89 protein-coding genes and 2 pseudogenes (1 of these 91 running past the window's edge) are annotated in these 97051 nt (G+C 61.8%); 38 read left to right on the forward strand and 53 right to left on the reverse strand.

Features of this window, described 5'->3' with window-relative positions; translation table 11 throughout:
- The 6 genes from IB264_RS19915 to IB264_RS35405 all read right to left on the reverse strand — a co-directional run.
- Positions 1 to 947 carry the 5' portion of a mannonate dehydratase gene (locus IB264_RS19915; RefSeq protein ID WP_192433982.1) on the reverse strand. Its footprint begins 16 nt before the window's first position, so 947 of the gene's 963 nt are visible here — the first part of the coding sequence; it begins with the start codon at positions 945 to 947; its stop codon lies off the left edge, out of view.
- Between the two features lie 39 nt (positions 948 to 986).
- Positions 987 to 2054, reverse strand: a complete 1068-nt coding sequence (locus IB264_RS19920) for an ABC transporter ATP-binding protein (RefSeq protein WP_192433983.1) — start codon at positions 2052 to 2054, stop codon at positions 987 to 989.
- 301 nt (positions 2055 to 2355) lie between these two features.
- On the reverse strand, positions 2356 to 3630 hold the full coding sequence (locus IB264_RS19925; protein ID WP_192433984.1) for an ABC transporter substrate-binding protein: 1275 nt from the start codon (positions 3628 to 3630) through the stop codon (positions 2356 to 2358).
- Positions 3631 to 3667: 37 nt separating this feature from the next.
- Entirely contained in the window at positions 3668 to 4510 is an 843-nt protein-coding gene (locus tag IB264_RS19930) for a carbohydrate ABC transporter permease (protein WP_192433985.1), read from the reverse strand.
- A 13-nt stretch (positions 4511 to 4523) separates the two neighbouring features.
- Positions 4524 to 5462: a carbohydrate ABC transporter permease gene (locus tag IB264_RS19935; RefSeq protein ID WP_210335643.1), complete on the reverse strand. Its 939-nt coding sequence runs from the start codon at positions 5460 to 5462 to the stop codon at positions 4524 to 4526.
- A gap of 316 nt (positions 5463 to 5778) precedes the next feature.
- On the reverse strand, positions 5779 to 6534 hold the full coding sequence (locus tag IB264_RS35405; RefSeq protein ID WP_192433988.1) for a FadR/GntR family transcriptional regulator: 756 nt from the start codon (positions 6532 to 6534) through the stop codon (positions 5779 to 5781).
- Positions 6535 to 6740: 206 nt separating this feature from the next.
- Here IB264_RS35405 and IB264_RS19945 point away from each other — a divergent pair, with 206 nt between their 5' ends.
- Positions 6741 to 6959: a mannonate dehydratase gene (locus tag IB264_RS19945; RefSeq protein ID WP_192433990.1), complete on the forward strand. Its 219-nt coding sequence runs from the start codon at positions 6741 to 6743 to the stop codon at positions 6957 to 6959.
- A gap of 102 nt (positions 6960 to 7061) precedes the next feature.
- On the opposite strand, the gene IB264_RS19950 is transcribed toward IB264_RS19945, so the two are convergent.
- The 3 genes from IB264_RS19950 to IB264_RS19960 all read right to left on the reverse strand — a co-directional run bounded on the left by IB264_RS19950 (position 7062) and on the right by IB264_RS19960 (position 9564).
- Entirely contained in the window at positions 7062 to 7913 is an 852-nt protein-coding gene (locus tag IB264_RS19950; protein WP_192433992.1) for a fumarylacetoacetate hydrolase family protein, read from the reverse strand.
- A 19-nt stretch (positions 7914 to 7932) separates the two neighbouring features.
- The gene (locus IB264_RS19955; protein WP_192433994.1) at positions 7933 to 8697 is read right to left on the reverse strand and encodes an SDR family oxidoreductase; all 765 of its coding nucleotides are present in this window, start codon (positions 8695 to 8697) and stop codon (positions 7933 to 7935) included.
- Positions 8698 to 8826: 129 nt separating this feature from the next.
- Positions 8827 to 9564 carry a FadR/GntR family transcriptional regulator gene (locus IB264_RS19960; RefSeq protein ID WP_192433996.1) on the reverse strand — a complete coding sequence of 246 codons (738 nt, stop codon included), beginning with the start codon at positions 9562 to 9564 and terminating at the stop codon, positions 8827 to 8829.
- 541 nt (positions 9565 to 10105) lie between these two features.
- Here IB264_RS19960 and IB264_RS19965 point away from each other — a divergent pair.
- Together IB264_RS19965 and eno are read left to right on the forward strand one after the other, a co-directional pair.
- On the forward strand, positions 10106 to 11134 hold the full coding sequence (locus tag IB264_RS19965; protein WP_246811793.1) for an aminoglycoside phosphotransferase family protein: 1029 nt from the start codon (positions 10106 to 10108) through the stop codon (positions 11132 to 11134).
- A complete protein-coding gene (gene eno, locus IB264_RS19970; RefSeq protein ID WP_192433998.1) occupies positions 11127 to 12410 on the forward strand; it encodes a phosphopyruvate hydratase in 1284 nt (427 codons plus the stop codon). The genes IB264_RS19965 and eno overlap by 8 nt, the downstream gene beginning before the upstream one ends.
- Positions 12411 to 12618: 208 nt before the next feature.
- Here eno and IB264_RS19975 read toward each other — a convergent pair whose 3' ends face one another.
- The 12 genes and pseudogenes from IB264_RS19975 to IB264_RS20030 all read right to left on the reverse strand — a co-directional run bounded on the left by IB264_RS19975 (position 12619) and on the right by IB264_RS20030 (position 23378).
- Positions 12619 to 12822 (reverse strand): cold-shock protein, encoded by a 204-nt coding sequence (locus tag IB264_RS19975; protein WP_025430944.1) that lies wholly within the window; start codon positions 12820 to 12822, stop codon positions 12619 to 12621.
- A 330-nt stretch (positions 12823 to 13152) separates the two neighbouring features.
- Positions 13153 to 13311: pseudogene (locus tag IB264_RS19980) on the reverse strand (IS30 family transposase); the annotation flags it as partial.
- Positions 13308 to 13979: pseudogene (locus IB264_RS19985) on the reverse strand (IS6 family transposase); the annotation flags it as partial. The pseudogenes IB264_RS19980 and IB264_RS19985, both read right to left, overlap by 4 nt.
- Before the next feature lie 77 nt (positions 13980 to 14056).
- Positions 14057 to 14272: a hypothetical protein gene (locus IB264_RS19990; RefSeq protein WP_192434000.1), complete on the reverse strand. Its 216-nt coding sequence runs from the start codon at positions 14270 to 14272 to the stop codon at positions 14057 to 14059.
- A 75-nt stretch (positions 14273 to 14347) separates the two neighbouring features.
- Positions 14348 to 15034, reverse strand: coding sequence for a Crp/Fnr family transcriptional regulator (locus IB264_RS19995; protein ID WP_192434002.1), 687 nt, complete (start codon positions 15032 to 15034; stop codon positions 14348 to 14350).
- A 97-nt stretch (positions 15035 to 15131) separates the two neighbouring features.
- Positions 15132 to 15509: a hypothetical protein gene (locus tag IB264_RS20000; protein ID WP_192434003.1), complete on the reverse strand. Its 378-nt coding sequence runs from the start codon at positions 15507 to 15509 to the stop codon at positions 15132 to 15134.
- Positions 15510 to 15640: 131 nt separating this feature from the next.
- Positions 15641 to 17146 (reverse strand): tripartite tricarboxylate transporter permease, encoded by a 1506-nt coding sequence (locus IB264_RS20005; protein WP_025429897.1) that lies wholly within the window; start codon positions 17144 to 17146, stop codon positions 15641 to 15643.
- Positions 17146 to 17625 (reverse strand): tripartite tricarboxylate transporter TctB family protein, encoded by a 480-nt coding sequence (locus IB264_RS20010; RefSeq protein ID WP_192434005.1) that lies wholly within the window; start codon positions 17623 to 17625, stop codon positions 17146 to 17148. The genes IB264_RS20005 and IB264_RS20010 overlap by 1 nt, the downstream gene beginning before the upstream one ends.
- 239 nt (positions 17626 to 17864) lie before the next feature.
- Positions 17865 to 18842, reverse strand: a complete 978-nt coding sequence (locus tag IB264_RS20015) for a tripartite tricarboxylate transporter substrate-binding protein (RefSeq protein ID WP_025429899.1) — start codon at positions 18840 to 18842, stop codon at positions 17865 to 17867.
- Positions 18843 to 19097: 255 nt separating this feature from the next.
- Positions 19098 to 19889 (reverse strand): pseudouridine synthase, encoded by a 792-nt coding sequence (locus IB264_RS20020; RefSeq protein ID WP_025429900.1) that lies wholly within the window; start codon positions 19887 to 19889, stop codon positions 19098 to 19100.
- Positions 19890 to 19951: 62 nt separating this feature from the next.
- Positions 19952 to 21514 (reverse strand): D-aminopeptidase, encoded by a 1563-nt coding sequence (locus IB264_RS20025; RefSeq protein WP_057224499.1) that lies wholly within the window; start codon positions 21512 to 21514, stop codon positions 19952 to 19954.
- Between the two features lie 145 nt (positions 21515 to 21659).
- Entirely contained in the window at positions 21660 to 23378 is a 1719-nt protein-coding gene (locus IB264_RS20030) for an ABC transporter ATP-binding protein (protein ID WP_057224497.1), read from the reverse strand.
- Between the two features lie 234 nt (positions 23379 to 23612).
- Between IB264_RS20030 and IB264_RS20035 the strand changes: the two genes are divergently transcribed.
- Positions 23613 to 23912, forward strand: a complete 300-nt coding sequence (locus IB264_RS20035) for a DUF6074 family protein (protein WP_025429903.1) — start codon at positions 23613 to 23615, stop codon at positions 23910 to 23912.
- Between the two features lie 82 nt (positions 23913 to 23994).
- Here IB264_RS20035 and IB264_RS20040 read toward each other — a convergent pair whose 3' ends face one another.
- The 3 genes from IB264_RS20040 to IB264_RS20050 are packed head-to-tail and all read right to left on the reverse strand — an operon-like array spanning position 23995 to position 26232.
- Positions 23995 to 24495 carry a DUF1097 domain-containing protein gene (locus IB264_RS20040; protein WP_057206031.1) on the reverse strand — a complete coding sequence of 167 codons (501 nt, stop codon included), beginning with the start codon at positions 24493 to 24495 and terminating at the stop codon, positions 23995 to 23997.
- Positions 24496 to 24543: 48 nt separating this feature from the next.
- Positions 24544 to 25440, reverse strand: coding sequence for an SDR family oxidoreductase (locus tag IB264_RS20045; protein ID WP_192434007.1), 897 nt, complete (start codon positions 25438 to 25440; stop codon positions 24544 to 24546).
- A gap of 51 nt (positions 25441 to 25491) precedes the next feature.
- The gene (locus IB264_RS20050) at positions 25492 to 26232 is read right to left on the reverse strand and encodes an SDR family oxidoreductase (protein WP_025429906.1); all 741 of its coding nucleotides are present in this window, start codon (positions 26230 to 26232) and stop codon (positions 25492 to 25494) included.
- 114 nt (positions 26233 to 26346) lie between these two features.
- Here IB264_RS20050 and IB264_RS20055 point away from each other — a divergent pair, with 114 nt between their 5' ends.
- Positions 26347 to 27243 (forward strand): LysR family transcriptional regulator, encoded by an 897-nt coding sequence (locus IB264_RS20055; RefSeq protein ID WP_057224495.1) that lies wholly within the window; start codon positions 26347 to 26349, stop codon positions 27241 to 27243.
- 6 nt (positions 27244 to 27249) lie between these two features.
- On the opposite strand, the gene IB264_RS20060 is transcribed toward IB264_RS20055, so the two are convergent.
- From IB264_RS20060 to IB264_RS20085, 6 genes are all read right to left on the reverse strand, one after another.
- On the reverse strand, positions 27250 to 28470 hold the full coding sequence (locus tag IB264_RS20060) for an adenylate/guanylate cyclase domain-containing protein (protein ID WP_057224493.1): 1221 nt from the start codon (positions 28468 to 28470) through the stop codon (positions 27250 to 27252).
- 90 nt (positions 28471 to 28560) lie between these two features.
- Positions 28561 to 29463 carry an AraC family transcriptional regulator gene (locus IB264_RS20065; protein ID WP_025429909.1) on the reverse strand — a complete coding sequence of 301 codons (903 nt, stop codon included), beginning with the start codon at positions 29461 to 29463 and terminating at the stop codon, positions 28561 to 28563.
- A gap of 118 nt (positions 29464 to 29581) precedes the next feature.
- Entirely contained in the window at positions 29582 to 29827 is a 246-nt protein-coding gene (locus IB264_RS20070) for an Atu4866 domain-containing protein (protein ID WP_057213279.1), read from the reverse strand.
- Positions 29828 to 29939: 112 nt separating this feature from the next.
- Positions 29940 to 30674: an SDR family oxidoreductase gene (locus IB264_RS20075; RefSeq protein ID WP_057213277.1), complete on the reverse strand. Its 735-nt coding sequence runs from the start codon at positions 30672 to 30674 to the stop codon at positions 29940 to 29942.
- A 166-nt stretch (positions 30675 to 30840) separates the two neighbouring features.
- The gene (locus IB264_RS20080) at positions 30841 to 32901 is read right to left on the reverse strand and encodes a pyridoxamine 5'-phosphate oxidase family protein (protein WP_192434009.1); all 2061 of its coding nucleotides are present in this window, start codon (positions 32899 to 32901) and stop codon (positions 30841 to 30843) included.
- Between the two features lie 59 nt (positions 32902 to 32960).
- Positions 32961 to 33572 carry a glutathione S-transferase family protein gene (locus tag IB264_RS20085; RefSeq protein WP_057224489.1) on the reverse strand — a complete coding sequence of 204 codons (612 nt, stop codon included), beginning with the start codon at positions 33570 to 33572 and terminating at the stop codon, positions 32961 to 32963.
- Between the two features lie 225 nt (positions 33573 to 33797).
- Here IB264_RS20085 and IB264_RS20090 point away from each other — a divergent pair, with 225 nt between their 5' ends.
- The gene (locus IB264_RS20090) at positions 33798 to 34691 is read left to right on the forward strand and encodes a LysR family transcriptional regulator (RefSeq protein WP_057224487.1); all 894 of its coding nucleotides are present in this window, start codon (positions 33798 to 33800) and stop codon (positions 34689 to 34691) included.
- A gap of 38 nt (positions 34692 to 34729) precedes the next feature.
- Here IB264_RS20090 and IB264_RS20095 read toward each other — a convergent pair whose 3' ends face one another.
- The 8 genes from IB264_RS20095 to IB264_RS20130 all read right to left on the reverse strand — a co-directional run bounded on the left by IB264_RS20095 (position 34730) and on the right by IB264_RS20130 (position 42692).
- Positions 34730 to 35677: a DUF817 domain-containing protein gene (locus IB264_RS20095; RefSeq protein ID WP_057224589.1), complete on the reverse strand. Its 948-nt coding sequence runs from the start codon at positions 35675 to 35677 to the stop codon at positions 34730 to 34732.
- 258 nt (positions 35678 to 35935) lie between these two features.
- Positions 35936 to 37216, reverse strand: coding sequence for a TRAP transporter large permease (locus tag IB264_RS20100; RefSeq protein WP_025429916.1), 1281 nt, complete (start codon positions 37214 to 37216; stop codon positions 35936 to 35938).
- Positions 37216 to 37737 carry a TRAP transporter small permease gene (locus IB264_RS20105; RefSeq protein ID WP_025429917.1) on the reverse strand — a complete coding sequence of 174 codons (522 nt, stop codon included), beginning with the start codon at positions 37735 to 37737 and terminating at the stop codon, positions 37216 to 37218. Before IB264_RS20105 ends, IB264_RS20100 begins: the two co-directional genes overlap by 1 nt.
- A gap of 171 nt (positions 37738 to 37908) precedes the next feature.
- Positions 37909 to 38883, reverse strand: a complete 975-nt coding sequence (locus IB264_RS20110; protein ID WP_057206047.1) for a TRAP transporter substrate-binding protein — start codon at positions 38881 to 38883, stop codon at positions 37909 to 37911.
- A gap of 60 nt (positions 38884 to 38943) precedes the next feature.
- Complete coding sequence (locus IB264_RS20115; RefSeq protein ID WP_057224485.1) at positions 38944 to 39825, reverse strand: amidohydrolase family protein; 882 nt, start codon at positions 39823 to 39825, stop codon at positions 38944 to 38946.
- A 1-nt stretch (position 39826) separates the two neighbouring features.
- Positions 39827 to 40963: a mandelate racemase/muconate lactonizing enzyme family protein gene (locus IB264_RS20120; RefSeq protein WP_057224483.1), complete on the reverse strand. Its 1137-nt coding sequence runs from the start codon at positions 40961 to 40963 to the stop codon at positions 39827 to 39829.
- Between the two features lies 1 nt (position 40964).
- Positions 40965 to 41870 (reverse strand): 5-dehydro-4-deoxyglucarate dehydratase, encoded by a 906-nt coding sequence (gene kdgD, locus IB264_RS20125; protein ID WP_057224481.1) that lies wholly within the window; start codon positions 41868 to 41870, stop codon positions 40965 to 40967.
- A 69-nt stretch (positions 41871 to 41939) separates the two neighbouring features.
- On the reverse strand, positions 41940 to 42692 hold the full coding sequence (locus tag IB264_RS20130; RefSeq protein ID WP_057224479.1) for a FadR/GntR family transcriptional regulator: 753 nt from the start codon (positions 42690 to 42692) through the stop codon (positions 41940 to 41942).
- A 143-nt stretch (positions 42693 to 42835) separates the two neighbouring features.
- On the opposite strand from IB264_RS20130, the gene IB264_RS20135 reads away from it, so the two are divergent.
- Positions 42836 to 43678: an NAD(P)-dependent oxidoreductase gene (locus tag IB264_RS20135; protein WP_082571806.1), complete on the forward strand. Its 843-nt coding sequence runs from the start codon at positions 42836 to 42838 to the stop codon at positions 43676 to 43678.
- Between the two features lie 175 nt (positions 43679 to 43853).
- On the opposite strand, the gene IB264_RS20140 is transcribed toward IB264_RS20135, so the two are convergent.
- From IB264_RS20140 to IB264_RS20150, 3 genes are all read right to left on the reverse strand, one after another.
- Positions 43854 to 44645, reverse strand: coding sequence for a LytTR family DNA-binding domain-containing protein (locus IB264_RS20140; RefSeq protein WP_051509268.1), 792 nt, complete (start codon positions 44643 to 44645; stop codon positions 43854 to 43856).
- On the reverse strand, positions 44642 to 45736 hold the full coding sequence (locus IB264_RS20145; RefSeq protein ID WP_057206062.1) for a sensor histidine kinase: 1095 nt from the start codon (positions 45734 to 45736) through the stop codon (positions 44642 to 44644). The genes IB264_RS20140 and IB264_RS20145 overlap by 4 nt, the downstream gene beginning before the upstream one ends.
- A 162-nt stretch (positions 45737 to 45898) precedes the next feature.
- Positions 45899 to 46993, reverse strand: a complete 1095-nt coding sequence (locus tag IB264_RS20150) for a sensor histidine kinase (RefSeq protein WP_025429926.1) — start codon at positions 46991 to 46993, stop codon at positions 45899 to 45901.
- Between the two features lie 224 nt (positions 46994 to 47217).
- Between IB264_RS20150 and IB264_RS20155 the strand changes: the two genes are divergently transcribed.
- Entirely contained in the window at positions 47218 to 50379 is a 3162-nt protein-coding gene (locus IB264_RS20155; RefSeq protein ID WP_192434011.1) for an autotransporter domain-containing protein, read from the forward strand.
- Positions 50379 to 50915, forward strand: a complete 537-nt coding sequence (locus IB264_RS20160; RefSeq protein ID WP_057206068.1) for an invasion associated locus B family protein — start codon at positions 50379 to 50381, stop codon at positions 50913 to 50915. The genes IB264_RS20155 and IB264_RS20160 overlap by 1 nt, the downstream gene beginning before the upstream one ends.
- A gap of 61 nt (positions 50916 to 50976) precedes the next feature.
- On the opposite strand, the gene IB264_RS35175 is transcribed toward IB264_RS20160, so the two are convergent.
- The 6 genes from IB264_RS35175 to ytfQ all read right to left on the reverse strand — a co-directional run bounded on the left by IB264_RS35175 (position 50977) and on the right by ytfQ (position 57822).
- Positions 50977 to 52233: a GGDEF domain-containing protein gene (locus IB264_RS35175; RefSeq protein WP_156612966.1), complete on the reverse strand. Its 1257-nt coding sequence runs from the start codon at positions 52231 to 52233 to the stop codon at positions 50977 to 50979.
- A 114-nt stretch (positions 52234 to 52347) separates the two neighbouring features.
- Positions 52348 to 53091: a FadR/GntR family transcriptional regulator gene (locus tag IB264_RS20170; protein WP_082555537.1), complete on the reverse strand. Its 744-nt coding sequence runs from the start codon at positions 53089 to 53091 to the stop codon at positions 52348 to 52350.
- Positions 53092 to 53114: 23 nt separating this feature from the next.
- Positions 53115 to 54083 carry a galactofuranose ABC transporter, permease protein YjfF gene (gene yjfF / locus IB264_RS20175; RefSeq protein ID WP_057224471.1) on the reverse strand — a complete coding sequence of 323 codons (969 nt, stop codon included), beginning with the start codon at positions 54081 to 54083 and terminating at the stop codon, positions 53115 to 53117.
- The gene (locus tag IB264_RS20180) at positions 54080 to 55105 is read right to left on the reverse strand and encodes an ABC transporter permease (RefSeq protein ID WP_025429932.1); all 1026 of its coding nucleotides are present in this window, start codon (positions 55103 to 55105) and stop codon (positions 54080 to 54082) included. Before IB264_RS20180 ends, yjfF begins: the two co-directional genes overlap by 4 nt.
- Positions 55102 to 56622: a galactofuranose ABC transporter, ATP-binding protein YtfR gene (gene ytfR / locus IB264_RS20185; protein WP_057224469.1), complete on the reverse strand. Its 1521-nt coding sequence runs from the start codon at positions 56620 to 56622 to the stop codon at positions 55102 to 55104. Before ytfR ends, IB264_RS20180 begins: the two co-directional genes overlap by 4 nt.
- A 237-nt stretch (positions 56623 to 56859) precedes the next feature.
- Complete coding sequence (gene ytfQ / locus IB264_RS20190; RefSeq protein WP_025429934.1) at positions 56860 to 57822, reverse strand: galactofuranose ABC transporter, galactofuranose-binding protein YtfQ; 963 nt, start codon at positions 57820 to 57822, stop codon at positions 56860 to 56862.
- A gap of 313 nt (positions 57823 to 58135) precedes the next feature.
- Between ytfQ and IB264_RS20195 the strand changes: the two genes are divergently transcribed.
- From IB264_RS20195 to IB264_RS20215, 5 genes are all read left to right on the forward strand, one after another.
- A complete protein-coding gene (locus IB264_RS20195; RefSeq protein ID WP_156612965.1) occupies positions 58136 to 58978 on the forward strand; it encodes an inositol monophosphatase in 843 nt (280 codons plus the stop codon).
- Positions 58979 to 59058: 80 nt separating this feature from the next.
- A complete protein-coding gene (locus IB264_RS20200) occupies positions 59059 to 59670 on the forward strand; it encodes a dual specificity protein phosphatase (protein WP_057206080.1) in 612 nt (203 codons plus the stop codon).
- The gene (locus tag IB264_RS20205; RefSeq protein WP_057224467.1) at positions 59670 to 61385 is read left to right on the forward strand and encodes a metallophosphoesterase; all 1716 of its coding nucleotides are present in this window, start codon (positions 59670 to 59672) and stop codon (positions 61383 to 61385) included. Before IB264_RS20200 ends, IB264_RS20205 begins: the two co-directional genes overlap by 1 nt.
- A gap of 2 nt (positions 61386 to 61387) precedes the next feature.
- Positions 61388 to 61684: a MurR/RpiR family transcriptional regulator gene (locus IB264_RS20210; RefSeq protein WP_057213248.1), complete on the forward strand. Its 297-nt coding sequence runs from the start codon at positions 61388 to 61390 to the stop codon at positions 61682 to 61684.
- Positions 61685 to 61737: 53 nt separating this feature from the next.
- A complete protein-coding gene (locus IB264_RS20215; RefSeq protein WP_057206084.1) occupies positions 61738 to 63381 on the forward strand; it encodes a Na/Pi cotransporter family protein in 1644 nt (547 codons plus the stop codon).
- Between the two features lie 27 nt (positions 63382 to 63408).
- Here the strand turns inward: IB264_RS20215 and IB264_RS20220 are convergent, their stop codons facing one another.
- The gene (locus IB264_RS20220; RefSeq protein WP_057206086.1) at positions 63409 to 64395 is read right to left on the reverse strand and encodes a LacI family DNA-binding transcriptional regulator; all 987 of its coding nucleotides are present in this window, start codon (positions 64393 to 64395) and stop codon (positions 63409 to 63411) included.
- Between the two features lie 621 nt (positions 64396 to 65016).
- Between IB264_RS20220 and IB264_RS20225 the strand changes: the two genes are divergently transcribed.
- From IB264_RS20225 to IB264_RS20260, 8 genes are all read left to right on the forward strand, one after another.
- A complete protein-coding gene (locus IB264_RS20225; RefSeq protein ID WP_057224465.1) occupies positions 65017 to 66870 on the forward strand; it encodes an iron ABC transporter permease in 1854 nt (617 codons plus the stop codon).
- Positions 66870 to 68003: an ABC transporter ATP-binding protein gene (locus tag IB264_RS20230; protein WP_057206090.1), complete on the forward strand. Its 1134-nt coding sequence runs from the start codon at positions 66870 to 66872 to the stop codon at positions 68001 to 68003. Before IB264_RS20225 ends, IB264_RS20230 begins: the two co-directional genes overlap by 1 nt.
- Before the next feature lie 59 nt (positions 68004 to 68062).
- A complete protein-coding gene (locus IB264_RS20235) occupies positions 68063 to 69202 on the forward strand; it encodes an ABC transporter substrate-binding protein (RefSeq protein WP_057206092.1) in 1140 nt (379 codons plus the stop codon).
- A gap of 33 nt (positions 69203 to 69235) precedes the next feature.
- Positions 69236 to 70369: an ABC transporter substrate-binding protein gene (locus tag IB264_RS20240; RefSeq protein WP_375154978.1), complete on the forward strand. Its 1134-nt coding sequence runs from the start codon at positions 69236 to 69238 to the stop codon at positions 70367 to 70369.
- Positions 70370 to 70420: 51 nt separating this feature from the next.
- Positions 70421 to 71551, forward strand: a complete 1131-nt coding sequence (locus IB264_RS20245; protein ID WP_371412323.1) for an ABC transporter substrate-binding protein — start codon at positions 70421 to 70423, stop codon at positions 71549 to 71551.
- Between the two features lie 65 nt (positions 71552 to 71616).
- Positions 71617 to 72507, forward strand: a complete 891-nt coding sequence (locus IB264_RS20250; RefSeq protein WP_082571811.1) for an inositol monophosphatase family protein — start codon at positions 71617 to 71619, stop codon at positions 72505 to 72507.
- An 18-nt stretch (positions 72508 to 72525) separates the two neighbouring features.
- Positions 72526 to 73152 carry a dual specificity protein phosphatase gene (locus tag IB264_RS20255; protein WP_057224460.1) on the forward strand — a complete coding sequence of 209 codons (627 nt, stop codon included), beginning with the start codon at positions 72526 to 72528 and terminating at the stop codon, positions 73150 to 73152.
- Positions 73153 to 73302: 150 nt separating this feature from the next.
- On the forward strand, positions 73303 to 73863 hold the full coding sequence (locus IB264_RS20260) for a methylated-DNA--[protein]-cysteine S-methyltransferase (RefSeq protein WP_057224458.1): 561 nt from the start codon (positions 73303 to 73305) through the stop codon (positions 73861 to 73863).
- 150 nt (positions 73864 to 74013) lie between these two features.
- On the opposite strand, the gene IB264_RS20265 is transcribed toward IB264_RS20260, so the two are convergent.
- Positions 74014 to 76011 carry a bifunctional diguanylate cyclase/phosphodiesterase gene (locus IB264_RS20265; RefSeq protein WP_192434013.1) on the reverse strand — a complete coding sequence of 666 codons (1998 nt, stop codon included), beginning with the start codon at positions 76009 to 76011 and terminating at the stop codon, positions 74014 to 74016.
- A 314-nt stretch (positions 76012 to 76325) separates the two neighbouring features.
- Here IB264_RS20265 and IB264_RS20270 point away from each other — a divergent pair, with 314 nt between their 5' ends.
- The 15 genes from IB264_RS20270 to IB264_RS20340 all read left to right on the forward strand — a co-directional run bounded on the left by IB264_RS20270 (position 76326) and on the right by IB264_RS20340 (position 91982).
- Entirely contained in the window at positions 76326 to 77369 is a 1044-nt protein-coding gene (locus IB264_RS20270; protein WP_025429949.1) for a class I SAM-dependent methyltransferase, read from the forward strand.
- Positions 77370 to 77843: 474 nt separating this feature from the next.
- Positions 77844 to 79481 (forward strand): amidohydrolase, encoded by a 1638-nt coding sequence (locus tag IB264_RS20275; RefSeq protein ID WP_192434015.1) that lies wholly within the window; start codon positions 77844 to 77846, stop codon positions 79479 to 79481.
- A 121-nt stretch (positions 79482 to 79602) separates the two neighbouring features.
- Entirely contained in the window at positions 79603 to 81201 is a 1599-nt protein-coding gene (locus IB264_RS20280; RefSeq protein WP_025429951.1) for an ABC transporter substrate-binding protein, read from the forward strand.
- 203 nt (positions 81202 to 81404) lie between these two features.
- Complete coding sequence (locus IB264_RS20285; protein WP_084815080.1) at positions 81405 to 82340, forward strand: ABC transporter permease; 936 nt, start codon at positions 81405 to 81407, stop codon at positions 82338 to 82340.
- 4 nt (positions 82341 to 82344) lie between these two features.
- Positions 82345 to 83166 (forward strand): ABC transporter permease, encoded by an 822-nt coding sequence (locus tag IB264_RS20290; protein ID WP_025429953.1) that lies wholly within the window; start codon positions 82345 to 82347, stop codon positions 83164 to 83166.
- Positions 83163 to 84140 (forward strand): ABC transporter ATP-binding protein, encoded by a 978-nt coding sequence (locus IB264_RS20295; protein ID WP_025429954.1) that lies wholly within the window; start codon positions 83163 to 83165, stop codon positions 84138 to 84140. Before IB264_RS20290 ends, IB264_RS20295 begins: the two co-directional genes overlap by 4 nt.
- Positions 84133 to 85104 (forward strand): ABC transporter ATP-binding protein, encoded by a 972-nt coding sequence (locus tag IB264_RS20300; protein ID WP_057224454.1) that lies wholly within the window; start codon positions 84133 to 84135, stop codon positions 85102 to 85104. Before IB264_RS20295 ends, IB264_RS20300 begins: the two co-directional genes overlap by 8 nt.
- Positions 85105 to 85243: 139 nt before the next feature.
- Positions 85244 to 85693, forward strand: a complete 450-nt coding sequence (locus IB264_RS20305) for an ester cyclase (RefSeq protein ID WP_025429956.1) — start codon at positions 85244 to 85246, stop codon at positions 85691 to 85693.
- Between the two features lie 162 nt (positions 85694 to 85855).
- Positions 85856 to 86956 (forward strand): bifunctional DNA-binding transcriptional regulator/O6-methylguanine-DNA methyltransferase Ada, encoded by a 1101-nt coding sequence (gene ada, locus IB264_RS20310; protein WP_025429957.1) that lies wholly within the window; start codon positions 85856 to 85858, stop codon positions 86954 to 86956.
- A gap of 132 nt (positions 86957 to 87088) precedes the next feature.
- On the forward strand, positions 87089 to 87739 hold the full coding sequence (locus tag IB264_RS20315; protein WP_025429958.1) for a hypothetical protein: 651 nt from the start codon (positions 87089 to 87091) through the stop codon (positions 87737 to 87739).
- Positions 87736 to 88383, forward strand: a complete 648-nt coding sequence (gene alkB / locus IB264_RS20320) for a DNA oxidative demethylase AlkB (protein WP_025429959.1) — start codon at positions 87736 to 87738, stop codon at positions 88381 to 88383. The genes IB264_RS20315 and alkB overlap by 4 nt, the downstream gene beginning before the upstream one ends.
- Positions 88384 to 88518: 135 nt before the next feature.
- Positions 88519 to 89082, forward strand: coding sequence for a methylated-DNA--[protein]-cysteine S-methyltransferase (locus IB264_RS20325; protein WP_082555528.1), 564 nt, complete (start codon positions 88519 to 88521; stop codon positions 89080 to 89082).
- Positions 89079 to 89828, forward strand: coding sequence for a 2OG-Fe(II) oxygenase (locus IB264_RS20330; protein ID WP_192434017.1), 750 nt, complete (start codon positions 89079 to 89081; stop codon positions 89826 to 89828). The genes IB264_RS20325 and IB264_RS20330 overlap by 4 nt, the downstream gene beginning before the upstream one ends.
- A gap of 121 nt (positions 89829 to 89949) precedes the next feature.
- A complete protein-coding gene (locus tag IB264_RS20335) occupies positions 89950 to 90861 on the forward strand; it encodes an esterase family protein (protein WP_192434019.1) in 912 nt (303 codons plus the stop codon).
- 281 nt (positions 90862 to 91142) lie between these two features.
- Positions 91143 to 91982: a phosphotransferase family protein gene (locus IB264_RS20340; protein ID WP_057224452.1), complete on the forward strand. Its 840-nt coding sequence runs from the start codon at positions 91143 to 91145 to the stop codon at positions 91980 to 91982.
- Here the strand turns inward: IB264_RS20340 and IB264_RS20345 are convergent.
- A complete protein-coding gene (locus tag IB264_RS20345; RefSeq protein WP_057224450.1) occupies positions 91979 to 92923 on the reverse strand; it encodes a glyoxylate/hydroxypyruvate reductase A in 945 nt (314 codons plus the stop codon). The two genes, IB264_RS20340 and IB264_RS20345, sit on opposite strands and share 4 nt — an antisense overlap.
- Positions 92924 to 92937: 14 nt before the next feature.
- Complete coding sequence (locus tag IB264_RS20350) at positions 92938 to 93351, reverse strand: VOC family protein (RefSeq protein WP_057224449.1); 414 nt, start codon at positions 93349 to 93351, stop codon at positions 92938 to 92940.
- A gap of 90 nt (positions 93352 to 93441) precedes the next feature.
- Here IB264_RS20350 and IB264_RS20355 point away from each other — a divergent pair, with 90 nt between their 5' ends.
- On the forward strand, positions 93442 to 94314 hold the full coding sequence (locus tag IB264_RS20355; protein ID WP_198956875.1) for a LysR family transcriptional regulator: 873 nt from the start codon (positions 93442 to 93444) through the stop codon (positions 94312 to 94314).
- 64 nt (positions 94315 to 94378) lie between these two features.
- Here the strand turns inward: IB264_RS20355 and IB264_RS20360 are convergent, their stop codons facing one another.
- A complete protein-coding gene (locus IB264_RS20360) occupies positions 94379 to 94624 on the reverse strand; it encodes a helix-turn-helix domain-containing protein (RefSeq protein ID WP_025429968.1) in 246 nt (81 codons plus the stop codon).
- 291 nt (positions 94625 to 94915) lie between these two features.
- Positions 94916 to 96553 (reverse strand): acetolactate synthase large subunit, encoded by a 1638-nt coding sequence (locus IB264_RS20365; protein ID WP_057224447.1) that lies wholly within the window; start codon positions 96551 to 96553, stop codon positions 94916 to 94918.
- Positions 96554 to 97051: the final 498 nt, after the last annotated feature.

The raw sequence follows: 97051 nt of genomic DNA on the forward strand, positions 1-97051 counted from the left end.
GCCTCGTGCAGGCCGCGGATATATCCGATCGCGTAGAGGCGGCCGAAGGCGGAGTAGCCGGCATCCTCATTCGTGTCACCCTCGACCGTCGGAACGTGGTCCGGTCGCAGCACACCGTCGAAGCCGATGTCCTTGTACGCTTTCATGCACGCCAACATGTCCGTCTTGCCGTCATCGTGCCAGGTCTCCTCAAAGTTCGTGGCGATGCCCTTCACGTCGCGGAAATGCACGAAGCTGATGTTGCTACCGAACTTCCGGATTACGGATGGCAAGTCGTCGGTCATGAGCGTGAAGTTGCCTTGGCACAGCGTTATGGTGTTGGACGCCGACGGCAGCATGTCGACGAGACGCTGAAAGTTGTCGACGCTGCGCATGATACGACCAACGCCCTTAATCGGGCTGAGCGGCGGATCGTCGGGATGCATCGACATCTTGACGCCAGCCTTCTCCGCCACCGGCAGCGCCTTGCGCAGGAAATGCTCGAGATTGGTCCACAATTCCTCTTCGCTGATCGGCGGGTTGGACGTGATGTCGTCAGGTACATCGTCAATGTTGAAGCTGGTGACCAGTGACCCGCCGCGGCTGGGTGTTGCGAAATTGGTGCGAAGCCAGCTGAAGTCGGCCAGCCATTCGTAGCACCAAACCGGGATGCCGAGCTTGCCCATGTTGGTCAGCAGTTCGAGGACGACCTCGATTTCCTCGTCGCGACCGGGCAGCCCACGCTTCGCCTTATTGAGCGGCGGACGTGCCTCGATAACCTTGAGCGCAAAGCCGCCTTCTTCATAGCGGTCCTTCATCCGCTTGAGCGGTGCGTAGTCGCATACGCGCTCACCAGGCTGCAGCATGTCGAACGGTAGGCCGCCAACGGCAAGGTTGACTCCTGCCTGCCTGACCAGCTTCCAAAGTGGGGCAGGCGAAGGGGGGACGAATTCAGCGATCTCAAGCATAGTACGTTCCTTGTTGCATACTGCGTGTCTGCAGACGGCTTAGGCGGCGATGCGTACGCCGTTGCCGTCGAACAACACGGCCCGATCCGGATCGAACCCAAGACCGATGTGACTGCCCTTCGCGACTTGTGACTCGTTGGCCAATTTGGCGGCCATCATGGTGTTTCCACCGATGTCGACATGTGCGATGGCGTGCTCGCCGAGCCGCTCAAGATTGGTGACGGTGCCGAAGAATGTGGCCGCATCTTCCCCGACCTGGCGAAGGTGCTCGGGGCGCACGCCGAATTGCACAGTGGCCTCCTCGGTCGACGCATAGTCCAGCATCGCGACGCTGCGGCCATCTGCGAAGTAGACATGGCCGGCTGCAAGCCGCGACGGGATCATATTCATGGCGGGAGACCCTATGAACTGCGCTACGAAGGTGTTGGCGGGTTTGTGATAGAGCTCCATCGGCGTGCCGACCTGCTCGATGCGGCCCGCGTTCAACACGACGATCCGGTCGGCAAGGGTCAGTGCCTCGGTTTGATCGTGGGTCACGTAAATCATCGTCGTACCCGGCAGCGCGTCCTTGAGATTGGCAATCTCAACGCGGGTGGCAACGCGTAGCGCTGCATCCAGATTGCTGAGCGGCTCGTCGAAGAGAAAGACCTTAGGATCCCGCGTAATGGCCCGGCCGATCGCCACGCGTTGACGCTGCCCGCCGGAAAGCTGGCGCGGCAGGCGATCGAGGTAGGCGTCGAGCTGGAGCATCGACGCTGCCCTGCGTACGCGCAATTCCCGCTCTACCTTCGGCACGCCGGCGAGCTTCAACCCGAAAGCCATGTTCTGTCCGACGGTCATGTGCGGATAGAGCGCATAGGACTGGAAAACCATGGATATTCCCCGACCGGCAGGGGGAATGTTGTTTGCAATCTTGCCGTCGATTTCCAGCGTGCCTTCCGAGATCTCCTCGAGACCGGCGATAAGCCGCAGGAGTGTGGATTTACCGCAACCCGAAGGGCCCACAAAGACCACGAACTCGCCATTGGCGATGTCGAGGTCGATGCCCTTTAGCACCTGAACGCTGCCGAAGGATTTCCTGACATTTCTGAGACGAACTTCCGCCATGATGCAATATCCTATCCTGTCTTGCTTGCCTTCACGCGCAGCGCCTCCGCACAGCGCGCCAGATTTCGTACTCGTCCTCCATCACCGCACCGGCTTGGGCGTGATTGAGCCCGACACCGGTGCCACGGCTCCGGTGTCGGGAACCGGACCTCGAATGCGGGGTTCGCCTATTCCCATCGGGTTGAGCTCACAATGGCCGTCCCTGTATGGGCGGAGCGAGATCCCCGAGAAGGCACCACTGGGACGTTCGATGGTTCACAGGAATCGGCCCGCTCCCTGCTGATGCGGGCCGGGCTGCAGTTTACTGGTCTTTCAGCTTTTCGATTTCAGCGGTTGCCCAGACAACGGCGTCAGCGGCGCTTTCGCCGTCCACCAGCATGCGCTGGATCGATTGCGAAACGATTTTGGCATTGAAGACGGCGGACGCCCAGGCTGTCGGCGGACCCGCATGACCGTCGACTAATCCGTTCTCGGCCATCTCGCCCAACTTGGCAAAGTCTGGGTTGTCCTTGAACAGGGGCATGTTCTTGTAGAGTGCCGGATAGATCGGAAGCCAGCGTCCGCCAACAGTGTTGATCACCTCCTCATAGCGCGCCGGCTCCAAGAAGTAGCTCAACCAGGCCTTTGCATCGTCCGGGCGCTTTGTGCCCTTGCTTACCATCCAGGCGAAGGAGGTGATCATCGTAGCGGAGCGTCCCTTCTCGCCAGGGCCACGGGGCATCGGAATGAGCGCGGTGTCAGCAAGGAGGTCGGGATCGTTGGCAATCATCCACTGATATACACTTGGCGGGTTCATGATGAAGGCCGCTCGCCCCGTCTGATAGGCGGTGTTGTTGCCGGCGTCGTCCCACGACAGGGTGCTGCGCGGGATCGTACCCTCGGCGAACATGTCTGCGATGAACTGGTAGCCGGCCACCGTCTCGGGCGAGTTCCAAGTCACTTGGGTGCCGTCCTCATTGAACATTTCAGCGCCATAGGACCAAAGCACAATGCGGTTCATCATCTCCGCATCGTTGCCGGTGCTTAGCGGATGGCCGAACGCCGTGATCGTGGGATCCTTTGCCAGGATCGCCTTGGAGGCTGCGCGCAGTTCCTCCAGCGTCGTTGGCAGGGCCATGCCGACCCCCTCCAGGAGATCCTTGCGCGCAAACATCGGAACGACGTCCACTTCGAGCGGAACGCCCATTGCCTTACCATCGTACATCATGGCCGAAGTGGTGCTCTCGTAGATCCCGCCTTCGACCGCACGCATTTGGCCCAGGATGTCGTCGAGCGGCAGCGTCACACCGAGTTGGGCATAGTACTGCACCTGCGGACTGAACTGCATGAATACATCAGGCAGGGCTCCCCCCTGTATTGCGGCGGCAAGGCGCTCATTGAGCACGTTCGCCGGAACGATGGTGTATTCGACGGATAGCCCCCGCTCGCGCCCGAACTCTTGGGCCATCTCGGTTATCTTGTCGTCGGCATTCTGGTTGAAAGCTGGCAGCGCCCAGATCGTCAGGTCGGCTGCACGGGCCGCAGGCGACAGCATGAACGCTGCCGTGGCCAAGAGGGTAGGTAAAAGCTTCTTCATCACGTTTCCTCCAGTGTTAAAGGGACTTGCGGGCCGATCAGCCCTTCACGCTTCCTGCAGCTAGCCCTTCGACGATGTATTTCTGGGCCACGATGTAGATAATCAGGATTGGAATGATGGCGATGACGGAACTGGCCATGAGCTGCCCCCAGATGAAGGTGTCGCCCATGATCAAGCCGGTCAGGCCAGCAGTGAAAGTTTTGGTGTCGTTGGAATGAACGAAGACCAGCGCATAGAGGAATTCGTTCCAGGCATGCGTGAAGGCGAACAGTGCAACCACCGCCACGCCTGGCGAGGCGATAGGCAGGATGACGCGCGTCAGTGTCTGGAAGCGGCTTGCCCCGTCCATCATCGCCGCCTCGTCCAGATCCATGGGAATGGTGCGGAAGTAGCCGATCAGCATCCAGGTGCAGAACGGCACGGTGAAGGTGAGGTAGGCGATGACTAGGCCGACCTTGCTGTTGATCAGGCCGAGCGTCTGGAGCACCAGAAACAGCGGGATGAACAGAAGCGAGGGCGGCAGCAGATACGCCGTCACGATGGCACGCGCCGCCACACCCTTACCGCGAAAGCGCATGCGGGCAACGGGGTAGGCCGCGAGCGCGCCGATCACCGCCGAGATGACGGTGACAGCGATGGCGACCTGCGCACTGTTCCACACGAATTGCAGGAAATTGGACTTGAACAGCGCCGCCTCGAAATTCGCGAGGGTTGGCCGCAGCGGATAGAGCGACGGCGGCGAGGAATAGACCTCACGCGGTGATTTCAGCGAGGTAACGACGATCCAGTAGATCGGCGCCAGGGACCAGAAGAGGGCGAACAATACGCCGAAGGTGGTCACGATCCGGCGGAGGAGTTTTTCGGTTGAACTTTGTACCATCTGGATTGGTCCGCTAGTTGTCGGTCTTGAGCATGCGCCGCGTCAGCAGCACGATGAGCACGAGGAAGACAGGGATCACAGAGACGAGGACGGCAGAGCCAAGGCCGAGGCGGCTCTGGATGATGCCGTATTCATAAGCGAGTGTAGGCAGGATGTGGGTGCGCATAGCCGGACCGCCACCGGTCAGAATGAACACCATGTGGAAGGAATTGAAGGTCCATATGGTGGAGAGCATGACGGTGACGAAGATCACCTCACGCATCTGTGGCAGAGTTACCGAGAAGAAACGCCGGACGGGACCGGCGCCGTCGATGGCGGCCGCCTCATTCAAATCGGACGGGACCGAGGAAAGCGCGGCCAGGAACATCATCGTGAAGAACGGCAGGCCGTGCCAGACCATGGCGAGGCCGATGGACCAGAGGCCGATACTGGCGTCGGATAGCCAGTAAACCGGCCGGTCGGTAAAGCCGAGGCTCATCGCGATATAGGTGAGCACCCCGCTTTGCTCGTCGAAGATCCACTTCCATGAGAGGCCCGCGATCAGCCCCGGCACTGCCCACGGCAGGAACACCAAAGCACGCGCGAGACCGCGTGCGGGGATGCGCTGGGCCAGGAGGACCGCGCAACCCAGGCCGAGCACCAGCTTGACCGAGACCACGCCAATGGTCAGCACCAGGGAATTCCAGGCAGCGCGCTGGAAGTGGGGATCGGCGAGAAGTTCTGCGAAGTTGGCCAGCCCGGTGAACTCACCCTCACGGCCAATCATCCGGTTGGAGAACGCAGTCGAGATTCCATCGGCCAGCGGATACGCGAGAAGGGCTGCGAACACCGCCGCAATAGGGGCGAGGAACAAGTAGGCTGAAAGCCAGTCCGGAGTTCGCGACAGGCTTCGCATGGGTAGCGGAGGCGCCGTGAAGCCCGATGGCACACGAGATTGTGCTTGCCCCGTCATCGTGCGACCCGCTCCGGTCGAGCGGCGCCTGCAGCCAACCGCTGCAGGTGCTTCTGGATTATGTTCATCCTCATGCCTCCTCCCACGGCCAGAGGCCGCGCTTGCGTTTCTAGGCAATCGTCACCTGAACCAGGTCCACGGGCGTTGCCTCATTCGGCTACTCAAGAATTTGCAGCGGAGCCCTTGTTTTGACCCCGTCAGGAAATCCGTGGCTGCATTTTTTGATCGTCATTGCGCCATTCATGGTGATGGCTTGGTCGAGACGCGGGCAAGGGGCCGGTTCTGACTGGATGCGGAACACGATGCCACCGCAGCCTCAAGTCTTGGTCGCGGCGGACTGTCCACTGGTCGGCGCGCCAACGAATTTGAGGCCGAATTCGAGATGACGGCTCATGAGATAGGCATAGGCAATTCGGTCGCGCGCCCTCAGCGCGCCGATGATTTCGGCATGGGCCTCGTAGGTCGCCGACTGGACCGGCCACTCCGCCTTGCCGAGGCGCATCACTTCCTCGATGACGGTGCGCATCATCCGGTAGGCAGCAAGGGTCGTCCTGTTGCCTGAGAGTTCGACGATAGCCTCGTGGAATTCGTAATCGTAGCGGGCCGCTTCCTCGACGCTCTCAGCCGTCCGGATGCGAGCATTGGTCGCCTCCAGCCTGTCGAGGTCGGCTTCGCTTGCATGAAGAATGATGTGATCACCGACGCCGGTCTCGACGATGCGGCGGAAGCCCTGCAGATCGCGGAAGGAATCGGGCGATATGCCGTTGTGAAAGGCAAAAAGCCGGCGGATCGCCTCGCCATGACCACCGCTGATGACGGCACCGACCTTGGGCCGCGTCTCGACGAGGCCATAGGCGCGCAGCACCTGCAGCGCCTCGCGAACCGTATTCCGTCCGGCCTGAAACTGCTCACCAAGATCGCGCTCGGTCGGCAGCGCATCGCCAATCCCGAGGCCGCGTTCGGCAATCAGATCCCTGATCTGCTCGACGAGCCTATCGACCGCAGACGTCTTGCCGACCTCAGCTGCCTCGACACCTGTCGATTGCGCCGGTTTTGCCGAATTGTGCGCCACGTTCTCCTCCTGTGTGCGGTTCTATTTGTTGGTCCAGATTGAGCGAGAGTCAAGCAGTTTATCAGAATTTTCGCTATTTTACCGAAATAGCGACGAGGTAAGCGGCCTTTTCGCTTGAGTTTGCTCGATGATCGATCCGAGATGTTTCATCTGGTCCAACAATATAGACTGTAGCGAGATCGCATGAGTTTAAGAGATGAGGGTCGATGGAAGAGCGCTTTCGCTGGTACGGCCCGGATGGCCCGGTGCCGCTTAGCCATATCCGGCAGGCCGGCACGACAGGCATCGTCTCAGCGCTTCATCACGTCTATGACGGCTCCGACGATCAGATCCTGAAGCACAAGGCCTTGATGGATGCGGCGGAGCTGCGTTCGGGTGATACAAGGACAGGGTGCGGGAGGCGAACTTCCGCCGGCCATCGCTAGTGGCCTGGCCCATGCGAAATCGTCCGGAGTGGCGGCGAGGCCCGCCGTCACACCCGTATTCATGCTCAGACTGGGGTGGAACGCCTCAGGTCAGCCTGTTGCTCAGGTTTGCCCGTAGGGCGAGGGGACCGTGAGCTGGGTCTGTTTGCCCAGCCCCTCGATGCCAACCATCATGGTTTGTCCTGCTTTGAGATAAACGGGAGGACGCTGGCCAAGGCCAACGCCCGGCGGTGTGCCGGTGCTAATGACGTCACCCGGAAGCAAAGACATGAACTGGCTGACATAGCTGACGAGCTCTGGAACCTTGAAGATCATCGTGCTCGTGCTGCCGTTCTGGTAGCGATGACCATCCACTTCCAGCCACATCCGCAGATTATGCGGGTCGGGGACCTCGTCCGGTGTTACGAGCCACGGACCGATGGGGCCGAACCGGTCATAACCTTTACCTTTGTCCCACTGGCCCCCGCGCTCAACCTGGTATTCACGTTCGGACACATCGTTGATCAGGCAGTAGCCAGCGACGTAGTCGTTGGCTTCCTCAACCGAGACATGCCGAGCGACTTTGCCGATGACAACTCCAAGCTCGACTTCCCAATCGGTCTTTTGCGAACCGGGGGGAATGAACACGTCATCGTTGGGACCGCAGATGGCGCTGTTGGCCTTAAGGAAGATAATCGGCTCCTTCGGGATCGGCGCATTCGTTTCGGCGGCATGGTCGGCATAGTTCAAGCCGATGCAGACGAACTTTCCTATGTTGCCAACGCATGGCCCTATGCGCTCCGAGGCGTCCACGATCGGGAGTGCGGCAATCTCCTCCGCGCTCAGAGTGGGTAGCGTTCCGATCGTGGAGGGATCGATGTCCGCCAGACGAGAGCTTATGTCGCGCGTATTGCCGTCTGCGTCGATAATTGCGGGACGCTCCCGGCCCGGCTGGCCGTATCGAAGAAACTTCATTTTCTTTCCCTTTACGTGATCAGTTGGTCGCGCCGCCGTCGAGAAGGACGATGCTTCCCGTCATGAAGCGGCTGTCGTCGGAGGCCAGATACGCGGCGAGCGCCGCGACCTCGTCGGGTGTTCCAAGGCGGCCCATAGGCTGGCGCGCAATGAATGCCGCACGAGCGGCGACCGGGTCGTCGAATGCGTTGATGCGTTCCTCGAGCGAGGGCGATGCAATCGTTCCCGGGCAGATTGCGTTGCATCGGATGCCTTGACCGACAAAGTCGGCCGCAACTGCCTTCGTCAGTCCGACAACAGCAGCTTTCGTCGTTCCGTATGCTGCCCGGTTCGGGAACCCCTTAATCGATGAGGCCGCGGAGGCAATGTTGATGATACTTCCGCCGCCGGCCGCGAGCATATCGGGCAGCGCGACGCGGATCGCGTGATACATCGGATCGACATTGAGCTTGAAGGATCTGCTCCAGGCCTGCTCATCGGCGTCGAGAATGCTCCCGTGATGTACCCAGCCGACGCAATTGACGAGAACATCGAGGTTCCGGTGTTTGCCGAACGCTTCTGCAACGGCGGCCCCATCCGCTGCGTCAAACACCATCGTCTCGATCCCGAACGTGCGCAGCTCCTCGAGTTTGGCGGAATTCAGATCGCCGGCAATGACTCTCGCGCCCTCTTGCGCGAGCCGGACAGCTATAGCGCGCCCAATACCCTGGGCAGCGGCCGTTACGAACGCCTTTTTGCCGTCCAAACGTCCGGCAGATGAGGCTTCAGAGTGAGCGGTAGTCATACGTCAGGTCTCCAAGTACTTTACAAGGCAAGCCTGCACCCTTGCGGTGCGGCGGAAATTACAATGATATCAAGCTTCTCGCGGCCGCCGACGCCAATGCGTGAAGCGCGCAGGATGCGCCGATGCCGGTCACTCCGACGTTGCAGCGGGGTTCACCGTCGATGGTGAGCGAGCGGTCGGAATAAATTCCAGTCCCGCGCTCAGATGCCTGTTCATGTGATATTGGAAGTCTAGGACTTCGCCTTCGCGAAGCGCACGAATGATGGCGGCATGCTGCTCTGCGGACGTGATGTTGAGGGTCTGTCGCTGCGTCTTTCCCGACTGCATCAGTCGGCAAATCACAGGCTTCAACATCTGGTAAATCTCGGACAGAGTCCTGTTTCCTGCGGCCTCAATCATGATCTGATGAAATTGAAAGTCGTGTTCGGAGGCTTGAGCAGGATCGGTCGTTGCTGCCATCTTTTCGTTTGCGTGCTCCATCCGGCGGAGGTCCTCGTTGGATATACGGCCCACGATCAAATTGCCGAGGTTCATTTCGGTAAGGCGACGAAAACCCTGAATGTCTCGAAAAGTGTCTGCGGACACTTCCATCGCAATTGAGAAAAGGTTCGCGACGGCGGCCGTCCTGCGATCCGTTATGACGGCGCCAATTTTTTGGCGTGACTCGAGTATCCCGTACGCCTTAAGCGTCCGCACCGCTTCGCGAACGGTGTTGCGCCCGGTACCGAACATTGTGGCGAGATCGGCCTCTGACGGCAGAATGTTGCCTACACCGAATTCACGGTCCCGGATCAGATCGCGTATTTGTCCCACAACCTGATCGACGGCTGACGCCCGATCGGGCGTGTTGTCGTCGGCTGCATCCATCTCCGGTCCTCCCGTTCTCCTATTGGCCGCACTTTATCGAGGGCAGGCCGGCTGCGCAAGCCTATTATGGGATAATATAAATAATAAGTCCTACAAAATAGCTCTATGTAAGCTGTATTTCGTTGCAATCCCGTCTTTTGTCGGTATTTTGTCCCATGAATTGTAGGAGATAATACCATGCGGTTTGAACTCGATCTTCGACCTCTCTCGCCTCCGGCGCCGGGCCAGAGGGCCGTCATGACCAGGGTGGCGTGCGTTTCTCCAGTCGGCGATGTGTGATGACCTGTTCCCGAAGATCCGCGCAGTATCCAAGACCGTCGGTGGGACCAGAGCGCTCTTCAGGGTGATGCACCTTTTCTACCCCGGTGAGTTCATTCGTCGATGGGCGAGAACGGTGCGGGCTGTCAGACACATCCTGTCCAGGCTCATCACCTAGGAAAACATCGGCGCCGCAAGGCTTGGGTCGCTGCCCGCTAATTCTTCTTAAGCCAGCGCGCGGCCGCGAAAATGCGGCCATGCAAACAACAATAGAGTTAGAAATATGTCGATATCGCAAAAGACAGAATTCGAGATGGACCCAGGTATCGCCGCGTTTTTGAACGATACAGGGCTTGCAGAAGACGGCTCGTACGAAGCCACTCCGCTGACCGGTGGCGTTGCCTCGGACATCTGGAAAATTCGCACTCTCGACCGTGTCTTCGTCGTCAAGAAGGCACTTGCCCGTCTCCGGGTCGCTCAGGTGTGGAACGCGCCCGTGTCTCGCAACGCAAGCGAAGTCGAATGGCTTCTCGAAGCGGCTAGGGTGGCCCCGGCCGCTGTCCCTGAAATCCTTGCTCATGATCCCGAGCGCGGCGTTTTCGCCATGAGCTATTTGGAGCCTGCCGACCATCCCGTATGGAAGGAGGAACTTCGGCGCGGAAATGCGGTGCCCAGGTTTGCCTCCAAGCTTGGCGCAGTGCTCGCCTCTATCCATGCGGCGACTGCGGGCTCTGAGGAAATTGCGAGACGATTTGCAAACGACGAGGTGTTCCATCCGATCAGGTTGGAGCCGTATATCGAGGCCGCAGCACGGGTTCATGGCGACCTTTCGGGCACGCTACTCGCTCTGTCGAGCCGTACGCTCGACACCAAGAAGGCTCTGGTTCACGGGGACATCAGCCCGAAGAACATTCTCGTCGGACCGGGAGGTCCCATCATCCTTGACGCGGAGTGTGCCTGGTACGGTGATCCGGCATTCGATCTAGCCTTTTGCCTCAATCATCTCCTGTTGAAGTGCCTTTGGACCCCATCGTCTCGCTCGGACTACGGTGACTGCTTCGACGCTCTGGTCGAAGCCTACCTTCGCGGCGTCGATTGGGAGACGAAGACGGAACTGGAGGGGCGGGCGGCGTTGCTTCTTCCAGCGCTGAGCCTTGCACGCGTCGATGGCAAATCGCCTGTCGACTACCTCACGGAGGCATCGGACAAGGAATTTGTTCGATCACACAGCCGCCTCCTGATCAAGCGACAACCGGAAACACTTTCCGAGATCAAAGAACACTGGCTTACGGAGTTATCGAAGAATGACTGACACTAGCATTAAGAACATCAAGGGCCGGCGCGTCTGGGATTCCCGTGGTCGACCCACCGTTGAGGCAGAGGTCACTCTGGCTGGTGGGGCCATGGGGCGTGCAATTGCACCGGCAGGTGCTTCCACGGGCAGCGGCGAGGCGGTCGATCTACGCGACGGCGGATCGGCGTTCGGTGGCTACGACGTTTCCCGTGCGATTGCCAGCGTGAATGGTGAAATCGCGGCCAAGCTGGCCGGCCTCGACGCGAGCGATCAGAGGAACCTCGATGACACGCTCATCGCTCTGGATGGGACCGCCAACAAGGCCCGTCTCGGGGGAAATGCCTTGGTCGCCACGTCGATGGCTGTTCTCCACGCGCGCGCGGCTGCGGAGAAGTTGCCGCTCTGGCAGTATCTGGCCGATGGACGGCCCGTCCGCATGCCGCTTCCGGAGATTCAAATTTTCGGCGGCGGTGCCCACGCGGCAAAGCGCGTCGATATTCAGGACTTCATGATCATGGCGCCTGCTGCCACCTCATTTACCGAGGCGATTGACTGGACCGCCGAGGTGTACCGCGCGGCCGGAGCATTCATGAAGAGCACTGGCCGTCTTCAGGGTGTCGCCGACGAGGGCGGTTACTGGCCGGCGTTCAGGTCGAATGAAGAGGCCCTCGACGCACTTGTCACCGCAATCGAGGTCGCAGGTTTCAAGCCGGGTAAGGAAATCGCGATCTCGCTCGACGTCGCCGCTTCCGAGTTCGGCAGACACGGCGAATACACTCTCGCCCTCGATGGCCAGAAGCTCGATACGTCAAAAATGATCGATATGCTCGGACGGTGGATCGAGACCTATCCGATCGTGTCGATCGAGGATCCCGTCGCGGAAGACGATCGGGAGGGCTTCATTGCATTCACGAAAGCCTACGGAGACCAGTGTCAGGTTATCGGCGATGACTTCTTTGTAACCAATGCGCAGAGGGTGCGCGACGGTAGCGCGGCGGAGGCGGCTACCGCGGTGCTGATCAAGCTCAATCAGGCGGGAACGGTCAGCGAGACCAAGGCCGCGCTCGATGCCGGCAAGGAAGCCGGGTTCGGCACGATCGTCTCGGCGCGATCGGGCGAGACAGAAGATCTGACGATAGCGCATCTGGCCGTTGGATGGGACGCCGGCCAGTTCAAGGTCGGTTCGTTCTCGCGATCCGAACGTATGGCGAAGTGGAACGAGTGCTTAAGGATCGAAGAAGTCATGGGCTCAAGCGCCCGGTTCGCCGGCGCCGCCGCCTTGGCGTTTCGATGACCATCCACTCGGCCGGGTGCTAGAAGGAACGGGCTTGCGAGAAAGCTGGTCTCTCTCGCGGCCCGAGCTGACGACGAAGATAATGGGACAGGGAGGAAGACGCGCACCCTGAAATGCTGGACTTCCTTTTTTCACAGAGGTGGTCTTAAATCGTTTCTCCACGGATCGTTCTCGGCCCGCCTAACAGGAACGGGCCGAGTAATCCAACTTAGAGAACGCTGACGTTCTCGGCTTTGGACTTTCCGGTCTTGCGGTCCTGCCCTAACTCGTAGCTGACCTTCTGGCCATCCTGGAGCGAGCCACCGAAGCCGACGGCCGAGATATGAACGAACACATCAGGACCGCCATTGTCCGGGGTGATGAAACCAAAACCTTTGTCTTGGGCGAAGAATTTTACCGTGCCAGTCGCCATAATGTCCTCCTTGACTGCTTAGCGCTGTCCAAGGCTTTAGCGATCATTGCTGAGCACGGCAAGGTTGCTGCACCGGTGGAAGTGAGCCTCGCTGCGACTGCGCATAGGCGGGGCGACGCTCCCTCCTTGCCGCAATCACGCCGTTCCGACGGGCGCGCTATACGGCAAGTTTCCGCACTCTTTCCTGATTTTCTTTGGCGAAGTGGGACGATCAGGATTGGGGCGAAGGGAGCCGTTCTTCACGAGCCCCCGTGCACGGCCTGTTGCGAGGAAGTTCACCTTCGGGAGATCCTAACCGAAGTGCATCATGCCGGTTTTGAGGGTAGGGCTTCAGCCTCCATCTTGCAAATGTGCCCGGAACACTTCGGCCGGCGTCCTGTAGTCGAGGCACTTTCGCGGCTGGTCGTTGAGATTGCGAGCAAGCTGGATGAGCTTGCGTTGCGACACGGCTGCAAGATCGGTATCGCCTGGCATGAACCGTCGGATTCGCGACGTTCAGCAGCGAGCGTTGTCTTGCGCTGGAGATGGAAGAGGTTGGCGATCGGGCCTTGGATGGAGATAAAGCGCTGGCATTGCCCTGCCGACTTAAACCGGATCATGCCTCGTTCCCGTCGTCGAACGGCCAGATGCGAGTTCTCCGCCCGGTTATTGAGGCCCTTATGTGAGCGATGCTCGACACCGGGCATGATTTGCCTTTTGGCTGCGTCGTAGGATCTGAGCTTGTCGGTGATCATGACACGCGGTGTGACCCATTGGCCCTTCAACAGCTTTCGCATCAGCTTCAGGCCCGCCTTCTTGTTCCGGCGGCTTTGGATCAGGGCATCGAGAACATAACCATCTGCATCGATGGCGCGCCACAGCCAGTATTTCTTTCCCTTGATAGCAACGACCATTTCGTCGAGGTGCCATTTGTCGGCGAAACCTCCCCTGGAACGTTGCCGGATGGAACGGGCATACTCTCGGCCGAACTTGGCAGCCCATTCCGCGACTGTCTGGAACGAGACTTCGATGCCGCGCTCAGCCAGCAGATCTTCAACATGACGCAGGCTCAGCGGAAAGCGGAAATAGAGCCAAACCGCATGCGCTATGATTTCAGCGGGAAAGCGATGACGCTTATAGCGGTGCGTCGTAACATCAGTCGACGGGTTCGGGCTCATGCCCGGAAATACCGCCGCAAATGTTAAGACGACGCTACCCTCGCAACAGCCACAGGCTCTCATGCGATCGGCGGCCGCTAGCCCGTGGTGATCAGGAGCAGGAGAACGAAGACCGTCGGTACCAAGGCGAGCGCCGGGATGATGATCGCCGGGTAACCGAAGGCGATGATCGCCAGCAGCCAGATCAGCATACAGTTGACGAGAAACAGCACCTTGGCGGTGCCGGAGCCGTGCGCCGCTTCCTTGAGCATCCAGCCGAACACCGGCACGTGATAGACCATTTTCGCAATCATTGTTTTCAAACCTTTCTTTCGGGGCGGACGCCAAGCCCGCCGTGAACTGTTGGGACCGCTGCACTCGTGCGAGGGTCAGTCCCTGCGCACAAGCCCTGCCATCGTCCGCAATTGCTGCTCGTCGAGGATGCGCACCGTCTTCGGGTGGTTGAAGTCGATCAGGCCATCGCGCTTGAAACGGTTGAGGCAGCGGCTGACGGTCTCGACCGTCAGGCCCAGCCAATCCGCAAGGTCGGCGCGCGAGAGATAGAGGTTGAAGCTGAACCGGGCGGCGCTTCCGGCGCGACCGCGCCATGCGAACTGGTCGGCAAGGTCGATGAGCGCCGTTGCAACCTTCTCGGTTGCGGTCTTGCGGCCAAGCAGGGTTGCGTGTGCCTGCATACGGTGCAGCGTCGCCTTGAGTTCGGCGGCGACCCCAGGACCCTGATCGCTGTCTTCGATCTGGCTGCCGGCGAGCGTCTCTATCCGGGCGAAGGTCAGCGTTTCCGCAGTGGCGATATTGCGGCCGTCATGGGTGAAGCCGAAGAGCCGTCCCGGTCCGAGCACGTCGGTGATCTGGCGACGGCCGTCGTCGAGCAATTGCGACAGCGCGACACAGCCGTCGACGACGCGATAGAGATGGCGGTTTCGCCCTCCCTGGAAGAGCAGAGTGGCGTGCTCTCCTACCAGTCGCTGCCGGTTGGGGGAGAGCTTGGTCGTCGAAAAGGCCGCCGTTGGCGGGGGCGGAAGTGTTGTTTCCGCGAAAGTGATCGTATCGGGCATGGTGGCGATCCGTATTGCGATCTCGTCGGCATGGTCGCTGAGCGACGCGTCGGAGATCAGACATCAGCGTTCAGTCACGATCGGTCGTGACAGGGGCTCAGGTGTGGGAGCTCGGTGCTGGCGGCCCGCGTGGGCTGGCATTGGGCGGGAGTTGCGATCGGGCAGATGCAACCGGCTGTTCCGGCGGCAGCACTTTTTCACTCTTGCGCGCGATCGAGTGCGCAGCATCGGCAGGTGCCGGCAAGTGGGGCCAGAAGATGCGACAGGCGCCGCAGAAGTGACTGTGGGAGAGTTGTTTGCCGTTACCGTCGTCGTCGGCGGCTGTGGGCAGGCAGAGGTCGGGCAGGGAACCGTCGGGCAGCGCGAACTGTGCCCGCTCCGTCGCGGAAAGCGCCGTTGCCCCTGCGGGCGCCTGGTGCGCGAAGCCGAGAAGCAGCACGGCCATTGCGCAAAACATGCGCATGACCTGCTGCATTCTGATCCTCGTGCGAGGCTTCATTCGATTTGCCTATCCCTGTGCCAATCTGATGGCTCAGGGATAGGCGACGTTATTGACAAACCTCAATGTGGCAAACCGCGCAGGGGCAGAATGCCGCATCCCGTCGATCATTCTTCCTCGACGAAAACCTCCTCGCGCTTGGCCTTGACGCTCGGTAGGAACACCACCACCAGCACCATGGCTGCGATCAACAGCAGGATCGCGCTGATCGGCCGCGTGACGAAGGTGGTCGGATCGCCGCGCGACAGGATCATCGCCCGCCGCAGGTTTTCTTCCAGCAACGGACCAAGCACGAAACCGAGAAGGAGCGGCGCCGGTTCGCAGCGCAGCTTCAAGAGCAGGTAGCCGACGAGGCCGAAGAAGGCGACGGCGTAGAGGTCGTAGACGTTGGAGTTGACGCTGTAGACGCCGATCGAGCAGAACGCCATGATGATCGGGAAGAGCACATAATACGGGATCTTCAACAGCCGCACCCACAGCCCGATCAGCGGCAGGTTCAGCACCACCAGCATCAGGTTGCCGATCCACATCGAGGCGATGATGCCCCAGAAGAGAGCCGGTTGTTCTGCGGCAACGTTGGGCCCGGGTACGATGCCCTGGATGATCATCGCGCCGATCATCAGCGCCATGACCGGGTTTGCCGGGATGCCGAGCGTCAAAAGCGGGATGAACGAGGTCTGGGCACCGGCGTTGTTGGCGCTTTCCGGGCCGGCGACGCCGGCGATGGCGCCGTGGCCGAATTCTTCCGGTCGGTCGGAGACGCGCTTTTCGACGGTATAGGAGGCGAAGGCCGCGAGGATGGCGCCGCCGCCGGGCAGAATGCCCAGCGCCGAGCCAATCGCGGTGCCGCGCAGAACCGGGCCGACCATGCGCTTGAAGTCGTCGCGCGTCGGCATCAGGTCCGTGACCTTGGCCATCAGCACTTCGCGCGTGCGTTCGTTTTCGAGGTTGCGCAGGATTTCGGCGATGCCGAAGACGCCGACCGCCAGGGCGACGAAGTTCAGGCCGTCCGAATATTCCCGGATCCCCAGGGTGAAGCGTGGCGTGCCGGTGTAGATGTCGGTGCCGACGAGGCCGAGCAAGAGGCCGAGCGCTACCATCGCCAAGGCCTTGACGATCGATCCGTGTGCCAGCGCGACCGACGACACCAGGCCGACGATCATCAGCGAGAAATATTCTGCCGCGCCGAACTTCAGCGCGATCTCGGTCAGGGGCGGGGCGAACACCGCGACCAGGAAGGTCGAGACCGTACCGGCGAAGAACGAGCCGAGCGCGGCGATTGCCAGTGCGGCACCGGCCCGGCCTTTGCGGGCCATCTGGTAACCGTCGATCGCGGTGACGGCAGACGAGGATTCGCCTGGCATGTTGATGAGGATGGCCGTGGTCGAGCCGCCGTACTGTGCGCCGTAATAGATACCGGCGAGCATGATCAGCGAGGAGACCGGCTCCAGCTGAAAGGTGATCGGCAGCAGCATGGCGATGGTCGCCGTTGCGCCGATGCCGGGCAGCACGCCGATCAGCGTGCCGAGCAGAACGCCGATCAGGCAGAAGAGCAGGTTTTCCGGCGAGGCGGCCGTGGTGAATCCGAGTGCAAGATTGCTGAATAGATCCATCATCCCTCTCCTAGTACTGGGTACTGGGTCCAGGGGCCGAAGCGCTGGAAGGGCAAGCCGAGGCCGTAGCTGAAGACCGCGACCGAAAAAGCCGTCAGCGCCAGCGACAGGGCGATGGCGGTCAACGGTTTCATGCGGCCGGAGGCAAAGCAGGCGATGAGTGCCGTAAAAAACAGCGAGGGGACGAAGCCCAGACCACGAACCGTCAGGCCGAAGAAGATCGGTGCCGGAAGGATGAACAACATGCCGCGCACGGCGATAGCCCCGATCGGCTCTCCCTGGACCCGGGTCGACTGAACGAGGATCACGATACCGAGAAGCGTCAGGATGACGGCGAGCACCAGCGGGAAATAGCCCGGGCCCATGCGGAAGGCGGTGCCGAGCTCGAGGTTGAAGGCCTGCCAGGCGAAGAACAGCCCGACGGCCGTCAGGAGGCCGCCACAGAGCGCATTGGTGGTGTCGAAGGAGATTGATTTCATCGTGTCCCCATTTGGTTTTTTTTGGCTGAGCGCCGACCGGGAAGGGTCGAACTCAAGCTCGGACTGCCAGTTGCCAGTGACGTCTTGCGACTGACGATCGGATGACACCTTGAAGTGTAACCGAAGCCGACGGCCGGCGCGATTACCCTCCGGCGATGCCGTATGCCCTGCCTCAGGCGACAAACCCGCCACGATCCAGTCGGCGTAGGCTTAAGAATCGTGGCGGGCAGCGTCTCAATTTAGTCGGCGTACTGGCCGGCGGCTTCGATGACCGGCTTCCAGCGGGTGATTTCGCTTTCAAGCTTAGCCTTCAGCGCTGCCGGGGTGGCATCGGCTTCGCTCGACGGTACCGTGCCGAGTTCGCCGAAGCGGGCGACGACGTTCGGATCCTTGAGAGCCACCTGCAGCGACTTCGACAGCCGCTCGTTGACTTCGGCCGGCGTGCCCTTCGGCGTATAAACACCGTGCCAGATGCCGACCTGCAGCCCCGGAAGGCCGCCTTCCGTTGTCGTCGGCAAGTCCGGGAAGACCTTGAGACGTTCAGGCGAAGTGACGGCATAGGCCTTGATCGTGCCGCCCTGGATCTGCTTGGTGGTGTTGGTGGTCTGGTCGCACATGATGTCGACCTGGCCGCCGAGCAGATCGGTCATTGCCGGACCGGTGCCCTTGTAGGGAACGGTGGTCAGCGGCGTTTCGATGGCGCTCATGAACATCATGCCGCAGAGGTGCGAGGCAGCGCCGATGCCGGCATTGGCAACGGTGACCGTGTCCTTGTTCGCCTTTGCGTATTCGACGAGGCCCTTGAGATCGGTCGGCTCGAGATCCTTGCGCGCGACGATCGTCATCGGCACTTCGGTGACGAGACCGACATACTCGAACGCGTTCAGCGTGTCATAGGCGAGCTTGCGGTAGAGCGTGGCGCTGGTTGCCATGCCGATATGGTGGAGCAGTACCGTGTAGCCATCCGGATCGGCCTGGGCAACGCGACCGGCGCCCAAAGTGCCGCCGGCGCCGCCGACGTTTTCGACGATGATCTGCTGGCCGAGATCCTTCGACATGGATTCGGCGACGAGGCGTGCGACGGTATCCGTCGGGCCGCCGGCCGAGAACGGAACGACCATGGTGATCGAGCGTTCGGGATAGGTCTGCGCATTGGCGGAAGCGGCAAACAGGGACAGCGCGGCAACGGCGCCAAGAAGCGCATTCAGGGTTTTCATCTTTTCCTCCCGGATGAAATATCGACCAGCCGGCAAGGCTCCTCCCATGCCGATTCTGGTTGACCCATTTGCAGAGGCAATCTTAGCACAGACAACGGGTTCGCCGTGCGTTGCCGTGCATTTCTGCCGACGGTTGTCTGGTTTTGGGTGGATTCGGAAACAAGAGGCTCGCTTGGTGGGTGGATTTCCACCCATTGCGGGCGCCGCGGATCACCGCGGTCGTGGCGACGCTGCCCGCGAACGGCCGTTCGGCGGCTATTGCTGTCCCGTACGCTGCCTCAGATACTGCACTTCGTCTGTTGTCAGCGGACGCGTCGCGCCTTTCGCAAGCTTTCCGAGCGCGATGTCGCCGATCGAGACGCGCACGAGCCGCAGCACCTCGAAGCCGAGGACGTCGAGCATGCGGCGGATCTGGCGATTGCGCCCTTCGTGCAGCTCGACCTCGATCCAGCTGTTCTTCTCGCCGCCTCTTAACTGTCCGGCGCGCGCAGCGCGCAAATGCTCGCCGCCCTCGTCGACGCCGTCGACCATCGACCGGAGCTTGGCGTCGCCGATCTCGCCCGGTACCTGGACGTGATAGACCTTGCCGAGATGGGTTTCCGGGTCGAGCAGGCGCTGGGCCAGCACGGTGTCGTTGGTGAAGAGCAGCAGGCCCTCGCTCGCCTTGTCCAGCCGACCGACCGGCGAGAGGAACTGTGCATCGCTCTCGCTCAGGCAATCAAAGACGGTCGGGCGCCCCTCCGGGTCGTGCCGTGTCGTCACCAGGCCACGCGGTTTGTTGAGCATCAGGTAGATCTTGTCTTCCGCCAGAACGGCCTTGCCGTCGACGGCGATGCGGTCTTTTTCGATATCGACCCATTGGGCGAGATCGGTGGTCTTGCGGCCGCCGATGCTGACTCGGCCCTCAAGCACCAGCTTTTCCGCCTGCGTCCGCGAGCAGTAGCCAAGCTTGGAAAGGGCACGGGCGATGGTTACGCGCTTGCCGATGTCGCCGGTCATGCGTCCAGTGCCTTCGCCTCGTCCTGCTGCCGGCCGTTTCTGCCTCACTTCGGGTCGTCTCCATCTATCTCTGGCTGCCGGCGCCTGTCGCGAAGCCTCGGAACCGTCGTTCAGTCGACCTTGATATAGTCGATCTGCCGGGCAAGCCAGCATCCGATCGTCAGGCCGGAAACGGCGCCCTGTCCGTTGCGGTGGATCCGTACGGTCCAGTCGCCGGGCGCCGGCGCGTCCATCGAGCGCTTGCAGCTGAGCAGCCAGACATCATCGGCAAACGGCCGCAGCGCATGCATCGCACCCTTGCCGAGCATGCCATTAAAACCGGCAAAGAAGATGCCGTTGGTGGAAACGATTTCGATATCGGCGTCGAGTTCTGCGGAGTGGTAACGACCGGCTATGTCAGGCTTTGCCTTGCCGGCAACCCTCTCGGCCGTCGTCTGCAGGTTCTCGCGCTCACGCTCCATGTGCAGGCCGGTGCCGTTCGGCGTCAACGAAACCGATCCGGAGCGGGCGATAGCGTCCGCTGCGATCTGCAGCGATTCTCCTGCCGTCGCGAAGCGCAGTTCAAGCCACCCCGATCCCAACGGCCGCGTCGACAGCGCCAGGCCGGTCTCCGGTTCGAGATAGGTGCCGAACTGTTCGCTATTCCAGTCGCCGGCTGCCGCCTTGGCATCGCGGTGACCGAGCGCGACCTTCATCAGTGCCGTCGCCGCGGCATGGGCGTCGGCCTCGTGGTTGAACATCACGACGATCGAGAGGCGCTCACTGGCCGCATGAAGGCGACGGCTGCGGAAGCCGCGCAAGGCGCCGCCATGGCCGGTGATCGCGACGTCGCCGATCCGTTCGTGGGCAAGGCCGAAGCCGTAAGTTGCTGCCCGCCCGTCCGCATAGGTCTGCGGCGCGGAAAGTCTGCGGTAGAGGCCGGCTTCGTCGTCACGCGTACGATCGATGAAGCGCTCCCAGGCGAGCATGTCGTCAAGCGTCGCCGAAATACCGGCATCCCCCGCCCAGTAGATCCGGTTGGTCGCCTCGAAATAGCCTGTGGTCTCATTGCCCTCGTAGCCGATCACGCCGTTCGGCGAGATACTGGTATCGGGGGTGAGGGCGGCCGTGGTCATGCCGGCCGGACCGAAAGTGCTGCGGTCGTAGAGCTCGGACAACGATCGACCCGAAAAATCTTCGATGAGGTCGGCCAGGATACGGTAGTTGCCGTTCGAATAGGAATAGCGCGTGCCGGGCTCGAAATGCGTCGAGCGGGCGCGCGACAGCAGCGGCCGGGCGTGCTCACGGCGGAAGACGCCGTCGGCCATGGCGCCCTGCAGCACCGTCAGGGCCCAGTAGTCGCGCAGGCCAGACTGGTTGTGGCAGAGATGCGCCACGCTCGGACGTTTGCCTTCGATCAGCGGCAGGTAGGCATCGAGTGCGCCATTGAGCTTGGCGGGATCGCCCACCGTGTCGAGCAACACCGCGCAGGTGAACTGTTTGCTGATCGAGCAGATCGGCAGCAGCGTGCCTGCCGTCATCGGCTTGCGCGCCGTAAGATCGGCATAGCCCCAGACGTGCTTGAGGATGACCTCGCCGTCCCTGACGACACCGACGACGCCGCCGGGCCCCCTGTATTGCTGCGGCAAGGCGAGCACGGCTCGTTCGAGGGCGGGAAGATCCAGGGTGTTCATGGTGCGCAATGCCAGTCGGTGGGGCCAGTCGGTAGGCCCAGTCGATGGGGCCAGTCGGTCGGGAAGGAAACCTGCCGCCCGGACGGGCGGATCGGCTTCGTACCTACCGCTCCGTCAACGCAAGTGCAACCGCGCTACGCCGGCCTCAACGCAATCCGGCCTGGGCGTGATAAAGCCGGCTATAGGTGCCCTTGGCGGCGAGCAGCGTGTCGTGTGGTCCTTGTTCGCTGATGCCGTTCGTGTCGACGACGATGATGCGGTCGGCATCGCGGATCGTCGCCAGGCGGTGGGCGATGACCAGTGTGGTTCGACCTTTGGAAAGTTCGGCAAGCGATTGCTGGATCGCCTTTTCGGTTTCCGTGTCGAGCGCCGATGTGGCTTCGTCGAGGATCAGGATTGACGGGTTCTTCAGGAACATCCGGGCGATTGCCAGGCGCTGCTTCTGACCGCCGGATAGCTTGACGCCGCGCTCCCCGATGACCGTGTCCATGCCGTCGGGCAGAGCCGCGATCATGCCGTCGAGTTTGGCCCGGCGAGCGGCATCGAGGATATCGGCTTCGCTCGCGCCCAGACGTCCATAGGCGATGTTGTCGCGGATCGTGCCGGCGAACAGGAAAACATCCTGCTGCACGATGCCGATCTGTCCGCGAAGAGAGGCGAGCTTGATGTCACGAATGTCGACGCCGTCGACGGTGATGCTGCCTTCGGCGACCTCGTAGAACCGCGGCAGCAGCGAGCAGATCGTCGTCTTGCCGGCGCCCGAGGGGCCGACAAAGGCCACGGTTTCTCCGGCTTTGATCGTCAGGTCGATGTTGGCGATGGTCGGCTTGTCGGGGCTGTAGCCGAATGAGACGTTGCGATAGGTGATGTCGCCGCGCAGGCCGGACACGTCGACGGCGCCCGGACGATCCTCGATGTCAGGCTCGGTCTCCATCAGCTCGATGAAGCGTTTGAAGCCGGCGATGCCCTTGGGATAGGTCTCGATGACCGAGTTGATCTTCTCAACCGGGCGGAAGAAGACGCCGACCAAAAGCAGGAAGCCGATAAAGCCGCCATTGCTCAATTGTCCGGTCAGCACGAAGTAGCTGCCGGTAATCATTACGATCAACTGCGTCAGCCGCATGCTCATGTAGCTGAGCGAGGTGCTAGCGGCCATGATGCGGTAGGCCTCGAGCTTCGTTTGGCGGTAGTTCTGATTGTCGGTCTCGAACAGGTTGCGCTCGTGCTCTTCGTTGGCGAAGGCCTGGACCACGCGGATGCCGCCGACATTTTCCTCGATGCGGGCGTTGAAGTCGCCGACGCGGCCATAAAGGTTGCGGAAGTTGCTGGCCATCCGGCCGCCGTAGCGGCTGGTGACCCAGGCGGTGATCGGCACGACCGCCGCCGTGATCAGCGCCAATTGCCAATGCACCGTCATCATCAAAAGCAACGCGCCGATGAAGGTCATGATCGCGATGAAAAGGTCTTCGGGGCCGTGATGAGCGACTTCGCCGATCTCTTCGAGGTCCTTCGTCAGGCGCCCGACGAGATGCCCGGTCTTCTGGTTGTCGAAGAAACTGAAGGAAAGCTTCTGCAGATGATCGAAAGCCATGCGGCGCATATCGGTTTCGATGTTGATGCCGAGCATGTGTCCCCAATAGGTGACCGTCGCCATCAAGCCGGTATTGACGAGATAGACGACGAGAAGACCGACGGAGGCGAGCAGGATCAGTGTCCATTCCTGGCTCGGCAGCAGCTGGTCGACGAACAGCTTGACCGCGACCGGAAAGCCGAGCTCCAGCAGGCCGGACAACACCGCGCAGGTGAAGTCGAGAATGAAGAGGCCGCGATAGGGCCGGTAGAACGCGAAGAAGCGCTTCAACATGACAACCGCACTCACATGGGCAGCCGCTTGGGAACGGCCGTAAAATCTGAGTTCAAATGTCATGTTTCTACCCGGAAGCCAACAGATATGCGACCGAAAAAGCGAATTGATGCTGTCACAAAGCGCACCAACCCGGGCATGTAATCCCCGGATGAGACGGAACGTGGGAAAGGGAAGAAAACGTTAACCATAAGCTCCGTAGAAGAGGGAATCAGCAGGGGAGCGAATGAAGCAATGGCAGGCGATAGATCAGATGAAGCGGCGGTGTTTGGCGGACGTGATGTCGTCCCGTTTCCGATGGCAAGAAGACTGAGCACCATTCGCATCTGTGCTGCCGAACTCGAAGACCTCCATGGTGACGACGCCGTGCAATATTGGCGGCGGGAATGCCGGGCACTTGCCGACGAGTTGCTTGCGCTCGGCTGCTCCGATGCGGAAATGCGTGAGCAGGTCATGGCATTTCAGGCCGAGGTACAGGCCGAACTCTGGCAGCGCCACCAGTCCCGGCTTTCCGCCGGTGCAGTAAGCCAGTAATTCGAACGGACGGTTCGACCTTTCGTATTGATCGCTCGGCCAGCAAGGGAAAGCCCCGGCGCTTGCGCCGGAGCCGTGGTGGTCAGCGCCCGATGGCCCCCTGCAGACGATGCGCCGCCCATGCGGCCGCGCAGCCGAGGCCGGCGACACCAGCCAGTTCGCAAAACGCGAGCCATCCGGGCTCCAGATGCGCCGCGAAGAATGTGATCAGGCCAAGAAAATAGGCAGGCACGTTGTTGACTGGGGCGGTTGCCCGTAAGGACACCACAATCATCGCGACGACAAAGACGACCGGCCCGAAGGCCAGCGCCCCCATTGCAGGCATCAAAGCCCGGAGCGCGAGGGCCGCAGCCATGCCGATGGCGATGCCGACGGCAAGGCAGATGTAGCTGGTCAATGCCTCACGTGCCGTGTGACCGCGGGTAAAGAACGCGACCCACCCCATGAACATCGCCCAGACGGGCCAGCCGACGCTTGCCGAAGTCGTGGCAGCGACGGCGGCCGTGGTTGCCGCCACGAGCGTCAGCAGATTGAATTTCCAGGCGGAGGGCGCTCGGCCGGTTGGTTCTGTTTGCGCGGTCATGAAATATCCTCGAAATGGGTTGAATGGGCGGTTGTCTGACGGACGGGGTCAGGCTTGGGTCTTTTCGATCGACAGCAGGTCGGCGATGCCGATGCGCCGGGCGAAGTCGATGCGCATGCGTTCGGCGACCTCGATCACTTCCGCAGCACCGTCTCCGACGAAATCGATGACCGATCGCGCGGGGCGCGATCCCTCCGGCAGGCCGACGATGCGTACGACTTCGTCGGCAACGGCCCGTGGATCGGCATCATCCGGCGTCAACTCGCTCAGGCGCTCGCCGACCTGGTCCAGGAGACCGTCATAGCGGGCGTAGGCCGCGACCGTTTCCTCGTCCGCTGGGCGCCCGGCGGTCGGGAAATGATTGGTCCCGCGGGTAAAGGCGCCGGGCACGACGATCGAGGTCTCGATGCCGAAACGCGTCAGTTCGTAGGACATGGTAACGGCAAGGGAATCCATCGCCGCCTTGGCAGCTGCATAGGGTCCGAGGAAGGGCGGGAAACCGCCTTTGGTGGTGGTGCTGCTGATCCACAGGACAAGCCCGTGTTCACGCTTGCGCATTTCCGGCAGCACGGCGCGGTTGACCCGCTGCACGCCGAAGAGGTTGGTATCGAAGACCTTGGCCAGTTCCTGCGGCGTGAACGCCTCGGTCGGGCCGATGACGAGGTGACCGACATTGTGCATGACGACGTCGATGCCGCCCTGTTCGGCGATGATCGTCGCAACGGCGGCGTCCGCGGAGGGCTGTGACAACACATCGAGTTCGAGCGGGCGCAGATCGTATCCGCCGCGCTCGGCGGCGGCGCGCATCTCCAAGGCGCGGTCGCTGTTACGGCCGTCGATGCCGCGCATCGAGGCGTAGACGGTATGTCCGGCGCGGGCAAGTGCTTCGGCGGAAAGCCTGCCGATGCCGGAGCCGGCCCCGGTAACAAGAATGACGGAAGACATGGTTCTGCTCCTTCGTTCGAAAAGGGGTACGGGAGGGGATGGGCGCGGATGTCAGGCAACGCCGCCGTTAGCGCGCAGGATCTGACCGTTGACCCAGCCGGCATCGGGACCGACAAGGAAGGCGACGACACTGGCGATGTCGTCCGGCTGACCGAGCCGCTCAAGCGGCGGCATCTTGGCAAACTGGGCGACAAGCTCTTCGCTCTTGCCCGACAGAAACAGATCGGTCGCAATCGGACCTGGCGCCACGGCGTTGACGGTGATGTCGCGGCCGCGAAGCTCCTTGGCAAAAACGTGTGTTAGCGCTTCAACTGCGGCCTTGGTGGCGTTGTAGACCGCATAGCCCGGCAGGTTGAGGGCGAGGGTCGTCGAGGAGAAGTTGACGATGCGGCCACCGCTGCGCATGCGTTTTGAGGCTTCGCGCAGGGTGTTGAAGGTGCCCTTGGTGTTGATGGCGAAGTGACGGTCGAATTCCTCGTCGCTGGTTTCGGCAAGAGCGGCGGTCTTCAGGACGCCAGCGTTGTTGATCAGTATGTCGATGCCGCCGAACGCAGCCTCGGTTGCGTCGAACAGGCGCTTCACCGCTTCCGGATCGGCAACATCGGCCCTGGCGGTTAGGGCGCGGCCACCCTTCTCCTCAATCTTTCGTGCCAGCTTCTCGGCGGAAGCGGCGTCACCGGCATAGTTGATGACGACCGTGAGACCGTCGGCGGCCAGGCGTTCGGCAATCGCCGCACCGATGCCGCGCGAGGCGCCGGTAACGATGGCGACCCTGTTGGTGTGTTCCTGCATGATGTTTCTCCTTCGTTGTGAAGCGCTTGGCTTGTTGGTGAGGAGAAGATGACGTCTTTCGTGACTCGGATAATCATGCATAATCCGGCAACATAATCCGGAGATTACGAACAAATGGACAGGTTCGATGCCATGCGCGTGTTCTCGCGCGTCGTTGAAAGGCGCAGTTTCACGCAAGCCGCTGATGATCTTGGCCTGCCGCGCTCGACGGTGACCGATGCGGTCAAGCAGTTGGAAGCACGACTGGGTGTTCGCCTGCTGCAGCGCACGACGCGCCATGTCAGTCCGACATTGGACGGTGCTGCCTATCACCAGCGCTGCATCTCCATTCTCGACGATATCGAAGATGCAGAAGGCGCCTTTGCCGGCGCCAGGCCCAAAGGCCTGCTTCGCATCGACGTGCATGGAACGCTGGCACGCCACTTCGTGCTGCCGAGCCTGCCCGCCTTTCTCGCGACCTATCCTGAGATCGAGCTCTACATGAGCGAGGGCGACCGTCTGGTCGATCTCATTCGGGAAGGCATCGATTGTGTGCTGCGGGTCGGCGAGCCGCAGGACAGTGATATGATCGGGCGGCGCATGACGATGCTCGATGAGATCACCTGCGCGTCACCCGACTATATCGCCCGCCACGGCAGGCCCGAAAGGTTCGATAGCCTGGATGGGCATCGCATGGTCGGCTTTCGTTCGTCGACTTCAGGCGCTCCGATACCGCTCGAATTCCAGGTTGGGGGCAAGGTCGAACATGTCGCACTGCCGGTGACGGTCGCGGTCAATGCGGCCGAAAGCTTCGTTGCTGCCGCAAGGCTGGGGCTGGGGCTCATTCAGGTGCCGCGTTACCATGTCGAGCGAGATCTCCACGAGGGTACGCTGGTCGAGGTGCTTGAAAACTGCCGTCCCACGCCGACGCCGGTTTTCCTGCTCTATCCGCGCAACCGCCAGCTTTCGCCGCGCGTGCGCGTCTTCATCGACTGGCTGGCTGGCGTGTTCGCCGAGGGTTGCGATCGATAATGTGCATCAATCCGTCGGCAGTTCCGGATCCCAGGTGAACAGTTCCTTTGCCCGGGCAATGCCCCGCAGGGCAAAACGTCCGAGCGAAACAGCGTCTGCCTGAAGCTCAGGCGGACAGGCCTCGACGAAATCCGCCGACATGATCACCTGTCGTTCGACCGAGCGGCACATCGAGGCGATACGGCTGACTTCGTTGACCGCGGGGCCGACGACGGTGAAGTCGAGACGGTTCTGGCTGCCGATATTGCCGTAGAAGACCTCGCCGATGTGCAGGCCGAGATAGACGTCGGTTGTCGGCTTTCCCTCCTCTTGCCGGCGCGCATTCAGCGCCACCAGCATGCGCCGCAATTGCCGCTCGGCGGCGGTCGCGTTGGCGCAGGCAGTCGTTGGCTCGTCGGCATTGAAGATGGCAAGCACGCCGTCGCCGATCAGCTTGAGCACGCTGCCGCCGTGATCGTGGATGGCTGAGATGACCATGCCCGCATAGTCGTTGAGGAAGGGGATGATGTCTTCCGGGGCGGCTGTGTCGGAGATCCGGGTGTAGTTGCGCAGGTCCGAAAACCACATGACGGTTTCGATGCGCTCGGCCTCGCCGCGCACGATGCTGCCTTCGACCACGCGCCGGCCGGCATCGGCGCCGAGATAGACATCGGCGAGTGTGCTGATGATCCGGACGCAGGACGTGGTCTTTACCGCCAGCGCAAGGGTCGGCAGGAGAATGCGAAGGGCGGCGATTTCTTCTTCGGCAAAGCCGTTTTGCCGGCGTGTGGTCCAGTAGGAATAGAAGCAATCCATCTCGCCGACGCGGCCCTGGTCGGTGAAGTGATGGATCATGTTGATGCAATCGGTGTGGCCTTCCGCCTTCAGGCGGTCGAGCACATGATATTGCACCGAGCGCTCGTCGGCGAGGCGCACGCGCCGCTCCGGCTCGCACGCCGTCAGCATGTGGTAGAAGATCGAGCGATGCCAATTCGCCTGCGCTTCTCCGCCGGTGGTCGAGGAATATTGCACGACCTCCGGCGCCACGTCGCTTTCGCGGTTCCACTGGAAGGCGCGGCCCTCGAATTCCGGATGCAACGTGTCGATCAGCCCCTGGCCACGGGCAATGTCCATGCCCGCGGCAATGCAGCGCTCGCAGAAGCCGGCAAGCATCTCGGGTTCTTGCAGGCCCTTGAGGCCCTCTTCCGACAGCCAGAGGATGATGTCGCGGATCTGTTGGTCGTTCATAACGGGTCCCGCTTGGAGCTGCCGGTGGCTTGGCGCAGTCTGCGTTATCAATAGCCAAAGTGCCGGCGCGGTTCCAGCACCTGAAGCGATTCAGGCCTCAAGCAGATAGGAAGGTGCAGCCCGCAGCCGCGCGATGTCGCGTAGCGGCGGCGCACCGAAAAGTCGGGCGTATTCGCGCGAAAACTGCGAAGGACTGTCGTAGCCCACATGATGCCCGGCCGTGGCCGCGTCGATCGCCTGGCTGAGGATCAATCGTCGAGCCTCCTGCAGCCGGAGCTGCTTTTGATATTGCAGCGGGCTCATCGCCGTCACCGCCTTGAAATGCTGATGAAAGGACGAGAGGCTCATATTGGCTTTTGCTGCCAGATCTTCGATGCGCAGCGGCTTGCGGAAGTCGCGTTTGATGAGGTCGATCGCGCGGTTGACCTGGGTCAGCTTGCTCTCGGAGCGGGCGATCTGGCGCAGTCGGTGACCCTGCTCACCCATCAGCAGACGGTAGAGGATCTCGCGTTCCGCCAGCGGCGCCAGCACGGCGATTTCCTCCGGCCGGTCGAGCAGCCGCAGCAGCCGGACGATCGCGTCGAGCAGCTCGGCGGTGGTGTCGCTGAGGAACAGCCCGGGTCCGGGCACGCCGCCATCGATCGGCGAGTGGCCAGCCTCGAGCACCAATGCACTCAGCATCGTCGGGTCGAGGTCGAGGCGCAAGCAGAGATAGGGTTTTTCCGGTGACGCGTCGATGACCTGGCCGATGACCGGCAGGTCGACGGAAACGGTGAGATACCGGTTTGGATCGTAGGTGTGGACCGTCTCGCCCAGCATCACCTGCTTGGATCCTTGCGCGATGAAGCAGACGGCGGGTTCATGCAACGTATGGATCGGCTCGGTCGGGCTCGACGATCGGATCAGGATGAGGCGCGGTATCGCCGTCGACAGCACGCCGTCGATGCCGCTGTTGCGCTCCATCAGGTACTGGAATTCGTCGAGATCGCCCAAGGACGTTTTCCTTTGTGCGGGATTGGCGTCCGGCAGAGGCTGACCTTTTCCGGGCGCAAGTTCAACGGGATAATTGGTGCGGCAGCGGCGGATGCCGCCAGCCGCCGCTCTCTTTGGCCTAATCTTCCCGGCGCAGGATCATGCCGGCATGATAGAGCACACCGTCGATGAAATCGCCGTCGGCGGTAAAACCGGTATCGTCGACATAGTCGATATGATTGCCGGTCACCCAGTAACGGCCCTGATAGGCGCTCTGCCGTTTGCCGCGCGCTTCGTCATAGCGGCCGTCAGGCAGCAGGTGGTGACGGATGCGGCCGTCTTCGGTAACCCACATGCCGACATAGGGATGCGGCGCCTGTTGCATGGTTTTCTCCTGTGCGGATGGCGGATCTGGCGACAGGGCGGAAAGGACAAGGCCCAATGCCACCGATGTTCGAGAAGTGCGGTTCATCTGCGGGCGCTCCACTTGTACCTGATTAGTGCGGGCTTGCCGTCGGGCGCACGATGATTTCGCTGACATCGACATCTGAGGGCTGTTCGATGGCATAGGCGATTGCCCGGGCAATTGCGGTGGCCGGGATGGCGATGCGCCGGAAGTCGCGCATTGCGCCGCGGGCAGTCTCGTCAGAGATGCTGTCGGCCAGTTCCGATTCGGTGACGCCGGGCGAGACCACGCTGACGCGGATGCGATCGGTTTCCTGGCGAAGGCCATCGGAAATCGCCCGGACGGCGAACTTCGTGGCGCAATAGACGGCGGCGGTCGGCGAGACGGCGTGACCGCCGATCGACGACAGGTTGACGATCTGGCCGTTGCCCTGCTCGGTCATCACGGGCAGGCTGGCGGCGATGCCATTCAGCACGCCGCGGATGTTGACATCGATCATCCGGTTCCACTCGTCGACCTTGAGGGCCGAAAGTGGCGACAGCGGCATGACGCCGGCATTGTTGACGATGACGTCAAGCCGTCCGAACTCGGAAACGGCATGGGCTACGAAGGCCTGCATATTGGCAAGGTCGGTGACATCCAGCGCCTTGAAGCTGGCGGTGCCGCCGGCGGCGCGGATTTCGCCGGCAAGGGTTTCCAGACGATCGGTGCGGCGGGCGCCAAGAATGACGCGGGCACCGGCGGCGGCCAGATATCGGGCGGCCGCCTCGCCAATGCCGCTGCTGGCGCCGGTGATGGCGACGACTTTTCCTTGAAGCTCGGACATGCTTGGTTCCTTTCGCGATGGGCCGGGGCGTCCCCGGTTCTGAAAGTCACCATGCGCTCTCCGGTCGATGGAGCGGTAGAACAGCACTCCGGCATTCTTGCACGATTCTCCGAATGGCCCGCCGCTACGGTCCTGACCCGTCGTCGGGCGCCCCGGTGCCGCGGGTCTAGACGGCCAACTGGAGCGCCTGCCCGTCATTTTCCGCCGGAACGGCGCAGCAGATCAATGCCTCGCCTTGGCCGACCTCGAAGGACGGTTGCTGGGGATAGGCGACCTCGCCTTCCGGAACCCGCGTGCTGCAACTGCCGCAACTGCCGTTGCGGCAACCATATTCGGGCGAAAGGCCGCGGGCTTCGGCCAGCTCGAGCAGGGTACCTTCGCCCGGTTGCCAACGGGCTTCCTTGCCGGAGTCGGTAAAAATCACGCGGACCGACGTGTTGGCAGGCGGCTTCGACACCGTCGGCAATCCTGCGTCGAGGTTGCGGGTCAGCGACGACAGGCCGAATGTCTCCGCATGGATGCGGGCGTCGGCGACGTTCAACGCACGCAGTCCGTCATAGAGCGATTGCATGAAAGCCCGCGGGCCGCAGAGATAGAAGTCGTAGTCGTCGAAGGGCAGGGTGGATTGCAGCAACGGGATGTCGATGCGCCCGGCTGTGTCGTAATCCTCGCCCTTGCGTGCGCCATCCGTTTGGCTGAACACGCGCGTCAGGCGGATTTTGCCTTGGCCGGCATCGACGAGGGAGGCGATCTCCTGGTTGAAGGCGCGTTCATCGAGACTGCGGGCGGATTGGAACAGCCATGTCGGGCGGATACGCCGGTTGCGTAGCCCGTCGTAGAGGATGTGGCGCAACATCGCGATCATCGGGGTGATGCCGACACCGGCGGCAAGCAGCACGGCCGGCCGGCGTTCGGTTGGGTCGATCACGAAACTGCCAGCCGGTGCGCGCGTCTCGATGACATCGCCGGGGCCGAGGCCATGGAGGAGGGAGGAGACGGTGCCGTCGCGCTTGACGCTGATGCGGTAGGCAGCGTCTGAGGGGGCGGCCGAAAGCGTGTAGCTTCGGACGATCGGCTTGCCTTCCGTCTTGAGCCGGATCGACAGATGCTGACCGGCCCGGAACGGTGCTAGACCCGCGTCATCGGCCGGTTCCAGGTAAAGCGAGCGGATGGTCGCACTCTCATCCTCTGTCCGCACGATCCGAAATGGCCGCCATTCTCCGGCGCGGGCAGTGGCGTGCAGGCGATCTTTCGTCTGCTGCCAATCGCCTGTCATCAGCGAATTGGGCGACCAGCCTGCTTGTTCGAAAGACCAGCGAAGCGGCGAACCATCAGGCCGATAGACCACTTGCCGCGGTCGAAAACGCCAAAGGCGTTCGGCGCCCTGGAATGCGTCGATTTCGGGCGAGGTGAGGATCACCTCAGCTTCACCTGTCATCTGCAGCATGTCACCGGTCGCAAAATCGACGAAGAGCAGGCCCGCCCTGGGGTTGAGCATGAAATTGCCCAGCGTGTTGAAGAACTTGTTGCCGGCGAAATCGGGGATCGTCAGCACGTCATCCTCGCCGACGCGGACAAAGCCGGTCTTGCCGCCGCGATGCGAGACGTCCACCTGGCGCAAGCCATTGTCGCGGTCGACATAGGAGGCGACGAAGAACGCATCGGCGTTGGTGATGATTTCTTTCGCGCGCGCATCGAGACCGTCGAGGTGAACGGGGGGCGCCTTTGGTGGAGCGTTCGGTTCCCGCGTGAATGAAAAATCCCGCAGCTGGATATATTGCGGACAGTTGCCGAAGCTCTGGCCGACAGCGACAACAAAGCGATCGTCCGCTGTCCGTCGGATGGTGCCGTTCAACCGATTCCGGCGCCGCGTTTCCAGCTGGATGCCGAGCATGGCAATGGCGGCGCCATCCTCCATGCCCCCGTCGGCCGGGTCGTTTCGGTCGCGTGGCAGCTGGACATTGAGGGCATGTGCGTCCGGCGCCTGCATGAAGCCCGGTTCACCCGCCCGCAGACTTGCCCAGACATCGCCGGCGGGATCGACGGCTCCAAGCACGATGAAGGGCAACATCGGAAAAAACTGCTGGTGCTGCTCGGGCATGAAGGAACGAACGAAATTGCGGCCCGGCGCGTCCATGCGGTCGACAACGCCGAGGCTGCGTTGAATGGCAAGTTCGCCTTCATGCCAGGGGGACGCGGCGTGGGTCGGCTCGATCTTCTCCGGCATCGGTGGCTTCCTTTCTGATGAGAAAGGCCAGGGCGGAGCAGTCCGCCCTGGCAGGACAATCATGCGGCAAGGCCCGCTGCGGTTTTCTGGAAGCCGACGAAACCGGGCAGGGCTTCGATCCGCCCCAGCCAGTTGCGCACGTTGGCATAGTTGCCGAGGTCGACATTTCCTTCGGGCGCGCTGGAGACATAGCTGTAAAGCGCGACGTCGGTGATGGTCGGCCGGCTGCCCAAAAGGAAATCACGCTCAGTGAGTTCTGCGTCGAGCAGTTCCAGGATGCGATGCGCTCGGGAGATCACCTCTTCGGGGCGAAGGTTTGCGCCGAAGACTGTGACGAGCCGTGCGGCGGCCGGTCCGTAGGCGATCTCGCCGGCGGCGACCGAAAGCCATTTTTGCACTTTCGCCGCACCGACGGCGTCTTCCGGCAGCCAGTCGGTGCGACCTAGCTTCTTGGCGAGATAAACGAGGATGGCGTTGGAATCCGTCACGATGGTGCCGTCGTCGTCGAGCACAGGGACCTGACCGAAGGCGTTGAGCTTGAGGAAATCCGGCGCCTTGTGCGCCCTTGCCATCAGGTCGACATCGACGAGTTCGTGCGGCGCGCCAAGCAGAGCCAGAAAGAGCTGAGCGCGATGCGAGTGGCCCGAAAGCGGGTGGCGGTAGAGTTTCATGGTCATGTTCCCTTTGGTAGCGGCGTCCGTCGATCTGGAGCGTCGGCGGATGCATGATGCGGTCACGCGGCAGCGTCTGGCGATTGCGAAAGCCGGATCATTGCAGCTCGTTCGGCGCTTCCGGGCAGTTCGGAATGAACTGCCTTCTTCAGCAATCTATGCCCTTCCAGATTTTGGCTGTAGAGTGCCTTTGTGATAGATGGGCTCTCGATTATTGGAAGGCAGATGGATCGACTGGATGCAATGACCGTGCTTCTCGGTGTTATCGAGGGCGGGAGCCTGTCTGCCGCGTCGCGGCAGTTGCGCATGCCGCTGGCGACGGTCAGTCGCAAGGTTTCGGAGCTTGAAGCCCACCTCGGGGCGCAATTGCTGACCAGGACGAACCGCAGGATCCAGCTGACCGAGGCAGGGCGATCCTATATCGAAGCGGCGCGGGAAATTCTTGCTCGGGTCGACGAGGCGGAGCGGGTAGCGGCCGGCGAATACTCGACGGTCAAGGGCGATCTGACGATGACGGCGCCGATCGTTTTCGGACGGCTGCACGTGTTGCCGGTCGTCGTCGATTTTCTGAAAGCCAACCCTGAGGTCAACATGCGCCTGTCGCTCGGCGACCGGCTCGTCAACCTCATCGACGATCACATCGATGTTGCGCTCAGGATCGGCAACCTGCCGGACAGCAACCTGATCGCCACTAAGCTCGGCACGATACGGCGTGTCGTCTATGGGAGCCCGAGCTATGTCGCCAGACATGGCCAGCCTGGCCATCCGCACGAACTTGCCGACCATGATTGCATCACGTTCGAAGGCTTGATGTCGAACCGCAGCTGGAGCTTTGCCGATGAGAGGGGCGAGATGGCCACACCGATCCGCTCACGCCTCGTGGTCAACACCGCGGAGGCTGCCGTCGACGCAGCGGTTGCCGGCCTCGGCCTGACGCGCGTTCTGTCCTATCAGGCGGCACGCGCCGTCGCCGATGGCCTGCTCGTGCCGTTGCTGGAGCCTTTCGAACATCCGGCGCTACCGGTTCGACTGGTCTATCTGCCGCAGGGGCACGTGCCGATGAAACTCAGGGCCTTCGTCGATTTCGCCGCACCCCGGCTGAGAGCAGTGCTGAAATGATGACGGGCCGCATCTTCCTTGCGGATCTTACGCTGATATCACGAGTTGGTCTGCGGCGCCTCGCGGATGACGACGCCCCCTTCAGCGGTCACCGCTTGCGGGTCATGGGCCGGCCGAGACTGATGCATTGCCTGTAGCGATCGCGGTCGGTGGACGAGCGTGACCACAACGAAGGACAGGATCATCAGCAGATACCAGGCGCCCAGCTTCTGCAGCGATACCGGCGTCCAACCGGCGTGCTGCGCGGGATAGATCCAGGCGCGCGACCAGGTTCCGATATTTTCGGCAAGCCAGATGAACAGAGCGATGAGCAGAAAACCAATGAGCAGCGGCATGCGGTGGCGGAACCGGAAGACACGGTAGTGCACAGTCGTGCGCCAGAACAGGATCGCGATGATTGCAAACAGCAGATAACGCACATCGATGACGAAGTGGTGCGTGAAGAAATTGGCATAGATGGCGAGAGCCACGAGCACCGTCGCAGAGCGGGGTGGATAATGGGTGTAATGCAGGTCGAGAATGCGGGTCACGCGCGCCAGGTAGGAGCCGACAGCGGCGTACATGAAACCTGAAAAGAGCGGCACGCCGCCGATGCGAAAGAAGCTGGGCTCCGGATAGATCCAGGAACCGACGGACGTCTTGAAAATCTCCATGAGCGTACCGACGATATGGAAGATCAGGATAACCTTGGCTTCGGCAATGGTCTCGAGCTTAAAGGCCAGCATCAGAAGCTGAATGCCGAGTGCGGCGAGGAAAAGGAAATCATAGCGGGCAAAGCCGATTGCGTCCGGCCAGAACAGCTTGGTTGCAATCATGAGCGTCAGCATGGCGCCGCCGAAGAGGCATGCGAAAGCCTGCTTGATGCCGAAGACCAGCAGCTCCGTCAGGCCGCCAAGCAAGCCGCGGTCAGGAAGCCGGTCGAGCAACCGGTGGGCGGCCGCATCGATGCGCGCTTCGCGCGAGGTGAACCGTTTTTCGTCCGACAGCCGAGCCACGCGATTCGCCTCCTTGCCAGTGCCGATGGAGCGATGCCGAGGCAATGCGGTCGAATTGTGGATCAGTCGGAGCTGGACGGTTCCGGCTGATCCACACGCTTGTCTAGATCATTTCACTGTTTCACCGAAACAGTGAAATGATCTAACTCGTTGAAATAACGCAATTCCGGACGGAAAACCGTTTCACACTTTTCCTGGAATTGCTCTAGGCGCCGACGCATTGATCGCCGTGGCTTGAGAGCGCCTGCGCTATCGGAACAGGCTTGGCAGCCAGAGGGACAGGCCGGGGATGTAGGTGACGAGCATCAACACGGCGATGCTTGCGCCGAAGAACGGCCAGATGGTGCGCATCGCCTCGCGGATCGAAATGCCGCCGACGGCGCAGCCAACAAAGAGCACGGTGCCGACCGGCGGCGTGTTGAGGCCGATGCCGGCGTTGAGGATCATCACCACGCCGAAATGCACCGGGTCTATCCCGAACGCCTTGACGACAGGAAGAAGCACCGGTGTGCTGATGATCACCAGCGGCGCCATGTCCATGAACGTGCCAAGCAGCAGCAGAATGATGTTGATGAGCAAAAGCACGATAACAGGGTTGTCGGAGATCGCGCTGATCGCCGCGACCATTCCCTGCTGGACCTGCAGGAACGCCATCAGCCAGCCGAAGGAGGCGGCGGTGCCGATCACCAGCAGCACCATCGCGGTGGTGCGCACCGCCTGCAGCACCGCCTCGACGAAGCCGCTCCAATCGAGTTCGCGGTAGACGAGGATCGCAACGAGCAACGCATAGAACACGGCGATGCAAGAGCTTTCCGTTGCCGTGAAGATGCCGGAGCGCACGCCGCCGAAGATGATGCCGATCAGGAGCAGCCCTGGAAGCGAAGCCAGAAAGTAGAAGCCGAGGCGGCGCAGGCCAGGGAAGGGTTCCGACGGATATCCTTTCTTCCGCGCCACCACATAGGCTGTGACCATCAGGGCTGCAGCCAGAAGCAGACCGGGCAGGATACCGGCGGTAAAGAGATCGGCGACCGAGACGTTGCCGCCCGCTGCGATCGAATAGAGGATCATGTTGTGGGAGGGCGGGATCATCAATGCGATGATCGCCGCATTGACCGTGACGTTGACGGCGTAGCTGCGGTCGTAACCGCGCGCCGCCATCTGCGGGATCATCAACCCGCCGACGGCGGATGCGTCGGCAACGGCGGAGCCGGAAATGCCTCCGAACAGCGTCGAGGCGACGATATTGACCTGGCCTAGACCGCCGCGCAGATGCCCGACGATGCCGGCGGCAAAGCGGATCAGGCGGTCGGCGATGCCGCCGCGCACCATCAGGTCGCCGGCGAAGATGAAGAACGGGATCGCCATCATCGCAAAGACGTTCATGCCGGAGTTCATCTGCTGGAAGACGACGATCGGCGGCAGCCCCATGTAGATGACGGTGGCAAGCGACGCGATGCCAAGGCAGAAGGCGATCGGCATGCCGATCATCATCAGGAGCGTGAAGGTGCCGAAGAGAATGCTGTAGGCCACTATGCTGCCTCCTGAATGACGACATCGGCGACGGGCGCTTCGCCCAGCACAACGTCGGCAAGACGCTCCGCCGCAAACAGTGCGATCAGCAGGCCGCCTGCGATCATCGGGAAGAAATCGACGCCGCCCGGCCAGCCGAGCACGGGGATGGTCGCCGCCCAGGTGCCGGCGGCAAGCAGGGTCGAATAGAAGCTCATGGCCAGGCCAAAGAGCACGATCAGCGAAAGGCTGACGATATCCATCAGGCGCTGCGTCGCAGGCGATGCCGAATGGCGCACGAAATCGAGCCCGAGATGCACGCTCTCGCGCACGCCGACGGCCGCGCCGAGCAGGATGAACCAGGACATCAGATGCAGCGACAGGGGTTCCGACCAGCTGGGCGTGTCGTTGAGGACATAGCGGGCGAAGACCTGCCAGCCGACGATTGCCGTCATGGTGACGAGGCCGAGGCCTGAGATGTAAAGCGAGAGCCGGCTGAGCCGGGCTAGCACAGGCCTGACAGCCTGCAAGAAACGCCACATTGCCTTTATCCTCCGTTGGCTGCCGGCGAGTGGAGTGTCCAACCGATCGGGCCGGACACTCAGGCGTATCGGATGCCGCTAAAGCGCGTCGCGATCTCCAGGATTCGCTAAGCTCTTGATTTTTCGCATCTCGGCATCGCAAAACCGCTGCACACTTTTACGCAGCTTGCTCTAGTTGATGGCGCGGATCCGCTCGAGCAGGTCCTTCATCTGTGGGTCGGTGACGAAGCGATCGTAGACCGGCTTCATCGCCGCGGAGAATTCGGCCTTGTCGACGGTGATGACGTTGGCGCCGGCTGCACGAACCTTTTCCTCCGACGCCTTTTCCCGCGCCGTCCAGAGCTCACGCATCTTCACCACCGATTCCTTCGCCGATTCCTTCAGGACCTTCTGGTCGTCGGGCGAAAGCTTGTCCCAGCTCATCTTCGAGATCACCAGGATTTCCGGATTGAGGGAATGTTCGGTCAGAGTGTAGTTCTTGGCAACCTCGAAATGCCTGGAGGATTCGTAGGACGGCCAGTTGTTTTCCGCCGCATCGACGACACCGGTCTCAAGCGACGAATAGACCTCGCCGAAGGGCATCGGCGTGGCGTTCGCGCCGAACGCTTCCATCATTGCAATCCACAGGTCCGACTGCTGGACGCGAACCTTCATGCCCTTGAGATCGGCCAGCTTCTCGATCGGCTTCTTGGTGGAATAGAACGAGCGCGCGCCGGAATCGTAGAAGGCAAGTCCGATCAGGCCGTGCGGTTCGAAGGCGGCAAGCACTTCGTCGCCGATCGGCCCGTCGACGGTCTTGTGCATGTGCTCGGTCGAGCGGAACAGGAAGGGAAGCCCGAGCACGACGGTCTGCGGCACCAGGTTGTTGAAGGGTGCTGCATTGACGCGGTTCATGTCGATGACGCCGAAGCGCGTCTGCTCGATCGTGTCCTTTTCGCTACCAAGCGCTGCATTGTTGGTGACGTCGATCTTGATGCGGCCATTGGTGCGCTTGGCGACCAGTTCGCCCATGTATTTCACAGCCTCGACGGTCGGATAACCGTCCGGGTGGATGTCGGCCGAGCGCAGCGTGATTTCCTGCGCCTGCAGGGTGCCGGCGCTGAGGGCAACGCCCAGGGCCAGGCAAAGCGTTTTTGCGATGTTCATTTTGTCCTCCTCCTTCTTGTAGCGCCGAAGCCTCCTCGCTTCGGACGAATGCGGGTGGCTTCAGGCACCTCTGTCCGTGAATGGCTTCAAGCCAAAGAGCCGTTCAGGATTTTCGACGAGCACGCGATGACGGGCGCCGGCGTCCGGCAGCCAGCCCAGAACTGTGTCGGTCAGTTCGGCATCGTCGGGATAGTCGGCACTGGTCTTTGCAAGGTTGTGTGGCCAGTTGCTGCCCCAGACCACGCGTTCGGGCGCATGCGCGACAACCGCGCGCGACAGTGCGGCGACGTCGGCAAAATCGGGACCGCCGGTCTTTGAGGATTCGTAGACACCGGCAAACTTGAACCAGCAGTTGCCGCCATCGATCAGCCGCTTGACCGCGGCGACTTCGGGTCCATCCGGTGCCGCGCCGGAGAAGAACTTGCCGTGATGGTCGAAAACCCAACGGGATTTCAGTTTCTGCAGTCTTGGTTCGTGCTGAAGGATGTTGCTGCCGTCGAACTGGATGGCGACCATCCAGCCGCGGGCTGCCGCCCGGTCATCCACAGCTTCGAGTTCGTCAAGGCCGACGGCGCCGCCGGGCAGATCCATGATCCTTGCGCCGATGACCCCTGCCGTAGATAGCGCGTCGAGCTCGCGCTCCGAGGTCTCCGCGCCGAAGGCGGCGACGCCGCGGGCCAAGGGTCCCATGGCTTTCAGGCAGGCAATCAGATTTGTATTGTCGCGCTGATGGGCATTGCCCTGCGTGATGATGACCCTGTCTATGCCGAGCCACCGCATGAGCTTTCTGTATTGGCCCGCATCGGGCAGGGCACCGGCGGGAAGTGCGGGCCCGCCAGCAAGGGCGGGAAAGCCGGGCAGATACATATGCATCTGGGTATCGACTGTGCCTCTTGGCAGCGCGATTTTTGGCGGGCGACCGGAGAGCGTTCTGACCAGCATCTCAATCATCCCTCATCCGGAACTCGGCAAGCGCATCGCGGTCGATTTCGATGCCAAGTCCCGGACCACCGGGGATTTTGACAACCCCCTGGTCATGCTCGATCGGCGTTTTGATCACCGCCTGCCGGAACGGATTTTCGGTGCGATCGAATTCGAGGATCGGCTCGATCGGATTGACGCGCACCGGATTGGGCACCATCGCCGCCATGAACTGGAGGGCGGCAGCGATATGAACCGCCGTCCCCCAGACATGCGGGACGATGCGGACGCCATGGAGCGCTGCCATATCGGCGACGCGTCGCGCCTCGGTGAACCCACCGACGCCGGCAAGATCGGGCTGGAGAATGTCGACGGCGCGGGTTTCGACCGGCTCGCGCATCCCCCAGCGGCTATGCCAGGTTTCTCCGCCGGCGACCGGTATCGGTTGGCCGGCACGCACTTCACGATAGGCGCCGAGCTGTTCCGGCACCACCGGCTCCTCGAACCAGTCGATGTCCAGCTCGGCAGCCTTGCGGCCAAACGCGAGCGCCTCAAGCACGTCGTAGCCATGATTGGCATCGACCATCAGCCGCATGTCTGTGCCGACCGCTTCGCGCACGGCACGGACGACAGCAAGATCCTCGCGCACGCCAAACCCGATCTTGATCTTGCTGGCATGAAAGCCCTCAGCGCGATAGCGGGCGACTTCGGCGGCGTTGTCCTCGACCCGGTCGATGCCGTCGCGCTTGAAGCTTCCCGTCGCATAGGCCTTGACCGTTTCGCGGAAGCGGCCTCCGAGAAGTGTGGAAACCGGCACGCCGAAATGTTTGCCCTTGATGTCCCAAAGCGCGATGTCGATGCCTGACAGCGCGGTCAGCGCCAGGCCGCGCTGGCCCTGGTCGCGCAGCGCGTTGTAGAGCCGCGCCCAGATCTTTTCGGTTTCAAGTGGATCGGCGCCCGTAAGCCAAGGGGTATAGGCGGCGACCACGGCGGCGTTGGGTCTTGCTGGGCCAAGGCATTCGCCCCAGCCGGTGGTGCCGTCGTCGCAGACGATCTCCACCAGCACATGGGCCCGCCGGTCGAAGCGCATCGACGCGCTCTCGAACGGCACCGCAAGGCGGTGTTCCAGCAGATGCGTGCGGACGGCTGTGATTTTCATCCTAGCGTTTCCAGGGCGCAATAAGCGTTGCGAGCATGTCTTCTTCCTGCGCCGTCAGGTCGTCGAGCGGCGGCCGCACGCGGCCCGCATCAAAACCCTGCAGCCGGACGCCGGCCTTGATCGCGGCGACGGCATAGCCCTTGCGGCGGTTGCGGATGGCCATGAAGGGGTAGAAGAAATCACGCAGGATCTCTTCGCAGCGTGCCCGATTGCCAGCGCGCAACGCCTTGTAGAACTCGACGGCGAGCCCCGGCACGAAATTGAAGACGGCGGACGAGTAGGTGGTGAAACCCGCTCCGAGATAGGCTTCGGCGAAGAGTTCGGCCGTTGGCATGCCGCCGAGATAGGTGAGCCGGTCGCCCATCGTCGCGGTGATCTGGCGGATGAGGCCGATATCGCCCGTCCCATCCTTGAAGCCGATGAGGTTGGGGCATTCGTCGCACAGACGCTTCAGCGTATCGACTGTCAGCACCGAGTTGTCGCGGTTATAGACCATGACGCCGATGCCGACGGACTGGCAGATCTCTCTCACATGAACGAAGAGCCCCTCCTGCGGTGCGTCGATCAAGTAATGCGGCAGAAGCAGGATGCCATCAGCGCCGGATTTTTCGACGGCGCGCGCCAGCTCGACGCCGATCTCGGTGCCGAAGCCGCATCCCGAAACAATGGCGGTTTTGCCGGCAGCTTCTTTAGCGGCGGCGACGATGCCCGGTATTTCCTTAGGCGAAAGCGAAAAGAACTCGCCGGTCCCGCCGGCGGCAAACAGCACTGGGGCATCGAAGCCGGACAGCCATTCGACATGGCGACGGTAGCTCTCGGGATGGAACTTTCGCTCGGCATCAAAATGCGTCACGGGAAACGACAACAGACCGGCGCCGAGCGCGGCCTTGATCTCTTGCGGCGTCATACTCGATTTCCTCTGCCTGCCTCCTCCGGCAAAGTTGTCGTACATGTATGATGAGATTGTGTCAATGAGTTATCGTACAGGTGAGCGCTGTTCGCGAAGCAGTGTCCGGTAGCGGGCCTGGCTGCCGCGCAGATGGCGTCGCATCGCCTCGCGCGCGCCCTCTTCGTCGCCGTTGGATATGGCGACAACGATGTCGTTGTGTTCGTTGTCGAGCATGGCGATATAGGCTGATTGGTCCTGTTCGCTGTCGTCGTTGCGCAGTGCACCGCGCGGGATGACGTTTCTGCCGATCATCGCCAGGAACTCGCGGAAGCGCGGATTGTTGGTGGCCTCGGCTATGGCGAGATGCAGGGCGAAGTCGGCTTCGACGCTGGAGATGCCGGCGTTGAGGCAGGCGCGTACCGCATCGTGTCTTTCGATGATCACCTCTTCCTGAGCGGGCGACCGGCGAAGCGCTGCAAGCCCTGCGGCTTCTACCTCCACGGCGGTTCGCAACTCCAGCAGTTCGATCATGGAGGATACGCGCGCCGGGTCGATATGATGCAGGGAAAGCGGTATGGGTCCGGCGGCGGGTGGGGGATCGAGAACGAAGACACCCGCGCCCTGACGCGCCTCGACCAGCCGGTCTGCCCGAAGCGCGGCGATCGCCTCGCGCACGACCGTGCGGCTGACGCCATGAGCCTCGGAGAGCTGCGCCTCGCTCGGCAACTTGCTGCCCGGCGGAAACTGACCCGCAGTGATCGCCCGCCGCAACGTGTCGCCGAGCCTCGACGTCAACGTGCCTGTTCCGGTGCCCGGCTCCAGCTTCGTTTGAACGCTCATCTCGTCTCCTTCTCGTGGTCGTTTGTCCGCCTGTAGGTACGTTTTGTCCAGCCTGTGTGCCACATCAATCGGCTTGTGGCATCACATGTCCGATTTATTGACGTGACAACATCAACCTGTATGATGAGTTGAGTTTAAATGCAATGCATGGATACCGGCTGCAGGGCGCCGGTTACGGAGGACGGGACTTGAAGCGACTGTTGATCACGGGTGCGGCGGGGGCACTGGGTCGCGCCATGCGGGCGCGCGTGGCTCATCTGGCCGAGATCGTGCGTCTCTCGGATATTGCCGATCTAGGCACGGCGGCACCGCATGAGGAGATCATGCCCTGCGATCTCGGCGACGCGGCCGCCGTGCATCGGCTGGTCGAGGGCTGCGACGCCATTCTTCATCTCGGTGGCATCTCGGTCGAGGACAAGTTCTCCAAGATCCTCAATGCAAACCTGCTGGGTCTCTACAATCTCTACGAGGCCGCACGGGCGCACGGTCAGCCGCGCATTCTTTTTGCCAGCTCCAACCACACAGTCGGCTTCTACCGGCAGGACGAGCACGTGGAGGCGGATGCGCCGATGCGCCCTGATGGCCTCTATGGCGTGTCGAAATGTTTCGGCGAGGCGTTGGCCCGGATGTATTTTGAGAAATTCGGCCAGGAGACGGCGCTTGTTCGGATCGGCAGCTGCATGGAAAAGCCGACCAACCACCGCATGCTGTCGACCTGGATGTCCTATGACGATTTTGCCGCGCTGATCGCTTGCGTGTTCCGCGCGCCGATGCTCGGATGCCCCATCCTCTGGGGCATCTCGGACAATGACAGCCGCTGGTGGGACAATTCGCACGCCGCCTATCTCGGCTGGCGACCTCGCGACAATGCCGAGCACTTCCGCGCCGAACTCGAACTCTCTCCCGGCCGGCCGGAGACCTCGTCGCCGCTTGCCGTCTATCAGGGCGGGATGTTCACGCAGGACCCGATTTTTACCGAAGACTAGCAGGTTGGGGATGGTAGCCTGACCTTTGCCATCGGCGACAGTGCGCCGTTGGATGCTGCGGCCGGCCGGCGTCCTAGAGCAATTCCACGAAAAGTGTGAAACGGTTTTCCGTCCGGAATTGCGCTATTTCAACGAGCTAGATCATTTCACTGTTTCGATGAAACAGTGAAGTGATCTAGCGCTCTGTGGAGAGGGGACGCACCTGCTTTACGTAGGTTCGCCCGACGCGGATTTCGCTTCCGTCCGACAGAAGCGCGATCAAGGCGGCGAAGGGCGCCTGCCGCAAGCCGACGATGCAATGGCGCCGAACGATCGAGCTTCGGTGGAGCCGGAGAAACTCAGCCGGGTCCAGCCGGCCTGCGAGTGAAGCCAGGCTCTCGTGGTGCAGGTAGGATTTGTTCTCGGTGTGGATGCGGACGTAGTCGCGCTCCGCCTGGAACCGCACCACGCGATCGAGCGCGATGCGAATGAACTCGCCTCTTGCCTTCACCCAGATATCGGCGACCTGCGCCTCCTGCTTGCGAAGCGCCTGCCGGAGCGCCCGCACGGTTTCGTTGAGTTCCAGCACGCGTTCGGCGCTTGTTCGTGCCGCAATCGCCATGCGGGCCCGATCAATCGCAGTTCGTAGACGATTGGGCTCGATCGGTTTGGTGACATAGTCGACCGCGGCGGCCTCGAAGGCGCGAAGGGCATAGTGATCGAAGGCGGTCACGAAAACGACGGCAGGTGCGTTGTTGCCCAACCGTTCCAAAATGTCGAAGCCGGTGCCGCCGGGCATCTGGATGTCGAGCAGGATCACGTCCGGCAAAAGTTCGGCGACGAGAACGCAGGCCTGCTGCACATTGCCGGCCGTCCCGACGATCTTGATCCCGGGCATGGCCCCGAGCAGGCGTATAAGCCGGCGACGCGCCAGGGGCTCGTCATCGATGACGAGGATCGACAGGGGCTCTATCTGGATTTCGTTCATGCGAGCCTCAGGGGCATTGTGATTGCTGCTCTGAAACGCTTGGGCGTTACAAGGCCGGATACACAGGCGCCGACGCCTGGAAAGCGCGCCTGCACCCGATCGGCGACATTCTTGAGACCGATCCCGGTGCCGGAAGACTGGCGTCGCCCGCCCCCGGTCTCCGGCGCGATATCGTTTTCGACGGCGATCTCGAGCGCATGGCCGACCTTGGCCGCGCTGATGACGATCTCAACCTGATCAGGAGAGCGGCCGACGCCGTGTTTCACGGCGTTCTCGATCAAGGGCTGCAGGATCAGACTTGGCACCAGAGCCTCTTCCAGGCCATTGGCGATGTCCATCCGCAGCTTCATCCGGTCGGAGTAACGCTCGCCTTCGATATGCAGATATCCGGTTTGCAGGGCGAGTTCATCCGCAAGCCGCACGTCGTGCAGCGGGTCGAGCTCCAACGTCGTGCGCAGAAAGTTCGAAAGCGACATCACCATGCGGGTCGCTGCAATGGTCTGCCCTTCCTCGATCAGGCCGGTGATGGAGTTCAGCGTATTGAACAGAAAGTGCGGATTGACCTGGTATCGGAGCGCACGCATTTGCGCGGCCAGTGCTTCCTCCCGCGAGATCGCCAGGCGCCGTTCGCGCTCACGCAGCTCGAAGCTGTAGAGCAGCGCGACGAAGAAGAACGACCACCCCACGAACGTCGCCATGCTGTAGACGAGCGTGTAACCGGTATTCGTCCAGTCGACCGTGATCGGGTCGGGACGCACGAATAAAACATAGAGCAGGAAGTCGATGCCGGTATTGGCAAAGGCGGCAATGAGAGAGGTGGAGAATCCAACGACGATCTTGGTGGCTATATGCCGGTGCCTGACCCGAAACATCGCCGCCGCGATACCGTAGGAAAGAACCATGCCACAGGACATCAGCAGCAATTTGCCGGGGGCAGACACGATCGGATCGGTTCCGAGTATGCCCCACAGGATACTGCTGATGAGAAATTCCACGAACCAATAGAGAAAACCGAGCCAGAGCGTCGTGCGCCGAACGCTGCCGATATAGGCGCTTTCGTCCGGCGATTTTGTTTCGTCCTTGGGTTTCATGCCATTTTTATCGTTCAACCGGCCGCCAATGTCGATTGCCGTTCGTCGGCGAAATCAAGCCGTTTGCAGAAAGTCCCGACCTTTCGGGCGCTGCTATTTGCCGCTTGCGGAATGCAAACCCCGTTGCTTTTGCCGGCCTGCCGCTCCGCGGAGGCCTTAGCGTCATGCCAGCCTCAAGGGCATGGTGATCGCCGCCCGAAAGCGGTGCGGTGCGACAAGACCGGAAATGAAGGCCCCCATCTCCGGAAATCGGGCCCTGATGCGGTCGGCGACATTCTTGAGGCCTGTACCCGTTCCCGGAGGCTTTTTGGTCGCGCATTGCGGTTCGATCGTCAGGTCGTTTTCGACGGAAAGCTCGAGGGTTTCACCGTGACGTGCCGCGCTGATCAGGATTTCGACCGCGCCGGCCGAACTGCCGACGCCGTGTTTCACCGCATTCTCGATCAGCGGCTGGAGAATGAGGCTCGGCACGAGCGCCTGCTCCAGGCCGGGTGCGATGTCGAGCTTCAGTCGCATGCGGTCCGAGAAGCGCTCGCCCTCGATGTTGAGATAGCCGATCTGCAGCGCCAGCTCGTCGGCGAGACAGACGTCCTGCATTGGGTCGAGTTCGAGCGTCGTGCGCAGGAAGGAGGAGAGCGAAAGCACCATGCGGCCCGCCGCCGTCGAAGCACCTTCCTCGATCAGCCCGGCGATCGAATTCAAGGTGTTGAACAGGAAGTGCGGGTTGACCTGGTAGCGCAGCGCCCGCATCTGCGCCGTTAACGCTTCTTCTCGCGTCAAGGCCAGGCGCCGTTCGCGTTCGCGCAACTCAAAATTGGAGAGAAGCGCAATGTAGAAGAAGGCCCATCCGTGGAACAGCGCCACGCAATAGATGACGGTATAGGCGACGTTGGTCCAGTTGACGTCGGCCGGATCGCCATGCGCGATAAGAAAGTGGCAAGCGAGGTCGACGCCGGCGTTGATCACTGCCGCGACGAGCGACAAGGCGGAGCCGACCAGGAGCTTGAAGAGAATGGAACGCTCCCTGCACCTGAAGAGCGTGGCTGCCATCGCATAGGACATCAGCGTGCCGTTCAACACCAGGATCAAGGTGATCGGCGCAACTTCTATTGGGTCATATCCGAGGACTGCCCATAGTACGCTGGTGATGACGCCCTGCATGAATTGATAGAGGAAGCCGTAGGAAAGGGTCGCACGGCGAACACCTGCGGTATACTGAGTCTCTTCCGGCGAAGCCGTGTCATCTCCTCGTGCCATGTGGGTTTATCCCTCAAGCCGAGATGGTTGTCGATTGCCGTTCGTCGGCGAAATCGAGCCGTTCGCAGAAAGCCCCAACCTTTGGGCGCTGCAATTTGCCGTTTGCAGAAAGCAGAATTCTCCCCTTTCCCCGGCTTGCTATAGCGCCCGATGACCCGCCGCCCCCTGGCTCGTATTCGCCTGGGGGTTGTGCGCTGACGAACGCAAATGAAAAGGGGCAGACATTGAATACCTGTGTGAAGGCGGACGTTTTGAGGATCAACCTTCTGAGCTCGACTGCGCTTGGACGCGCCGGTCTTGTCTCGATCATGCTGGCGGCCGTGCCGTTCGTCCCGTCGCCGGCGAAAGCGGCCGGATTGCTCGTTCCAAACGACACGACCTGGACCACCGACCAGACGATCAACGGCAATCTCGTGATCCGCGGCGGTCCCAGTGGCGCTACTCTGACGATCAAGGACGGCGCCTCCGTCGAAAGCAAGGGCGGCTACATCGCTGACGGCAAGGGCTCGGTCGGAACGGTCGTCGTTTCCGGTCCCGGCTCGACCTGGGATATCGTCGATCCAGATCCGCGCGGCTACCGCGTGCTTTTCGTCGGGGGTTTCGAGGGCGGCATCTACGGCGGCAAGGGCACGCTGATCGTCGAGAATGGCGGCAAAGTCTCGGCGAAGGAGACCTACATCGGTGCCTTGCAGGAAGGCGACGGAACGCTCGTGGTTCGCGGTGCCGGATCCATGCTCAGCACCGATTTTCTGGGCGTCGCCTTCGGCGCACTGACGCTCAACACTGGCGCGGTCAGGATCGAGGACGGTGGCGTCATCAACTCCAACAAGGCCATTTTCGAGAACGGCACGGTTCTGGTGAGCGGCGAGAATTCGCGCTGGATCAACGCCGGCGACTTTACGATCGGCGACAGCTTCACGATCGAGAAGGGCGCCGTGGTCTCGACCAACACCGCGACCCTCCGGGAGGATGAGAGCGTCGACACCATTCAAGTGTCTGTCGACGGCGCTGGCAGCGAGTTCAAGGTCAATGACAAGCTGACGATTGGCGAGGCCGGAGACGTCAACCTTTCGGTCGCCAACGGCGCAAAGCTGTCAGCGGGCGGTGGTATCGTCCTTTCTGGCGTCGGTGGTGCGATCCGGGAAGGCATGGGCAGTCTTTCGATCGGCGGCAAGGTCGATATGGATCGTGTCGGCGGCCCGATCGCTCGGCAGGCGCAGGCGGCCGGCACGGTCGATCCCTCCTCGAAGATCGATTTCGGCCCAAGGAAGGGGCACGTCAATTTCAACCACACGAACACCGGCTATGAATTTGCCAACACGATCGGTGGCCAAGGGTCGATCAACAATTTCTCGGGCGAAACGGTCGTGAGCGGCGACCTGACGAAGTTCCACGGCAAGGTGAACGTCTCCGGCGGTAAGCTGGTTCTCAAGAGCAACCTCGACACAATCGATAACGACGCGGACACGGGCCCCTTGGACTACAGCACGACCCGGTTCGACGTGAAGGATGGAACCCTGATCGTCGATGGCGAAGCGGGAAGAGTGCAGACAACTTTTCTTGACGGAAAGACCTACACCAATTCCGTCGTCGTCTGGGGGGAAACGCTGAACCGCATTGGCAATCCGGCCTCGACGGCTTTCGGCCGCCTTGGCGGATCCGGCACTATTGGGACCACCGCGGTCGACAAGAGAGCGGTCATTGCACCGGGAAACAATTCGACCGGCACGCTGACGATCATGGGGCAACTGGAAATGAGCGACGGCTCGATCTACGAGGCCGACATCGCCGGCGACGGTCGCGCCGACAGGATCGCCGTCAAGGGCCTGCAGAACGGCGTGCGGGGCGATGGCGTCGCGACGATCGGCAATGGCGTCAATGTCGAGGTGACCGCGCTCGATGCCAATACCAGCTACCAGAACGGCCACACCTATACCATTCTGACCGCGGAAAACGGTGTCGACGGTCAGTTTGCCCAGGCGATTTCGAAGTCCGCCTTTCTCGATGTCACGCTGGAGCAGAAGGACAAGCAGGTCGATCTCAAGATCGCGATCAAGGATACGGGTACACCTAATCCTGGTAATCCCAATCCTGGCAACCCGAACCCCGGTAATCCAAATCCCGGCAACCCGAACCCGGGCAATCCCAATCCCGGCAACCCGAACCCTGGCAATCCCAACCCTGGAAACCCGAACCCGGGCACGCCGGGCACGTCGGCCAAGTTCGAACGCGTGGCCATCAGCGGCAATCAGAGGAACACGGCGCTCGCCCTCAACACGCTTGCGCAGAGCGGGCCATCGCTTGCGCTCTACAACATTCTCCTGAGGCTCGACGCCGCCAATGCGCGTGGTGCCTTCGACCGCCTGTCCGGCGAGGTTCATGCTTCGGCACAGACAGCGCTGATCAATGACAGCAGCTTGCTGCGCAACGCGGCGAACGACCGCATTCGCGACGCTTTCGGCGACGTTGCTGCTGCGAATGTCCCGGTTCTGGCCTACGGGCCGGAGGACAAGATCACGACCGGTGCAGTCGTCGCGATCGACGCGGTCGCCGTCCCGCCGCCGCCAATGGTCGGCTGGGGACAGGTTTTCGGCTCCTGGACCAACACCGATGGCAACGGCAATACCGGCCAACTCGATCAGTCGACGGGTGGCTTCATCACCGGCTTCGATGCGGCGGTCTCGGACAATGCGTTGGTTGGCATCATGGCCGGCTACAGCCGGACGAATTTCGACGTCGACAGCCGTGCTTCGAGCGGCGACAGCGACAACTACCATCTCGGCGTCTACGGTGGCGGCCGTTGGGGCGATGTCGCGTTGCGGTCCGGCCTTGCCTATACCTGGCATTCGATCGAGACGGAGAGAGCGGTCGTCTTCCCAGGTTTCCGGGACGCGTTGAAGGCCGACTATGATGCCGGCACATTCCAGGCGTTCGGCGAAGTCGGATACCGTATCGACCTGCCGAGCGTAGCGCTCGAGCCCTTCGCGAACCTCGCCTATGTCAGCCTTCACACCGACGGTTTCACTGAGAGTGGTGCTGCGGCGGCTCTGTCGAGCAGGAGCAACACGACCGATACGACCTTCACGACGCTCGGTCTTCGTGCGTCGGCCCCTCTCAGTCTGGGGGCCACCAATGCCAAGGTGCGCGGCATGCTTGGTTGGCAGCACGCCTTTGGCGATACAACGCCTTTCTCGACGATGGCTTTCGGCACGGGCAGTGCCTTCTCGGTTGCCGGTACGCCGATCGCCGAGGATGCGGCGATCATCGAGGCCGGCATTGATTTCGCGCTGACCGACACTGCGAGCCTCGGCATCACCTACACCGGCCAGTTCGGCTCAGGCACGACGCAGAATGCCGTCGATGCCAAGCTTGATGTGCGCTTCTGATGCGGCTTTTACGCTGGATCACCGCAACGTTGATGGCGACGATCGTCGCCACCAACCCGCTCTATGCGCAGGAGGCGCCGAAGGACGCGACGGCCCCCTCTTCGCTCGCCGAGACCTACGACGACTGGAGCGTCGCCTGCGCGGTGACAGACGGCAATCGCAGGTGTGTTCTTTCGCAGCGCCAGGTTCACCAGAGCGGACAGCGCGTGCTGACGCTGGAACTTGAACCGGTCGACGGCGCTGGCCTCCAGGGACAGCTCGCGCTGCCTTTCGGTCTCTACCTGGACAAGGGCGTCTCTCTTGGGGTCGATGATGCCACGGGTAGCAAACCCTCGCGGTTTCGAACCTGCATGCCGGTCGGATGCATCGTCGCGCTGACGTTCAATGAGGAGACGATCAAGCTGCTGCGTGGCGGCAAGGTGCTGAAGCTCGTCGCCTTTGCCAGCGACACCGAGAAGGAGGTCAGTTTCTCGATCTCGCTCAAGGGGTTTGCAACCGCGCTCGACCGCACCATTGCCTTGATGCAGAAGGCTTGAGGCGAGGCGTGTTGCCGGCGGCTGCTTGCGCCTCAGTTGCCGGTACGACGATAGCGACGGCTCAGGCGCAGTTAGCCATCGGACCTCTCTCGGTCCTCCCCGGGGAAGGCGCTCTCTCGTTCGGTTGGGCCGCCAGCCCCGATGCGAACTGGGGAGCGCTGTCCTTGCCGGCGATCCAGACCGCGTTTCGCCCTGCCGCCTTTGCCGCATAGAGCGCTCGATCGGCGGAAGACAGAAGCTCGCTTGCCTCCTGTTGCCTTGCGACAAAGGCAACACCGACGCTGACGGTCGCCGAAAGCGTCGTGTTTCCGGCCCTGACCCGCGCCTGCTCGAAGGCACTGCGGATGTCCTCGGCGATGGCTGCGGCCTGCGATCGGTCGACCCCGGGGAAGCAGGCCGCAAACTCTTCGCCGCCCATGCGCGAGAGGAAGCCCTTGCCGCCAACGGCTTGCGAGATGACCGCCGCGCACTCGATGAGCACCTTGTCGCCGACAGCGTGTCCATGGCGATCGTTGATCGCCTTGAAGTGGTCGATGTCCATGTACATCAACGCTCCATCATCGGGTCTTGTCGCCAGATAGGCGTCGACGCTCGCCATGAAAGCGCGCCGGTTCTGCACACCGGTGAGGGCGTCGGTTTCCGACGCCAGCTTGTATCTGTACTGCGTTCTTTCTTTGATCAGCGCGAAGAACGAGAACCCGCCCGCAAGACTGTGGATGAAGAGTTCGAAGGTCAGCAGCTGATACCATATCGGCTGTTCGGCGCCCGACGCCGTGTTGCCGAAAAGCGGCCAGACGAAGATCAGCGGGATGCGCACGAGATAGAACAGGCCATGCGTGGCGAAGAGAAATGCGACGATGTAAGAGCTTGGAAGCCTGCGGAAATTGTCGGAGCGGAAAATCTCGACCGCGATCATCGCCGAATAGACGAAGATCAGCGCGGAAAACAGCACGATCCTGCTGGTGACATTGTTCTGGACATAATCGGAAAAACCGGTGACCAGCAACCACAACACCGGCCCGGCCAATGCGGACGCGATCTTCAGCGGTTGATTGTCGAAGGCGCGCAGGCCGAGCCAGATGAGCGCCAAGCCCAGAACCGTCAGGGCGTTGCCCAGCGTCACCGGGACGAAGGAATGACCCGGACCTCGGAAGGCAAGCAGGGTAAATCCAAGTGCGGCGACCAGAAATGCGCAGGACCACAGCCTCAGTTCCAGGCTGTTGCGCTCCTGGCGTGACGCGAGCGCGAAGAAGACTGCAAAGACCACCAACGTCGCGAAGGAGCTGATCATGATCGTCGGGGTATGTAGCGCTTCCACCGTCAACTCCTGGATTCTGCGGGACGTTATGCGCCAGAATCTTAAAGGTTTCGCAAATGACGGGGGCGGCGATTAGCAGGGGTCGGGGACGCCGAACTCGGTATTTCCTGCGCGCTATGACGGCCTGGTTTGTCGCATCGTCAGGTCCGACATCAGCCGCTGTTGGCCGGCCCGGATCACGTCTTCCATTGCATGTCGGGCGCCTTTGGCATCACCGCGGCGGATTTCCTCGACGATGCGGATATGGGTCACGGCGACGCGGTCGATTTCGCTGCGGTCGGCGGAAGGATTGGTGAGTTTGAAGACGCCGATCAGTGCCGCCTCGATCAGGCTGCCCACCGTGCGCATGAACGGGTTGAGGGACGCTTCGAGGAGATGCAGGTGGAATTCGAGGTCGGCATGCGCCAGCGTTTCGGCGCTGTGGTCTTCATTGCCCATGGCAACGGCGAGCCGCATCATCTGGGCGATGTCGGCGTCGGTGGCGCGCTCAGCCGCAAGCGCTGCCGCAAAGGGTTCGAGCGCCAGCCTGATTTCGCTCAGGTGATTCAAAAACTCCTCGTCGACGCCAACGCTGAAATGCCAGGAAAGCACGTCGCTGTCGAACAGGTTCCAATGCGCCCGCGGCATGACCCGCGTCCCGATGCGCGCGCGCGGGAACACCAGACCTTTGGCCGCGAGCGTCTTCATTGCCTCGCGCAGCACGGTGCGCGACACCTTGAAGCGTGCCGCCAGCTCGACGTCACCAGGCAGAATATCGCCGGCTAAGAACTCTCCGCCGACCACCGCGCGCCCGAGCTCGTCCACGACATGGCCGTGGCTTGAGCGTTTCACAGGTTGCTTTGCGAAGGTTCCTGGCAGCATGAGGTGCACCCATGCCCTTCCTAGACGTGCCGCTGTTCGTTGCGGGACACGTATACGATGCCCTTCTGCATGAGGATGAAGACGAACAGCAACAGGCCGATCAGGATCTTCGTCCACCAGCTGGAAAGCGAGCCGTCGAAGGTGATGTAGGTCTGGATCAAGCCCTGGATGAGGATACCGATGAAGGTCCCGGCAACAAAGCCGGAGCCGCCGGTCAAAAGCGTGCCGCCGATCACCACCGCAGTGATCGCATCGAGTTCGACGCCGACGGCCGCAAGCGAGTAGCCGGCCGAGGTGTAAAGCGAGAACACGATGCCGGAAAGGCCCGCGAGCAAACCTGACAATGCGTAGATCATGATGGTGGTGCGTCCGACCGGTACGCCCATCAGCTTGGCGGTGGCGGTGCCGCCGCCGAGGGCATAGACGTCGGTGCCGAAGCGGGTGCGGTGGGCAATGAGGATGCCGATGCCAAAGACGAGCAGCATCAGCCCACCGATGAGCGTGATCCTGCCGCCGCCGGGAAGCTTGTAATAAAAACCCTTCAACGTGCCGTAGAACGGATGCTTGATGGCGATGGAATCGATCGACAGCACGAAGGCCATGCCGCGGGCCAGAAACATGCCGGCGAGCGTGACGATGAAGGCCGGCATCTCCAGATAGTGGATGATGGCGCCCATTACCGCTCCGAAGAACGTCGTGATCAACAGCACCATGGCGAAGACGGCGAGCGGATGGGCGCCGCTATTCTCCAGCACGACGGCCAGGAACACACCGGTGAAGGCGATCACCGAGCCGATCGAAAGGTCGATGCCGCCGGACAGGATCACGAAGGTCATGCCGACGGCGGCGATGCCGAGGAAGGCGTTGTCGGTCAGCAGGTTGCCGATGACCCGCGTCGACAGGATGTTGGGATACTGCGCCACGCAAAGCGCATAGCTCAAGACGAAGATGACGATGGTTGCGGTCAGCGGCAGGTATTTGGGTTTCATCGCGCTTGCCGCTCCGTCGGTTTTCTGCTGGCGCGCAGAAGCGCGACAAAGGTGAAGGCGTTTCGAACCGGTGGCGACTGCAGCACGAGAATGAAGACGATGATCGCCGCCTTGATGATCAGGTTGAATTCCGGCGGAAAGCCGGAAAGCAGGATGCCGGTGTTGATCGACTGGATGATGATGGCGCCGAGCACGGAGGCGGCGATGCTGAAGCGGCCGCCGAGAAGCGAGGTGCCGCCGATGACGACCGCAAGAATGGCGTCGAGTTCGAGCCAGAGCCCGGCATTGTTGGCGTCGGCGCCCTTGATGTCGGCGGCGGCGATAATGCCGGCAATCGCGGCACAAAGGCCTGATAGCATATAGGCAGCGATCAGCAGCACCGGCGTCAGCACACCGGATAGCGTGCTTGCCTGGCGGTTGACGCCGATCGCCTCGATCAGCATGCCAAGCGCCGTCTTTCGCACGATCAGCGCTACCAGGATGCCGAAGATCAGCCAGATGATCACGGGCAGGGGCAGCCAAGCGAATGAGCCGCTGCCAAGAAAAATCAGCCCCTCATCGTTGAAGGTGAGGATCGCGCCTTCGGTGACGAGCTGAGCGATGCCGCGCCCGGCGACCATCAGAACCAGCGTTGCGATGATGGGCTGGATATCGAGAATGGCGACGAGGATACCGTTCCAGAGACCGCAGAGAATGCCGGTGCCAAGGGTGATCAGAAGCGTCATCGCCAGCGAGTGGCCCGACGTGATCGACGAGGCGGCGACTGCCCCGCAGATCGCCATCACGGCGCCGACAGAAAGATCGATGCCCTTGGTGGCGATAACGACGGTCATGCCGATCGCGAGCAGAACCACAGGGGCGCCGCGGTTGAGGATGTCGATGAGACTGCCATAGAGGCGGCCGTTCTGGATTTCGAGGCGGAAGAAGCCCGGGAACACGAAGGATACCATCAGGAGAATGACCGCCAGCGCTATCAGCTGCGGTAGGAGCCTGATCGCATAGCCCCTAAGTATTGCTGTCATGCCGCTCCCCGTTCATTCGCCGATGCGATGGCCTCGATGATCTGGTCCGCCGTGATCCGATCGCCTTCGAGCGAGGCGACGTGCTGGCGGTCGCGCAGCACCACGATGCGCGTGCTGTAGGCAACGAGTTCCTCGATCTCCGACGATATGACCATCAGCGACATGCCTTTCTCGCGCAGACCCTCGATGAGCCGGACGATCTCGGCATGCGCGCCAACGTCGATGCCGCGCGTCGGCTCGTCGAGGATCAGGAATTCGGGTTCCGTTGCTAGCCAACGGGCAAGAATGGCTTTCTGCTGGTTGCCGCCGGAAAGCAGTCGGATCGGCTTTTCGCGATCGGCCGTGCGGATGTCGAGCGCCCTGATATAGTGGTCCGCCAGGCGGTTCTGCTCGGTACGGGAGATCGGACGGGTCCAGCCGCGTCGCGCCTGAAGGGCGAGCACGATGTTTTCGCGCACCGAGAGATCTCCGACGATGCCCGCGGTCTTGCGGTCCTCGGGGCAGAAGCCGAACCGTCGCGCGATCGCCTGGCGCGGCGACGATAGCTGGACGGTCTTGCCGTCGACTTCAGCCGTGCCGCTGTCGGCGCGATGGGCACCAAAGAGGATCTCGGCCGTCTCCGTGCGGCCGGAGCCGAGAAGCCCGGCAATGCCGACAACTTCGCCCGCCCTCAAATCGAGGTCGAAGGGGGAGACGTGGCCCTTGCGGCCAAAATTGCGGAAGCGATAGCGCACCGATCCGGTGAGATCCGCTCCTTCGCGCGCAGAGCGGATTTCCGCTGCAAGCTCGCGGCCGATCATCATCGAAATCAGGTCGCGCCGCTCGAGTGACGCCGTGTCTCGGGTGCCAACCAGCTGGCCGTTGCGAAGCACAGTGATGCGGTCGGAGATTTCGTACACCTGTTCGAGGAAATGGGTGATGAAGACAATGCCGAGGCCACGCGCCTTCAGTCGCCGGATGATGCGAAACAGCATCTCGACTTCGTGGGCGTCGAGACTTGCCGTCGGCTCGTCGAGGATCAGCACCTTGCCGGAGAGATCGACGGCGCGGGCGATCGCGACGACCTGCTGTATGGCGACGGAATAGCTGTCGAGCGCGCGGGTGACGTCGAGGTCGAGCTCGTAGTTTTCAAGCAGTGCGCGCGCCTGACGGTTCATGGCGCGGACATCGACGAAACCCAACCGGCGCGGCTGTCGGCCGAGGAAAAGGTTTTCCGCTACCGTCAGGTTCGGCAGCAGGTTGACCTCCTGATAGACGGTGCCGATGCCGAGCTTCTGCGCATTGAACGTATCGCGCGGATCGATCTCGACGCCGTCGAGCAGGATCATGCCCCCGTCGCGCCGGTACGCGCCGGTGAGGCATTTGACCAGCGTCGACTTGCCGGCGCCGTTCTCGCCGAGAAGCGCATGGACCTCGCCTCTGCGCAAATGAAAGTCAACCTTGTCCAGGGCTCTCGCACCGGGAAAGACCTTGTCGATCCGGGTCGCCGAAAGCAGGTTGTCGCCGATGGTCTGCATGATCCCTCCCTGACTGGAACGCGGCGCACTCAGTCGAGCACGCCGCATTACTTCAGTGTTCCGAAAATCAGCATGCTTCACCTCGATCCTCGTGCTCGAGCGAAGCATGCCGACCGGACATCGAGCCCGCGGCGACAACGAGGCGGGCGAGCCCGTTCCGTCGTCCAACTCCGCAGTATCGATCGTCTGGCTTGTGACAACAGGCGCCGACGGTTCGCGTCGACGCCGGTCGCGGGATCAGTAACCGAGACCCTTCTTCGCTTCGTAGATCTTCATCGGATCGTCGGCCTGGGTGTAGAGCTTCGATTCCGTCTGGATCCACTTCGGCGGCTTTGTTCCGTCCTTCTGGAACGCGGCGAGCGCGTCGAAAGCGGGGCCTGCCATGTTCGGGGTCAGTTCGACGGTGGCGTTGGCTTCGCCCGCGGCCATCGCCTGGAAGATATCCGGCACGGCATCGATCGAAACGACGAGGATGTCGCTGCCCGGCTTCAGGCCGGCTTCCTTGATCGCCTGGATGGCGCCGACCGCCATGTCGTCGTTGTGGGCGTAGAGCGCGCAGATATTCTTGCCGCCGTCTTCGGCCTTGAGGAAGCTTTCCATGACTTCCTTGCCCTTGGTGCGGGTGAAGTCGCCGGTCTGGCTGCGGACGATCTTCAGGTTGTCGTGGCCGGAAAGCGCCTGCTCGAAGCCCTTCTTGCGATCGATCGCCGGTGAAGACCCTGTCGTGCCCTGGAGTTCGACGATGTTGCACGGCTTGCCGGCAACCGTGTCGGCAAGCCATTTGCCGGCGACATTGCCTTCATGCACGAGGTCAGACGTGACGGCGGTCATGTACAGCTCGTCGGACGCATCGACGGTTCGGTCGAGCAGGATGACGGGGATTTCCGCGTCCTTGGCTTCCTCGAGAACCTCGTCCCAACCGGTGGCGACGACGGGGGCAAGCAGGATGGCGTTGACACCCTGGGCGATGAACGAGCGTAGCGCCTTGATCTGGTTTTCCTGTTTCTGCTGGGCATCGGCGAATTTCAGGTCGATGCCGCGCTCTTCAGCCTGCTGCTTCGTCAGCGTCGTCTCTGCAGCGCGCCAGCCGGACTCCGAGCCGATCTGCGAAAAACCGACAACGAGATCTGCGGCAGATGCGCTGCCAAACGTGCAGGCAGCAAGGATCGTTGCACTCGCGAGTGCTTTGGCGAATTTCATGATTTCCTCCCAAAGAAAGCTGCTCTCCTCGCAGCAGTTTCAAAAAATCATATAATAATACTTTTGTAAACTCACCTTTGAGGACAAGCGCCGAGGGCGCGCATCGGATGCGCCTCGCTTCCGGCTCGCATTCGCCGCACGGTCAAGAGGATCGAAGACAGCCGCCGATATCGCCTGCATCCCGCCTGCATTGTTCGAAACCGTTCGTTGGCGGCGAGCAGGGCATTCGTCGCACGAGCTGGTCCAGAATGAGGCTTGTCACCATTGAACGCGTGTGCAAAGATGCTCGCGTGTGCAAAGGAGTCGTGCCCGAATGAACCTGGAAAGACCATTCTATTCGAACGATCTTGAGGGTCGGGCGAGCCTTTGCCGAGACATTATCCTGTCGGCCGGAGCGCTTGTGCTCCGTGGCTTTGAAGACAGCGCGACGCGCGCCTTCTCGATGAAGGGGCCGCAGGACTTTCTGACCGAGACGGATGCCGCCTCCGAGGCGCATATCCGCAAGGCGATAGCCGAGCACTTTCCTGACGACGCCTTCTTCGGCGAGGAGGGCGGCGGATCGATCAGTAATCGTCTCTGGGTGGTCGATCCGGTCGACGGCACCGCCAATTTTGCCCGCAGCATCCCGCATTTCTGCATCTCGATCGCCTATATCGAGGATGGTCGGGCGGAGATCGGCGCCATCTACAATCCCGCACTGGATGAGCTCTACTTCGCCCGGCGCGGTTCAGGCGCGACCCGCAACGGTCAGCCGATCGCCGTCGCCGCCACCACGGCGTTTGAGACGGCGTCGGTGGAAATGGGCTGGTCCGGCCGCGTGTCGAACGAGATTTATCTCGAAACGATCCGCGATCTGCTGGCGCTCGGCACCAATGTCCGCAGGGCAGGCTCGGGCGCGCTGGCGCTTGCCTATGTCGCTGACGGTCGTTCGGATGCCTATATCGAACTGCACATGAACTCCTGGGACTGCGTGGCGGGATTGCTGCTTGTCGCCGAGGCCGGCGGTGATGTCTGTCCCTTCATGGAGATCGGCAGCCTTCGCGGCGGCGGGCCGGTTCTGGCATCCGCGCCAGGCATCGCCGGTGGGATAAGCCGGGCATCGCGGATACCGATCGCCTCGACAGGCGACGTCGTTGCCGAACTGCAGCTCGCCTGAGCGGCTCTGCCAAGGGCGCCGACAATGCGAATTCTGGGTGGCATGCCTTTCGGCGTCGCCCGATCTGGAAAGGAAACGGCATGGATGCACCTGTTTATGCGCGCCCGGCGATCAGTCTGATCGCAAGCGGGATCGGTCCGCACAAATCCGATCTCTATATCGGCGGCAGCGACGGCGCACGCGATCTCGAATTGCTGAAGCACCACGGCATTTCGGTGGTGGTCAACTGCGCGATCAATCTCGATATCAACTGGGTGCGCGAGAGGGAGGCTGACGATGGTGGCGATCTGCGGCCGAGCGGCTATGCCGACATTCGCTACTACAAGCTCGGCCTGATCGACGGCGAAGGCAGTCCGGATACGATGATGCTCGGCGCCTACTACATCCTGGACGGAGCACTGCGCCAGGCGATGCCGAAGCGCGAAACCTATCCCTTCGCCGATGGCGGCAATGTGCTGGTCAACTGCCGCGGCGGACGCAGCCGATCCGTCTCGCTCGTGGCCCTGTTCCTGCACAAACAGCAGCCGGAGCTTTTCCCGACGCTTGACGCCGCGGTCGCCCACATTCGTGAATACCGCGAACTGCGTCCCGACGAGTGGTTCGAGACACCGAAGCCGATGCTTTACGAGGCGGCACGCCGGGCGTCTGAATGGATCGACATGATCGCCGGCAAGACATCCGGGCGGGACTGATGTTGAAGCGCAGCCAAGCCAGTATCGCCGTCATCGCCGACGCGCATTTCCACGATCTCGAAGGCGATTTCGATTTCCCCGGCATGAGCATCGACGGGCAGCGGATGATGGTTCGCAGCTGGGCCGAAACGCGGCAGTCGACCCGTGTTTTTAACGAGAGCGCCAAGGCACTTTCAGTGGCATTGGACGAGGTGCGGGATCGGGGCATCCGGCACGTCGTCCTGCTCGGTGATTACACCGATGACGGTCAGCGGCAGACGACCGCAAGCCTGCGCCGGATCCTCGACCGGCACGCCAACGCATACGGCACCGCCTTCTATGCCCTTCCCGGCAATCACGACATTTTCGGTCCGACGGGGCGCCACCACACCAAGGAGTTCCTCGACCAGGATGGCGCCAGCGTCTGGGTGACCAGCGATCCTGCGTCGACGGCGGCGGGCGCGATCGTCACTCCGCGCATGTATTGCGAGGGATATCCCACCGGCCTCGGCCCGATGGCTGCCTGCGGCTATTTCCGCAAGCCGGAATATCTCCATTGGGAGACGCCGTTCGGCCTGTCCGACGATATCGAAAATCGGCGTTACGAGGTGGTTTCGCCGGATGGAAGCAACCGATATTCGTTGATGGATGCCTCCTATCTGGTCGAGCCGGAACCGGGAATCTGGCTGTTGATGATCGACGCCAATGTGTTCGAGCCACGGGATGGCACGTTCGTAGGCGGCGAGGAAGCAGCCTTTGTCGACAGCACCGCCGCCGGCTGGAACGCCATGCTGCGCCTGAAACCCTTCATCGTCTCGTGGATCACAGACGTCTGCGCGCGGGCAGAGGCGCTGGGCAAGACCGTGCTCGCCTTCTCGCATTACCCGGCGCTCGATCCATTCGACGGCGCGACCGGTGCCGAGCGTGTGCTCTTCGGGGAAACCAACATCGCCCGCCGCACGCCGCGCCAAGCTGTCACCGATGCCTTGCTGGGCGCCGGGCTGACCGTGCATTTCAGCGGCCACCTTCATGTCGAGGGTGTAACGCGACGCACCCGCGGCGAGCGCCAGTTGACCAATGTGGCAGTGCCCTCGCTCGTCGCCTATCCTCCAGCCTTCAAGATCATTCAGCCGGTGAACGGCGGTATTGTCGTCGATACCGTCGAGCTGTCGGCGAAGACGGTGGATCCGCGTCTGGCGCAGGCCTATCGCCGCGAGACGGAGCGGCTAGGGGAGACGGACGAAGCCGCCTTCAATGCCGAGGATTACGGCGCTTTCCTGCGGGCTCATAAGTTGGCCTTGGTTCACCACCGCTATTTTCCCAAGGAGTGGCCGCAGGATGTGGTGAGCCGCGTCTCGGGCGCCACGCTCTCAGGTATCTGCGCGGAACTTCTTGATGCCGACGTGGTGGTGCAAGCTTTGCACGCGCTTGCAAAAAAGTCCGGATTTTCGGCCGAACAAGTTGCTGCCTGCCGCATGATCGATGTCATCGCCGACTGGTACTGCCTGCGCCAGGCGGGTCACTTGGCGCTGCCTGCGATATCGCCAGAGCGGCTGCGTCTTTACCGCGCCCTTTCCGAGCGCTTCGGCCGAGAGCCGGATGAGGGGTGGGACCGCTCTGTCGCCGGTTTCCTGTCGATCTTCCTGGGCGCGTTTGCCGCCTTTCTCGACCGAGCGGAAGTGGGTGCGCGGCAGATCGAGATCACCTTGCAGCGAGAAGCGAAGGAGGTTGTTTGACCATGGACCAGCAGTCTTTTGTATTACCCGGTCGAGGGGTGAAACCGCCGGCAAGCGTCCCGGAGTTGAAGGAGGCGTTTCGCCTCGGTGCCCGCGGGCTCAAGGGCGGGCGGCTCGAAGTCGCGAAGTTCGCGCTATCCCATCCCTATGACATCGCCTTTGCGAGCGCACGGGAAGTGGCTGAGCGGGCCGGCGTTTCGACCACCACGGTCATGCGGCTGATCAGCGATCTGGGCTTTGAGAAATACGCCGCATTCCAACAGTTGTTCCGCGAGGAACTGCGCCGCGGCAGACAATGAAACTGGGCTTCGAGCAGTAACGAACCGAAGGACCGTCCGACCGGAGTGCACCCATGGAATCGGCCATCGTCAGCATCAATCTCGTTGGCGCCGTGGCGCTGCTGCTGTTCGGGCTTTCGCAGGTCAAGGATGGCGTGCAGCGCGCCTTCGGCGCCCGGCTGAAGGCCGGCTTGGCCGCCGGCACGCGCGACGGTTTGCGATCCTTCCTCGCCGGACTGGTTGCGACGATCGCACTGCAAAGCTCGACTGCGACGGCACTGATGATCGCATCCTTCGCCGAACGCAATCTCGTTGCGCCGCGCATGGCGCAGATCGTGCTTCTGGGCGCCAATGTCGGAACGGCGATGACGGCGTGGATCGTGTCGATTGGCATCGGCTGGCTCTCACCGCTGCTGATCCTCGTCGGCGTCATCCTTTCACGGGGAACGTCGAATGGGCGAAAAGGCGGTGGCGCCGCCCTTGTCGGCGTCGGGCTCATGCTGTTGTCGCTGCATCTGATCGGTCTTGCGACGGAACCGGTGCGCGCATCTGCGGCGCTCTCGGCCTTTTTGGCGATGCTCGACAATGCCTGGCCGGTCGCACTCATTTTCTCGGCCATGCTGGCGATCCTGGCATCCTCGAGCCTCGCCATCGTCGTCCTCATCCTGTCGCTCGCGGCAACGGGCGGCATTTCGACCGGGCTGATCATCGTCCTGGTCCTCGGTGCCAATCTCGGCGGCGCCGTGCCGCCGGTCCTGGCGACGCTGCATGCGCCGATCAGCGCGAGACGCGTGACGATCGGTAATCTCATCGTGCGCGCCATCGGCTGCTTGGTGGCGCTGCCGCTTGCCGGCTATTCGGCACAGTTGCTCGATATCCTGCCGCTGTCGCATGACAAGCTGCCTGTGGATGCGCATCTCGTCTTCAATCTGGCGCTGGCGGTGCTTGCATGGCCGCTGTCGCGACCGCTCGCCCGGATGACCGCGCGGCTGTTGCCGGAGCCGAAGCAGACGCCGGACGCGCCGAGCTATCTCGACGAGGACAAGCTTTCGATGCCGGTGGCAGCCCTTGCCGGCGCCAGCCGCGAAGTCCTAAGCGTCGGAGATCTGATCGAAAGCATGCTGGCGCAGGCAAGCGATGCGCTGCAGCATGCGGATCCTGCGAAGCTCGCGGGCATCAGCACGCTCGAAGGCCGGGTCGATCGGCTGCAGCATCAGATCAAGGTCTATGTCTCGCGCCTTGGTCAGGCGGATATCGGCGAAGACAACCGCCGGCGAGCAATGGATGTCGTCGACTACGCTATCAATCTCGAACATATCGGCGATATCATCGAGAAGGGCCTGCTGGCCGAACTCGCAAAGAAGATTGCGTTGGGCCTGACCTTTTCGAGGGATGGCCACGAGGAGCTGACACGGCTGTTTGCGATCACGCTCGACAACCTGCGCATGGCGCAGACGGTGTTTGCCACCCGCGATGCGGCTTTGGCGCGGCGGCTGGTGGAGGTCAAGGAAGACGTCCGTCGCCTTGAGCGCCAATCGGCCGAGCGGCACCTGCAGCGCCTGCGCGAGGGGCGGGCGGAAAGCATCGAAACCAGTTCGCTGCACCTCGATATGCTGCGCGACCTCAAACGCATCAACGCCCATATCGCATCGGTCGCGCATCCGATCCTCGACGACAGCGGCCTGTTGATCGAAAGCCGCATCCGACAGGCCGGCTGATTTCGAGAGGCGCGCCTGGAGGAGGGACTAACGCACCGTCTTGCGCTCGATCATCGACACGGGCACCACCTGCAGCCGGGTCGCGGGCTCATCGGTTTCGAGCGCCGTCAGGACGTTCGCGGTCAATGTCGATAGAGACTGCTCGATGGTGGTCAGCTCATAGCTCTTCCAGCTCGCCTGGGGAATATCGTCGAAGCCAACGACAGACACATCCTGCGGCACACGGCGATGCATTTCGATGCGAGCGGCATCGAGGAAACCCAGCGCCAGCAGATCAGTGACGCAAAATGCTCCGTCAATCCGCTTGTCGCGCAAGAGGTCACAACCGGCCTGATAGCCGCTTTCGTAGCTCGTCGGCCCGTCCGACCAGGCGACCACCTCGATCCCGGCGGTCTGCATCCGCTGCGTAAACGCAGTCGCTCGCCGAACCTGTGCCGGCGTCTGGCTGGCACTGGAGACGACCGCAACCTTCTTGCATTTGGCCGCGATCAACCGGAGTGCGGCTAGGTCCGCCCCGTGCGAATCGTCACTCAGCACCATGTTGGTATCGGTGCGATCGAGCCGTTGATTGACCAGGATCAGCCGGACGCCATTGGCGATACACTCATCGACGATCGAGGACGGCGGCTCGCCCGAAAGCACGACGATCGCCTGGGCGCGGAATTCAAACAGCAGCTCGATCAGCGGCGCGATATCCTTGCGCGCATCGGCGGCGTTCAACAGCAGGCACTGGAGCCCGCGCCGGAGCAGGCCGATGCTCAAGAGATCGAGCTGCTTGGAAATGAAGGGCGCACTGAGGTTGGTGCCCACGACGCCGATCAGGTTCGAGCGGTCGTTGTTCAGCCCCTGGGCCAGCCGATTTACTCGATAGCCGAGTTCGCGCGCCGCCTTCAGTACCTTGCGCCGGACAGGCTGCGAGACGCTGGCACCCGGCGTGAACGTGCGCGAGACGGCCGAGCGTGAAACACCCGCGCGTTTTGCGACCTCCTCGGCCGTGACGAACCCTCGTGCCATGGTTTCCCCCAAAGAATCAGCTCGCGGCTATCTGGGCCACAAATGCCGGTTCATTCCAACGAAAAAGTATCCTTTGGCTCTGCAGGTGATGTCGCCTGAGTGCTGCGCGCCCGCCGGAAATCCGGCTGTTTTAGTTCGCCATTCCCTATGCGGCTGGAGCGTCTTCGCTGGCCAGTCGCGAGGCAATGACCACGTGTTCGAAAAAAGCGGATCCATCTGAGAAAAATATGCAATAAAATCAAAGCGATAAATCGTTGCGCACGTGTGCATTTTTTTGTTGACAAGCGCGACCTCTCAATGGATCATGCATTCCATAGGCGGTGACGAAATGGAATTTTTGTTCCGTCTATGTTCGTGATGATGGCGCCGGCTTCTGAGGAGTGGCCGGTGCCGTCGGGCCCGATCCGGACAGGATCGTTGATCGGGGTCGGTCGCGAACAGGGAGGATTGGATCGATGACGAGATATCGCGTTCTCGCGGCGGGTTGCCTTGCTCGACATGGAGCAGGGGCGGCTGCCTGCGCGGCTTTCCCTGATCTCCCCGTTCGCATGTTTGCTCGTCCGCAAGGCGCCGGCGCATAGCCGGATCGTGTTGCGAGGCGAGGTCTCAAGGGGAAAGAGCATGGCTTTTCTAAGTGATTCAGCGAAGGCGCCTCGGGCCGCGGGCGGTGAGGCCGCTGTGCCTTCGGCCTGGCAGGTCTGGCGATACCGGTTGAAGGTCGCCTCCCGTGAGCCGACGACATTGATCGGGGTTCTGACGGCACTGCTCTTTACCTATCTGATCGTCGTGCCGATCATCTCCATCGTGCTTGATGCCGTGCAGGTGCAATTCGGGCACGAGCGACGGCTCGGCAAGGATTTTGGCGACCTGACGCTCTATTATCTCGACCGGACGTTCACCTCGCCTGTCTCCGTCGATCTCTTCTGGCGGCCGCTGTTCAATACGCTGTCGGTTGCTGTCGGTGCGATCCTGTTGTCGCTATTGATCGGGACCGTTCTCGCCTGGCTGATCAGCCGCACCGACATGTTCGGAAGGCGCTGGTTCGCGACCGCCCTGATCGTGCCTTACATGCTGCCTGCATGGACGTTCGCGCTCGCCTGGACCACGCTGTTCAAGAACCGCACTGTCGGCGGCCAGCCCGGCTGGTTCGAGGCTCTCGGCTGGACGCCGCCGGACTGGGTCGCCTATGGCCGTTTTCCGATCACCATCATTCTCGCCCTGCACTATACGCCTTTCGTCATTCTGCTGTTCGGCTCGGCGCTTAGGCGCTTCGATTCCCAGCTGGAGGATTCCGCCCGCATCCTCGGCGCCAAGCGCTACCAGGTGGCAATGCAGATCATCCTGCCGCTGATGCGCCCGGCGCTGATGTCGTCGATGATCTTGATCTTCGCAAAGTGCCTCGGCGAATTCGGCGTGCCCTATGTGCTCGGCCTGCCCGTCAAGTTCGAGGTGCTCTCCACCTCGCTCTTCCGCAGCATCGCCTCGCGCCAGACGGGTGTCGCCGGTGTCGTCGCCGCCTCCATCATGCTGATTGGCATCATCACCCTGATGATCGACGCGCGGCTGGTGCGTGAAGCGCGCCGCTTCGTCACCATCGGCTCCAAGGGCTCGATGAACCGGCAAAGCCGCCTCGGCAAGCTCAGGCTTCCGGCAACGGGTTTCGCCGCGACGATCTTCATGCTGAGCGTCGGTCTGCCTCTCCTGACCCTGTTCCTGTCGACGGTCATGAAGCTGCCGGCACAGTTCACCCTCGACAACTTCACGCTCGACTACTGGATCGGCCGAGACCTTCATACCGTAGCGCTGCAGACCGGCGTGCTCCTGAGCCCCGATCTCTGGGCGGCCGCCAAGAACACGCTGATGATCGTCGGCCTCGCCTCGATCGCCTCGGGCATTCTCGGCCTGCTCGTCGGTTATGTCGTCATCCGCACGCCGGTCAGAGCCCTGTCTGTCTATCTGCGCCAGGTGACGTTCCTGCCCTATCTGGTGCCGGGCATTGCCTTTGCCGCCGCCTATCTCTCGCTCTTTGCGGTTCCCCGGGGTCCGATGCCGGCACTCTACGGCACCGTCACCATCCTGGTGCTGGCGCTGATGGCCGACCAGATGCCCTACGCCTCGCGCGCCGGGATCTCGGCCATGACCCAGCTCGGCAAGGATCCGGAAGAGGCGGCCCAGATCGCCGGCGCCGGCTGGTTCCGCCGCATGATGTCGATCGTCATCCCGATCCAGAAGGGCTCGCTCGTCACCGGTGTGCTGCTGCCGTTCATCTCCGGCATCAAGGGCCTCAGCCTGTTCGTCATCCTCGCCGTGCCCAGCACCGACGTTCTCACGACCTATTCGCTGCGGCTCGTCGACTACCACTACACCCAGGCGGCAAACGCGGTCGTGCTGATCATCGCCGCCATCGCCTATCTCGGAACTCTGGCAGCCCAGAAGCTGACCAAGACCAATCTTGCAGAAGGACTCGGAAGCTGATGCCCACTATCAATCTGCGCGGCGCCCAGAAGAATTATGGCGTCAATTCCGCCAATGCCGTCTCCAACCTCGATCTGGAAATCCGCGACGGCGAGTTCATGTGCCTGCTCGGCCCATCGGGTTGCGGCAAGACGACGACGTTGCGGATGATCGCGGGGCTGGAAAACCTGTCGGGCGGCGAGATCCGCATCGGCGACCGGGTGGTCGATTCGATCTTCGACGGCGTCTTCGTGCCACCGGAAAAGCGCGAAATGGGCCTGGTGTTTCAGAGCTACGCGCTCTGGCCGCATCTGACCATAGAGCGCAACACCGACTTTGGTCTGCGGCTGCGCAAGCTGCCGAAGGCCGAGCGTGAGGCCCGTGTCGAAAAGGTCATGCAGGCGCTCGACATCGCCAAGTACCGCGACCGCTATCCGTCGCAGCTTTCGGGTGGCCAGCAGCAGCGCGTGGCACTTGCCCGCATGCTTGCCGTCAATCCGGGCGTGCTGCTGCTCGATGAGCCGCTGTCGAACCTCGATGCGCGGCTGCGGCTTGAAATGCGCGCCGAACTCAAGCGCCTGCACAAGGAATTCAAGACGACGATCGTCTTCGTCACCCACGACCAGTGGGAAGCGATGACGCTGGCAACGACGATCGCCGTCATGAACGAAGGCACGCTGCAGCAGATGGGCACGCCGAACGACATCTATGACCGCCCGGCCAACCGCTTCGTCGCCGAGTTCGTCGGCAGCCCGCCGATCAACATCCTGTCCTTCGAAAAGAAAGACACGTCGGATGTTGCCAAGGAGGCGGAAGCCTACCTCTCTGCCCGCTATCCCGGCCTGCGCGGCATCGGTTCCATCGGCATCCGTCCCGAAGCGCTCAGCTACGCCACGAGGAAGGAAGACGTTCCGCAGGGAAGCTTCAGCGGCAAGATGGTCGTCACCGGCATTCTGCCGACGGGCGGCAGCTGGATCCTGGAGCTGAAGAGCGACAGCCACACGCTGTTCCTGACGACGCATGCGCTGCCGCGGCTGGAGCTTGGAGAAAAGGTCCGCTTCTTCGCGCCGCCGGAGGCGCTGCACGTCTTCGACAAGGACGGCCAACGCATTGCCGAGGCCGACAAGCTGCTGCGCAGCACGAAGCTGAACTGACGAAATTACTGATCGTATCAACCGAAAGACGAACACCGCTTACTGAGGAGGAGCAGTCGATGCATTTTCGGAAGAATGGAACGGCAGACACCAAAAGCCGTTGCCTGCTATGGACGACGGCCTTTGCCGGCCTCTTGGCGGGGCAGGCGATGGCTGAGGACGCCTTCGACCTGAACGCACTGGTCGAGGCCGCCAAGAAGGAAGCGCCGATCACCGTCTATGACAGCACCGGCAAGATCGTCGAGATGGCCAAGGCGTTCTCGGCCAAATACGGCGTCGCCGCCGAAGGATCGAAGGTCAAGGCGTCGGCGCAGCTCGAGATGATCATCCGCGAGGCACGCGCCAACAATATCCAGGGCGACGTTTCGATCATCAGCGATGCGCCGGCCGCGATGGCTCAGCTGATCCCGCAGGGTTTTGCCGAGAGCTGGCTGCCGCCGGACATGGCGTCGAAGATTCCGGAGCAGTACCAGAATCCCCTGACGGTGGTCACCAGCGCCAACGTCTGGGCCTACAACACCGAACTCTACGACAAGTGCCCGGTGACCAACATCTGGCAGCTGACCGGCGCGGAGTGGAAGGGCAAGGTCGCCATGCAGGACCCGCTCGGCAAGGCGTCCTATGTCGACTGGTTCAACCAGATGGCAAAGCACGGCGACGACAAGGTCGCCGCCGCCTACAAGGAGCTCTACGGCAAGGACCTGGAACTCGACGATGGCAGCGCGACGGCGGCCTGGGTGAAGGCGCTTGCCGCCAACGCGCCGCTGCTGACCGATGCCGACGCCGCGGCAGCCGATGCCGTCGGAGCGCCGGGCCAGTCGCAGCCGTTCATGGGCCTGATGAGTTCGGCAAAGTTCCGCGACAATGCGGAGAAGGGCATGAAGCTCGGGCTCTGCACGGATCTGAAGCCATGGCTCGGGTGGATGTATCCGGGCGTCGGCCTGATCACCAAGGGCACCAACAGCCCGAACGCCGCCAAGCTCTTCATCCACTACGTCATGACGGAGGAAGGCATCGCGCCGCAGGCGGTCGATGGTAAGATGTCGACCAATACCGATGTGGCACTTCCGGCTGACGAACCCTCGGGCATCGGCAAGGTTCTCGACCAGGTTCTGCCCTACCAGATGGACACGAGCCTCGACGACTGGGATGCGCGCGAAACCTGGCAGGATTTCTGGCGGGTGAACTACCAGAAGTGATGGCTCAGCCGGGAGAGTGACGACATGATGGAAATGAAACGCAGCGCGTTGCGCGACCGCCCATTAGCCTGGGCGGTCGCAGGTAGCCTTGCTGCCATGACACTGACCTGTGGGCCGGCGAAGGCTGAAGAAGCCTTCAACCTCGGCGCCCTGATCGAGGCGGCAAAGAAGGAGCCGCCGATCACCGTCTATGCCGTCACCGGTAAGATCGTCGATACGGCCAAGGAGTTCTCGGAAAAATACGGCGTGCAGGCGACGGGCAAGAAGGTCAACGAAGCCACGCAGGTGGAGCTGATGATCCGCGAGCACCAGGCCGGCAATATCCTCGGCGACGTGAGCGTCGCGACTGACGTGGCATCGGCAATCGGACAGCTGTTGCCGGAAGGTATCGCCACCAGCTGGACGCCTCCGGATCTCGCCAAGGATATTCCGCAAGCGCAGCGCAATCCTCTTGTTGTTGTCTCGGACCCTCACGTCTTTACCTACAACACCGAGAAATACGACAAGTGCCCCGTGACCAACATCTGGCAGCTGACCGAGCCGCAGTGGCGCGGCAAGCTGGCGATGCTCGATCTCTTCGACAAGCCGCTATATGCCGACTGGTTCAATCAGATCGAGACGCATCGCGACGCCGATGTCGCGCGGGCCTATGAAAGCCTTTACGGCAAGAAGCTGGAGACGAACGGCCAAAGTGCCGCAGCTGCCTGGGTCAAGGCCTTTGCAGAAAACGGGCCGCTTCTGGCGGATTCGACAACGGTCGCCAACGCCGCCGGCGCCCCGGGACAAGCCGAGCCGTTCTTCGTCATCACCTCGACGGCCAAGTATCGCGACAACCTCACGAAGGGCCTTAAACTCGGTATCTGCGCCGGCGTCGAGCCGTTTTCCGGATTTCTCTATCCGGGCTTCGGCCTGATCGCGGGCCAGACCAAGAGCCCGAATGCCGCCAAGCTGTTTGTCCGTTACCTGATGACGGCAGAGGGCATTGCACCCCAGACCGAAGACGGAAAGATCTCCGGCAATTCGACGATCGGCCTGCCGGCCGATGAACCCTCGGGCGTCGCGAAGTATCTCGATCAATTGATGGCCTTCGATGCCGCGACCGCCGGCGACGACCTCGACAAGCGCGAGGCCTGGCAGGACCTTTGGAGAATAAACCACCGAAAATGACGCGACGGGCGGTGCCGATCACCGAGTGCTGTTTCCTTGGGAGGGGAAGCGATGAAAACGGAAAAAAAGAGAGTGCGTGACATGACGATGGCAGCGGTCGCAGTTGCGGCCGGCCTGCTTTCGGCGCAAGCCCATGCCGCCGACGGCCTCGATCTCGACGCGCTGATTGCCGCGGCCAAGACGGAAAAGCCGATCAACGTCTATGACAGCACCGGCAAGATCGTCGAGATGGCCGAAGGCTTTACGGCCAAATACGGTATCAAGGCGACGGGCGTCAAAGTGTCGGCGAACAGCCAGTTGGAAATGATCATCCGCGAGAGCCAGGCGGGCAACGTTCAGGGCGATGTCGCCTTGATCACTGACGCGCCGGCAGCACTCGCGCAGTTGTTGCCGCAGGAGTTCGTCGAAAGCTACCTGCCGGCCGACATGATCGCGAAAATCCCGGCGGAGTTCCAGAATCCGCTGGCGATTTCGACCAACGCCAACGTCTGGGCCTATAACACCGAAGCCTACGACAAATGCCCGGTCGCCAATATCTGGGAGCTGACGGAACCGAAGTGGAAAGGCAAGGTTGCTCTCGTCGATCCGCTGACCAAGGGCACCTATACCGACTGGTTCAACCAGATGGAGAAACACGCCGACGACAAGGTTGCCGGTGCCTACAAGAGCCATTTCGGCAAGGACCTTGCGACCGAGGAGAAGAGCGCGTCGGCCGCCTGGATCAAGGCACTGGCGCAGAACGCGCCGCTCGTCACCGATGGCGATGATCCAGTGGCCGAAGCCGTTGGTGCTGCCGGCCAGAAGGAGCCCTTCTTCGGCCTGCTCTCGTCGGCAAAATTCCGCGACAACGAGGGCAAGGGGTACAAGCTCGGCATCTGCAAGGATCTCAATCCCTGGGTCGGCTGGAGCTACGTCAAGCTTGGCCTGATTGCGACGAAGACGCAGAGCCCGAACGCGGCAAAGCTGTTCATCCACTACATCCTGACGGAAGAAGGCATCGCGCCGCAGATGAAGGACGGCAAGCTGCCGACCAACATCGACATCAAGATGCCGGCCGACGAGCCGTCCGGCCTGATGACGGTCGCCGACCGCCTGTTCGGCTACAATTCCTCGACCGGTCTTGAGGACTTTGACCGACGCGAGGAGTGGCAGGATTTCTGGCGTGTGAACTACACCAAGTGAACAAAAGCCGGTGCGCCACCGGGTGGCGCGCCGGCACTTTCTCGATAAGAATGGATACGCACGACATGGAAAAGCGCCTTCCCGCAGCGACCTCACCGGCGGCTGACCCCGAACAACGACTGGAGCGGTCGAAGCGCCTCGTCGAGATTGCCCGTGGAGCGGCCAATGCCGTGCGCGAACCGCTGCTGAGCGCGTTCCGGTCGGACATGGTCGTCGACTACAAGCGCGACCTGCATGATGTCGTGACCATCCATGACAAGCGCGCCGAAGTCACCATTCGCGATTTCATTTTTGCGCACGAGCCCAATTCGTCCATGCTCGGCGAAGAGGGCGGACAGGTGGGCGATGGCGACATCCAGTGGTATGTCGATCCGATCGACGGGACCTCGAATTTCGCGCGCGGACTGGCCTTCTGGTGCGTGTCTATCGCCGCCGTCGAAAGGGGTGACGTCGTGGCCGGCGTCGTTTATGACCCGGTCGCTGACCTGATGTTTTCTGCCGATCTCGAACAAGCCTATCTCAATGGAGCAAGTATCTCCTCGCAAGCGGTCGAGGAAGAGAACCGGGCAACGCTGATCACCGGCTATCCCGTCTCCCGTGACTTTCGCCTCGACGGCCGGGAAATGGCACTCGCCAATCTCGGGGAATTCGTCGAGACGTTTTCGACCCTTCGGCGGCCGGGAAGTGCCGCTCTCAGCATCGCCCATGTGGCGGCGGGCTGGGCGGATGCGGCGACCGGCTTCGGCGTCAATTCCTGGGATGTGGCGGCTGCGACGCTGATCCTCAAGAATGCCGGCGGTCGATACGAGCCGCTGACCCTGGGCAAGGTGCCTGCAGATGCGCCCGATTTCATGTGCCCCGGCTACATCGCCACCGGCGCCGGCGGAAACTATCCGACGTTGCAGCGCGTCGCGCGGGCGATATCGGCCAATCGCATTGCCTCAGCGGCAATCTGAAAAGACAGCGGAGACAGCATGTTGAACATCAGTCAGGAACCCGAGACGAAGGCGCAACCGTCTGCCGAACTTGCCAAGCTCAGCCTCGTCTACCAACAGCACCCGCTTTATGGCGTCGATATCTACATCGCCGGCAAGGAGGGCACGAGCGATCTCAATCTGCTCCGACAGAACGGCATCACCACCGTCGTCAACTGCGCCGTCAATCTCGATTTCAATTTCGTCCGGCAGGCGCAGCTGGTGTCCGATCACGAGGGCAGCGTCTATGGCCCGGGCGAGATCCGTTATTACAAGATCGGATTGATCGATGGTGGCGGTAATCCCGACACGCAGATGCTGGCCGCTCACTATATCCTGCGTGCGGCACTGGAGCAGGTGCTGCCGGAAAAGCCGTCCTATCCGCGCCGGGAGATGGGCAACATTCTCATCAACTGCCGCGGCGGACGCTCGCGTTCGGTCATTGTCGTGTCGCTGTTTTTGCACCTGACCTTGCCGACCGAGTTTCCGACGCTGGATGCGGCGATCGCCTTCGTGCGCAACCGGCGCGGTCTGCCGGAGAACGAATGGTATAAAGCGCCGAAAGCGGTGCTGATCGAGTCCGCTGAGCGCGCTGCAAGCTGGGCGAAGATGATAGAAGCCAAATAGCGCTGCTGCCCTTGGCCATCTGCGGGAGGATTATCCGGCGCCGGCATGGCGCGCAATCTGTTGGCGACCACGGCTGCGCGCAGGAAACGGGTTGAATTCGAACGCCTTCCGCACGATTTTCATCGAGTATGAAAATGCGAGGACGGTGAGATGGCGCAGACAGTTCACAACTATCTTATCTTCGAAACCGCTGCCGGCTTCTGCGGCATCGCCTGGAACGGCGTCGGCATCACCCGTTTCCAACTGCCGACCAAGAAGGCTGAGGATACCGAGCGCTTGCTTCTGCGCCGGCCTGCTGCCGGCGAACCGGGCACGCCGACGCCGGAAGTTGCCGAAGCGGTTGCCGCGGTTCGACGCTATTTCAACGGTGAACAGGTCGATTTCTCCGATATCCAGCTCGACCTCGAAGGGCAGGACCCATTCTTCAAGCAGATTTATGCTGCCGCGCGCAGGCTCGGCTGGGGACAGACCACCACCTATGGTGCCCTGGCAAAGGAACTCGGCGTCGGCCCTGAAGCCGCGCGCGATGTCGGCCAGGCGATGGCAAAGAACCCGGTGGCACTGATCATTCCCTGCCACCGGGTGCTGGCCGCCGGCGGCAAGGTTGGCGGTTTCTCGGCTCCGGGCGGCTCGACATCGAAGATCCGCATGCTGGAGCTCGAAGGCGTGCGCCTCGGTCCGCCGGAGCCTGCTCAGCAATCGCTGTTTTGAGCGTGGTGCCTGCGGCTTCGACGAGGAGGCAAACGGTTTTTGGTCAGCCGAGCGCGTCGCGATCCTTAGGGTTCGCTTTCTGCACTTTACGTTCTTGTTCTTTTGCGTGTCGTTGTCCCGAAACCGCTGCGCACTTTCGGGCGACATGCTTTATCCCGGTCTGACGAGGCTCGCCGGGCGCGATCCGGTATCCGCCGCCGTGCGATAGCTCGCGGCGGAAGCCGGGCGGCCGACATGGAAACCCTGAACATGGTCGATGCGGAACTCTCGCACCAGCGCCATTTGCTCCTCGGTTTCGACACCTTCCACCAGGATCTTGTGGCCACGGTTCCGGACCAGGCCGATGATATCCTTCAGCATCGCCTTGCCCCTTGGCGTGCCGCAGTCATGAAGGAACGAGCGGTCGATCTTGACCGTATCGAAATCGATCAGCCGGAGCCAGGAAAGGCCGGCAAAGCCGGTGCCGAAATCATCGAGCCAGATCCGGATGCCCAGCGTTTCGAGGTCGCTGATGCAGCGCAGCACGTCCGAGTGCATCTCCATCTCGAGGCCCTCGGTAATTTCGAAAGCGAGCCGGCCGCCGGCCACTCCCGTTTCACCAAGGATGGCGGCAACCGATGTGGCGAAGCCCGGCGTCTTCAGCTGGATCGGCGAGACATTGACGCTGACGACAGGCACATGATCGTTGGCGAGAAGCTCGCGGCAGACCGTGCGGATCGCCCAGCGTCCGAGGTCGATGATGGCGCCGGTACGCTCGGCAACGGGAATGAAAAGGCTGGGCGGAACTGCGGTCCCATCGAGCATTCTCAGCCGCATCAGCGCTTCGACGGCCTCGACGCGGCCTGTCGCAACATTCTTGATCGGCTGATAGACGAGGGAGACGAGATCCTGGTCGGTCGCTATCTTCAACAGCGCCGCGATGTTCTCGCTCTCGTCGCTGGTTTGCGGGTCGTCCGGATCAAACAGCTTGGCGCAGTTGCGTCCGCTTGCCTTTGCTGCGTAAAGCGCCCGGTCCGCCTCGTGGATGATCCGTTCGAGCTTCGAGCCCGTCTGATGCCTGGTGAACGCGGCACCGACGCTGACCGTGACGATGGATGTGCCATCCCGTCGTTGCCCGTGCACCAGCGCAAGGTCTTGCACTGTGCGGCAGATGGCGTCGGCCAGATCGGCGGCCTCTTCGCGCGTGTCCATGCGCGCAAGAATGATGAACTCCTCGCCGCCGTATCGGCCGATGGACGCGTCGAACTGCTCGATCGATTCCCTCAACGTGTTGGCCACGAGAATGAGGCAGCGGTCACCTTCCTGGTGGCCATAGCAGTCGTTGTATTTCTTGAAGAAGTCGACGTCGATCAGGATCGCGGCGAAACGGTCGCCGAACTTCTGCCAGTCGCTCCAGTATTCCCGCAGCTTCTGGTCTACCGCCCGACGATTGTCGAGACCGGTTAGGGAATCGGTGTTGGAGAGCCTGAGCAGCGCCTTGCCGCGCTCGGTCGCCTCCCGCTGCTGGACCCTCGCCTCGAACGCATTGAGGAAGACCTTGTAGCGTTCGCGGTTGAGCTTCCAGTTTACGTAGGAGGTGAACACGAAACAGGATACGTAGAACGTGCCGAACGCCAGCTGGTAGGACGGGTTCTGCGGCGAGAAATAGAGGAGATCGAGGAAAAATGCGCCAAGGATGATGCTCGATGAGATCACCGAAAGGCGGAACTGGAAGATGAAGAACAGGTTGGCGCCCATCATGAAGATCGCACCGAAGATCATGTAGTAGGACATGTCCTGCGTGTATGCGGTCATCATTGCCGGAATGAGCCAGCCGAGATAACCGAAAACAAGCGCGCCCGAACAGGTCCTGTCCAGCCAGTCCGTCTTGACGTTGAAGTGGACCTGGATTTCCAGAACGGCAAGCGCAACTGCGCCGACGACAAAGCGCGAGGCAATCGTGTAGCGGGCGACATCCGAGATCAGCAGCAGGTCGGTAATCGAAAACAGCAGATAGACCGCGACGGCGATCCAGAGCCCTTTTCTCGTCGCTTCCCTGCGGGTCGTTTCACCTTCCTGGCGATAGAGCAAGCGCAGCTCCGCCGGCAGCGGCCTGAGTGGCTGCTTGTGCAGATCTATCTCAACGACGTCGGCCAAGGTTTGCTTCATGCACCGGTCCGGGGAATTGCGTCGCGCTCAACGGAAATCTGGTCTCGTCTTTCCATCTCTGGACGTTGCTTCAGACGCTCCACGCTTGCCATTCACTGGATACCACAACAAGCACAAGCGGCCTCAACGACATAGTAGAAGACGCCCATTAAATTTTGATAAATTAGCCGAGACTGACGGCCGGTGCAGGGGTGTATCCAAATGGGTACTGTCCGCCAGTATTTACCATATACTCTACAAAAACTTGCAATTCGAGACGCAGTTCGCGCATTCTTGCCCACATTGTTAACAAAGCATTAACGGATGGGTTTTGCGTGAGCCAGCTTCAAATCGTATTCGATGGCGAAAGTCTTATTACTCCCCAATCAATCGCAACCGAGTTCACTTCGTCAAGAAGTGAGTTTTATGATGAGCAGTTTGCAACAGGAAAAGCCGAACTCGCCCTGATTCTCCAAATTGCACAGCAGCAATTTGCCCAGGAACTGGACCCCCGGAAGATAATACATCGCTTGGCGGCCGCACTTCACGAGACGCGCGCGAAGTTTCATCCGAGCGTATGGCAGGAACTGATCCCGATCGCACAAAAGCATCCGGTGTCGGAGTTTTTCCTGCAGGACCCTTTTACCCGCTGGTCCAGCGAAAAGCCGCGGGGTTATTCCGGCGACGCCCAACTGCTCGACTTCATCTACGGCCATCCAAGCGTTGCCGGCGAGATCGCCAAGGCGTCGCCGGTGGGCAAGGCGCTTTACGACTATACCAAGGACGCTTCGTCGTCGGTTGCTGTGCGCGAACGGCGGGACCTGCTGACCCAACATGTCGATGAGATCGCGGCGACACGCGACGGGGAGGCAGAGATCCTGACGATTGCCGCCGGGCATCTGCGCGAGGCAAACCGGTCGGTTGCGCTGCAGGAAGGGCGGATAAAGCGCTGGGTCGCGCTCGACCAGGACCCGCTCAGTGTCGGATCGATCACCAGGGATTTTCGAGGAACCAGCGTTGAAGCGATCGACGGTTCCGTCCGTGGCATTCTCACCCGGGCTCACAAGCTCGGCAAGTTCGACTTCGTCTATGCGGCGGGGCTTTATGACTACCTGCCTCACAACGTGGCAGTGAAGCTCACCCGCCGATGCCTGCAGATGCTGAAACCCAACGGCGTCTTCCTCTTCGCCAATTTCGCGACCGACATCGGCGTCGACGGCTATATGGAGACGTTCATGAACTGGGCGCTGCTGTTGCGCTCGCAATCGGACATGTGGCGCATCGTCAACGAAAGCGTCGACGGCACCAACTTCGAGTCGCACGTGACGTTCGGGGAGAACCGCAACGTAGTCTATGCGACGCTGCAAAAGCGCTCGTAACCACGACTGAAGCACATTACAGCGGCGCGCGTCATCTTTGACGCGCGCCGCTGTCGTTCGGCAAAGGCGTGATGCCGCCTTGGCATGCAAAACGACACGCTGGACACTTTCCCGTCTCAGCATCGACGTTCGCGCGCAACGAACCGTTCTCAAGGTCTCCACAGCGAAGTGTTTCGCCGGTGCGGCCGAGGGGCGAAGGTCCTTCAGGCTTGAGGACGTTCAACGGATCTACCCAGGGCTGTTATGCAATTATTTCATAGCGCCTGAAATTCTATGCATTGGCGGGCCGCTTTCCTTTTCTCTAGCATCCCCGACTGCACGACTTGTGGCCCATCGGAACGCCGCACCGGAATGGATAACGATCCAGCTTCGGCACGCAACCGATGCGGGCGGGAGACATGGGTCGTGCCGAGAGCCGGTTTGTCATCAAACCTGACTCTACGTTGCAGTGACGGCGGAGGGGAGGAGCCTTAGATGCCAGCGGGACAGAGTTTTCACGCCGACATGATCGTGCACAATGGTGTGATCTGGTGCGGTATGGCCGAGGGCGTCGTCGATGCCCTGGCAATCTGGCAGGGCAAGGTCCTGGCGACGGGCACCAGGCAGGAAATGGAAACCTATCGCGGCGCTGGCACGCAGCTACTCGACCTTCAAGGGCAATTCGCGACCCCCGGTCTCAACGATGCGCATCTGCACCTGATCTCCGTCGGCCTGACGTTGAATTGGGTCGACGCGACGCCGCAGGCTGCCCCCACTCTCGAAAGCCTGCTCGGCGCGATCAAACATCAGGCCGAAAGCACGCCGGCCGGTACCTGGATCCGGGCGCGGGGTTATGACCAGACCAAGCTCGACACCGGTCGCCATCCGCTTCGCGCGGAACTCGATGCGGTTGCGCCGCACCATCCCGTCATGGTGGTGCGCGCCTGCGGGCATGTGTCGATCTTCAATTCGGAAGCATTCCGCCTTGCCGGCGTCGACGAGAAGACTACCGTGCCGGAAGGCGGCCTGATCGAACAGGTCGCAGGCGTCCTGACGGGCCTGGTCGCGGAAAATGCGCAAGGGCTGGTTCGTGCGGCGATCCCGAAAGCCTCGACCGACGACATGATCGATGCGATCGAAAGCGCCGGAAATCTGCTTCTATCCTACGGCATTACCAGCATCATGGACGCGGCCGTCGGTCAGGTCGCAGGCTTCGACGAGATCAGGGCCTATAATCTGGCGAAGCTGAACAACAGGCTGCCAGTGCGCACCTGGCTCGTTCTTCTCGGCGATCCCAACGTTTCGATCGTGCCGCAGAGTTACGAGGCCGGTCTCGTTTCGGGTGTCGGCGACGACATGCTGAAAGTCGGTGCCGTCAAGATCTTCCTCGATGGCTCGGCCGGTGGCCGCACCGCCTGGATGGGCAGCCCCTATCTCGGCGATGACAACAATACCGGCGTCCAGATCCTTTCGGATGTGGAACTTGAGGCGCTCGTACTCGACGCGCATACCAAGGGATATCAACTGGCCTGCCATGCGATCGGCGATGCTGCGATCGGTCAGTTGATCACCGCCTACGAGAAGGCACTTGAGGCGATCCCGGATGCGGATCGCCGTCACCGGATCGAGCATTGTGGCTTCTCCAGCGACGCGCAGCACCAGCGCATGGTGAAGGCTGGGATATATCCGTGTCCGCAACAGGTGTTCATCTACGATTTCGGCGACGCTTACGTCTCGGTGCTCGGCGAGGAGCGGGCGCTGTCGAGCTATCCATTGAAGACCTGGAAGGACCTGGGGCTGAAGCCTGCGACCGGCAGCGATGCGCCGGTCTGTCATCCCAACCCGTTCCCCAATATCTACAGCATGCTGACGCGCAAGACCGCCAAGGGCACGGTGATGGACGCTCGCGAGCGGGTCTCCATCGAGGAGGCTTTGCAGGTCTATACCGAATACGGCGCGTTCTCGCAGAAGCTCGAAACCGTCAAGGGACGACTGATCCCGGGACAGCTTGCCGATATCGCGGTGTTCTCCAGGAACATGCTGACGGCGAGCCCCGAAGACATCCTCAACGACACGCGCTGCACCCTGGCAATCCGGGGCGGCGAGGTGGTCTTCGAGCGACAGAACGCCTGACGAAGGGCGAGAGGGAGCCGCAAGAGCGGCTCAATGCATCTCAACCGATCCGGGAGGTCGGATGAGATCGCGGTTTTGTTCATCCATACGCAGAACAACAAGTGGGGAGGATATGGGAATGATGAAGAAAATAGCATTACTTTCGACATTGACCGCAGCGTTGCTGGCAGGGGTGGCTTCGGTGCAGGCGGCCGACACGCCGCGGGCCGGCGGAACGGTCAACTTCGTGGCGCCCTATGGGGACAGCTTCTCGACGCTCGACATCCAGGCGTCGCCGCAGACGCAGGACGAGTTCTACGCCAAGGCGATCCATCGCACCCTTTATGATTGGGACGCGGACAAGAACGTTCCGGTGCTGGCGCTTGCGACCGACGTCGACGTCTCCGCCGACAAGCTGGTCTATACCTACAAGCTGCGGCAGGACGCCTATTTCCACAACGGCAAGCAGATGACGGCCGACGACATCATCTCGAGCTTCACCCGCATGGCCGATCCGGCCAAGGCCTATCCACCTTCGCGCTACATCGCCAACATCAAGGGCGGCGCCGACTACATGGCCGGCAAGGCAGAGGCGATTTCGGGCCTGAAGAAGGTCGACGATTTCACGCTGGAAGTGACCCTGACAGACCCGGTCGATCCGGCGTTCCTGTTCATGCGCAACAACACGGCGATCTACCCGGCTGGGGAAGCCGACAAGGAAGGCTTCCAGAGCCACCCGATCGGCCTCGGGCCCTACAAGTTTGCCGAATATGTGCCCGGCTCGCGCCTGACGGTCGAAAAGTGGGAAAAGTACTACGAAAAAGACAAGCCCTACGCCGACAAGATCAATATCCTGATCATGGGGGATGCCTCGGCGCGTGACGTCGCCTTCCGCAACAAGGAGGTCGACGTCTCCGTGCTCGGGCCGTCGCAATACGTCGCCTATCAGGCCGATCCGGAACTGTCCAAGGGCCTTCTCGAAGTCGCTGAAGTCTATACGCGCTATGTCGGCTTCAACCTCGATTTCGAACCGTTCAAGGACAAGCGTGTTCGCCAGGCGTTCAACTATGCCATCAATGCCGACCTGATCATCAAACGGCTGGCGAAGGACAAGGCCTACCGCGCGAGCGGCTGGCTGCCGACATCGTCGCCGGCCTATGACAAGGACGCGCAACCCTACGCCTACGACCCGGAGAAGGCGAAGGCACTGCTGGCTGAGGCCGGTTATGCCGATGGCTTCGACGTCGAGCTGACAGCGACGCAGAACGAAAGCTGGGGCCTGACGATCGTCGAGGCGATCATCCCGATGCTGGAAAAAGTCGGTATCCGGGTGAAGGCAAAACCGGTCGAGGCTTCGGTGCTTTCCGAAGTCGTGCCATCAGGCGATTTCCAGTCCTTCATGTGGTCGTCGGAGAGCGGCCCGGACGCCCTGACGGCGATGCAGTGCTTCTATTCCAAGACGTCGCAGGCTGCGTGCAACTACCAGAAGTTCGCAAACGCGGACTTCGACAAGCTGTTCGAGGCCGCCAAGGTCGCCAAGACCGACGAGGAAAAGAACGAGCTGCTACGCAAGGCCAACAACCTCGTTCAGGAAGAAGCGCCGGTCTGGTTCTTCAACTACAACAAGGCTGTGATGGCCTACCAGCCCTGGCTGCATGGGCTGCAGCCAAACTCCGCCGAGCTGGCGATCCAGTCCTATGAAAAGCTCTGGGTGGACGAAACCGTCCCAGCCGGACGTTGATGGAGGCGCCCCGATATCGTCGTCGCGGTATCGGGGACCTTTCCACTGGTATCTGGCACCTATGCTGTCGATAACGTAAGTCAGCGCTTACGATGCGGCAACCCGCCGGAATGATCTGGCCCGAGTGGCCTATCGCTCGGTGGCATGTGCCGGAGGACTATCGCCCGCGCATCCGTTGATGGGCGCCGCGAGGGAGGAAATGAATGCTTCAGTTCGTCGTGCGCCGCATCTTGCAGGTGATCCCGACAGTCATCGCGATATCGCTGTTGATCTTCGTGATCTTCAGCGTGGTGCCGGGCAGCATCGCCACCAGCCTGACAGCCAATGGCAAGGGCGGCGGCGACCCAAAGATCGTCGAGAAGATGACACGTGAATTCGGTCTCGACCAACCGCTCTATGTGCGGTTCGGCGCCTATCTCTCCGATCTCGCAAGGTTCGATCTCGGAACATCGTTCCGCAGCCGCCAGCCGGTGGCCCATCTGATCGGCGAGCGCATGTGGCCGACCTTGAAGCTCGCATTCGCGGCGATGGCGATCGCGATGTTCGTCGGTGTACCGCTCGGTTTCATCGCCGCCTTGAAGCCGGGCAGCATCATCGACACGTTGACGATGATCGGCGCGATCTCGGGCCTGTCCCTGCCGCAGTTCTGGCTCGGGCTGCTCGGCATGTATCTGTTCGCGCTGACGCTCGGCTGGTTGCCGAGCTTCGGCTACGGCGACGGCGGGCCGATGAACCTGATCCTGCCGGCCTTGACGCTCGGCGTGGCGCCGATGGCACTCCTGGCGCGCACGACGCGCGCCGCCGTCCTTGACGTGATGAACGCCGATTTCATCCGCACCGCCCGAGCCAAAGGCATGAACGGCTTTCGCCTCGTCACCTGGCATGTCGTTCGCAACGTGCTTGTGCTGATCATCACCACCATCGGCCTGCAGTTCGGTTCGATGATGGGTCAGGCGGTGGTGGTCGAAAAACTGTTCTCCTGGCCGGGGCTGGGATCTCTGCTGATCGACAGCGTCAGCCTGCGCGACATCCCGGTGGTTCAGGGTGCGATCCTCGTCATCGTCCTGTGGTTCCTGCTCATCAACACCATCGTCGATATTCTTTACGCGGTCATCGATCCGCGCATCAGCCACGGATAGATCCATGAGAATACGGCTCAATCTCCTCATCGGTGGCGTCCTCTGTCTCGTCATCATCTCAGCGGCGCTGCTTGCGCCCTGGCTGGCGCCGACCGATCCAGTGCTCGACGCGGACCTGATGAATGCGGAGCTGCCGCCGGACGCACAGTTCTGGTTCGGCACCGACGCGCAAGGGCGTGACGTTCTCAGCCGCATCCTCTACGGCGCCCGCATCTCGCTTGCCGTCGGTATCGGCTCGCAGGTCATCAACACGCTGATTGGCCTGGCGCTCGGCATTTCGGCCGGCTATTTCGGCGGCTGGTGGGACGATCTTGTCACCGGGCTCACCAACCTGATGCTGGCGATCCCGAGCCTGATCTTCGCGCTCGCCATCATGGCGATCCTTGGGCCCGGCCTTTCCAGCCTGCTGATCGCGCTAGGCTTGACCAACTGGTCATGGACCTGTCGCATCGCGCGAAGCTCGGCGCTGTCCTTGAAGAAGCAGGGCTATGTCCAGGCGGCAAAGACGCTCGGTTACGGCGACATCCGCATCATGATCACGCAGATCCTGCCCAACATGATCGGCCCGATCCTGGTGATCGGAACGCTGGGCATGGGCGATGCGATCCTTGCCGAGGCAGCACTCTCCTATCTCGGACTGGGCATCAAGCCGCCGTTCCCGAGCTGGGGCAACATGCTGACGGATGCACGCGAACTCATCGTCATTGCGCCCTGGGCGGCGATCTTTCCGGGGCTGGCGATCTTCGTGACGGTTCTCGGTCTCAATCTTTTCGGCGACGGTCTACGCGATTGGCTGGACCCGCATATGAGGGCGCGGCAGCTATGACCGAGAACTTGCTGAACGTCAGGGATCTGCGCCTCGATATCGTATCGGGCCGGGTCAGCCACAACGTCGTCGACAACGTGTCGTTCTCGATCGGGCGCGGCGAGGCCTATGGCCTCGTGGGCGAATCGGGCTGCGGCAAGAGCATCACTGCGCTTTCGATCATCGGCCTGTTGCGTGCGCCGCTCGCCGTCACGGGCGGTTCGCTGAAGTTCAACGGTCGGGACCTGAGGGAGCTTTCGAAACGCGAGTTGCGGCGGCTTCGGGGCGAGCGCATCGCCATGATCTTCCAGGAACCGATGACCGCGCTCAACCCGTTGTCTCCGGTCGGCCGGCAGATTGCCGAGATGTTTGTCCTGCACAAGGGTGCCACCTGGAAGGAAGCCGAAAGACTGGCGATCGAGGCACTCGGCAACGTACAGGTCCCGGCGCCGGAGGAGCGGGTGAAGAACTATCCGCACCAGATGTCCGGCGGCATGCGGCAGCGGGTGATGATCGCCATTGCGCTTGCCTGCAATCCGGATCTGCTGATCGCCGACGAGCCGACGACGGCGCTCGACGTGACGGTGCAGGCGGAGATCCTCAAACTCGTGAAGGAGCTTTGCGCTGCACGCGGCACATCAGTGCTGATGATCAGCCACGATCTCGGCGTGATTGCCAATATGTGCAACCGGGTCGGCATCATGTATGCCGGGCGCCTGGTCGAGGAGAGGCCGGTCGCCGACCTGTTCCTCCATCCGGCCCATCCTTATACCGACGGCCTGTTGCGATCGCTGCCGCATCTGGGCTCGCGCCGGCTGGAAGGGCGCAAGCGCCTTCAGGAGATCGAAGGCACGGTTCCCTCCATCGCCAGTTTTCCGCCGGGCTGTCGCTTTCAGCCGCGTTGCCACAGGGCGACGTCCATCTGCAGCGCCGAAATTCCACCGCCAACCGGCCTCAGCCATGATGGCTTCGTGAAGTGTTTCAACCATGAGTGATAACAACGAACCACTGGTCAGAGTCGACGGCCTGAGCGTGCATTTCCCGGTGCGCAACGGCGTCTTCGGCCGCTCGAAGCGCACTCTGCGCGCGGTCAACGACCTGAGCCTGACGCTGAACCGGGGCGAATGCCTGTCGATCGTCGGCGAATCCGGTTGCGGAAAGTCGACGCTTGCGCTTTCGATCCTCGGACTTCAGGAGCCGACCGCGGGCGAGATCTATTTCGAAGGGCGATCGATCACCGGCAAGGCGCGGCCCTCCCGGCTCGAGCGTGCCGGCATGGCGCAGATGGTGTTTCAGGACCCGTACGCGTCGCTCAACCCCCGTCAGACGATCTACACGTCGCTGGCGGCACCGCTGAGATTGCACGGGATTTCCGACCGCAAGGAGATCGCGCGACGCATCGAAGAGATGATGCAGTTGGTCGGATTGAAACCGGAGCGGGCGGGGCGTTTCCCGCACGAATTTTCCGGCGGCCAGCGCCAGCGCATCGGCATTGCCCGCGCTTTGATCCTCAACCCTAAGGTCGTGGTGCTGGACGAGCCGGTGTCGGCGCTCGACGTCTCGATCCGCGCCCAGATCATCAACCTGCTGCTGGAACTCAAGGAGCGGCTGGATCTGTCCTACATCATGATCAGCCATGACCTGAGCGTGGTCGAACATATGAGCGACCGCGTGGCGGTGATGTATTTCGGCCAGATCGTCGAGACCGGCAGCTGGGACCGGGTCTTCAGCGAACCACAGCATCCCTATACCCGCCGCCTGATCGGGGCGATCCTCGATCCGGTCACCGAGCTGACGGGCCAAAGCCCGGTGGATCCTCGTGAAACACCGGAACCGCCGCCGGGCTATGACTACTACCCCAGAGAATTCGGAAAGCATGACGTCTACAGCCTGCCGCCGTCTTCGCAATTGATTGCGCTTCGGGACGACCACAGCGTTCGTCTGATCGCGCGGGGCTGAGCCGGCGCTCGGAATTGCGAACTGGTTTCGATTGGAGGGTAAGAACCGGAGTTTTGGGCGCCGTAGCTCAGGCTACCTTTATGCGCAGGCAACCGGCGTTATCGACGGTCGAGCCCGTGTCAATTCGAGGAGAAAGCCAATGAGCAAGGAAGAAGACAACAAGGCGGTGGTCAGCAGATGGTTCACAGAGTTTTGGGGTCGCGACGTAGATCTTTCCATCGTCAACGAGATCGCGTCTGCAGACATGCTGTTGAAATATTCCCTGCATGAACCGCGCCGCGGCCATGATGATATCAAAGCCTTCATGACCGATTTCCGTGCCGCGTTCCCGGATCTGAACTTCTGGGGCACGGCCGACCTCATCGCCGAAGGCGACTATGTCGTCGGCCAATGGGAAGGCGGCGGCACCCATACCGGCGCTGCCTTCGACGACTTCCTGGCCGGCAGTCTGCCGGCAGGAAGTGGCCGCAAGATGCGCTTCACGGGGACGACGGTTCTGAAGGTCATCAACGGCAAGATCGTCGAGGAGATCGGTCTCGACGACGGGGTTGCGGCCCTGACGCAACTCGGATTGATGAAAGCGGCCTGATCGATCGGGTGCCACGCCACGCACAGGAAACGGGTGGCGTGGCCCAGCCTTTTTGGCGAAGCTTCTTGGAGCAGCAGATCGCCCGAGTGGTGGTCAATCTTGAGCTTGAAGGCCGCGACCCGGATACCTCCCAGGCGCGACCGGCATGAGGAGCGTCCGACGATGAATATGGCGACGACATTCCCAACCGCAGCTGCCGCGACCAGGGTCCCAGTCGCGCGCGACCCGCGCTGGGTCGCCATCGTCAGCCGCGACAAGGCTTCCGACGGGCATTTCTGGTATTCGGTCACGACCACCGGCGTCTATTGCCGCCCCTCATGCCCTTCACGCATCGCCAATCCCAAGAATGTCCAACTGCACGACACGCTTGAAGGCGCGAAGGCGACGGGCTTTCGCCCGTGTCGGCGGTGCAACCCGGACGGCCCATCCAGCGATGAGGCAAACGCTGCCATCGTCGTTAGGGCTTGCCGGCTGATCGAAGACAGCGATGAAGAGCTGGCCTTGGGCGATCTGGCCGCTGCCGTCGGCAAGAGCCAGAGCTATTTCCATCGGCTGTTCAAGGCAGCGATCGGCTTGACGCCAAAGGACTATGCGGCTGCTCATCGAGCTGCCAAGGTTCGTCGTGGGCTGGAAGCGGGCAACAGCGTAACGGAGGCGATCTATGAAGCGGGCTTCAACTCGAGCGGTCGTTTCTACGAGAACTCGACTGATATTCTCGGCATGACGCCGGCACGCTACCGCGCAGGCGGCGCGGATGAGGAAATCCGATTTGCCGTCGGCCAGACGTCGCTCGGCGCGATCCTCGTCGCATCAAGCCGGAAAGGTGTCGCGTCCATCCTGCTCGGAGACGATCCGGAGGCGCTTGTGCGCGACCTTCAGGACCGTTTTCCGAAGGCGGAGCTGATTGGCGCCGATGCCGACTACGAGGCGCTTGTCGCACAGGTGGTCGGCTTCGTCGAAGCCCCGGGCATCGGCCTCGACCTACCGTTCGATGTTCGCGGGACAGCATTCCAGCAGCGGGTCTGGCAGGCCCTGCAGGAAATTCCGGTCGGCAGGACGGTGTCCTACGCGGAAATTGCCCGTCGCATCGGGCAGCCGAAGGCGGTTCGTGCCGTCGCTGGCGCATGCGCGGCGAATAGCCTCGCCGTTGTCATCCCGTGCCATCGGGTGGTGCGGAATGATGGAGCGCTGTCGGGTTATGCCTGGGGCGTCGAACGCAAGCGCGCCTTGCTCGACCGCGAGGCGGCCCGTGGAGCCGCTTAATGGGTGCCGCCGCGCGGTGTCGCGCCCAAATGGTTATCTTCGCGGCGACGAAGCGGTGCGTCGGGCTGCATATCGCCCGCCCGTTCGATGGTATCATTTCCGACGTAATGCGGCCCGGGGAGATCCGCCTGTATGAATAGCGTTCGCCAGCCCCTCCAGAATCGCGTGACGCCATTCGGCGACATTATCGCTATCGCGCAGCGCGGCCTGTTCACCGGCAACCGCGGCATCATCCACGACCCCGAGACTAAAACCCTATTGCGGCGGCGGTGGACGTCCAAGGCGTGGCTGATCTGCACCTGCGAATACGGGGATCGCCGGCGCGACGTCATGGCCGGCCGAAGCTGGACCGAGCTTTTCTTCCTCGACGAGGCCGTGGCGCTGGCGGCGGGGCACCGCCCGTGCTTCTTCTGCAGACGGGAGGCCGCTCTAGTCTTCAGAGTCGCCTGGACTGGCGGCTTGATGGCGTCGCCTTCGGCGGGCGAACTCGATGCGGTGCTCCATAGCGAACGAGTTCTACGCGGACAGAAGCGCATCCATCCGTTGCCGTCGCCAGTCAGGGATCTACCAGACGGGACGATGGTGGTGGCATCCGGCTTTGCCTTCACGCTCGCATCCGGGCGCTGTTTCCGCTGGACCGAGGCGGGTTACCTGAGCCCGGAAATGGGCATCATCGCTGAGGGAATTCTGACGCCGCCTTCGACCGTCAGGGTTCTTCGGGCCGGTTACCGCCCTGTCCTTCATCCCGACATCACCAATTTTCTCTCCGGAAAGACGCCATGACTGACCTATTCGCCAAGCTTGCCGTCGAACCGTCACGCGAGAGCATGGCCGAAGGCGCGACGCTGCTTCGCGGCTTTGCGCTGTCGCTTGAGGGGCAAATCCTGCCGGGACTGCGATCGGTCATTGCTGAGGCACCGTTCCGGCACATGGTGACACCGGGCGGCTACACGATGTCGGTTGCGATGACCAATTGCGGGGCGGCCGGATGGGTCACGGACCGGAGCGGGTACCGCTACGACCGGCTAGACCCGGAGAGCGGCAAGCCGTGGCCGCCGCTGCCATCGTCCTTCCTCGACCTTGCCATCGCGGCGGCGACCGAAGCAGGCTATCCGGATTTCAGACCCGATGCCTGCCTGATCAACCGGTACGAACCGGGCGCACGGCTTTCGCTTCATCAGGACAAGGACGAGCGCGATTTCTCGCACCCCATCGTTTCGGTTTCGCTCGGGCTCCCCGCCACATTCCAGTTTGGCGGACCAAACCGCACCGACCCGATCCGCAAATACGCGCTGCGTCATGGCGATGTCGTCATCTGGGGTGGGCGGTCGCGCCTATTCTATCACGGGGTCACAGAGTTGAAGGACGGCGAACACGAGACCCTTGGCCGCATGCGCATCAACCTGACCTTCCGGCGTGCACGTTAAGGGACCATCGATGTGATGCGGGCGGCGCTGCAGGAGACAAGTCTTTTCGATTTGAAAGCAAGGAGCGGAGTTCGGCCAAGGCGACGCATCTCTAGGGTCGGTGAAGAGAACGGAACGGAACAAGGAGTTAGTCTCATGAACCTCATCGACAACCGGACGCACACCCCGCGACCGCGGCAAGCCGTCGACGTCGCTAACCGCACAACCGTGGAGTATGGCGTTGCACAAGCAGAGTTGGGCTGTGTTCTGATCGCGCGCAGCGTCGGCGGTGTTTGTGCGATCCTGATCGGTGCTGACGCGGAGCAACTGGAGCGAGATCTTGCGGATCGTTTTCCTGGCCGTGCATTGAACCGGAACGAAGCCGGACTTCGCACCGAGCTGGCGAAGGTCCTTCGCTTCATCGATAACCCTGGCGAGGGAATGGATCTCCCGCTTGCCCTTCGCGGGACAACACTCCAGCGCCGTGTCTGGCAGGCGCTTCGCGCGATCCCGGCGGGGACGACGATCACTTACGCCGAGCTGGCGGTCCGCGTTGGCGCACCGACATCCGCGCGCGCCGTTGCCAACGCCTGCGCCGCCAATGTCATCGCTTTGGCCATTCCATGCCACCGTGTCGTGCGCAGCAGCGGTGAACTCGCCGGCTACCGTTGGGGCATAGAGCGCAAGCGCACGCTGATCGCCAAGGAGGCGATGCTATGAATCCGCGCATTTCAATGGCTATTGCAGATCGGACCGAACAGGCTGTGGAGACGCATGTCGCAGCTTACGATTGGCAGGCGATTTCGGACGCGTTGAACGGCTATGGCTGCGCGGTCATGGAAAAGCTTCTGTCGGCGGACGACTGCCGACGGATTTCGGCGCTCTACAAGGACGAGCAGCATTTCCGCAGCCATATCCACATGGCCAGGCACGGTTTCGGCAAGGGGGAATATCGCTACTTCAAGTATCCGTTGCCGGATCTGCTTGGCGGTCTTCGCACTGCGCTCTATCCGCGCCTCGCCGACGTTGCCAACCAATGGAACGGTCGCATGGGGATCGAGACGAGATATCCGGCGGAGCACCGGGAATTCCTGAGGCAGTGCCACGATGCGGGCCAGACACGGCCAACACCGCTGCTGCTGCAATATGTGCCCGGCGATTTCAATTGCCTGCACCAGGACCTCTATGGTGATCTTGCCTTTCCGATACAGGTCGCGATCCTTCTTTCCGAACCGGGAAAGGATTTCACGGGCGGTGAATTCGTGCTGACGGAGCAGCGTCCGCGCATGCAAAGCCGGGTCGAGGTCGTTCCCCTCCGCCAAGGTGATGCCGTGGCTTTTGCCGTTCACAACCGGCCGGTTCAAGGCACGAAGGGCAATTATCGCGTCAACCTGCGCCATGGCGTCAGCCGTGTCAGGTCAGGCCTGCGCCACACTGTCGGCATCATCTTTCACGACGCAAGATAGCGCGGCTCGCACCGCCGCTTTCATGGCTTGCGGTCAATGTCCCTCGCTTTCGGGTGAGGGGCTTTGTTTGACAACGACTTCCTTCCGCCTATTTGCCAAGCCTGCAGACAGGAGGAACTCGATGTTCAAAACGACCGTTCTTGCCGGCTTTCTCGCGCTCGTTTCCTTGGCCAATTCCTGGGCGGCGAACGCGGGCACGGTGCTCGAAGGGCAAAAGATGCCCAGCAGGATTCTCGGCAAGGATGTCGAATATACCGTCTATCTCCCGCCGAAATACGAGGCCGGGAACCGCTCCTACTCCGTCATCTATCTCATGCATGGCGGGGGCAAAGGCAAAAATACCGACTGGTATCGTTTCGGCGGAGCCGACCGGGTGTTCGACCGGATGATCGAAAGCGGGGAGGTGCCGGCCTTCATCGCAGTCACGCCGGAAGGGCGCCGGGACAAGGAGAACAGATTCAACACCTACTACATGAACGACGCTGACGGCGGTTACCGCTGGCAGGACATGTTCCTTCAGGAGTTCGTAACCTACATCGACCACACCTACCGGACGGTGCCGGAGAAGGAAGGGCGCGGGATTCTCGGCCTTTCCATGGGCGGCTATGCGGCCATCGCCTTCTCATTCAAACGGCCTGAGATGTTCTCCGCCGCTGCGGCGCTGAGCGCGGCCTTTCGAACAGACGGTCAGGTCGTCGAGATGGACCAGTCGGGATACGATCGTCGCTATGGCAAAGCCTGGGGGCTGGGGCTTGCCGGCAAGGGCCGTTTGAATGCCGCCTATCACGACAACAGCGTGCTCGATCTGGTCGAGACGATCCCTGCCGAGCAAATCGGCAAGACAGCGCTCTATATGGATTGCGGTTCGAGTGACGATTTCTTCGCTGGCAACTCCGAGCTCCATTTGAAGCTTCAAAAGCTTGGCGTGGAGCACCGCTTCATCGCACGGGAGGGCGGCCATGACTGGGCCTATTGGCGCAGCGGTTTGCCCGAAGCGCTGAGCTTCGTCGGCGCCAGCTTCCGAAACGGCTAGGGCATCGGGCGCACACCCCCCCCCGGCTTGGCACTGTGACACGCCTATGCGTCGGATGGGATGTGTTTTCGCAGGAACACGCTTGCCGCGTGATAAACTTGATTATAGAAGACAAGTATTGGCGCACGACACCCGACCGACCCGTTGGCACTCCACGAAGTTATGCAGTATGTCCCTGAAAACGCGTGGCCACAGCCGCCGCATTGCAGTTCGCTGACGAGGGCGGAATGGTGGCGTTTGGCAGAACCTTTGAGGACGCTGTTGCTTGGAGAGGGCGGACGATGCGTCCGAGCATAGATGAAATAGTATCGGTCCTCGGGCGGCTGGAAATCCTGTCGGCGGAAGTCATCGACACCGGGCAGAACAATCATGTGCTCGACACCGGGCAATTGATCATTCGGGTTCCACGGCATGACGGCGCGTGTCGTGATCTCCTGCGGGAAACGAAGGTCCTTGCGGCTCTTGCCGGGCGGCTGCCGCTGCCCGTTCCGGCCGCAAGCGTTGTGACCCTTGCCTCGGGCATTGTCGCGACGCACACGAAATTGCCCGGCACGCCTTTGCTGGATCTCGCCGGCATGAGCGACACCCGGCGACAACAGCTGGCGTCGGCACTCGCCGGCTTCCTCCGGGCTCTGCATGCGCTGCCGCTCGATACTCTCGGCGTGCGGAACGAAGCGCATGATCCCCTGACGGAATGGCGCGACCTTTTTTCTGATGTTGTCGAAAAGGTTCTGCCGCTCGTGCCGGCCGACATTGCCATCGCAATTCGAGGTAATTTCGAACGGTTTCTTTCGGCTGACAGCGAACAACTCGCCACGGCGATCATTCATGGTGACATTGGCACGGGAAACATTCTCGTCGACGACGGCCAGGTCTCGGGCGTTATCGACTTTGCGGGATGCTCGATCGGCGACCCTGCTCATGACCTCGCCAGCCTTTCCGCCGGCCTGGGCGACGATTTCCTCGCGCTCATGCACCCATACTATCCCGGGATAGATGCGATGCAGGACCAGATCCGCTTCTATCGCAGCACCTTCCCGCTGCTGGACGTCCTCTTCGGCCTCGAGCATGGTGACGATGTGGCGCTGAACGCGGGGCTCGAGGCACTAAGACGCGGCTAGTACCCGCGCTTGATATCGATGGCTGCGGGCAGTGCGCCGGTCGCATAATACCGATTGATATTATCAGCGACGATCACGGCGGCCGTGTTCCTGTCGGTCGGCGCGGAAATGTGCGGCAATACCGTCACGCTGTCATGCCGCCAATAGGGCGACGTGGGTGGCAAAGGCTCGGCGTCGAAAACATCGAGCACCGCATGCGCGATATGCCCAGCGTCCAACGCCGCGATCAGGTCGACGTCGACGATGATCGGCCCGCGGGAAAAATTGATGAGGCGCGCGCCGGTTTTCATGGATGAGAGGCGACGGGCATCGAGCAGGCCGTGGGTCTCTGATGTCAGCGGTAACAGGCTGGCGACTATGTCGCTTGTCCGCAAGAGCCGATCGAGGCCGCTCTCGGCGCTGACCATATCGACGCCGTCTATCTGCTGCGGCGACCGTGCCCAGCCCGTAACCCGGAAGCCGGCTGCCGTCAGTTTTCCTGCCGCTGCTTTTCCGAGAAGCCCCATGCCCAGGATCCCGACCGTGAGATCGCCTGGCCGGCGGTACGGATGCTGCCGCCAGATTGCCGCCGCCTGCTGCCTGCGGTAGGCGGGCATGTCGCGGTGAAGATAATAGGTCCAGGCAAGGATCGCTTCCGCCATGACCCGAGCCAGCTCGGGGTCTTCAAGCCTGACGATCGGGGGCGCTGCCTGGCCGAGCTCGGCGACCAGTCGCTCTACCCCTGCCCAAAGACTGTGTATCCACTTGAGATTGGGTAGGGCCGCCACGTGCCCAGGATCGGGATTGGCAACGATGGCGATTTCGGCGGCGTCGCGCTGCGCATCGTCCATCTCGTGGAAGTGCACGATTTCGTTCTCCGGCAACAGCCTGGCCAGGATGGCCACCCAGGCCTGTTCGTCGGCGCGGTCGATGCGCGTCACCAAGGCGATAGGCTTCTTCACATCCGCCTCCGGTGTCAGCGTGCAAACAGGCTGTCGAAATCGGCAAACCCCTTGACCTCGATGGGATTGCCGCTCGGATCGAGGAAGAACATCGTCCGCTGCTCGCCGGGCTCGCCTTCGAAACGCACGACCGGCGGAATGTCGAAGCGCACGCCCTTTTGTTCCAGGCGCTCGGCCAGCACGAACCAATCCGCCAAGCGCAGCACCACGCCCATATGCGGCATCAGTACGAGGTAGTTGCCGACCTTGCCGGTCCGCGTGACTTCGAAGGGCTTGCCCAGATGCAGCGACAGTTGATGGCCAAAGAAATCGAAATCGACCCAGGTATCCGTGCTGCGCCCTTCCTCGCAACCAAGCACGTCGCCGTAGAACCTGCGGGCCTCATCGAGATCGGTGACGTGAAAGGCGAGATGGAAAAGCGACTTCATCTGGAACTCCTGTGTCTCCGGTTGACACAGGGATAGCGTCTTGAGAGGCTAAGAAAAACTATGTAATTCTTTCTCTGAGAATAAGGATTCATGGTGGATATTCGCTTCCTGCAAAGCCTAGTCGCCACGGTGGAAACGGGGTCCATCGCAGCCGCTGCACGCCGGGAAAAGTTGACGCCGGCCGCCGTCAGCCAGCGCATTCAATCGCTCGAACGGGCTCTTGGGTGCATTTTGCTTGCCCGCGGCGCCCATTCGGCCCAGCCGACGGAGGCCTGTCTTTCGCTGTTGCCGCGGGCGCGTCTCTTAATCCGGGAAGTCGAAAACCTCAGATACGACGTTGCAGGCGGCGGTCTTGCCGCCGAGTTGAAAATCGGGGCGATCTCGACGGCGCTGACAGGCATCTTCCCTGAGGTTCTGGACGAACTCTCCCGTCGGGCGCCGAGCCTGAAGCTGATACTGCGCCCCGGTTCGTCGTTGCAGCTCTACGAACAGTTGCTTGCAGGCGAGCTCGATGCCGCGGTTCTGGTTGAACCGCCATTCTTGCTGCCAAAGGGATTGGCGGCATATGTCATTCGCCGCGAACCGCTTGTGTTCATCAGCAGGGATGCGACGGAACCTGACGATATCGCTGAGCAAATCCGGCAGGCGCCGTTCATCCGCTACGATCCGGGATCCTGGGGCGGGCGGCTGTCGTCACAATATCTCGCCGATGCCGGGCTTGATCCGGACATTCGTTGCGACATGGACGCGCTCGAAACCATAGCCATGCTCGTGGCCAACGGGATGGGAAACTCCGTCGTTCCGGCCTGGCAGGGCCTGGGACGGGACGGATTTTGCCTGGTCGAGGTACCCGATGCCGCCTCGTACGAGCGCAGGATTGTTTTCCTGCATCAGCGCGTGCCAAGTCGCCCCACGCCGCTTGCGCTACTGAAGGAGATTCTATCGCAGGGTTTTACAGGTTGATTGGCATCGCTCCAAGAACGCCGGGTGGGTGTCGCGTCTCGTGTGGACGCGACGCCCATTGGGCCTAGCTGAGCAGGAAGGTGGTTAGGGGCAACTGAAGTGCGGCGGCGATCCGACGGAGCTTGGCCGGATCGGTGTCGACACCAAGCTCGATGTTGGTGATTTCGATGTCGGTCAGCCCGCAGGTGAGCGCAAGTTCGTCAACGCTGTAGCCGATCGCTTGACGGGAACGTCTAACGGTATCGCCGATATCGACATGGGCCAAAGCGCCCGTGGTGGAGGCATCAAGATTGTTTATCGAAACAGTCATGAAGTGGTCCTTCGGTTGTGCGCGAAGAGCGAGGCTTTTCGCGTGAAGGCGGCATGCAGCCAAGAAAAACTCGGCCAAAAACAGGCGCCGAGTGCAGTGCAATATAAGTCCAAAAGATGGCAGCGCAAGGCTTGTTGCCAATCACGGCCATGGGGCCGCCTTGATTGGCAACATTAGGATCCATGGTGAGACGAAGGCCGGGGTGTCCTTTGGATACGGGCCCGTCAGGCCGGTCGCCCGATTAAGGCAACGGCTGGCGGGCCTATGTTACTCGCCTGGAGAAAGCAGGTCTTAAGAGCGGGTGCGCAGCTCATCGACCAGCACGCGCATGTTTTCGGAATAGTCGATCGGCACATCGACGAGATGCACGCCGCCGCCGGTAAAGGCAGCCTCGAGCGTCGGCACCAGCATGTCCGCGCTCGAGACCCGCGAGCCCGTCGCACCATAGGCTTCCGCGTAGCGCACGAAGTCCGGATTGCCGAATGTCAGGCCGAAATCCGGGAAATCGTCAACGGCCTGCTTCCAGCGGATCATGCCATAGGCACTGTCGTTGAGGATGACGACCACCAGATTGAGGCCGAGGCGAACGGCGGTCTCCATCTCCTGGGAGTTCATCATGAAGCCGCCGTCGCCGCACACCGCCATGACGCGGCGCTCGGGATAGAGCATCGCCGCCATCATTGCAGAAGGCAGGCCGGCGCCCATGGTGGCGAGCGCATTGTCGAGCAACAGCGTGTTGGCGACATGGGTGCGGTAGTGCCGGGCAAACCAGATCTTGTACATGCCGTTGTCGAGGCAGACGACACCGTCTTCCGGCATCACCTTGCGCACGTCATGGACGATACGTTGCGGCGTCACCGGGAACCGGTCTTCGTCTGCGCCTTCGTTGAGCTTGTCGAGAATGGTCTGGCGCAGGCTGAGCAGCAGCGGTTCCGGATCGAGCTTGCCACCGAGCCGATCGGCGATCGCGGTCACCGTCGTGCCGATGTCGCCGATCACTTCTGCGTCGGGATGATAGACCTGCTCGACATTGGCCGAGCTGTAGCCGATGTGCAGAACCTTCGGCCCGCCTTCGCTGCGCATCAGGAAGGGTGGCTTTTCCACTGTGTCGTGACCGACGGAAATGATCAGGTCCGCCTGATCGATGGCATCATGCACATAGTCGCGCTCGGAAAGAGCGGCCGTGCCGACATAGAGGTTGGAGCCGCCGTTGACCGCGCCCTTGCCCATCTGGGTGTTGAAGAAGGGGATGCGCATCCGGCGGACAAAGGCGGAGAGCGCATCCACGAGCCGCGGGCGGCTGCTGGCCGCGCCGATCATGATCAGCGGCCGCTTGGCCGCAAGGATGATCTCAACCGCCCGGTCGATGGCAGCAGACGGCGCCACCGGCCGGTCGAGCGGGTGAACCGGAATGATCGGCGCCTCACCGATGGTTTCGCCGGCGACATCCTCCGGCAATTCAAGGTGCACCGCACCGGGTCGCTCTTCCATGGCCACGCGAAAAGCGTCGCGAACGGCAGCCGGAATGCTGCCGACGCTGACGATCTGTCGCGTCATCTTGGTCAAGGGCCGCATCGAGGCAACGACATCGACGATCTGGAAGCGGGCCTGGCGGGCCGTCTTGATCGGCTTCTGCCCCGTGATCAGGATCATCGGCATGGCGCCGAGATTGGCATAGGCGGCGCCGGTCGAAAAATTGAGGGCGCCGGGGCCGAGCGTCGCCATGCAGACACCCGGCTTGCCGGTCAGGCGCCCATGCGTCGCGGCCATGAAGGCTGCGGCCTGTTCGTGCCGGGTCAAAACCAGCTTGATGCGGGATTTACGCAGCGACTCCACCACATGCAGGTTTTCCTCTCCGGGCACGCCGAAGATGCAGTCGACCCCTTCGTTCTCCAATGCAGCAATCAGAACGTCGGAACCTTTCATCATCTTTCGAACCCTTTCAGCGAGTGTCGCAATGTGTATCGTTCGTGGAGCGTTGGCCCGGCGATTGCCTGGGGCGGCGGACCGGGATCGCCGCTCTCGAACAGTATCGTCCTCGATTGCAGACGCAACCGCATTTCGCGTCGTGTTTGAGCCTCGGCGGCCACCGATCTGCCCGCTGCATGCCCCTGGCTTTGCATCAGCGGGTGACGATTTCGCTCCGGTTGCCGCAGGAATCCCGGAAATCCGGTATTTTCGCCCAGGCGATACCGCCCATCTCGCCCTGTTGATAACTCTCGCTTCCAATTCGTTTGTATTTTCAATGTGTTGTTCGATCTTGTCGATTTTTTGCGATTGAGTGTTGACGTATGTGAGGGGTGGGGTCTATAAGCCCGATCACTGAACGAGGGCGGCGGCGCTGCTGGCGACGATGTCCTTCGTTTTAAGGTTTCCTTGATTGGCGGATGCTGATTGGTCGGGACGCGAGTTTCGGCGGGAAGTTTT

Origin of the sequence: Ensifer sp. ENS11, from assembly GCF_014851895.1 — a bacterium.
GTDB lineage: Bacteria > Pseudomonadota > Alphaproteobacteria > Rhizobiales > Rhizobiaceae > Ensifer > Ensifer canadensis.

What these genes read in the sequence shown, in the direction of transcription:
- IB264_RS19995 (WP_192434002.1), bottom strand. Translation starts at nt 15,034, where the DNA reads ATGCCCGATACGATCACTTTCGCGGAAACAACACTTCCGCCCCCGCCA.
- IB264_RS20050 (WP_025429906.1), bottom strand. Translation starts at nt 26,232, where the DNA reads ATGCAGGAACACACCAACAGGGTCGCCATCGTTACCGGCGCCTCGCGC.
- IB264_RS20010 (WP_192434005.1), bottom strand. Translation starts at nt 17,625, where the DNA reads ATGAAATCAATCTCCTTCGACACCACCAATGCGCTCTGTGGCGGCCTC.
- IB264_RS20340 (WP_057224452.1), top strand. Translation starts at nt 91,143, where the DNA reads ATGCGTCCGAGCATAGATGAAATAGTATCGGTCCTCGGGCGGCTGGAA.
- IB264_RS20000 (WP_192434003.1), bottom strand. Translation starts at nt 15,509, where the DNA reads ATGCAGCAGGTCATGCGCATGTTTTGCGCAATGGCCGTGCTGCTTCTC.
- IB264_RS20070 (WP_057213279.1), bottom strand. Translation starts at nt 29,827, where the DNA reads ATGCAACAGGCGCCGCATCCCTATGTCGGCATGTGGGTTACCGAAGAC.
- ytfQ (WP_025429934.1), bottom strand. Translation starts at nt 57,822, where the DNA reads ATGAAATTCGCCAAAGCACTCGCGAGTGCAACGATCCTTGCTGCCTGC.
- IB264_RS19950 (WP_192433992.1), bottom strand. Translation starts at nt 7,913, where the DNA reads ATGAAGTTTCTTCGATACGGCCAGCCGGGCCGGGAGCGTCCCGCAATT.
- IB264_RS20015 (WP_025429899.1), bottom strand. Translation starts at nt 18,842, where the DNA reads ATGAAAACCCTGAATGCGCTTCTTGGCGCCGTTGCCGCGCTGTCCCTG.
- IB264_RS20085 (WP_057224489.1), bottom strand. Translation starts at nt 33,572, where the DNA reads ATGAAACTCTACCGCCACCCGCTTTCGGGCCACTCGCATCGCGCTCAG.
- IB264_RS20075 (WP_057213277.1), bottom strand. Translation starts at nt 30,674, where the DNA reads ATGTCCGAGCTTCAAGGAAAAGTCGTCGCCATCACCGGCGCCAGCAGC.
- IB264_RS20025 (WP_057224499.1), bottom strand. Translation starts at nt 21,514, where the DNA reads ATGAACACCCTGGATCTTCCCGCCCTCGAACGAGCCGTGCTCGCCTTG.
- IB264_RS20040 (WP_057206031.1), bottom strand. Translation starts at nt 24,495, where the DNA reads ATGACCGCGCAAACAGAACCAACCGGCCGAGCGCCCTCCGCCTGGAAA.
- IB264_RS20335 (WP_192434019.1), top strand. Translation starts at nt 89,950, where the DNA reads ATGTTCAAAACGACCGTTCTTGCCGGCTTTCTCGCGCTCGTTTCCTTG.
- IB264_RS20350 (WP_057224449.1), bottom strand. Translation starts at nt 93,351, where the DNA reads ATGAAGTCGCTTTTCCATCTCGCCTTTCACGTCACCGATCTCGATGAG.
- IB264_RS20290 (WP_025429953.1), top strand. Translation starts at nt 82,345, where the DNA reads ATGAGAATACGGCTCAATCTCCTCATCGGTGGCGTCCTCTGTCTCGTC.
- ytfR (WP_057224469.1), bottom strand. Translation starts at nt 56,622, where the DNA reads ATGCAGACCATCGGCGACAACCTGCTTTCGGCGACCCGGATCGACAAG.
- IB264_RS20240 (WP_375154978.1), top strand. Translation starts at nt 69,236, where the DNA reads ATGAAACGCAGCGCGTTGCGCGACCGCCCATTAGCCTGGGCGGTCGCA.
- IB264_RS19925 (WP_192433984.1), bottom strand. Translation starts at nt 3,630, where the DNA reads ATGAAGAAGCTTTTACCTACCCTCTTGGCCACGGCAGCGTTCATGCTG.
- IB264_RS20360 (WP_025429968.1), bottom strand. Translation starts at nt 94,624, where the DNA reads ATGACTGTTTCGATAAACAATCTTGATGCCTCCACCACGGGCGCTTTG.
- IB264_RS20315 (WP_025429958.1), top strand. Translation starts at nt 87,089, where the DNA reads ATGAATAGCGTTCGCCAGCCCCTCCAGAATCGCGTGACGCCATTCGGC.
- IB264_RS19920 (WP_192433983.1), bottom strand. Translation starts at nt 2,054, where the DNA reads ATGGCGGAAGTTCGTCTCAGAAATGTCAGGAAATCCTTCGGCAGCGTT.
- IB264_RS19930 (WP_192433985.1), bottom strand. Translation starts at nt 4,510, where the DNA reads ATGGTACAAAGTTCAACCGAAAAACTCCTCCGCCGGATCGTGACCACC.
- IB264_RS19955 (WP_192433994.1), bottom strand. Translation starts at nt 8,697, where the DNA reads ATGACTACCGCTCACTCTGAAGCCTCATCTGCCGGACGTTTGGACGGC.
- IB264_RS20275 (WP_192434015.1), top strand. Translation starts at nt 77,844, where the DNA reads ATGCCAGCGGGACAGAGTTTTCACGCCGACATGATCGTGCACAATGGT.
- eno (WP_192433998.1), top strand. Translation starts at nt 11,127, where the DNA reads ATGACTGACACTAGCATTAAGAACATCAAGGGCCGGCGCGTCTGGGAT.
- IB264_RS20265 (WP_192434013.1), bottom strand. Translation starts at nt 76,011, where the DNA reads ATGAAGCAAACCTTGGCCGACGTCGTTGAGATAGATCTGCACAAGCAG.
- IB264_RS20260 (WP_057224458.1), top strand. Translation starts at nt 73,303, where the DNA reads ATGGCGCAGACAGTTCACAACTATCTTATCTTCGAAACCGCTGCCGGC.
- IB264_RS20225 (WP_057224465.1), top strand. Translation starts at nt 65,017, where the DNA reads ATGGCTTTTCTAAGTGATTCAGCGAAGGCGCCTCGGGCCGCGGGCGGT.
- IB264_RS20140 (WP_051509268.1), bottom strand. Translation starts at nt 44,645, where the DNA reads ATGAACGAAATCCAGATAGAGCCCCTGTCGATCCTCGTCATCGATGAC.
- kdgD (WP_057224481.1), bottom strand. Translation starts at nt 41,870, where the DNA reads ATGACGCCGCAAGAGATCAAGGCCGCGCTCGGCGCCGGTCTGTTGTCG.
- IB264_RS20215 (WP_057206084.1), top strand. Translation starts at nt 61,738, where the DNA reads ATGGAATCGGCCATCGTCAGCATCAATCTCGTTGGCGCCGTGGCGCTG.
- alkB (WP_025429959.1), top strand. Translation starts at nt 87,736, where the DNA reads ATGACTGACCTATTCGCCAAGCTTGCCGTCGAACCGTCACGCGAGAGC.
- IB264_RS20220 (WP_057206086.1), bottom strand. Translation starts at nt 64,395, where the DNA reads ATGGCACGAGGGTTCGTCACGGCCGAGGAGGTCGCAAAACGCGCGGGT.
- IB264_RS20120 (WP_057224483.1), bottom strand. Translation starts at nt 40,963, where the DNA reads ATGAAAATCACAGCCGTCCGCACGCATCTGCTGGAACACCGCCTTGCG.
- IB264_RS20330 (WP_192434017.1), top strand. Translation starts at nt 89,079, where the DNA reads ATGAATCCGCGCATTTCAATGGCTATTGCAGATCGGACCGAACAGGCT.
- IB264_RS20110 (WP_057206047.1), bottom strand. Translation starts at nt 38,883, where the DNA reads ATGAACATCGCAAAAACGCTTTGCCTGGCCCTGGGCGTTGCCCTCAGC.
- IB264_RS20255 (WP_057224460.1), top strand. Translation starts at nt 72,526, where the DNA reads ATGTTGAACATCAGTCAGGAACCCGAGACGAAGGCGCAACCGTCTGCC.
- IB264_RS20180 (WP_025429932.1), bottom strand. Translation starts at nt 55,105, where the DNA reads ATGACAGCAATACTTAGGGGCTATGCGATCAGGCTCCTACCGCAGCTG.
- yjfF (WP_057224471.1), bottom strand. Translation starts at nt 54,083, where the DNA reads ATGAAACCCAAATACCTGCCGCTGACCGCAACCATCGTCATCTTCGTC.
- IB264_RS20305 (WP_025429956.1), top strand. Translation starts at nt 85,244, where the DNA reads ATGAGCAAGGAAGAAGACAACAAGGCGGTGGTCAGCAGATGGTTCACA.
- IB264_RS20210 (WP_057213248.1), top strand. Translation starts at nt 61,388, where the DNA reads ATGGACCAGCAGTCTTTTGTATTACCCGGTCGAGGGGTGAAACCGCCG.
- IB264_RS20035 (WP_025429903.1), top strand. Translation starts at nt 23,613, where the DNA reads ATGGCAGGCGATAGATCAGATGAAGCGGCGGTGTTTGGCGGACGTGAT.
- IB264_RS20195 (WP_156612965.1), top strand. Translation starts at nt 58,136, where the DNA reads ATGAACCTGGAAAGACCATTCTATTCGAACGATCTTGAGGGTCGGGCG.
- IB264_RS19945 (WP_192433990.1), top strand. Translation starts at nt 6,741, where the DNA reads ATGGAAGAGCGCTTTCGCTGGTACGGCCCGGATGGCCCGGTGCCGCTT.
- IB264_RS20150 (WP_025429926.1), bottom strand. Translation starts at nt 46,993, where the DNA reads ATGGCACGAGGAGATGACACGGCTTCGCCGGAAGAGACTCAGTATACC.
- IB264_RS20115 (WP_057224485.1), bottom strand. Translation starts at nt 39,825, where the DNA reads ATGCTGGTCAGAACGCTCTCCGGTCGCCCGCCAAAAATCGCGCTGCCA.
- IB264_RS20365 (WP_057224447.1), bottom strand. Translation starts at nt 96,553, where the DNA reads ATGATGAAAGGTTCCGACGTTCTGATTGCTGCATTGGAGAACGAAGGG.
- IB264_RS20160 (WP_057206068.1), top strand. Translation starts at nt 50,379, where the DNA reads ATGCGGCTTTTACGCTGGATCACCGCAACGTTGATGGCGACGATCGTC.
- IB264_RS20250 (WP_082571811.1), top strand. Translation starts at nt 71,617, where the DNA reads ATGGAAAAGCGCCTTCCCGCAGCGACCTCACCGGCGGCTGACCCCGAA.
- IB264_RS20130 (WP_057224479.1), bottom strand. Translation starts at nt 42,692, where the DNA reads ATGAGCGTTCAAACGAAGCTGGAGCCGGGCACCGGAACAGGCACGTTG.
- IB264_RS20060 (WP_057224493.1), bottom strand. Translation starts at nt 28,470, where the DNA reads ATGAACGACCAACAGATCCGCGACATCATCCTCTGGCTGTCGGAAGAG.
- IB264_RS20325 (WP_082555528.1), top strand. Translation starts at nt 88,519, where the DNA reads ATGAACCTCATCGACAACCGGACGCACACCCCGCGACCGCGGCAAGCC.
- ada (WP_025429957.1), top strand. Translation starts at nt 85,856, where the DNA reads ATGAATATGGCGACGACATTCCCAACCGCAGCTGCCGCGACCAGGGTC.
- IB264_RS20235 (WP_057206092.1), top strand. Translation starts at nt 68,063, where the DNA reads ATGCATTTTCGGAAGAATGGAACGGCAGACACCAAAAGCCGTTGCCTG.
- IB264_RS19960 (WP_192433996.1), bottom strand. Translation starts at nt 9,564, where the DNA reads ATGGATGCAGCCGACGACAACACGCCCGATCGGGCGTCAGCCGTCGAT.
- IB264_RS20355 (WP_198956875.1), top strand. Translation starts at nt 93,442, where the DNA reads ATGGTGGATATTCGCTTCCTGCAAAGCCTAGTCGCCACGGTGGAAACG.
- IB264_RS20045 (WP_192434007.1), bottom strand. Translation starts at nt 25,440, where the DNA reads ATGTCTTCCGTCATTCTTGTTACCGGGGCCGGCTCCGGCATCGGCAGG.
- IB264_RS20230 (WP_057206090.1), top strand. Translation starts at nt 66,870, where the DNA reads ATGCCCACTATCAATCTGCGCGGCGCCCAGAAGAATTATGGCGTCAAT.
- IB264_RS20135 (WP_082571806.1), top strand. Translation starts at nt 42,836, where the DNA reads ATGCATGGATACCGGCTGCAGGGCGCCGGTTACGGAGGACGGGACTTG.
- IB264_RS19975 (WP_025430944.1), bottom strand. Translation starts at nt 12,822, where the DNA reads ATGGCGACTGGCACGGTAAAATTCTTCGCCCAAGACAAAGGTTTTGGT.
- IB264_RS19935 (WP_210335643.1), bottom strand. Translation starts at nt 5,462, where the DNA reads ATGACGGGGCAAGCACAATCTCGTGTGCCATCGGGCTTCACGGCGCCT.
- IB264_RS20295 (WP_025429954.1), top strand. Translation starts at nt 83,163, where the DNA reads ATGACCGAGAACTTGCTGAACGTCAGGGATCTGCGCCTCGATATCGTA.
- IB264_RS20205 (WP_057224467.1), top strand. Translation starts at nt 59,670, where the DNA reads ATGTTGAAGCGCAGCCAAGCCAGTATCGCCGTCATCGCCGACGCGCAT.
- IB264_RS20055 (WP_057224495.1), top strand. Translation starts at nt 26,347, where the DNA reads ATGGACAGGTTCGATGCCATGCGCGTGTTCTCGCGCGTCGTTGAAAGG.
- IB264_RS20080 (WP_192434009.1), bottom strand. Translation starts at nt 32,901, where the DNA reads ATGCCGGAGAAGATCGAGCCGACCCACGCCGCGTCCCCCTGGCATGAA.
- IB264_RS20030 (WP_057224497.1), bottom strand. Translation starts at nt 23,378, where the DNA reads ATGTTGAAGCGCTTCTTCGCGTTCTACCGGCCCTATCGCGGCCTCTTC.
- IB264_RS20145 (WP_057206062.1), bottom strand. Translation starts at nt 45,736, where the DNA reads ATGAAACCCAAGGACGAAACAAAATCGCCGGACGAAAGCGCCTATATC.
- IB264_RS20200 (WP_057206080.1), top strand. Translation starts at nt 59,059, where the DNA reads ATGGATGCACCTGTTTATGCGCGCCCGGCGATCAGTCTGATCGCAAGC.
- IB264_RS19990 (WP_192434000.1), bottom strand. Translation starts at nt 14,272, where the DNA reads ATGATTGCGAAAATGGTCTATCACGTGCCGGTGTTCGGCTGGATGCTC.
- IB264_RS20005 (WP_025429897.1), bottom strand. Translation starts at nt 17,146, where the DNA reads ATGGATCTATTCAGCAATCTTGCACTCGGATTCACCACGGCCGCCTCG.
- IB264_RS20300 (WP_057224454.1), top strand. Translation starts at nt 84,133, where the DNA reads ATGAGTGATAACAACGAACCACTGGTCAGAGTCGACGGCCTGAGCGTG.
- IB264_RS20090 (WP_057224487.1), top strand. Translation starts at nt 33,798, where the DNA reads ATGGATCGACTGGATGCAATGACCGTGCTTCTCGGTGTTATCGAGGGC.
- IB264_RS20285 (WP_084815080.1), top strand. Translation starts at nt 81,405, where the DNA reads ATGCTTCAGTTCGTCGTGCGCCGCATCTTGCAGGTGATCCCGACAGTC.
- IB264_RS20245 (WP_371412323.1), top strand. Translation starts at nt 70,421, where the DNA reads ATGAAAACGGAAAAAAAGAGAGTGCGTGACATGACGATGGCAGCGGTC.
- IB264_RS20105 (WP_025429917.1), bottom strand. Translation starts at nt 37,737, where the DNA reads ATGTGGCGTTTCTTGCAGGCTGTCAGGCCTGTGCTAGCCCGGCTCAGC.
- IB264_RS19965 (WP_246811793.1), top strand. Translation starts at nt 10,106, where the DNA reads ATGTCGATATCGCAAAAGACAGAATTCGAGATGGACCCAGGTATCGCC.
- IB264_RS20280 (WP_025429951.1), top strand. Translation starts at nt 79,603, where the DNA reads ATGAAGAAAATAGCATTACTTTCGACATTGACCGCAGCGTTGCTGGCA.